This window comes from Rhizobium sp. S163, from assembly GCF_030380805.1.
Taxonomy (GTDB): Bacteria; Pseudomonadota; Alphaproteobacteria; order Rhizobiales; family Rhizobiaceae; genus Rhizobium.
The window spans coordinates 615653-720211 of the sequence record NZ_JAUDSA010000003.1 but is presented as its reverse complement, the minus strand read 5'-3'; the positions used below and the strand labels follow the sequence as shown (position 1 = coordinate 720211).

The window sequence follows — 104559 nt, the reverse complement described above, 5'->3', positions numbered from 1 at the left end:
GTCACGGGTTGGTCGGCGGCGTTCATTTCGGTCTCCGAAGCGTAATGACGTTGTCTGATTTCATGTGTTCGGCCAGTTGCTGGCGCGCGCGCGACAGGCGCGACATGACGGTGCCTAAGGGTATGTCGAGCATGTCGGCCACTTCCTGGTAGGTGTAGCCCTCGATGACCACGAGCATCAGCACGGCGCGGTGATCTTCCGAAAGGCCGTTCAGCGCGTCTTCCAGGCGGGAGCGCTCGAGCGGGTCGGCGGATGTCTCGGGGGCGGCCACGTCCATGGCGCCATCTATGTCCACGAGGTTGCCGCGCACGATGGTGCGGCGCTGGTTGCGATAGAGATTGGTCATGATCGTCAGCACCCAGCCGCGCAGGTTCAGGCCGCGCCACTGCGTGCGACGGGCGAGCACCTTCTCGACGCAGTCCTGCAGCAAATCTTCGCCATCGCTGTCGGAGCGCGTCAGGCTGCGTGAATAGCGCCTGAGCGACGGGAGGAGGGCCAGGATCTGGCCCTCGAATGTTTCGGGTGCGGGTGGCTTCATGCGATCAAGCCTGTCCAGCGCTTATGGCTTTGCGACATCCCATACATCCTTGACGCCGTCGCCGGTGATATCGCCCATCTTCTTGTCCTTGACCCAGAAGTAGAGCGGCATGCCGTCCTTTGCCCATTGCTTCATGCCGTCCTTGCGGTCCACGATCGAGTATGCCCCTTCCGGCTTGGCATTTCCATCGGCCATCAGCGGCGGCCAGTTCTTGGCGCAATCGTCGTAGCAATTGGACACGTCCTTCGTGTCCTTCTTGAAGGTGTAGAGCGACATGCCGTTCTCGCCGGCGAGCACCTTGCCCTTGGCCGAATCGACCGTCTTGACGGGCGGGGCGGCGAAGGCGGCGGTGGCGGCAGCGGATGCGACGGTAAGAGCGATCAGGAATTTCGCGGATTTCATCGGGTGTCTCCTCGGGTTGGGCGCACGCGATCTGCGTTGCCTGACATGAGACAAGGCGAGGGGCGATTTTATTCCCTGGTGTCGTAAGATTTTTTCCGATCGGGCGGGGAGGCCGGCCGCCTTGCGGCATTTTGCGGTTGCCTATCGCTGACGAATCCTGCCAAGTCGATGGATCATGCAATTCGCTCCGCAACAAGACGAAGCCCTGAAAGCCGTTGCCAAATGGCTGAAGGAGGGCAAGGCCCCGATTTTTCGCCTGTTCGGCTATGCCGGCACGGGCAAGACCACGCTTGCTCGGCATTTCGCCGAGCATGTCGATGGCGAGGTGCTGTTTGCGGCCTTCACCGGCAAGGCGGCGCAGGTGTTGCGGACACGCGGCGCCAGCAATGCGCGCACGCTGCATTCGCTGATCTACCGGCCGCGCGGCGAAGAGGCTGTCGAGGACGAAGAGACCGGCAAGACCTCGATCGCGCCGATGTTCACCATCAACCGGCAGAGCCCCGTCGCCAAGGCGGCGCTGATCATCGTCGACGAATGCTCGATGGTGGATGAGGCGCTGGGCAAGGACCTGATGAGCTTCGGCACGCCGATCCTTGTTCTCGGCGATCCCGGCCAGCTGCCGCCGGTCTCCGGCGGCGGGTTCTTCACCAATCAGGAACCCGACTATCTCTTGACCGATATCCACCGGCAGGCGCGCGACAACCCGATCATCGGGCTCGCCATGCAGGTGCGCGAGGGCAAGGAGATCATGTATGGCGATTATGGCGCGGCGCAGGTGATCTCGAAGAACGAGGTCAACCAGTCGCTCGTGCTCGACGCCGATCAGGTGCTTGTCGGCACCAACCGCACGCGGCGGCGCTATAATCAGCGGCTGCGCGAGCTGAAGGGTTTCACCGCCGATTATCCGCAGACGGGCGACAAGCTGGTCTGCCTGCGCAACGATCCCGCCAAGGGGTTGCTCAACGGCTCGCTCTGGCAGGTGATGACGTCCTCGAAGGAGACGACGAAGCCGGGTATCAACCTTCTGATCCGGCCCGAGGATGACGATATCGATCGTGGGGCGGCGAAGATCAAGCTGTTGAAGCAGGTGTTCGAGGATGTCGAGGGCGAGATTCCCTGGAATACCCGCAAGCGCTGCGACGAGTTCGACTTCGGCTATGCGCTGACGGTGCACAAGGCGCAGGGTTCGCAGTGGAACAATGTCGTGCTGTTCGATGAGAGCTGGGCGTTTCGTGACACCAGGGAGCGCTGGCTCTATACCGCGATCACGCGCGCGGCGGAAACGCTGACGATCGTCCGCTGAGTTTTCAAGCGCGTCGCATGTCGGTGCCGCAAAGCCGCTGTACAGTTTTGCGCGACATGCTTCAGATTTGCACGATGCCGAGCAGGACCGCCTTGGCGATCGCCTGGAAGCGGTTGTTGGTGTCGAGCTTTTGAATGATCGCGGCCTCGATCGATTTCGCGTCGTCTTCCTTGAGATCGAGCGTGCGGGCGATACGTTGGGTCGATAGTCCCTCGGTCATCAGCACGAGGCAGCGATATTCCTGTTCGGTCAGCGAGCGCTCATGCTGGTTGTCGTTCAGCGGCGGGTCGCCAGGGGCGGTGTTTTCGAGCAGTTCGGTCACCTGCTGAAGCTGGCGGTGCAGCGTCGACATTTCCGCCGTCAGTTCGCGCTTTCGAGAGGCAAGGGCGGCGGCGAAGACGGCGTCGGCGTCCTGCTGCGAGGTGGATCTGCAGAGATCGACCATCAGTTCCTGAATGACGGCGACCGGCATGCCCGCCTCGCGGCAGACATTGATGACGGCCATGCGCCTTATGTCGGCGTGTTCGTAGACGCGCATCAGCCCGATACGGCTCGAGGCGATCAGCCCTTTCTCCTCGTAGAAATGCAGGGTTCGGTGGGTGACGCCGAAGGCGTTGGCCATGTCGGCAATCGCGACCTTGCCGCCGGGCAGGCTTGCCGGGCGCGCGACGCGCGGCAGGAACCTGAAATCGGGAGGCGCCTGGGGCGGAGCGTTTGGTCTGGCAGCCTGCTTATGTCGTTCGGACATGAGCCCTCCTGTTCTACGCATGATCAAGTGCGCGCATGACATGGATACGGGCGCGGTCGAGCGGTTTTGACGATGCATTCCCGGTCGGCATGCAAAGCAACGGATCCTCGATCTGGTGATCCATTGCGATCAGACTATGCGTTAAATGACTGATTTGTTATCCTTAAAAATAGTCACTTGTAAATAATAGTCGAATGTACATACGGCTGCACTGCAACTTCTGAACGAATCATCAGGGGCGTTTCTGTCCCAGATGCTTAATCGTTTTTCTGATACGTCTTGCCGTTGGCGTTACTTTGCCTGCCGCGATGTGGCGACGGCGGACCACCAATCAGAAATTCACATGCAATCATGCACGAATCTCGTTGGCCGCGACGGCGTCCTTGGCTTAAAAGCGGGGCAGCTTCTTTCATTGAATGGAAACTCGCCATGCCCACCACGCTTTCCGTCAATCTCAACGCCGTCGCCATGCTGCGCAATCGTCGCGACTTGCCCTGGCCAAGCGTCGAGGCGCTGGGGCGCATTGCGCTCAAATCGGGCGCGAGCGGGCTGACGGTGCATCCGCGCCCAGACGAGCGCCACATCCGCTTTTCCGATCTGCCTGTCATCCGCAACCTGATCGACGACGAGTTTCCGGAGGCGGAATTCAACATCGAGGGCTATCCGACGGACGAGTTTCTCGACCTCTGCGTGAAGGCCGCGCCCGAGCAGGTCACGCTGGTGCCGGATCATCCCTCGCAGGCGACGTCCGATCACGGCTGGGACTTCCGCAAGGATCGCGCATTGCTGACGGTTGTGATCGCGCGGCTGAAGAAGATGGGCACCCGCGTATCGCTGTTTGCCGATGGGGACGGGGACGAGGAAGCGGTGGCGATCGCGAAGGCTGTCGGCGCCGATCGGATCGAGCTCTACACCGGCCCCTATGGCGGCTGTTACGATGCGCCGGAGCGGGTGGGGCCGATTCTCGAGGCGCTCGGCAAGACGGCGGATGCGGCGCTGGCGATCGGGCTCGGCGTCAATGCCGGTCATGACCTCACCGTCGCCAATCTGCCGCCGCTGGTGAAGCGCATCCCGAAGCTCGCGGAAGTCTCGATCGGCCACGGGCTGACGGCGGATGCGCTGGAGTTCGGCATGGCCGAGACCGTGCGCCGCTTCTGCCGGGCCTGCGGCCAGAAGATCTAAGTTCAGTTTGGCCAAACAAAAACCCGCCCCGGTGGTGCGGAGCGGGTTGTGGCTTCAGGGAGAGCGCTGTCAGGCGACGAGCGCTGCCTTGTTGGCCACGAAGTAATCCTTCAGCGACTGCGGCTGCTTGCCGGTCAGTTTGGTGAAGTCCTCGGTCACGTGATCGAAATTGCCGGCGCGGACATTTGCGTCGGCCGAAACCAGCATGTCAGCGACAAAATCAGGAAGACCAGCGCCGAGCAGGCCCTGGCGCAGCTGGTCGTCGGTCACCTTCACGGCGGCGAGCGGCTTGCCGGCGGCTTGCGAGATGGCGGCGGCGATCTCGTCAGCGGAAAGCGACTGAGCGCCGGTCAGCGTGTAGGTGGCGCTGTCCTTGGTGCCCGATGCGAGGGCCGCGGCGGCCGCAAGGGCGCAATCGTCACGCGAGATGTTCGGGACCTTGCCGTCGCCCGATGCCGTGTACCAGCTGCCGCCCTGAAGATTGTGCGGCATGGAATGCATGTAGTTGTCGAGATACCAGGCGTTGCGGATGATCGTGTAGGGCAGGCCGCTTGCCTTGACGGCGTTTTCAGTGCCGAGGTGATCCGGCGCGAAGGTGACAAGCGATTTGTCTGGGGAAGGCATCGAGGTGTAGGCGATGTGCTTGACACCGGCCTTGACGGCGGCGGCGACGGCCGTCGTGTGCTGCTTCAGGCGCTGGCCGGGAACGGCGAGCGCGTCGGTGCTGATGATGAGCACGCGGTCGGCGCCCTTGAAGGCTGCTTCCAGCGAGGCGGCGTCATCGAAATCGGCCTTGCGGGTCTGGACGCCCTTGGCGGCGAGGTCTGCCAGCTTGGAGGTGTCGCGGCTGGCGGCGATCAGGTTGGCCGCGGGAACCTTGTAGGTCTCGAGCAGGTGATGGATGACGCGCTGGCCGAGCTGTCCGGCGGCACCGGTGATGAGGATCGTTTCGCTCATGTCTGTAAACCTCTAGGTTCGATTGCTGGTCTCGAAAAGAGACTAGGGCTAAAATAGGGATTGACCGACAGCTGTAAAGGAGGCAGTTTTTGCGCCGTAAGTTACCAAAAGGGAACCAGCAGAATGGCCGGCACCGTCGTCAACCTGAAGAGCAAGGCCGAGCCGCGCGTGCGGAACGAGGTCGATCTCTCCAAGCTCGATTTCAACAATTGCCCGGTGCGGGACATGATGCAGCAGATCGGCGGCAAGTGGGCAACGCTGATGCTGGAGGCGCTGTCGCAGCAGCCTTATCGCTTCGGCGAGCTTCGCCGGATGATCCCCGATATTTCGCAGCGCATGCTGACGCAAACGCTGCGTGACCTGCAGCGCGACGGCTATATCGAGCGCGAGGTGTTTCCGACCAAGCCGCCGAGCGTCGAATACCGGATGACGGATCTCGGCAACTCGCTCTACCAGACGCTGGCACTGCTTTTGAATTGGGCGGAGAACAACCATGAGGCCGTTCGCTCCGCCCGGGTCAAGTTCGACGCATCGGGTGCGTGACGCTTGCGTTCCTCGCGGCGCTCATTGAAGCGTTACGCCGTTCCCGATCGTGATCAGCGCTTCCGCAGCCCTTCGGTGAGGAAGAGCAGGAAGGCGAGGCTGGGGAAGCAGAGGCCGATCCAGGCGGCCAGCGTCCAGCCGCCGGTGGCGAATGCCCAGCCGCCGATGGCAGAGCCGAGCGCACCGCCGGCGAAGAAGGTTGCCATGAACAGGCCGTTGAGGCGGCTGCGGTGCTCCGGGCTGATCGCGTAGATCGCCCTCTGGCCGACCACCAGATTGGTCGTTACCCCGAAATCCAGAATGATCGCGGCTGCTGTCAGCAACGTCAGTGCGAGTGCGGAACCATCGGTCGCGAAGTGGCTGATCAGGAAGGCGGCGATGCCGCAGAGCATGGCGATGGTCGAGGCGATCTTGGTGAGGCCGCGGTCGGCAAGGCGGCCGGCGATGGGCGAGGCGATGGCGCCGGCGGCACCGGCGAGCGCGAAGAGGGCAATGCCGTTCTGCGTCAGGCCGAAGGCGGGGCTTGCGAGCAAAAGCGGCGTCGTCGTCCAGAACAGGCTGAAGGCGCCGAACATGCCGGCCTGATAGAGCGCGCGGCGCTGCAGAACGCGGGAATGCAGGGCGAGGTGCGCCATGGAGGCGAGCAGGGCGCCGTAGCTCAGCCGGGTGTGCGGGGTGCGGACCGGCAGCTGGACGCGCAGGATGGCGGCGAGCAGGATCATGACGACGGCCGAGACGTAGTAGACGTCGTGCCAGGAGGTGGCTTCGGCGAGGAAGCTTGCGACCGGGCGGGCAAGCATGATGCCGCAGAGCAGGCCGCTCATGACATTGCCGACGACGCGGCCACGCGAGGCATCGGGCGCCATGTTGGCTGCGAAGGGCACGAGCACCTGAACGGCGACCGAACCCATGCCGATACAGAGCGAGGCGGTGAGGAACATGGTGGGTGTCGTCGACAGCGCGGCGCCGATCAGCGACACGGCCGAGGCGGCAACCAGGATCAGCACCAGCTTGCGGTTTTCCATTAGGTCGCCCAGCGGCACGATCAAAAGCAGGCCGAGGCCGTAGCCGATCTGCGTCAGCGTGACGATCAGGCCGGTGGCGGCCGGGCTGAAGCCGAGCGCGGCGCTGATCGGGCCGGCGAGCGGCTGGCCGTAATAGAGATTGGCGGCCACGAGCCCGCAGGCGGCGGCGAAAAGGAATGTCATCAAAGGCGAGATCGTTGGCGCGGCAACGGTCTCAGGTGCGGTGGACGAAAGGCTCATGCTGGGCTCCGGTGGGGCAAACGGATAGTACAGGTGGTTGCGAGCGGGGTTTTGCGCGCTCTTTGGAAAACAATCAGGTCAGAAGCTTCATCGCCTCGCGGGCGACGGCGTCCATATCGGGCGCGGTGCGGCCGGTCTTGCCGACGATGCGCATGCCGGCGGTCAGGCAAAGCAGAGTGCGCGCGGTGGCTTCGACATCAAGCGTGGCTGAAATGGAGCCATCGCTCTGGCCGAGGCGGATGAGCTCGACTAGGTGCGCTTCATTGGCATCGAAGGCATCCGAAACTCGCTGCGCGGCTTCGTGGTCGAAGATCGCGAGCTCATTGGCGCTGCCGACCACGAGGCATCCCCGCGTGCCGGACGCACCATGCGAAGACGATGCGTAAGAGCTCAGGAGCGCGCGGACCTTGTCGCGGCCCGTGACAGCGTCTTTCAGGCGTGCGTCGAGCAGAGCGAGGCGAATGCGCCGGTATCGGTCGAAGGCGGCGAGGAATATGCCGCGCTTGTCCTTGAACGCCTTGTAGACGCTGCCTGAGGTTAGCTGCATCGCCTCGGTCAGGTCGCTGATCGAGGCGGCGTGATAGCCGCGTTCTGAGAAGACGTCGAGCGCCTTGCTAAGCGCTGCGTCCATATCGAATTCACGCGGGCGTCCGCGCGCTCGGCCGGTGTCGATGAGTGCGTGTGTCGTCATGGATCGACTTATTAGGAAATGATCGTTTCCAAATCAAGCCGAAAACTTGCGGTTTCGCAATTTAGCTAGAGATCGAGAACCCAGGTCTGCCCGTTGAGTTCGGGGCCGAACATGCGGTGTTTCTCCTCGGATACGAGCTGGAAGCCGGCCTTGACGTAGATGCTGCGGGCGGCGCTCAGGACATCGTTGGTCCAAAGCGAGATCTGCCTGTAGCCCTTGGCTCTGGCGAAGCGGATGCATTCGTCGACCAACGTCTTTCCAAGGCCAAGCCCGCGCGCCGATTTGTCGATGTAGAGGAGCCGCAGCTTGGCGATCCCGTCGCCGCCGTTGGTCATCAGCACGGAGCCGATGTTGACGCCGCCGCGCTCGGCGATCCAGGCGTATTCCATGGCCGGATCGAAATTGGTGAGGAAGCGTCCGGCGACCTCGGCAACGAGCCCCTCGAAGCGCATGTCCCAGCCATATTCCTCGCTGTAGAACTTCGCCTGGCTCTCGACGATCCAGCCGATGTCGCCGGCCCGGTGAGGGCGGATGACCAGAGGCGGCAGCGTGGCTTCGGGGTCGAGCAAGGAGCGGATCGTCTTCATGGCTGCGACGACGTTCTGCGGTTCGCCTGCTGCCAGCTTCTCGAAGCGTCCGGCGATCTGGGCGTTGGAGCGGTCGACGAGTTCCTGAAACTGCATACGTCCCTGATCGGTGACAGAGATGAGCTGGCTGCGCCGATCGTCGGGATCAGGCGTCGTCTCCATCAAGCCTTGGGCCTTGAAGCGCTTCAGGATACGGCTGAGATAGGCCGGATCGAGGTGCAGGTCGCGGACCAACGCCACGGCGCTGACGCGCTCCTGCGAGCCCACTTCGAATAGGACGCGCGCGTCGGTCAGCGTGAACGGGGTGTCGAGATAGGCCTTGTTCAGGACCCCCAGGAAATTGGTGTAGAAGCGGTTGAAGTCGCGGGCTGCGTCGATGAGGGTGGAATCGGACATGGATCAGGTCTCCTGTTGGGAGACCGTGTCCTCTAATTGATTGACTGAGTCAACTAAATTGTTGCGGCTAAGCGACCGACTTCCGCGTGGCTTGATCGCCAAGGGCGAAGTCGACGGCGGCGTTGGCGTGGATCTTGGTGGTATCGAAGCCGGGCAGGGGCAGATTGTCCGGATCGAGGATCAGGCAGATCTCGGTGCAGCCGAGGATGATGCTGTCGGCGCCCTTGGCGCGTTCGCGCTCGATGATCTCGAAGAGCTTTTCGCGTGAGCTATCGAGGATCTGACCGGCGCAGAGTTCGTTGAAGATGATGTCGTGAACGGTCGTGCGGTCGTCCTGATCCGGCACCATGATGTCGAGCCCGAGGCTTTTCACGCGATCGGTGTAGAAGCCGTGCTCCATCGTGTAGCGCGTGGCGAGCAGCAGCGGGCGGCGGCATCCGGCGGCCTTCAGCGCTGCCGCGGTCTCATCGATGATGTGGATCAGCGGGATGGTGATGCGGTCCGCGACCGGGCCGGCGACGAGGTGCATGGTGTTGGTGCAGATCAGGACGCAGTCGGCGCCGGCCGATTGCAGGCGTGAGGCAACGTCGCCGAGGCGCTTGCCGGCGGCGTCCCAATCTCCGGCCTTCTGCATCGCGACGATCTCTTCGAAATTCACGGAATGCATCAGCAGCTCGGCGGAGGCGAAGCCGCCCAGGCGGTCGCGAACCATCTCGTTGATCAGGCGATAGTAGACGGCGGAGCTTTCAAAGCTCATGCCGCCGATCAGGCCGATTGTCCGCATTCGATGCTCCTCCTGCTGCTGCCGCGTCTTTGCGGCGCGCGTTCTTCTGGCGGTCTCCCGCTTTAGGGCGCATCATGCAAATAACGGGCGGAATTGCCAGCCGATCCTGTTCTTTTGTATGGGGAAATGCCGCATTTGGGATCGTGCATGTCGTCGCTCCGGCCCGCGCGCTGATTGGTCGCAGTCCCGTCAACGCAGGTTAGCTATGCTGAAACGGTGGTTGAAACGGGGCTAGGGAAGATGACATTGGTCAATTCTTATGCAAATTACCAAAAGGGTAGATTATGGCCGATCATCACGTCGTCGTTGTTGGAGGAGGCTTCGGAGGGCTGCAACTCGTAAACGACCTTAAAGGCGCTGGTGTCCGCATTACGCTTGTCGATCGGCGCAATCACCATCTCTTCCAGCCCCTGCTATACCAAGTCGCCACAACGATTTTGTCGACCTCCGAGATCGCCTGGCCGATCCGCCATCTCTATAGCGACCGCCCGGAAGTGACGACGCTGCTCGGCGATGTCTCGGGCGTCGATACCGGCACGAAGTCGGTTACGCTGCGCGATGGCAACGTCCTGAAATACGATACGCTGGTGCTCGCCACGGGTGCGACCCATGCATATTTCGGTCGCGATGACTGGGCGCCGGTGGCGCAGGGTCTGAAGACGCTCGAGGATGCGACGACGATCCGCCGCCGTGTGCTCCTGGCCTTCGAAAAGGCGGAGACGGCACTTGATCAGGCCGAGCGCGACGCGCTTCTGACCTTCATCATCATCGGTGCCGGCCCGACTGGCGTGGAGCTTGCCGGCATCATCGCCGAACTGGCGCACAAGACGCTGCCGAAGGAATTCCGCAATATCGATACGCGCAAGGCCAAGGTCATTCTCGTGGAGGCCGGACCGCGCGTCCTGCCGACCTTCGTCCCGGAACTGTCCGAATATGCCTTGAAGGCGCTCAACGATCTTGGCGTCGAGGTTCGGCTTGGAAAGCCGGTTACCGAATGCACGGCCGAGGGTGTGCAGATCGGCGAGGAGTTCATCCCGAGCCGGACGATCAGCTGGGCCGCCGGCGTTCAGGCATCGCCTGCCGCGAAGTGGCTGGGCATCCCGGCCGACCGCGCCGGCCGCGCGATCGTCGAGAAGGATCTGACGGCGCCGGGCCTGCCTGATGTCTTCGTCATCGGCGACACCGCTTCGGTGACGCAGGAGAGCGGCGCGCCGGTGCCGGGTGTCGCACCCGCCGCCAAGCAGCAGGGCGCCTTCGTTGCCAAGGTCATCCACGCACGGATGAAGGGCAAGACGCCGCCGGCCTTCAAATACAGGCACCAGGGAAGCCTGGCGACGATCGGCCGGAGTGCGGCAATCGCCGATTTCGGCAAGATCAAGCTCAAGGGCGGTCTTGCATGGTGGATCTGGGGCATCGCCCATATCTACTTCCTGATCGGCACGCGTTCGCGCTTTTCGGTCGCCTGGAGCTGGCTGTGGATCTTCCTCAGCGGCCAGCACAGCGCCCGCCTGATCACGCAGCGCGAGACCATCGCCGACGAGAAGTAAGTCTCGTCGGCAATCGCGACGACCATTCCAAAGCCTCCGGTGCGAACCGGGGGCTTTTCCTTTTGGCAACGGCCACGAAAAAGCCCCCGCCGGATGACGGGGGCTTCGGTTTTCGATTGGTGGAGCGGGCGAACCCGCTATCCGTTGGATCAGGCTGCCAGCGACGCGATGTCGATGACGAAGCGGTAGCGAACGTCGCTCTTCAGAACGCGCTCGTAGGCCTCGTTGACGTCCTGGATATTGATCTTCTCGATTTCCGAGACGATGTTGTGCTCGCCGCAGAAATCCAGCATTTCCTGGGTTTCCTTGATCGAGCCGATCATCGAGCCGGCCAGCGTGCGGCGGGCAGGAATGATCGAGAAGGCGTGGACCGGTACGGCATTTTCCGGAACGCCGAGCAGGACCATCGTGCCGTTGACCTTCAGCAGGTTCAGGTAGGCATTCCAGTCGATCTCGGCGGAAACGGTGCACAGGATCAGGTCGAAGGTGCCTGCGAGCTTTTCGAAGGTCGAGGCATCAGACGTTGCGTAGTATTCTTTGGCGCCGAGCTTCAGGCCGTCTTCCTTCTTCGACAGCGACTGCGAGAGGACGGTAATATCGGCACCCATCGCGGAGCCGATCTTGACGCCCATGTGGCCGAGGCCACCCATGCCGACGATGGCGACCTTCTTGCCGGGGCCGGCATTCCAGTGCTTCAGCGGCGAGTAGAGGGTGATACCGGCGCACAGAAGCGGCGCGGAGGCGTCGAGCGGCAGGTTGCCGGGGATCGACAGGACGTAGTCTTCCCTGACGACGATCGAGTCGGAGTAACCGCCCTGCGTTGCCGTCTTGCCGTCGCGATCGACGCTGTTGTAGGTGCCGACGAGGCCCGGCATGTACTGCTCGTTGTCGAGGTCGCGGGTTGCGCAGCCGACGCAGCTGTCGACGAAGCAGCCGACGCCGACGTGATCGCCGACCTTGAACTTGGTGACGTTGGCGCCGACGGCCGAAACGACGCCGGCAATCTCGTGGCCCGGTACGATCGGGTAGACGGCATTCTTCCATTCGTTGCGAACGGTATGAATGTCGGAGTGGCAGATGCCGGCGTACTTGATGTCGATGACGACGTCATCCGCGTTCGGGTCCCGACGTTCGAAGGTGAACGGCGTCAGCGGCTTGGATGCATCGGTAGCGGCGTAGCCTCTTGCGATTGGCATGGGAAGTATCCTTCTTTGGCGGGGTGGAAAGGGATGGTGCCCTTATGCGCCAGCAAGGGCACGCAGCGTTAGAGCGATCCTCTCGTGTTCTTGCACGATCCTGCAAAAGTGCTGGAGACCTGTAAAAGTGAGTGAGGGCGGTATTTGCGGTCATGCAAATCCATCCTAGATAAGCAGTCCAAACGGCAGGCAAGCCGTTTTCACCGGAAAGTGCGACTGATGACCTTGCTGTTTAACCGCTACCAGGAGATCGCTTCGATCGCGGGACGCTTCGCGCTTGGCGACGGAGAAGTGCAGACGGGGATCGAGGGGCTGGGGATCAGCCGCCGCACGACGCCCAGCGCGCCTTGCCATGGCAGCTACCGACCCTGTTTCGCCATGGTCATACAGGGGGCGAAAAGCCTGCAACTCGGCACCGATACCATCAATTACGGGGCGGGTGACTATCTGCTGACGTCGGTCGACCTGCCGGTCGCATGGCGGGTCGTGGAGGCTAGTGCCGAGGTTCCGCATCTTTGCATCACGCTTGCGATCAACAGCGAAAAGCTGCTCCATCTGCTCAGCCGCTCGACCATACAGCGCAGCGCGGCACCGCCACCGGGTCAGCGCGGCATCGTCGTCAACGTGGCGACGCCGGAGCTGCTCGATGCGGCGGTCAGGCTTCTGCGCTTGCTTGATAGTCCGGCGGATATCGCGGCGATGGCGCCGCTGATCGAGCAGGAAATCCTCTATCGCATCCTCACCGGTCCGGCAGGCGACCAGTTGATCGATATCGCGATCGCCGACAGGCAGGGTAACCGGATCGCCCGGGCGATCGCCTGGCTGCGCGAGAATTTCGCGCGGACGCTGCGTATCGAGGAACTGGCCGAGCACGTCAATATGAGCGTCTCGTCGTTCCATCATCATTTCAAGTCGATCACGGCGATGACGCCGGTGCAGTATCAGAAGCAGATCCGTCTCCACGAAGCGCGGCGGCTTATGTTGATCGAGCGGCTGGACGCCGGTACCGCCGGCCACCGCGTCGGATACCAGAGCCCGTCACAGTTCAGCCGCGAATATAGCCGTCTATACGGGCTGTCGCCGGCGCGTGATGTGGATGCCGTGCTGAACGCTGCCGAATAAACAAGCGCGACACGCCGAAAATTTATGCTTCTGCCTTTTGCTGGCTCTTGACGAGTGGGTGCTTCTGGGCGATAAGCGCTCAAGAACCGTACCGTACGGTACTTATTGGGAGCGAATGTCGTGTCTGTCGAAAACTTGGAGCCCAGCGAATTTTCGCCGCGCCAGAACGCCGTTCTGGAGCAGGCGCTGCGGTTGCTCGTCGATGGCGGCGAAAAGGCGCTGACGACATCGGGCGTCGCTCGCGCGGCCAACTGCTCCAAGGAAAGCCTCTACAAGTGGTTCGGTGACCGCGACGGCCTGCTGTCGGCGATGATCGCTTACCAGGCGAGCAAGGTGCGCACCTTCGAGCGCAACGGCGAGCGCCTGACATCGGCCAGCCTGCACGACCATCTCGTTATTTTCTCGCGCGATCTGCTGGAGGTTCTGGCGGGTGACGTGTCGCTGGCGCTGAACCGGCTGGCGATCGGCCAGTCGCCGCGCGACGGCTCCAAGCTCGGCAAGCTCTTGCTCGAGCGCGGCCGCCGGCAGATCGACCGCCGCGCCATGGGGCTCATCGATTCAGGCAAGCGGGCGGGGCTGCTGCGCTTCAACGATGCCGACGAAGCCTATCACACACTCTACGGCCTGATCGTTTCCGACCTGCATGTGCGCATGCTGCTCGGGGATACCACGGGCGTTACGGATACCGCGCGCCAGGCGGAAAAGGCGGTCACCGCCTTCCTCCGGCTCTACGGGACGGAGAAGGCGCTGGCCGACATGCCGGCCGTCGTCTGACGACCAAGTTTTACCGAATACTGACAGTCTACAAGACAAGCAAAGGGAAGGACAATTCAAATGCGCGTCTATTACGATCGTGATGCAGACCTCAACCTCATCAAGTCCAAGAACGTCGTCATCGTCGGCTACGGCTCCCAGGGTCGCGCCCACGCGCTGAACCTGAAGGACAGCGGTGCTGCCAACGTCGCCATCGCGCTGAAGGCCGGCTCGCCGACCATCAAGAAGGCAGAAGCCGACGGCTTCAAGGTCATGACCGTTGCCGACGCCGCCAAGTGGGGCGACCTGATCATGATGGCGACGCCTGACGAACTGCAGGCCGACATCTACAAGGCCGACATCGCCGGCAACATCCGCGACGGCGCTGCCATCGCATTCGCACACGGCCTCAACGTTCACTTCGGCCTGATCGAGCCGAAGGCTTCGCTCGACGTCGTCATGATCGCACCGAAGGGCCCGGGCCACACGGTTCGCGGCGAATACCAGAAGGGCGGTGGCGTTCCCTGCCTCGTTGCCGTTCATCAGAACGCTTCGGGCAACGCTCTTGAACTCGCTCTGTCCTACGCTTGCGGCGTCGGCGGCGGCCGTTCGGGCATCATCGAAACCAACTTCCGCGAAGAGTGCGAAACCGACCTCTTCGGCGAACAGGTCGTTCTGTGCGGCGGTCTCGTCGAGCTGATCCGCGCCGGCTTCGAAACGCTGACGGAAGCTGGTTACGCGCCTGAAATGGCCTACTTCGAGTGCCTGCACGAAGTGAAGCTCATCGTCGACCTGATCTATGAAGGCGGCATCGCCAACATGAACTACTCGATCTCGAACACCGCTGAGTGGGGCGAATACGTCACCGGCCCGCGCATCATCACCGAAGAAACCAAGGCCGAGATGAAGCGTGTCCTCAAGGACATTCAGACCGGCAAGTTCACCTCGGACTGGATGCAGGAATACCGTGCCGGCGCTGCCCGCTTCAAGGGTATCCGCCGCGTCAACGACGAGCATCCGATCGAAGAAGTCGGCGCGAAGCTGCGCGGCATGATGCCTTGGATCGGCAAGAACAAGCTGGTCGACAAGGCTGTCAACTAAGCTTCCAGATCCTCTGGATCGGAAAATGCGGAGGCCGGTGCGAAAGCACCGGCCTTTTGCGTTTGGCGCGATGTGAGGAGGCTAGATCGAACGCCGGCCATTCACGGCATGATACAGCCACAGCACGACGACCGCGCCGATGACGGCGACGACGAGGCTGTAGATGTTGAAGCCGGTGACGCCGGAGGCGCCGAAGAAGGTGAAGATGACGCCGCCGACGATGGCGCCGACGATCCCCAGCACGATGTCCATCAGCATGCCGGAACCGGTCTTGTTGACGATCTTGCTGCCGATGAAGCCGGCGATCAGCCCGAGAATAATCCACCCGATGACAGACATCTTGTTTTCCCCTCCTTGAATGGGCGGACAATCCGACCATCTTTCAGCATCAGCTAAAGTTGTCATGGCGGAATTCAAGGCTCGGACGGGCCTCATGTTGTGTTTTTGCTCTTCGTTTCAAAACAACACCGAAGGAGAATGACATGGGATTGTTTGATGACGCCGTTCCCGGTGGGAACATCTCGAAGCCGATCATGATCGCGCTCGGCGCGCTTCTCGTCGGCAAGCTGCTTGGCGCCGGTGGCAAGAGCGAGCCGGAACAGCCACAGCAGCCGAACCAGCAGGCCAATACCGGTGCCGACGATGGCGGACTGCTTGGCAATCTTGGCGGGCTCGCGGGCAGCCTGGGTGGGCTCGGCGGGTTGGGCGGATTGCTCGGCAAGCTGGCTGAGGCCGGGCAGGGGTCGGTTGCCGATTCCTGGGTGAAGCCCGGCCAGAACCAGCCGATCGCTCCCGGTAACCTGGAAAGCGCGCTCGGCTCGCAGACGATCAGCGATCTGGCGCGCCAGGCGGGGATCAGCGAGCAGGAGCTGCTGACCCAGCTTTCCAAGGTTCTCCCTGGTGTCGTCGACAAGCTGACGCCGCAAGGGCAGATCCCAAGCCAGGCGCAGATCGCGGCACTTCTGCGCTCCTGATCATCAGACATGAAAAGGCCGGCAAAGGTGCAAACCTTGCCGGCCTTTCGTCGTGATCGGATCTATCCGGTGGCTTACGCCATGATGCGGCGAGTCCAGCCGCGCTGGTCGTTGGTGACGCCCTTCTGCAGGCCGACCAGTTCGTTGCGCAGTTCCGTCGTCAGCTTGCCGGTCTCACCGTTGCCGACCTTGAACTCGCCGCCGGCGTGGCGAACGAGGCCGATGCCGGCGAGCACGGCGGCGGTGCCGCAGGCAAAGGCTTCGACGAGCTTGCCGCTGGCCGCATCAGCCTGCCACTCCGCGAAGGAGTAGGGGCGCTGCTCGACCTTGAGGCCCTTTTCCTCGGCGAGAACGATGACCGAGGCGCGGGTGATGCCTGGGAGGATCGTGCCGCCGAGCGGCGGGGTGACGACGGTGCCGTCGTTCATGACGAAGAAGACGTTCATGCCGCCGAGTTCTTCGACCCAGCGATGCTCGGCCGCATCGAGGAACACGACCTGATCGCATTCCTTCTTGGCGGCCTCAGCCTGCGCGACGAGGCTGGCAGCATAGTTGCCGCCGCATTTCGCTGCACCCGTGCCGCCGGCGGCAGCACGCGTGTATTCGGTCTCGACCCACAGCGATACAGCCTTGGCGCCGCCCTTGAAGTAGGCACCGACAGGCGAGGCGATGACGCAGAAGATATATTCCTGCGCCGGGCGAACGCCGAGGAAGGCCTCGTTGGCGAACATGAAGGGACGCAGATAAAGGCTGCCGTCACCCGACGGAATCCAGTTCTTGTCGATGCGGACGAGCTCTTCGACCGCCTTGAGGAACAGGTCTTCGGGAACCGGCGGCATGGCCATGCGCTCGGCCGACTGGTTGAAGCGGCTGGCGTTCTGTTCCGGGCGGAAGAGGAGGATGCGGCCATCATCGGTCTTGTAGGCCTTCATGCCCTCGAAGATTTCCTGGGCATAGTGCAGGACGGCGCTTGCCGGATCGAGTTCCAGCGGGCGGCGCGGGGTGACCTTGGCATCGTGCCAGCCCTTGTCCGATGTCCATTTCGCCAGCACCATGTGATCGGTGAAGACCTTGCCGAAGCCAGGCGTTTCCAGGGCCTTGATGCGGTCCGCGTCGGAGACCGGCGAGGTATGGAATTCGATCTTGATTTCGGGAGTATTCGACGACGCGGTCATTTCCTGGCACCTTCATAGCCTGTGGGATTTCGGCGGCGACACTACTGCCGCAGCGTGTGCTTTGCAAAGGCCGATTTGGCCTGTTTTCGGATTAAAATTGCGGAAAATTGTCATGGTAGCAAACAAATAGGTCAGTAATGTTGACTTATCATTTATTGCGTGATCTTGTCCAGTAAAGACAAAAAATTACGAGGAAACCCCCATGCTGAATTGGGATAACATCTTTGCAACCCGCTCGTCGCGCATGCGCGCTTCGGAGATCCGCGAGCTCCTGAAGCTTCTCGACCAGCCCGACATCATTTCGTTTGCGGGCGGAATTCCCGATCCGGCGCTGTTTCCGGACAAGGAGTTCAAGCAGGCCTATTCTGATATCTTCGACAGCACGGCGGTCAACTCGGCGCTGCAGTATTCGGTGAGCGAAGGCTACAAGCCGCTGCGCGAATGGCTGGTCGCCGAGATGGGCAAGCTCGGCATTGCCTGCGGCCTCGACAACGTCTTCATCGTTTCCGGCTCGCAGCAGGGGCTCGATTATCTCGGCAAGCTGTTCCTGTCGCCCAACGACACGGCGCTGGTGACATGGCCGACCTATCTCGGCGCGCTGCAGGCATTCAACGCCTATGAGCCGGCCTATGACCAGCTGACGCCCAACGGCAACCGCACGCCTGCCTCCTATCAGGCGCAGGCCAAGGAGGCCGGCGGCAAGGTGAAGTTCGCCTATCTCTCCGCCGATTTCTCGAACCCGACCGGCGAGACCGTCGACCTCGCGGGCCGCCAGAAGCTGATCAAGCTCGCCGACGAGATGGACATCGCCATCATCGAGGACGCGGCCTACCAGTCGCTGCGCTATGACGGCGAGGCGATCGCGCCGATCCTGTCGCTGGAGATCGCCGAGAAGGGCGATATCGACAAGACAAGGACGATCTATTGCGGCTCGTTCTCAAAGACGCTGGCGCCTGGCCTGCGCGTCGGCTTTATCGTCGCCAACGCGCCTGTCATCCGCAAGCTGGTGCTGATGAAGCAGGCGGCCGATCTTCATTCCTCGACGATCAACCAGATCGCCATCGCCGAGGTCGCGCGCAAGGGCTTCGACGCCCAGGTCGCCAAGATCAAGGCCGCCTACAGCAAGCGTCGCGACGCGATGCAGTCGGCACTCGAAAAGCATATGCCGGAGGGCGTGAGCTGGACGAAGCCGGAGGGCGGGATGTTCGTCTGGGTGACGCTGCCGAAGGGTATGGATGGGGCGAAGCTGCTCGCGAAATCGATCGAGACTGTCAAGGTGGCTTTCGTGCCGGGCCGCGCCTTCTTTGCCGATGGTTCGGGTGAGAATACCTTGCGCATGAGCTTCTCGTCGAGCAACGAAGAGAAGATCGAGGAAGGCATCGCGCGGCTCGGAAAGCTGATCGCGGGCGAGATCGGCGGCGAGTAGAGCCGCCGATAGTTTCGGTTTTATTGATTGAGGTGTGGGCCGAGCAGGGATAGATCGGCCTCGCCAAGCCTGTCGCTGGCGGTGTTGCGCTGGTGCCAGTAGGGATAGAGCAACTGCGGCAGGCTGACATCGTCCAGCCGCTTGCGCTCTTCCGCCGACAGCTTCAGGTCGGCTGCCGCCAGATTGTCCTTGAACTGCGCTTCCGTGCGTCCGCCGATGATGACCGACGTCACCGCTTGGCGACCAAGCAGCCAGGCGAGCGCCACCTGGGCTGCCGAGACGTTGCGGCTTTCGGCGACCGATACCAGCGTCTCCACGATATTCCACAACCGGTCCTCGTCGCGGATCGGCGGCTCGGTCCAGCCGGCGAACTGGCGGGTGCCTTCGGGCGCCGCCTGATTGCGGCGGTGCTTGCCCGACAGAAGGCCGCCGGCGAGCGGGCTCCAGACCAGCACGCCCAACCCCTGATCGAGGCTGATCGGCAGCAGCTCGAACTCGGCGTCGCGGGCTTCCAGCGTGTAGTGGATCTGCTGGCTGACGAAGCGCTCGCGGTGCTCGCGCTCGCTGATCCCAAGCGCCTTCATGATATGCCAGCCGGAGAAGTTGGAGCATCCGACGTAGCGGACCTTGCCCTGCTTCACCAGCGTATCGAGCGCCTCCAGCGTTTCTTCGAGCGGCGTTTGGCCGTCCCATTCGTGCACCTGGTAGAGGTCGATGACATCGGTCTTCATGCGCTTGAGGCTGGCTTCGCAGGCGCTGATCAGGTGGTAACGCGAATTGCCGGCGTCGTTCGGGCCTTCGCCCATCGGGAAGCGGGCCTTGGTGGCGATCAGCGTGCCGTTCTTCCTGACGCCGCCGAGGATCTCGCCGATGATTTCTTCGGAGGCGCCGGCCGAATAGACGTCGGCCGTGTCGATAAGATTGACGCCGGCGTCGATGCACATGTCGACCAGGCGGCGGGCTTCCGAAACGCCGAGGTCGCCCACGGTCTTCGCCCAGCCCTTACCGCCGAAGGTCATGGTGCCCATGGTGAGCGTCGAAACCCTGAGGCCCGAACGGCCCAATTGACGATATTCCATAAGACTTCCTCCTGTCCCGAAATCGAAAATCAAAACGCGGGCTAGAAGATAGGGGTGAGGTGATGGGGTCAAGGGGCGGGCGGCCCGTGATTGGCAAATGCCAACTGTCACAATCGTGTTAATCCAGCTGTCTAATGAACGGCCTTCCATCACTGAGGGCATTATCCATGAAGACCATCGTTTCCGCCGCGGCACTTCTCGCTGCAAGCCTGTTTGCCATTCCCGCATCCGCCGAAAACCTGGTGCTCTACACCAGCCAGCCGAACGAGGATGCGCAGGCAACCGTCGATGGCTTCATGGCCGCCAACCCCGATATCAAGGTCGACTGGGTTCGCGACGGCACGCCGAAGATCATGGCCAAGCTGCAGGCCGAGATCGAAGCCGGCAATCCGGTTGCCGACGTTCTGCTGATCGCCGACACGGTGACGCTCGAGCGCCTCAAGGAAGCCGGCAAGCTGATGGCCTACAAGTCGCCTGAAGCCGCCAACTATGACGCTTCGCTGTTCGACGCCGACGGCTACTACTATTCGACCAAGCTGATCACGACAGGCATCATCTACAACACGTCCGCTTCGCTGAAGCCGACGAGCTGGAAGGACCTGACAAAGCCGGAAGCCAAGGGCCTCGTCACCATGCCGAGCCCGCTGACCTCGGGTGCCGCACTCATCCACGCACAGACGCTTGCCGGCGTCGATGGCCTGGGCTGGGACTTCTACAAGGATCTGGCCGCAAACGGAGCAACCGCTGCCGGCGGTAACGGTGGCATCCTCAAGGCCGTCGCTTCGGGCGAGAAGGCCTATGGCATGATCGTCGACTACATGCCGATCCGCGAAAAAGCCAAGGGCGCGCCGGTCGAGTTCGTCTTCCCGAGCGAAGGTGTATCGGCTGTGACCGAGCCGGTCGGCATCCTCGCCAGCGCCAAGAACGCAGACGCGGCCAAGAAGTTCGTCGATTACGTGCTCTCCGAAAAGGGCCAGGAAGGCTTCGTCAAGCTCGGCTATATCCCTGCTCGTAACGGCATGAAGCTTCCGGAAGGCTTCCCGGCACGCGACACGATCAAGGTGCTGCCGATCAACGCTGCCGCCGCGCTCAAGAACACCGATGCCGACCTGAAGACCTTCTCGGGCATCTACGGCTCGAACTGATCTCATCTCGATGTACGGATATGTGCGTCCCGGAAACAGCCAGCCCGTCTGGCTGTTTCCTTTTATCGTTCTGATCGTTCTAATTCTCAGCGTGCTGCCGCTTGCGCGGCTGGCGATGACGGGTGTTGCCGCGCTCGCCAATGGCGGCGCGATTGCGGTTCTGTCCGATCCCGCGCTCTGGTCGGCGACCTATTACACGCTGGTCACGGCTGTCCTCGGCACGGTCATCTCGCTTGCGATCGGCTGCGCCTTCGCCTTCCTGCTGACGCTCACCGATATCAGGGCCAAGGGGTTGCTCAGCTTCCTCTTCGTGCTGCCGATGATGATCCCGCCGCAGGTGACGGCACTTGCCTGGGTGCAGATGTCGGGGCCGTCGAGCCCGCTTCTGAAGGCGCTGCACATCGCGCCGCCACTGGGATCGCCGCAGCCGCTCTATTCGATCGGCGGCATTGCGCTGCTTTATGGCGTGCAGCATGCGCCGCTGGTCTATCTGGCGCTGCGGGCGAGCCTGATGTCGCTGCCGCGCGACGGGGTCGAGGCGGCGCGTCTTTCCGGCGCCTCGAGCTTCCGGGTGTTCCGCGACATCATCCTGCCGCTGTCGCTGCCTGGCATTATCGCGGGCGCGGCCATCTCCTTCGTTTCCTGCACCGGCAATTTCGGCATTCCCGCCATTCTCGGCATCCCGGCCTCGATCTACACGCTGCCGACGCTGATCTTCACCAAGTTCTCGGCCTTCACCAGTCGCACCTTCGGCGATGTCGCGCTGCTCTCGGCGATCATCGCGGTCATTTCGGTGGCCGGGCTCGCCATTCAGGACCGGGCGCTGCGTGGGCGCGATTATCGCGTGCTCGGTCTTTCCGGCGCGACGGCCACTTTCGAGCTCGGATACTGGAAGCTTCTGTTTGCGCCGCTGCTCTGGATCGTCATCTTCTTCATGCTCGCCGCACCGTTCTTCGCGCTGCTCGCGGGCGCGCTGGTGCCGGCCTATGGCGTGCCTCTGACCTTTAAGACAATGACCTTCCATGCCTTCTCCGAGATCCTGTTCAAGCAGGCGGTGACGCGGACGGCCTTCGTCAATTCGCTGTCTCTGGCAGCGGGCACCGCGATGTGTCTCCTTATGGTGACCGTGCTCACCGCCTATGCGCTGACGCGGCGCAGGGATCTGCTTGGGCGCGTCGTCGCCAGCGTCATCGAGATCCCGTATTCGCTGCCTGGGATCGTCGTCGCGGTGTCGTTCATCCTGGTTTTCGCGGCACCGATCCCGCTGATCAACGTGACGATCTACGGCACGGTCTGGATCATCCTGATCGCCTATCTCTCGAGCTTCTTCGCCGTCAGCCTCAAGCCTGTGGTCAGCGCCTTCCACCAGCTTGATCCGGCGCTGGAAGAGGCGGCGCGGCTGTCGGGGGCGGGGTTCTTCCGGCGGCTGAAGGACATCATCGTGCCGCTGATCGCACCGGCCGCCGGCGCCTCGGTGATCCTCGTCTTCCTGATCGCCTGCAACGAGCTCACCATCTCGGCGCTGCTCTGGTCGGCGGGCACGCAGACGCTCGGCGTCGCCATCTACAATCTCGATGATAGCGGCAGCTCCGATCTCGCTTCGGCGCTGTCGGTGCTCGTCGTTCTCATGGTCGTTTTCATGATGCTGCTTCTGGAACTGATGGCAAAGCGGCTGCCGAAGGGAGTTGTGCCGTGGCGAAACTGATCCTCAATCGCGTCGCCAAGGATTTCGGCACCGGCCGGGCCGCCGTATCGAACCTCTCGATCGACGTGCGCGAGGGGGGCTTCCTGGCGCTGCTCGGGCCGTCAGGCTGCGGCAAGACAACGGTGCTGCGCATGATCGCCGGCTTCGAGACGCCGACGGACGGGTCGCTGCATCTCGGCGAACGGCTGCTCGCCGACGCCTCGCAATCGCTGCCGCCGGAAAAACGCAACATGGCGATGGTGTTCCAGTCCTACGCGCTCTGGCCGCACATGAGCGTCGCCGACAATGTCGGCTATCCCCTGAAGGTGCGCGGGATCTCGGGCGAGGCCTATCGCAAGAAGGTCGGTGAGGCGCTGTCGACTGTGCGGCTCGAAGCCTATGCGGAGCGGCGGCCGGCCGATCTCTCCGGCGGGCAGCGGCAGCGCGTGGCTTTGGCGCGCTGCCTAGTGACGTCGCCCGACGTGGTGCTGCTCGACGAGCCGCTTGCCAATCTCGACCGGCACCTGAAGCAGGAGATGGAGGAGACGTTTCGCGAATTCCACCAGCGTTCCGGCGCCACGATGGTCTACGTCACGCACGACCAGAGCGAGGCGATGGCGCTTGCGACCGATGTCGCGGTGATGTCGGAAGGGCAACTGTTGCAGGTGGCGCCGCCGGATGAGATTTATGCGCGGCCGGAAGGGCGCGTCGTCGGCGGGTTGATCGGACGCGGTGCTATCGTTTCGCTGAAGTCTCCTTATGGTGACGTCAGGCAACTGGATTGGGCGGCGGTCGAGCCGCTGTTTGCGGGCGAGGGTGGTTCGGCCTCGCGGTCGGATATTCTGGTTCGACAGGAGGATGTCATCCTCGGCGGTGAGGGGATCGCGGCGACGGTCGAATCCGTGCTCTATGAGGGCGAGCGATATGCCGCCCGGCTCAGGCTTGCGGATGGGCAGATCCTCAGGGCGTTCAGCCGGTCGAGGCTTGTTATCGGCGATGAAGTCCGGGCCATCGTGCGTGGCGCCTGGCGGCTATGATTGCCAAAACAGGCTTTCCGAAGCGGCATTTGCTCTCTAGTGTTGGCGCAAAGCCAACCGGAAGTGCCTGATGTCTTTACGCATTGCCACCTTCAACGTCGAAAACCTCATGACGCGGTTCGACTTCACCGGATTTCGAAACCAGCTGCGCCAGGACCGGGTGATCAAGCTCTTTGAGGTCCACAACGAGGGCGTCTACCAGCAGCTGGAGCAGGCGCGGGCGATCGCGTCCACTGATGATACCCGGCAGATGACGGCGCTGGCGATCGCCGATGCGGATGCCGATATCCTCTGCCTGCAGGAGATCGACAACATGGAGGCGCTGCAGGCCTTCGAATACGGCTATCTGTTCCGCATGGTCGGCAATGGCTACCGGCAGAAATATCTGGTCGAGGGCAATGACAGCCGCGGCATCGACGTCGCGGTCCTCATGCGCGAGGAGACACGCGACGGGCAGAAGATCGAGCTCGTCGAGATCAAGAGCCATGCGATGACCACCTATCGCGATCTTGATCTCTTCAACGACGACCTCGCGGAGCACGCGCATCTCGACGACAAGATCTTCAAGCGCGACTGCCTGGAGCTCGATCTCAGGATCGGCGGCGTGCCGGTGACGCTCTATGTCGTGCACTTCAAGTCGATGGGCGGGCCGCGCGAGGGCGTCGATGGTCGGCGCTACACGATGCCGGTTCGCAGGGCCGAGGCGAAGGCGGTACGGGGGATTATCGAGAATCGATTCGGAGCCGGTAACACCGATGGCAAGCGCTTCGTCATTTGCGGCGACATGAACGACTATCAGGAGCGTGTCGACGTGATCGGGCGGCGGCGGACGGGCTATTCGTTCAAACATCAGGATGAGAGCGAGAGTGCGCTCGACGAGTTCAGCCGCGATGGATTCGCGGAAAACGTCGTGCGCCGCCGTGATCCTCTCGACCGCTGGACGCTCTATCACGCGCGCGGGCCGGAAGAGCAGTGGCTGTGCCAGCTCGATTACATCTGGCTGTCGCCGGCGCTGGCTAAGACCAATACCGGGCGCCTGCCGGAGATCATTCGCAACGGCCAACCCTTTCGCACGGTGTTTCCGCCGGGCCAGGAGGTCGAGCGCTATCCCCGCACCGGCTGGGATCGGCCGAAGGCGTCGGATCATTGCCCAGTTGTCATGGAACTCGATTTGACATGAATGGATTTGAGATGGATTTTTCAGAGGATTTCGCCGGCTGGCCAGAGCCGCGCACGGTGTTTCCGATCGCGGGCGTCGATCTCAGGGTTCTAGCGGGCGACCATCCGTTCTATAGCGCCAACCACGAGGCGATCGCCGAGAACTGGGTCAGCGAGACGGCCGCCAATTCGCATCTTTTCGATGGCCGGATGATTTTCCAGAAGCGGCTGGCGCTGACAAGCGAGGGGCTTGCGGGCGAGGGGCACATGATTCCCTTCTCGACCTTCATGTATTGGCGGCGGCAGCCGGAGCGGCAGGGCGGCATCCATCTCTTCGCCTATCCCGTCATCGAAAGCAGCGATGGAGCGCTGGTGGCGATCCGCATGGGGGCGCATACGGCCAATCCCGGGCAGGTCTATTTCGCGGCCGGTTCGCTGGAACCTGAAGACACGGTCGATGGGCGCTGTGACCTTGAGCACAACATGCGCCGCGAGGTGCTGGAGGAGACGGGTTTCGATCTGCGTGATGCGCAGGCCGGCGACGGATATTTCGCGACCTATCATCGGCGCACGGTCACCGTGCTCAGGATGTTCCGATTCGACCTGACGGCCGATGAGATCGTCGAGCGGATCCACGCCCACATGCTGGTTGCCGACGACAAGGAAATCGCGGGCGCCGTTGCCATCCGCTCGGCGGATCCAGAGGCCTATTCCTATAACTTCGCGATGCTGCCCGTCATCGACTGGTACTTCCATAAGTCTTCGCTCACCTAACGCCTTGCGCTCGCTCAAGCGGTCGGGCAGGTTGGCGACACGAGGATCGATACAAGGAGGCCGATGTGGCGCGCAGCTACAGCGTCTATGACGTATTCACCAATCGCAAGCTGACGGGCAACCCGCTGGCGGTCATCTTCGATGGCGACGATCTGAGCGATGAGGCGATGCAATCCATCGCCAAGGAACTGAACCTTTCCGAAACGGTCTTCGTGCAGGCATCCGGCAATCCCGCCCATGTCGCCAAGATCCGCATTTTCACGCCGGGCCGGGAACTTCCCTTCGCCGGGCATCCGACGGTTGGAACGGCGATCGCGCTCGCGGAACGCATCCATGGCGGCGCGACCATCGATCTTGTCTCTGTGCTGGAAGAAAACGTCGGCCCGGTGCGCTGCGCGGTGCGGCTGAACGAGGGCGAGGCGAGCTTCGCGGAATTCGACCTGCCGCGCAAATCGCAGCAGATCACCATGCCGCTCGATAGAATCGGCATCGGCAAGGCGCTGTCGCTGAAGACGAGCGAGATCGGCTTCGAGAATCACGTTCCCTCGCTGTGGACGGCCGGTGTGCCGTTTTTGCTTATTCCCGTACGCGATATCGGCGTGGCCGAGCGGCTGGATTTCGATCCGCAGCTTTGGGAGGCGACGGTGCCCTTCGTTGATGGGGCGCTGGCATCCGCCTACATCTATTGTCGCGGTGGTGTGAACCACGTCGCGAAGTTCCATACGCGGATGTTTGCGAGCGGGATGGGGATCGTCGAGGACCCGGCAACGGGATCGGCTGCAGCGGCACTGTCAGGTGCGATCCATCATTTCGACCGGCTTCCGGATGGTCATCACGACGTCATGATCGAGCAGGGCGTGGAGATGGGCCGTCCGTCCTTTATCCACCTGCATATGGATATCGAAGGCGGGGCGATTTCGAACGCCCGGATCGGCGGCCAGGCGGTGCGGCTTGCAACCGGTACGCTGGACCTTTGATTTCATTGGATTTCGGCAACGCACAAAAAAATCGCGTTTGTTGAAAGAATTTTCGGAAGGGCGCTAGACAAGCCGAACGATCCTGTTTATACGCCCTCTCACACCACGCAACACAGCGCGGACGGGTGATTAGCTCAGTTGGTAGAGCAGCTGACTCTTAATCAGCGGGTCGTAGGTTCGAGCCCTACATCACCCACCATTTCTTCAAAGAAATCAAAGTATTGCAGATGCAACACTCGCTTCGGCGAGTGCCGCCGGGAAGGCGGGGCCTGCACTTTATCCAACGGTTTTTGATCTTCTTTCAATCGCGCGAATCACAACGGTCGCGCGTGTGCCAGTCATGCTGAAAAGCATGTTCCGGACCGATCCGAATCGGGATTTTTTTGCGCAGTGCATGATTTGCCGGCTCAGCGATTCGCTGTTCTCTCGCGAACGCCATCGGCGGTCGCGAAAATTCCTTTTCCGAGTTTGCCGTCGTTATTCAGGCCGCGCTTCCGGCGCTCGCATCGGTCGGCTGGTCGGCACGTCTGCGGCTGGGCAGCGACTTGATCGACAGCAGCGCGTAGATGATCAGCGGCAGGCAGATGAGGTAGGCGATGCGCATGCCCGCGTGGTCGGCGATGAAGCCGAGCAGCGGCGGTGCCAGGAAGAAGACCACGAAGGACATCTGCGCTACGGCCGCGACGTTGACGTGTGACGGGCGATCGGTGCGCTGCGCGGCGGCTGACACGCTGAGCGGATAGACGGCGCTGCAGCCGGCGCCCATGAGGCCAAAGCCGAGCAATGCCACGAAGGGATGCGGTGCCGCCCAGACAGCGATGACGCCGGCCGCCGCCAGCACCAGCAGAATGGTCGCCACGGCGCGTGCGCCAAAACGATCGACCTGTGGGTCGACCAGCAGGCGGGCGGCGGCCATGAAGAAGGTGAACGAGGTGAGGCCCAGCCCGCCGATGAAGGGTTCGGAATTGAAGACGTCGCGCATGTAGATCGCAGACCAGTCGATGCCCGCGCCCTCGATCAGGAAGGCGGCGATGCCGATGCCGCAGAGCGGCAGCAGGCCTGCCGTTGGTAGCGCGATCAACGGCGCTTTCGCTTCCTCATGGTGGGTGACGCGCGCGGGTGCATTGCGCATGCCCGAGATGACCCAGGTGCCGACGATGAGCACGAAGGCGAAGGTGACACCAAGATGGATATGCATCGGCACGCCTGCCTGGCGAATGCCCGACGCGGCAAGTGCCGTGAGGAAGAAGCCGAGGCTCCAGAAGCCGTGCGCACGGTTCATCACGCCGCGACCGAGCTGCGCCTCGATACGGTCGATCTCGACATTGAGGTTGATTTCCAGCGAGCCGGCCAGCAAGCCCTCGAGAATGAGAATGCAGAACACGAGAGGCGCGCTTGCCATCCATGGCACCGTCGCGATCAGCGCCGATGTGCCGAGCACGGTGATGAAGGCCGTCGTGCGGGCGCCCAGGCGCTCGATGATGGGGGAGGCGAAGGTCAGCGCCGTCAGCGCACCCACGGCCGCGCCGATCAGCGTCAGGCCCAGTTCCGAGCGATCGACGCCGAGCGCCAGTTGCAGGTCCGGCATGCGGGCAAGCAAGGCGCCCATCGATACGGCGAAAAGGAAGAAACAGACATAGATTCGGTGCTGCGGCGCGAGCTGCATTGGTGTCTCCAGGTGGGTATGCGCAGATCGGCGCTGGCAATATCCTAGTTTGGGATTTCGCCGACACAATCAAAAATAAACATGATGCGTGTATTTTGCATGAAAACTATCGCGGTGGTTTGTAATGTAGCGATGCTGAGTCTAATGCTGGCGCGGATGGTTTGGGGCGCTTAAAGTCCGGGCGAGTGGCTCGGATCGCGCCGTCTGCCTTGCTGAAACGAAGTGAGATGTCATGAAGCTTTCTGCCTGTACCGAATGGCTTTTCGCCGATGAAGCCGAGACCTTTGCCGATCGTATCAGGCTGGCGCACCGCCATGGTGTCGAGGCCGTCGAGTTCTGGCGCTGGACGAACAAGGATGTCGGCAGCATCGAATGGGCCTTGAACGAGACCGGCATCGAGCTTGCAAGCTTCGTGGCTGAGCCGATGATCCCACTCACGGACCGCGCCAACCAGGCGGCATTTCTCGAGGGGCTGAAGCGGACGATCGAGGTCGCGCGGCGGCTTGGCGCAAAGACGCTGATCGCGCAGGCCGGCGACGATCTCGCCGGTAAGACCCGCGAGGAGCAGCGGGCGGCGCTCATCGAAACGCTGAGCCGGGCCGGCGAAGTGCTTGATGACAGCGGCGTTCGGCTCGGCGTCGAGCCTTTGAACACGCTGATCGACCATGTCGGCTACTTCCTGGAATCGACGCGGGAGGGGCTCGATATCATCAAGGAGACGGGCAGGCCGGAGATCGGGATCATCTACGATATCTACCACTCGGCCGTCATGGGCGAGGATACGGCCACAGTAGTCGGCGGCGATATCGACAAGGTCTTCCATGTCCATATCGCCGATCACCCCGGCCGCAACGAGCCAGGGAGCGGCTCGATCGACCTGAAGGCGCGCGCCGACTGGCTCGTGGCTCAGGGCTATGGCGGCTACCTGGGGCTGGAGTACCGGCCGACACAGCCAAGCGCGCAAACCATCGAGCAGACACGGCTGCTGCTTGGCTGATCAGAACGTCGGTTGTCCCAAACGCCGGGCTCGCCGAAACTTTTTCCGTTAGCTGTTGCCGATAAGGCATTCCATTCCACGACCGGCCACCCCATTTAGCTGGCGTAGGAATGATTTTTTGTTTTGATGTTGAGAAGGCCGCGGGATCTCGCGGAGTGTAGGGCGATGCAATTTCAATCAAACCCGGCTCCACAGCCTTCAGAGCTGAGCGTTGGCCAGTGGCCGAGGCAGAGGACAGCCAGCCTCGACTGGCTGGTCAACGAGACGCGCAACGAACGCTATATCGACAATCTTCTGGTCCAGCTCTGCGACCGGCTGCGCGACGAGGGCATTCCCGTCAGCCGCGCGACGATGCATTTCAGAACGCATCATCCGCAATGGCTGGGCGCGCGGATTCTCTGGAAGACCGGGATGACAGAGGCGAAGATCACCACCTTCGACTACGGCATCGAAACCACGCCTGAGTTCCTGCGAAGCCCCGTTAACGAGATCTTCAGTGGTGCGACAGAGGTGCGCAAGGCTATCGAGGCGCTGCGCCCCGGCGATGGGCATGCCGAGTTTTACGACGACCTGAAGCGCGAGGGTGTGACGGAGTACATTGCCTGGCCGATGGAGCATACGCTGGGCAAGCGGCACATCGTAACCTTCGCCAGCGATCGTCCCGGCGGCTTCCTGGAAGAGCATGTTAATTATCTGAAGGACCTGCTGCCGGCGCTGACGCTGGTGACCGAGATCCGGCTGAAGAACATCATGGCGCGCACGCTGTTGCAGACCTATGTTGGCCCGCATGCCAGCGAGCAGATTCTGGCCGGCGCGACCACGCGCGGCAGCGGCGCCACGGTGGAAGCCGCGATCCTGATCTGTGATCTGCGCGATTTCACCACGATTTCCGACCATTGGCCGCGCGACGACGTGATCGAACTCCTCAACGGCTATTTCGACGCGATGTCGGAGCCGATCGAGAAGCATGGCGGCGAAATTTTGAAATTCATGGGCGACGGCATGCTGGCGATCTTCCCGCTCAGCAATCCTCAGGCTTGCGAAAACCTGTTGCAGGCGATCAAGACCGCCGAGGCGTTGATGGTCGAGCTCAACGCCGAGAACAAGCGCAAGGGGCGCGAGGTTCTTCGCTACGGCATCGGCGTGCACGTCGGAGAGGTGATGTACGGCAATATCGGATCGCGCCGGCGGCTCGATTTTACCGTGATCGGCCCGGCGGTGAATGTCGCTTCGCGGCTGGAAAGCCTGACCAAGGAGATCAAGCGGCCGGTGCTTTTGTCCCGGGCGTTCGTGGAGATGGCGGGGCAGGAAGACGAGATGGATAGCCTCGGCGCGTTTCCGCTGCGTGGACTTGGCGAGCCGGTCGACGTGTTTGCGTTTCCATTGAAATAGCCGAGTGCTTTTGGCGGTCGCGGCGGGCGTTGTTCGGCCCCGCGATCGTCGCAAGTTGTTCTTATCCGCGGCAAATTCGCACTTGTGGCGGATTTGCTGTTTCTAGCGCGTGTCGCGGGCGCTAGACCACTTCGCGATACGAACCACTATCCGCGAGATCTTCTATGCCCGGTCCCTATGTCGTTCCCGTTCACGGCGATGAAACGCTTCCCGATGCCTGCGATGTCGTGGTGATCGGCGGCGGGATCGTCGGGTGCTCGACGGCGCTGGAGCTCGCCGAGCGTGGGCTGAAGGTCGTGTTGTGCGAGAAGGGCGGCATCGGGCAGGAGCAGTCGAGCCGCAACTGGGGCTGGGTGCGCATCTCGATGCGCGATCCGCGCGAGGTGCCGCTGATGGCCGAAGCGCTGCGCATATGGGATAATCTCGACGCCCGCACGGGCCGCGATACCGGCTTCAAGCGCGCCGGCATTATCTTTACCTGCGGCAACGAGAAGGAGCTGTCGGATCACGACCGCTGGCGCGCCAATCTCCGCGACTATCAGATCGACACCAGGATGCTGAGCGCGCGCGAGTTCGGCGATCTCTTTCCCGGCTCCAAGCTACCGATGGCCGGCGCGCTCTATACACCCGCCGACGGCCGCGCCGAGCCGCAGAAGGCGGCACCCGCGATTGCCGAAGCGGCGCGCGATAAGGGCGCCACCATCCTCACGTCCTGCGCGGTGCGCGGGATCGAGCTGGCTGCGGGCGCTGTCTGCGGCGTGGTGACGGAACGCGGGCCAATCGCCTGCCAGGCCGTGGTTCTCGCCGGTGGGGCATGGTCCAGCCTGTTTTCGGGCCGCTTCGGGATTGATCTTCCGCAGCTGAAGGTGATGAACAGCGTTCTCAGAACCAAGCCGCTCGAGGGCGGGCCGGAGCAGACGATCTGGGCCAACGACTTCGCCATCCGCAAGCGCCAGGACGGCGGATATACGGTGGCGTCGGGCTACGACAATATCGTCGATATCGTGCCGGCGTCGTTTCGCCACGCCATGGATTTTCTGCCGGCGCTGCGCTCCGAGTGGAAGGCGCTCTCCTTCCGGCTCGGCCTGCGCTTCCTCGACGAAGCCCGGATCCCGCGCCAGTGGTTGCTCGATGAGGCGAGCCCCTTCGAATATAACAGGGTGCTCGATCCCGTCCCATCCAGACGCAAGCAGGACAAGGCGCTGGCGGAACTGAAGGCCGCGTTTCCCGTGTTCGAGAAGGCCGAGATCGCGCAGCGCTGGGCGGGCTATATCGACGTGACGCCCGATGCGGTGCCCGTCATTTCCGAAGTCGAGGCCATTCCGGGCTTTCACATCGCGACCGGCTTTTCCGGCCACGGCTTCGGCATCGCGCCAGCCGCCGGGCGGCTGATGGCCGATATTGTCACGGGCAGGCCGCCGATCGTCGATCCCAAGGCGTTCCGGCTGTTGCGGTTCAGCGATGGGTCGAAGATCGAGTTGATTAGCGGGGTTTGATTGCTAATCGGCTTTTGGTCGCGTCACGCCACACGCAGACATTGCGCCTGAGTTTGCACAATCGTTCAAGACGCGGCTTCCATTCCCGTGTGACACATCCACGGCAGATGTCGCGAAGAGATCATCGTCTCGATCGCGGACAATGACGGAATGGAATGAGGAAATGCAGATGCAGACAGTCAATCTCGATAAGAAGTTGAGCCAGTTTTCAAGTCACTGGGATCCGCACGTCATCGCCGACTACAACGAAAATGACGTGATGGTCGTCAAGTTCATCGGCGAATACCCTTTTCACAAGCACGACACGACAGATGACTTTTTCTACGTGCTGGAAGGTGAAATGGAGATGGATATCGAAGGGGAGCCGCCTCGCACGATCAAGGCCGGCGAGTTGTTCGTCGTGCCCAGGGGGATCGTTCATCGCCCCCGAGCCAGGAACGAAGTCAAGGTTCTCTTGATCGAGCCCAAGGGAGAGCCAAACTCCGGCGATTCCGATCGTGAGCCGGCACCCAAGCCGCGCATCTGAGATATGGTGACGTCAGTGCGTCGAATGGCGTCAGCGCCGAGCGCGCAAGATCATTGCGGCATTACTCGGGCAAAACTCAAGAAAATGTAATGAAATCAACCACGATGGCACGCCCTAGGGGAGTCGAACCCCTCTTCCCAGAATGAAAATCTGGTGTCCTAACCGATAGACGAAGGGCGCTTCCTTCGTGGTGGCGCCCTTATAATCAGGCACTTGGATTCCCGCAAGCGGCTAGAAGTGATTTTTTGCAAAAAAATGACAAGAAATACCGGCGTGTGGAAAAACGGGCGTATTGTCTTGAAATCAAACGTCTAAACGCGAACGCTCTCCGTTGCCGGGAAAGACAGCGGACGGCGGTGAGGGGAGTAGGCCTGATATCAGAGCGCGCGCGCCACGGTCGCGGATGGCTGTCGGCCGCCGCAGCCCCAGTTCCAGTCGCGGTTGCGGCCGGTGTCGAGGTGGATGGAATCGGTGTGGCAATAGGTGCCGACGCCGCCGCGGTCGGGCAGCGACCTGATATAGCTGGCGATATCCCATTTGGAGACGCCGTCGATCTGGATGTCGGCCGCATCGCAGCTCATGTGCATCGATTCCTCGGCTCCGCCGACCATGCGGTTGTGTTCGGGATCGCGGTAACCCGACGTGACGATCACGGGCTTGCCGAAATGGGTCTCGACCGTCTTGATCACCTTGAGAAGGTTCGGTTTGAAGCAGCCGACCTCGACCTTGTCGTTCTGCAGATGCAATCCGTTCGGCGCGACGCGAGTCATGCCGGGGAGCGACGCCTTCTTGATGAGGCCGGAGAGGCTGGTGAGGAGGTTCTGCTTCGGCGCGGCGTAGAGCGCATTCATGCTCTGGCCGGGGAGAGAGCTTGTCGCCAGCGAGGCGGTCTGCACCGGATCGATCCTGGTGCTGGTGTTCTGCGAGGATTGCTGCGGCTGAAGTGATTGCGGCTGCGGCGTCTCCTCGACCGGGAGCTGGCTCGAATAGACGCTGGAGCGGGTTGCGCCGACGCCGGTCGAGGGCTGCAATGTGGTCGAGGTCGGGTTGTTCTGAATCTTCGGCTTGACGGAGAAGATGCTCATTGCCTGGGCGTTGATGCCGGTCGATTGCATGGCTAGGCCGCCGATATTGGCGGGAGCCATGGCTTCCGGCGCTGCAGATGCCGGCTGGCCGGGCGCTTGTGCCAGATTGGCGGCTTGCGTGCCAGGAGCATTGGCCATCCCGGAGACGTTGGTCATCCTGGGGTCGCGGTAGCCGGCCTGTTGGGCGCCAGCCGCCGTTGGGGCAGCGTTTGCGGCCGTCTGCTGATCCTGCGCGGGCGCGGGTTCGGCGGCTGCGGATGCGAGCGCATCGACGGCGGGCTTGTCGGACACGCAGCCCGACAGCGCCAAGGCGGAGGCGGCGATCAGAAGTGCCGCCTTGATGGGCGTGCGCTTTTCAACAGCGAGCAAGCGAGCATTCTCCAAAATGAAGGCGAGGGGTGTGCAAAACGCACGTTTCCCCTCGAGTCATCCGGAGAGTGCCCGCAGCAAAGTTGTGCGGCAAGGACGATCCGGACGCAGTGGCCGGAAATCGAAAAAGCCGCAAGCCTCGCAAAAGCCTCGGCTTACCAGGCGCCGGTGTTGCCCATCGATGCCCATGGTTCGGCCGCTTCGAGGCTGCCGCCCTTCTGCAGAATCTCGATCGAGATTCCATCGGGAGAGCGCACGAATGCCATGTGTCCGTCGCGCGGCGGGCGGTTGATGGTGATGCCGTTGTCCATCAGCTTCTGGCAGGTCGCGTAGATGTCGTCGACCTCATAGGCGAGGTGGCCGAAGTTGCGGCCGCCGGTGTAGTCCTCGGGGTCCCAGTTATAGGTCAGTTCCAGGCATGGGGCGCCCTTGGCGGTGGCGTCGGCCTTGTCGCCGGGGGCTGCCAGGAACACGAGGGTGAAGCGGCCCTTCTCGTTGTCGATGCGGCGGGTTTCTTCGAGCCCGAAGAGGGTCGCGTAGAAATGGAGCGATGCATCGAGATCCTTCACGCGGACCATGGTGTGGAGATAACGCATTCTGTTTCCTCTTTAAATGCTGGCGCGCCCCTTATGCGGCGGAACGTCAGGTTCAGGCAAGACTAGGGGGTAAGATTGGCGGCTGCGAATAAACGAAAAGTAGGGCTTGCGCTAATCCGTTACCAACATGTTAATCTTGATCTCAAGAATCAGTTAACCGTAACAGTGTGACGCGTATTGAGGGGCTGGCGAAATGGCTGACAGGATTTCATCGACGGAATTCACTGACCTCGAACAACTCGCGGGCGATGCGGTTGACCTCATCGAAATCACCGGTGTCGTGAAGTGGTTCGACGTCGCGAAAGGCTTCGGTTTCATCGTTCCAGATAACGGCATGCAGGACGTCCTTCTGCACGTGACCTGCCTGCGCCGCGACGGTTACCAGACCATCCTCGAAGGCACGCGCATCGTCGCGCTCATCCAGCGCCGCGATCGTGGTTATCAGGCCTTCAAGATCCTCTCCATGGACCAGTCGACGGCGGTTCATCCGTCGCAGTTGCCGCCGGTGCGCACGCATGTGCAGGTCACGGCGACGAGCGGCCTGGAGCGCGCGCTGGTCAAGTGGTTCAACCGCACCAAGGGCTTCGGCTTCCTGACGCGCGGCGAGGGAACCGAGGATATTTTTGTGCATATGGAGACGCTGCGTCGCTTCGGGCTTACCGAGCTTCGTCCCGGCCAGGTTGTGCTCGTTCGCTTCGGCGATGGCGACAAGGGCCTGATGGCTGCCGAAATCCATCCGGATGCGCCGACCCCTGTGAGCCGGGCGCATTGATGAACATGGTTTCGCACCGGATCAGAAGCGCCTTTTTGGCGCTTTTTTTCATGCTGGCGCTGCCGACGTTCGCCCAGTCCGTCGTCAAGTTCGACAAGGAGCCGCTGGTCATCGAGACGACGGCAGGACAGAAGTACAACTTTACCGTCGAGATTGCCGATACTAACGAACAACGCCAGCGCGGGCTGATGTATCGACAGGACATGGCTGCCGACGCGGGCATGATCTTCGACTTCGGCGCGTCGAAGCGTGTGCAGATGTGGATGGAAAACACGGTTCTGCCGCTCGACATGCTGTTTGTCGATCGGGCGGGTATCGTCCGCGGCGTCAAGCAGAATGCGGTGCCTTATTCCCGCGACATCATCGATTCGGTGAGCCCGGTGAAGTACGTGATCGAGCTTAATGCGGGTGCTGCGGCCAAGCTCGGCCTTAAGGCGGGCGACCGCGTCACCAGCCCGACGATCACCAAGTACAAATAGCCTCAGGTCGGCTCCCGGTTCTTCGATTCCCGCATAAAAAAGGCTCGTCCAGCGGTATCGCCAGGACGAGCCAAGTTGTACGGTTATGAGCGACGTGCAAGAAGCTCATGTGGCTACAATAGCGCCGCGATTTGTTGTCACCTTGATCTGCATCAAACGTTGCGATCCGGCACACATATCACTGCTGCCTACGCCTTTTTGAGGAACTCCGTCTTCAGTACCAGGCCTTTGACCTGCTTGGTGTTGCATTCCACTTCACCGGGGTTTCCGTTGAGGCGGATGTTCTTCACCAGCGTCCCGCGCTTGATGGTTTCCGATGTGCCCTTGACCTTCAGGTCCTTGATGAGCGTGACGGAATCGCCGTCGTGAAGCTCTGCGCCGTTGCTGTCTCTTACAATTGGTTCGTCGGTCATTTTGATCTCGTGTTTCAAATTGCTTGGTGGATATGAATGATATGTGGCGCCGGCGGTTTCCGTAAGGTGATGTAGATCACCTTGGGTTATCGCCAGCGTCACGCAATCACTGATGCTTCCGTAGTGGCTGAAGGCGTCAAAGTAAAATCAATTGGTTGCAGACGGCCGCTCATGACAGATCGCTGATTTGGCAGCATCGCGAGCCTGATCATGTTGCACTGGCAAAGATCGCGCGGAATCCCTATCTGTAGCGCACGCGGCGAGTTGCCTTGCAGGTGGCTCGGGCAGGATGGGCGTAAAAGCCCGACGAAAATTCCGTAACGAACCTCAGGGAATGGAGATATTCGATGACTATCGAACGCGCAGTGCTTGCAGGCGGTTGTTTCTGGGGGATGCAGGATCTGATCAGGCGTATGCCGGGTGTCGAGACGACGCGCGTGGGTTATACCGGCGGCGAGGTCGCCAATGCGACCTATCGCAATCACGGCAACCACGCCGAGGCGATCGAAATCCTCTTCGATCCCGAAAAGACCAGCTATCGCGACATTCTGGAGTTCTTCTTCCAGATCCACGATCCGTCGACGCCCAATCGCCAGGGCAACGATCTCGGGCCCAGCTACCGTTCGGCCATCTTCTACGCCAATGACGAGCAGAAGCGCATTGCCGAAGACACGATCGCCGATGTGGACGCATCCGGCCTGTGGCCTGGCAAGGTTGTGACCGAGCTCGCGCCAGTCAGCGATTTCTGGGAGGCCGAGCCGGAGCATCAGGACTATCTGGAACGGATTCCGAATGGCTATACCTGCCACTTCGTCCGTCCAGGCTGGAAGCTGCCGAAGCGGCAATCTTCCGCGGCTTGAACGAGAGCCACTTCTTCATGGCGCCAGGTCGAGAGACCTGGCGTTTTGCGTTCGGGGGCGCGCGGACACTGCCGCCTCGGTCAGTTCCGTTGTTGAAGTGCCGATTCGAGACAGGCGAGCAGATGCTTGATATCGACAGGCTTGCCGAGAACGGCGAAGGCGCCGCCGTCGAGTGCTGCCGACCGGGTTCGCTCGTCGCGATAGGAGGTCATGAAGATGATCGGCGGTCTAGGCGGCGCCTTGTTCAGTTCGGCTTGCAGTTCGATGCCGCTTAGTCCGGGCATGGAGACGTCGAGGAGCATACAGTCGATCGCGGCGCGATCTTGGTATGCCAGAAACTCCTCGGCGTTAGCGAACAGCAGGCTCCGGTAGCCGCAGGACAGGACGAGATCGTCGAGCGCCTCCCGGATGGCTTGGTCGTCGTCGACGATGGCGATGGTGGAAATTTGGGGCAAGTGGGGGTGACCTTGACGTGGTATTGCCGGACTTGGCTATTCCGGACTCGGGAATGCTTGCTTGTTTTTGCCAATATGCGCCCCGACGCTCCGAAACGGTATCATACATGGGTCTAGGTTGCTCACCTGCGCCGAGCGTTGCCCAAGCGTACAACCGGTCACAGATGCGGATCCTCGATCGGCAAGGTCATCTTGAACACTGCGCCGCCATCGGGATGATTGAAGCCGTCGAGCTTGCCGCCCCGGCTTTCCAGCGTGCTTCGGCAGATCGAAAGGCCCATTCCAAGCCCCGAGGCCTTGGTTGTGTAGAAGGGCGTGAAGAGCTTCTCCATTGCCTCGGCGCTGATGCCGGGGCCGCTATCCTTCACCGACACACCGACCATGCCATCGACCGGCTGGATTTCGACGACGATCTCGCGAACGGGGCATTTTGCGCCGTTGATCGCCTGGATGGCGTTGGTCATGAGATTGATCATGACCTGCTGGATTTCCACCCGCACGCTCTTGACGCGCGGCACACCTGCACCGGGGCGAACGGTGACAGTGATGCCGTCGCGTTTCAGGTCGTGCTCGACCAGCGAGTGGGTTTCTTCGATCAGCGTCGCGAGGTCGATCCACTCGGCCTTGCTTTCCTGCTGGGTGAGGAGGTTGCGGGTGTTGTGGATGATGTCGCTGGCGCGCTGGCCGTCTCGAATGATGCGTTCGGCGGAACGGCGGATCGCCGAGAGATCCGGCGGGTCGCGATCCAGCCAGCGGAGCAGCGTCTGCGCGTTGACGGCGATGGCGCCGAGCGGCTGGTTCAGTTCATGCGCCAGCGAGGCTGAGAGGGCGCCGATGGTGGCGGCTTTCGATGCCTTGGCGAATTCGGCGCGCGCCTCCACCAGAGCGGCTTCCGTCATTTCGCGCTGGGTGATGTCGACCATGCCGACGACCACGCGGTTGAAGGCGGCGATGTCTTCGGGAAAACTGATGCTCAAAAGCACCTGCTTGATTTCGCCGCTGTCGGTGGTGATCGTGCCTTTGCCTTCGAAATAGGACTGGCCGTTGAAAATGGCATTCATCACGTGCAGAAACGTTTGGTCTCCGGCCGCGATGAAATGGACCATGGAATTGCTCACTTTGCCGGCAGAGGTGGTGCCCAGAAGCTCCCGGGCCGCTTCATTCGCCGCAACGGTACGCAGCAAGCCGATGCAATCATCAATCACTTTGGGATGCCGGCGGGCATGCTCTTCGAGATCGGAGACGCCGGACGCCTTCAAGCCCATCAGGTGAGTGCGCAGCTGCGAATAATCCCGCTCCCAGAGCGCCACGCGGGCCCCGTCGAAGATCGAGCGGTAGCGGGCTTCGCTTTCGCGGATTTCTGCGTTTCTGGCAATTAACTCTGCGCGAAAGGCATCGTTTCTCAAAAGTAGCGCCATCGTGATGGTCAGCGCTGCCAGGGACACGGCCAGGCGGATGAAGGTTTGCAGATCAGGGTCCGGTCCGTGGGTCAGGAAATAGGACAGGATCGTCAGGAAGATGCAGCTGGCCAGCGCCAGCAGCAGCCCCATGCGGGTCAGGACTTCCGAAGAAAGCAGAAGAACGATGACATAGAGCACGGCAATCGCGCCTTCGATCTCGGTGAAGGTGTCGATCGTGAAGACGGCCACCATCAGAAATGCCGCGATCAGCGCTACGGTGACGCGATGGCCCTGGCTGCCACGTTGATTGAACAGCACGCCGGCTTGCTCCGCACTCATGATATGATCCCCATCTACCTTGGCGCGCATGATAGTGATCGCTGCCGTCATTCTAACCTATACATAGGTGTCGTTTACGCAAAAGGTGGTTTTGCCTTCTGTTTCAAGCAATTGACCGTATTTGCGGCTGGAGCCGGCGTGGTGTGGACGAGGCTGTCGTTCTTTGACGAGGACAGACCGGGCGGTCCGGGCCTATAGTGCTTGTCGAGCGGTCCACTATCCGGCCAGGCCGCGTTGTTCAGGGAAGAGCAGAGTGAATATCAGTTTCGTCGATAGCCGAGCGAGCCATGAAGCGGTGCAAACGATCGCCTTTCGGGGCGGGGTTGCAGCACCTGCGACACGCAGCGTTCCCGAGGAGGTGGCGATCGCCTTTTCCTATGGCGGCAGTTCGCATGCGGTGATGATGGCGACGCCGGATGATCTCGTCGATTTCGCCGTCGGTTTCAGCCTTACCGAGGGGCTGATCGACACGGTCTCGCAGATCGAGGCGATCGAGATCGTTCAAGACGAGGTTGGCATCGACGTGCAGATCGCGCTCGTCGAGGATGTCGAGGAGAAGCTGCGTGCGCGACGGCGGCATATGATGGGGCCGGTGGGTTGCGGGCTCTGCGGCATCGAATCGCTTGAGCAGGCCGTGCGTACGGTGCGGCCGGTGTTGTCGTCCGATCTGACGATGACGCCTGATGACATCGCGCGCGCGGTGGCGAGCCTCGGCGATCACCAGCAGCTCAACCACAAGACCCGCGCAGTGCATGGCGCCGGATTTTTCGTGCCGGGGAGCGGGCTTTTGGCAGTGCGCGAGGATGTCGGCCGGCACAACGCGCTGGACAAGCTCTGCGGTGCCGTCGTCGGCTCGGGCGTTTCCGGCGGCAGCGGCGCGGTTGTCGTGACCAGCCGGCTTTCGATCGAGATGATCCAGAAAGCCGGGTTTCTCGGAAGCCCGATCCTGATCGCGATTTCGGCGCCGACGGCCTATGCCATTCGCACCGCCGAGGAGGCCGGGATCACCATGATCGCCGTTGCGCGCGGAGAGGATTTCGAAATCTTCACGCATCCGCACCGGGTGATTTTCTAAGCCTAACCCAAAAAGGAAAGACCGCCCCGGGGTAGGGGGCGGTCTCTGGCGGATCGAGGGGGAGCGATCCGCGTCTTCGATGCGGGGGCGGGATCGAAGACATGTAGCGTCTGGCGCTACCGCCTCACGGAGGGGACGTGAGGCACGAGAAGAAACTAGCCCGTTCCCATCCGCTCCATAACTATACTTAGGTTTGGTCCGACTAGACGACCATAGAATAGGCCGAGCGAAGAAGGCCGCCTAAGCTTCAGCCACATCACCGGACTGGAGCCGATCCCATGTCGTCGTTCAAGAAGCCATTCTCCCTAGCTGCCAAACAACCTGAAACCAGCCCGCCGGCGCAGCTGCCCGACGAGAAGCGGCCGCGGCGGATCGCGATCACCGTCGATCACGACGAGACGCGCCTGCCGGTCTTGCTGATAGCCTCGACCATCCACTGATCCAACCCCGTCCACGCCCCACCATCAGGAGACACCGACCATGACATATCAACCCGCATCCAAGATCCAGCGTGCAGCGCTCGCCACCCCGACGGATCTCTCCTCGAACGCCACGACCGATATCGCGGCGGCGCTGACGGCGCTGCTTGCCGACGTGTTCGTGCTCTACATGAAGACGAAGAATTTTCACTGGCACATGTCCGGCCCGCATTTTCGCGACTATCACCTGATGCTGGACGAGCAGGGCGAGCAGATCTTCGCCATGACCGACGACATCGCCGAGCGCGCCCGCAAGATCGGCGGCACGACGTTGCGCTCCATCGGCCACATCGGGCGCCTGCAACGGCTGCTCGACAACGATGCTGATTACGTGACGCCGGAAGATATGCTTGCCGAGCTGCGCGACGACAACAAGCAGCTCGTGGGCCTGATGCGCCAGCTGCACGAGCTGACATCCGAGCATAACGACGTCGCGACGACGAGCCTGCTGGAAAACTGGATCGATGAAGGCGAGCGCCGCGCCTGGTTCCTGTTCGAGAGCACGCGCCGCGGCGCGTAAGCCGAAGCGATTGCCTTGTCGTCAGCCATCCCTGGCCTTGCCGGTCGGGGATGGTTTTTTGATTCGTGGCGCCGGAGCTATCGGAGCGGAAATGCCACATACCTTGGTATGGTTGCAGCTACACCCCAATAGGATTTCGAGATCGCCGGCCCCGTCCTAGGCTGCGTTCATAAAACGAAAGGGGATGCGCCATGACCACCCAGGCATTTCGCGACGGCGCGGCAAGCCAGCCTGTATCCGGGCAGATACGGCCATTTCCCTCGATGCCGCTGGAAGCGCTGCTCGATGCTGATCCGGATGCGTCGCTCTGGGAACGTCTCTACTGGCAGTTCACGCTGCCGGCGTTCCTATGCACCGCGCTCAATGGGCTGCGCGAGGATGGCGGTGGATAGGCATGAGGAGGAAACGGTGATGACGAACGAATGCAATCCGCTGGTCGAAGTGTCAATTCAAAGGGATGGGCGGCGGATCCCGCTTGGGATCATGAATGTCGCGCAAGCGCTTGAGCTGCCCCATCACCGAGACTTGGTGTTCGTCCATCTCGCGGGCAAGAGCGACGGTTCTCTTGGCGAATTGCCGCGAGGCCGGTAGCGATACGCGCTACAGCTCTCACAAGGCATTTGCCTGGCTACGTCGATTGATCAAGTTTTCAGGGAAATTTACCAGCTATTTCAGCGTGGTGATGATGGTCGGAGTGGAGAGATTCGAAGTCTGTGAAACTTCCCCTCAAACCCCAGAATATATGGGTTCTAGCGCCTGAAACCGTTCAGGTGTGTACCAGTGGCGTTGCCATTGTTCAAGCTCCCAATGATATCAATGAAGCAATACGCTTGCACGTGAGAGTGTAGACGTCAAACACCTATTGTTGAAAACTTTTAAGTCCGCCCTCTTGGGTGGAATGATGGGTCGGGATGTGATGTTGTGTTGAACTAGAATCGAGAATGCCAGTGGTGACTGGCTGAAGTAACGCTTGGGATGTCAAATGCCAGAAGTCGAAGTGATTTACGTTACGTTCAGGAAAGAAGATGACCGGTTTACCGGGCACGCAATAATGCTCGAACGACCTACGCCCGAGACCTTCGCAAATTGGGGGACGACAGAGGCCAACGGCTCTGAGGCTGACGGGACGGATGCCACCGAAGCTGCCCCTGACGATCGATCTAGCTTGTTCCAAGAAGCGATATCATCATTCGCATCGATGATGACAACCTATCGCAACATGATCCCCTTCACGATTGAGCTTTCTCCGCTCGTTTCGGGCGCGATGGCAAACAATGAAATCGGTGGGTTTGTAAAAAAACTAGGATCGAAAGTTGAAGAATTCGAGAGTGAGGAGTTCTCAGTCTTTGAGGTGTCGGCTGGCCATCTCGGTACATTGTTTCAGAAACACCAAGCTTCGATTGCTGCCTTGAACGGTGCTGAACACCTGCCGGAAATATCAGTAATTGGCCTTATAAGCGTCTACGATGCCTATCTTGCAAGGCTACTTAAAGCCGTCTTCCTAACGAAGGAGGAGATAATCTTCACCTCCGAAAGAGACATAAAATATTCAGACCTCCTTAAATTTGACAGCCTCGAAGAAGCGAAGACTCAGATAATTGAGAAGGAGGTGGAAACCGCTATCAGGAACAGTCACCACGAGCAGTTCTCGTTCATGGAAAAGCGGTTCAGCATTAAACTGAGAGAGGGGCTGACCATATGGCCCGACTTTATTGAGCTGTGTGAACGAAGGAATTTATTGACGCACACAGGTGGGGTGGTGTCGCAGCAATACCTAAAGAACTGCGCTGAACACGGCTACAAAAGCTCAGCAAAAGTAGGCGACAAGCTGGTTACCGATGCTGTCTATCTCAAGGCGGCGGTCAAGACAGTGAGCGAGCTTGGACTGAAGCTGGGCCACGTCCTATGGAGGAAGTTTGTTGAAGCTGAACGCTCGGCAGCAGACTCAGACTTGAACCAACGCGGGATGGATATGATCATTGCCCGAGACTACGTGCTGGCTGAGCAACTCCTTGAGTTCGGCGCCCATGGGGTAAAGAAGCACTCGTCCGACGCAACACGTCGAATGATGATCGTTAACCTTGCTAACGCTGTCAGACTTGGAGGAGACGCCCCGCGTGCGAAGTCAATTTTGAATAAGGAAGACTGGTCGGCTACCGGGATTAATTTTCAGATTTGTGTAGCTGCAGTCCGAGAAGACGTTGATCTGGTCTGCAGCCTTATGAGGGATGGGGGGAAGGCGGGCGCGCTAACGGCCGAGAGCTACCGTGATTGGCCTGTGTTCAGGGGTATGAGGCAGAACCAGAAGTTTCGAGATAGTTACAAAGACGTCTTTGGCCAAGAACTTCTGGCTGGCAGCACGCTTGAGACGGCAGCCCAAGGTGGCACCCTTGTCGACGGTGCGGCGGGTTCTGGAATGAACATCGTGCGGCGGCCGAAATTGAAGATAGTTGAAGTCGACGGGAAATCCGCGCCCCCCAACCACTAGCGAACACGACGAGTAGTGCGTGACTATTCGTCTTCCTCCCCGAGCTGGACCAGATAAGGTACAATCCTATCCCGCACTGCGGCCCACTGCATGGCAAACATGGTGATGTAGTCATCGTGTCGGGTATCGCAAAGCGACTCCACGAAGGCCAGTCGCTGCTCTTCCTGAAGGTCATCGAACCGGCTCACGATCTCGCCTATGCGCTCGACCACTTGGGGTCTTATGACCGTTTGATATTTCTCTCGGGCGTACTCGGGGTTCGCCTCTTTCCAACGATCTGTCGCAGCCTGCGCGACCGCATGACCCTCTTCAGTCTGACGGTAGGCTCGCTGGTAAGTCGCCATCTTGTCGAGGTGTTCCTGATACGCCTTAGGGTTTTCCCGTAGCCGTGCCATCTTGCGATGATACTTTGCTCTCTGGGCAGCGTTCTTGGGGCAATTAGGGTCTTTTGGTACTCGGCCCATACGCTTGCGCTGAGGGGCAGTGATGGTGTCCATGAGGTTTCCTTTGAGGGGGGTGGAGGGACGATTAAACAAAAAAGCCGCCCTGAATTCAGGAACGGCTGAGGTCGAAAAATATAATCAGGGTAAGAGAAGCGAACGCCTGCAAACTCTCGGGTGACGTTCGATCTATAGAGACCAGATAGCCAACGCCTTCTCAGCAGCAGCGGGGTCTTCCTTAATCCTGTAAACCGTTTGGCGGGTTAGGCCCGATGCCTGGGCGATCTCTGAGACGCTGGAGTTCTTGCCGAGAAGGTCAATCACGGTCTCATACGCGGCTCGGGTGAAGCTAGGCTTACGGCCCTTGTAGGTGCCATCGTCTTTAGCCTTTAGGGCGTCGATAGCGGCCTTCTGTGCTTCCTTGGTGGCCTCTGCCTGCGCTTGCGCTGAAGCCGCCATGAAGCTGATCATCGCGTCCCTCACAGCCATCTGCATTGGATCGGAGGTCGAGCCGTCAAAGGTCATGTTGTTGATAACGGTCCTGATCACCACGCCTCGACGCATGAAGTCTCTAATGGTGTCGGTCACGTCTGCATAGTTCCTGCCCAGCCGGTCTACCCAGCGCACGACGAGGGTGTCACCGGCCCGCAGCATGTCGAAGAGACGCTTACCCTCGGGCCTGTCCTTCATGAGTACAGACACCCCAGAGACGCCGTGGTCGGCAATGACATGGTCGAAGGTGAAGCCAGCCCTCTCGGCTTGGGTCTTCTGATGGTCGAGGGTCTGCTCTGAGGTCGATACGCGGGCGTAGAGGAAGGTGGCCATTGGTCTCTCCATGTGTCCGATAGGATTGTGACCGAATGGATATGTGTACGAAAGCTAGATGTCAACCCTATCGGACACGGTGGCTGGCCGTTTCGATCTGTCCGTTGCGGTATACCTGTACGGACAAGCTGCGCTCAAGCCTCTCTCACTGTTGCGATCACCCGCTCCACCAAAGCGGTCCCGGCTGCGGTAAGACATAGGCGTACTTGGCGGTTGTCGAACGGGTCGCGCTGCTGGCTGATCAATCCAAGTCCTGGCTTTCCATGGCGGTTCACCTCCCCAAGAGCCATTACATTTCGAGATATCCCGGCTTGGCTCAGGTCCACCAGCTTCAACAGGTCTCTCTGATATAGACCGGGCTTCATCGCGATGATCAGGAACACGGAGATTGTCTGCATCGGAATGTCTGGAAAGATTTCTCGGAGCTGCTCGATGAGTTGCACAGTGCGGAAAAGTGCTGGCTTGCGCTCGCTGGCATTGGTCGATGCTGTCATCATCTCTGAGTTCCCTGAGGTTGGATCAGCGGCTTGGCCTGAAGGTGGTCGAACCGAAATAGTCGTCATCGACAGAGGTGGCCCGATGGCCACCGCCACTAATCCCGGCAAATGCTAGAAACCCTAACACCGACAAGCAGAAGAGCCACGTCAGCACCACGTCTTTCGTCATCGACACCTCCACCTGTCAGGAAGGGCGAGGCTAATCAGGCGAGGACTCGGTTGCAATAGCCTAGCGTCATCAGCGACTCACGGCTGCAAAGATAGATGCATTTCGTCCTTCGCAGGGGGTGCGAGACGCTGTGGATATATGTGGATATGGGGCCGAGGGGGGAACTGCCGATTCCTTACATCTGATTTGACCCCAGATAATTTTGCACCAAAACATTTCGTCCCCCTTCACGTCTGCCCTCTCAAGAGCCGTGAGGTCCAACTGTCGAGGCGGAAGGCAGATGTGGGGTAGGGACAACGTTTCCGGTGATGGCGTATCGACAAAGGACGAGCGGTGAGCATGCGGGCGATGGAAGTGCCCGCCACCAGCTCGGCGCGTGTCCTTGGTTCATACGTCATACGATAGAGAACAGCCCCCAAGGTTTCCCTCAGGGGCCATCATTGTCAGTCTCTAAGCTCTCTTCGAGGTAGGCCCGAGCCGACCCAGTTCAGGAACTGGACAGCGCCCATCATGCGGGAGAAGGGAAGGATGCCTTGAGGTTTGCATCAGCATGCTCATCAGAGACCGCATCAGCGAACTCGTCGAGGTAGGCATCAGGGATGCTGTCGCCGTAGGCCCTTAGCTTGTCTTCCGTGAGCTTGAAGTCAGGGTCAGGATCGTAGTGGCCCAAAGCACGAAAGGGTGTCAGTACCGACCACTCGTTCTTCACAGCGATCGCGATTGCATCACCGTAGGACGGCATGGCAGCCTTACGGTCCTTCTCCTGCTGGACCTCTTCGGCCCGTGTGGTGTTCATCGTGGGGACCACATCAGATGCACTGATGCGCCCCTGATCGTGAACCGAGAAGTCACCGGGGTTCTGGGAGTTTCCCATCGATCCCGGCATGACCAGCCCTGAGGGGCCATTGCCGACCTTCGTCTTACCCAGCTTGGAGGTCCAGAGGCTGGCGAACTCGGAGGCGAGCATGCCCGACTGACCACCGTTGCCCATGACCGCAGCGCGACCCACGAGGTCCACTGCCATGGCGTTGGGGTTGGACAGGAGGTTCAGCGCCCACCGGCACCCTGCTGATGCGCGAGGTAAAGCTCACCGCTGGAGACATCACGACCGAGCTTCTTCGTGAGGTAGTTCTTGTTGTCGAGCGTGAAGCGCATGAAGGCGTCAGCGGAGGCATAGGCATCGTACTTGGACGCGCCCTCGCCGTACTTGCCTCAAGTGCTGTCGATGAACTGGAACAGGCCCCCTGCGGTGGAGGTCTTGTTCTGGGCGTGGGGATTGAGGCCGCTCTCGATCTGGGCAGACTCCAGAGCGTAGTCTGGGTCGATACCGTAGCGAGCTGCGGCATCAGTGATGATGGAGGGAACGTCAGCCATTCTTCGGCACCGCACGCATCAGCTTTGAGGCGGCTTCGGTCAACAGGGCGTGAGACCCAAGCGGCTTGCCCTTATGGGAAACCTCGCGGTCGATGTATGGAATACCTGCACCTGCTAGGAGCGAGCGGTAGTCACCATCTTCGTCGGCTTTCAGGTCGTAGTAAAGACCGATGTCTTTCGCCAGTACATACGGCGCTCCATCGATTTCCGTGCAGCGGGAGACAAACGTGGGGATGGCGGCATCGTGGAAATCGACGGTCATTGTAATGAGGTGGAGAATGTTCATGTTATTACTCGTGGGTTGTGGTGGTGATTTCGGACGAACCCCGCTGAAAAGTGAGCATGGGGTAAGGTTCATATCAGCGCCCGCGTGGACGCTCGCCGCGCTGTATCGCGTTGTAATCATTCACTTCGTCGAGGCCGACCCCTGCGATCTTGAGGCCGGTGTTGAAGAATGACGGAGCTGCCGCTCGCTGGACCGAGCTGATGCGATCTTCAGCGTTGGACCTGATGCCCTTCATTTCGTTGTTGAGCTGGTTCAGGGTCCATTCGGTGTTCTGATCGGTGCGGTCGTTAGCTGCCGCAGCGCGGCCGTCGAACTCGGCCAATAGGGCATCGACGGAGAGGCCGGAAACACCCGCCTCGCCTGCAGCCACTGCTGCGGTTGCCTTCGCTGCCTGAGCCTGACGGGTCGTGTCCATCTTCTCAGCCGCGCCCTTCTCCTGCTCCTGCAGCATGCGCTGCTGCGTCTGGAACTGTTGGTCGCGGGCATTCTGGTTTGCCCTGGCAGCGTTCTCTCGGTACTGTCGGTTCTGCTCAGTGGCTTGGGCAACGTCTGCTTGATACTCCAAGCCCTTCCCAATCGCGCCAACGGCGAGGCCGATCATGCTCCACGGGGTACACATTAGGCTGCCTCCTTCGCAACATTCGCAACAATGGTGGCCACATGGGCCTTGATGTCGGAAAGGGCTAACCAGCTTTCGGTGACGCTATGCAACGCCAGCCAGAGCAGCTTGTCGAGACCGGTCTCAGAAACGATCAGCACGTTAGGCGATCCTCGGGGAACGTCAGACAATCGCGCCAGTGCCTTATGCGTGGGAGCAAGCGCCCGCACGTTATTCGCGGCACCATGGCGGTAGTTATAGACTCCCACCGCCTTGCAAACGTCTGCCGCGACAAACCAAGGTTGGCCGGCGATCAGCGCGAAGCGTATTGAGGTGGAGCGGTAGGTTAGGGTTTGGACGTTGTTCAACGGCATGGGTGTGCCGTGGCCGCTATTCGCGGACGGTTCATTGTGCATGTTAGGTCTCATGGGGTGGGGTGGTGACTGATCAGCGGGGCGTGGCTGAAGACCGGCCCTCTCGTCGGCAGGACAATGCGACAAGAGGACCGATGGCCACCACAGCCACGAGAACGAAGGACATCGGCTGAGATTTCAGCCAACGTCAGCGCACTCTCAGATGTCGAGCGTCCATGGATGGACTGTGCGCATACTTGGCGGGGAAGTTGACGCTTCCCATTACAGGTCACCTTATGGTTTCCTCTGGGGATTGCGTCTTGGTGGATGAGGGTTCTTATCACCTCCACCCATCATAAAGATCATTCGGAGAGAGAACTCTTTTTCATCAGCCCACTCTCCTCGTCCTTTATTGCTTTTGTCTTCCCCATAAGGGAGGGGTAATTATTGGTCTCCCCTCTTTCCTAAAGTGAGGGGTAATTGATCGTCTTTCGCTCTATCCTAAAGTGGGTAGTAATTGATTTTTCTCCTCTCTTCTAAAGGATGGGGTAATTGATCGAGCTTCGCTCTGTTCTAAAGTGCGTGGTAATCGGTCGAATAAAGAAACCCCGCAGATTGCTCCACGGGGCCTATGAGATGTTGGTCCGGTCTACACGCTAACACGTGCGGTCACCGCGCTGCTTCGGTATGAGTAAAACGTCAAGTAGCACCGCCCAAGCCAGAACTCATGGTTCCCGTCCTCGACGCTGTGTAGATAGAAGCGATCAAGGATGCGCTTTTCGCGCAACTCGAAATAAGCCTCAAACCACCTTGTCTGTATGAAATAACGCATCGATTTTCTTGCCCCTGTTGATGTTCGTCCCGGCCAGAACAAACACCGTTAGAGTTCGCCGGTAGAGCCGTGTCAATCGAAAGAAAATCATTAAAATTCATTGACTTATCCACCTGTGAATACGTTTATCTACGGTGCGCCGCAAATCAATGAGTTAACGGCGACACAGGTGAATTGATTTGCGGAAAGATTTTGGGGGCAAGCAACCGAAGCGCTGTTGTCGCTTAATTATCGCGTTAATCTGGCGGGCAGTTGAGTCGGCTCAATCTGCTAAGGCGGTGATGTCTGCATGACTCTGGTTACGCAGTGATTGGGGCACCGAATGGCGGATACATATGTTGACCGGAAGATACACTTCGCACGAGACTTCGACGAAAGAGTTCTGAGAAGCTTCGAGGCCCGTCTCAAAGGTTTGGGGCCGGGGATTTTCACTATATCAACGAATTTTAAGAACGGCTTCACAGTGAAGGTTTCGTCCGTAACCGATTTTATCGCGTTACCGATGACAGATGCCGACCGCATCATACGGCTTGCAATCAGCTTCGCTGAAGACCCCGCGACTGCAATTTCTGCCGGGCGTTCGCCGATAGGTGCTGACATTCGGATAACTGACGAGATCGGCTATTCAGTCGTCAACTATGAAATCCGAGGGGAGTATGCGGCCTGCGTCACTCTTAGACACGACCTCGACACGATCTTTCGCTCAACCCGTGCTTATTGCCGTTCTATTCTACATCTTCACATGGCCGTTGATCTTCTGATGTCGGTAATAGTGCTGCCGGTGTTCCTTTTTCTTTATGTCGTGGACTGGCCCTCGAATGGGTTCTACGTGCTGCAGATTTTAACTGCGATCGCTTACGCATCGCTGAAGACGTTTGTGTTCCCGAGATTGCAGCTGAAATGGGGTTATGGGGCGAAAGCGGCAGCGAGACGATCGCTGGTAGTCGGTGCGCTAGCGGGGTTCTTTATTCTGGGCACCCTCGGAGCTATTTACCAAGATGCCGTATTGAGCTGGTGGAAAAGCGCGCCGAAGCCGCCCGTCCAATAAGTATGCCCGATTTGATGGCTGATGCACGTTTGTCACCTTAATGTGACATCTTCGGCGATTATCGATGAGATTTTTTTCATCTCGGATGCCAGGCCGGGCAGCATCACATCGCTCTTTCCATACCCTGCATCTGATCTCCCAGTCATTCGTCCAGTGATATAAAGTTTGGCTGCGTCGATGACCCCACCAAGCATACACAGGTCATCGAAGAGGTGCCGCCATCCGTGGTTTGGTTTTAGCTCCTTACGGGTGATCCCGACGGATTTTCTGAGCCACTCGCTAATGCGCTGTGTCGGTCGTGTCGTGAAAATGCGTATATCGTGCTTGATGTTCAGCTTGTTGATAAACTCAATAAAACCCTCGTCGATCAGAGCAGGATGAACCGGAACTCGACGTTCGCTGCCACGGTTCTTCAGTTTTTTTCCTCCCATCGACGTCAGCCGATAGAACCAGTCATCGCCCATTTTGAAGAAGTCCCCCTTGGTCAACTGGGCAACCTCTTCAATTCGAGCGCCTGAGTAGGCACAGACCCAAGGAAGCCAACGAAGGTCGTTCGCTGTTTCCTTCCGAGCGGCAGCCAAAACCGTCTTGGCCTCGGCGAGCGTGTAGGTGGACAGGTCGCTAGGCTTGGGTTGGAAGCTCGGACGCTCAACGACCTCAAGGGGGTTTCCGTGAGGGTATAACTCGCCAAGGCTGTTTTTCCTCGCCCATTCGATAACCGTCCTTACATTTTGCAAGCGCTGACCAATGGTGTTGTTGCTTAGGGTGCCAGCTTCCATCATCGCCCGCTTCCATCGGTCAGCCTCAGTCGCGGTAACGGTTGCCACGTCAGCGGATTTCCGATGTGCCGCGAACTCCTCGCAGGCCAACCTGTACTTGTCGATGGTGCGGTCTCGTGGCGGCGCCGCATCCTTGCCAGCCGAGAGGCGACGGACGCGCTCATCAATGACATCAGAGAAGCTTACGGAAGAAGCTTGAGCGACGACATTCGCTGACGGCCTGGACTGTTCGAAAGTGGGGTATTTCTGGCTCGCCCCATTGTCTGAGTAGTCTCCACCCGCTTTCGCGAGGTTGATTGTGGCCATCTCATCAAGACCGTCAGCGACCTGAGTAAGAAGGCGCTGTCGATGCTGGGGTGCCAGAAGAATGCCGTGGGCAGCAAGGCGTGCGTCCGCCAGCTCGCCAAAGCGCCGCTCCATATCCTTGGCTTGCTGTGTGAGCGTTGGGATGGTGAGTCCGTTGAGTTTGCCCGCCCTCGCGGAAGTGTTCGCCGTAAGCACTCGTTGCCATCTCTCGATAGAGCCGGGATCATCATCAAATGCTTCGATGAAAGCTGCCCTGATCTCCCCAGCTATCGCCAGCGACTGCTTATGCGTGATGGGTTTAGGCCCGTCTTTGAGGGCCTTCCATACAGTCTGGAGCGCGGCATAAGCGGTCGAGAACCGCTCTTTGGCGATGCGTGGTTCGCGCGTCTCCAGTGAGACCTTCACGAAATCCTTCATCGTGATTCGACGCAGGTTCGAGCCTACTGGCAATGTGATGGCTATCCCATCTTTGCTCGAAGGCACGTCAGCAGGGACGCGGACACGAAGATAGAAGGTATTACCGACGAGGACGGGGGAGGGCATTGCGAGGACCATGTGCGCCATCTTTGTGTACCAAAGTAAGCGGCGCAAAACTCAACAACATCAATTATCTAACCAATTCAATGGGAAGATGATGGTCGGAGTGGAGAGATTCGAACTCCCGACCCTCTGGTCCCAAACCGCACTCTTCAGGGCAAACATCCCAGAAACTCTGGAATTCTCCCTTGGAACATTTGAGAACACCCGGAGAACAATACAGAACTTCTCCCACAGTGCTCTCACACTTTCCCGCCGTCAATCACCCTGACCTTGCCGTCTGCCTGGGTGGTCGGAGCGAAGAGATTTCGCTTGGTGAACTTCTGCAGTTTGGCGATGATTTCCTCGGTAGCGCGCATTGGCTCTTCCAGATAATCCGGGTCAAACTTTTCATACCAGTCGGTAGTGGTCGATCCCTCACTGACCTTGTGGCCTAGCCACTTCGAACGCTGCTCCCTCGATACAGGGAATGATGCACGGCGCATGTTCGTCGCCATGAAGTGCCGCAGCGTGTAGCATGTCATCTCCGGCATGCCGAGACCGATATCGGTCACTTCCCCCTCATCGTCCAGTGTTGGCTTGCCGAGCTTGTTCAGGCGCTTCTCTACGGTGTCCTGATACTGGCCAACTGGCTTGTCGTCCTTCCAGTGGTCGAACCATGCCGCCAGGTTCGTTGTCACGCGAATGACCGGTCGGCGCTTCTTCGTCTGCCTCCTGCCGACAGGATTCAGGTCGAGCGTCCCGAACTCGGTGTTTCGCTGCTTCGATAGCCTCAAGTCAAAGATGGCTTCGTTTCGGGCGCAGGTATTCAGCATGATCATCACGAACCGGAAATCCGCGTCTTCCTCGATCGCATCGATCCATTTGCCGAGTTCGGCAAAGGTGGGAATGTACTCCCGCGGCTTCGACATCTCGCCGCCGATGTGCTCGGCTATCTCCGCCTGATTGCAGAAGACGGTGACAGGGGCGTCTAGCAGCTGGGTCTCTACCTGCTCGTCAGCAATCGTAATGAGCTGCGGCACTGAGGCGTAGTGCACGGCAGCGCGGACGGCAATCATGTATGTCATAATGGATTTTGCCGACAGTCCATTCTCGGCGGCCATATGAGCCCAGACGCGGCGTTGATTGAGCCTAGTGAGGTCCGAGACCCTTGGCGCTCCCATAAACGACTGGAAGGCGGTGTAGACGAGTTCGGAAGCCCGTCGTACAGCCGCCATCTGTTTGTAGCCCTTGGGCTCTGCGTAGTGGTCTTGGTAATGCTTCAGGACGGCGAAGAGATAGACCTCTCGCGGGTCTCGGCTAGACGGGGCTGGGGCACCGAGGATGTCGACGAGTTCTTCCTTCGCTGCTTCGAGATCGACTGCAGCCAGAGCTTTTCGCTTAACGCGTCCGCTTCCGTCATCGTACCAGTAGCGATAGAACCCGGATCGACCGGCTTCGACACCGATCCACTGGTCTTTGTACTGCCAAAGGCCTTTTGGTCCTCTGTCTCTTCGCATGCCATTTCCCTGTTCAAAGCGCCAGATAGATCCGACTTCGGATAGACCGTCTTGCCGTCTTTTCCCTTAAAGCACCGAATGGACCTCTCGCGAAGCCACCGATTCAAGATCTGGGCGCTGAGGAAAGGGTACTGCTCAAGCACCTGATCGTGCGAAATCAGGTCATCGATGGAGATGGGGGTAAACTCTGTTCCCATGTTATCCCCGCTTTCCACTGCTGCCGTCCACAGGCCTGCTTGGACGAAACGGTTTTTGCGTCCCCGCCGGATAGTAGGTGAACACGTTCTTGAAGCTCGATCGAGCCAATCCAACGTTGTCGTCGCTCCATGCTGGAACGTAAGAGCATATCGCGAACGTGGTGTTCTGATCGAACTCGGCCAGATGCTTTGCCAGGAACGCTGAGATCGGCATGCTGTGGTGTTGAGTGTTCGGAGCCGAGAACCTCTCCTTGGTGTTCATGTCGACGCCGACATATCGGGCATGATCCTTGAAGATCAGTGCCTGCGGAGCAAAGGCGCATCCGAGATCAACCACCGTCCAGTGAACTGGTATGATCGATGCCAGTGCGAGGTAGATGCTGGTGAACCCAAGGAACTCGTGGTCGATGTCGCAATCCTGCTGATCGAAAACGCGAGACACCTGATCCTTTGGCATCAGGTGGAAGGCTGGGTCGAGTGCTGCTCTGGTCATTCGCTGCCCTCCCTCTGCGAGGGTGATGGGTACCCGGTGTTATCGATCGTCATATGAACAATCCTTGCGTAGCGTCGTATCGGGCGCGTGGTGCGCGCCGGACGGACGGGTCGTAATCTTCGAAGCGAGGGGCTACCGATCGCCACATGCGGTTGTTGGCCCAACGGGCAACGGCGCGCAGCTTCTTGGCGGTCCAGTCGTGTTTGACGTGCGGATCTCGGGTCAGGGAAACCAGCTTCATCAGCGGTTGGCAGAACGGTTCGCCGCCCCACTCAATGACTTCGCGGACGCGCTGCATGCAGGCTTCATAAGGCTCGTTCCCGAGGAGGGTGTAGATCTGCACCTTGCGTGGCGCGATGCCGGCACCCCGTAGGATCGCCATGGCCTCGCGGATGAAATCGCGCTCGACGAGATCATCATAGGCCAGCCGCCAGACGCCCTTGTTGATGACGCGCCAGCGTTCGAAAACCTTGGCGCTGAACGTCCTCGGTTCGAAACCGCTGTTGGCATCGAGAAGCGGAACACCCTCGGCCTTATAGCGGCCGATGATGTGGTCTTGGTAATCGTCAGGCAGGCCGGACAGGTTGTTGTCGCACAAGACAGGAAGAACCGGGAAGTTGGGCAGCTCACTAAACGCGCCTTCCATGAAAGGCACGATGCAGAATGAGCACTTCTCAGAGCAGCCACGGCTTGCGATCGTAGCCGCCGGGTTATGACGCTGCAGCGCGCCATCGTGGCGGCCGGGATTGCCAGCGCCGCGAGGGACGATGGCAACATCCTCCATGTATTTCTGCGTCTTCACATGAGCCATGGCCGGGCCGCCGATCGCCACGGTCTTGCCGATACTGCGGTAATAGATCGCCCACTTCCGCGCTTCCGGCAGCTTGAACGTGAACGCGCAGGATATGAATGCGCGATCGCCTACCACCCAATGCGCTAGGCCTCCGGTCCACTGGCTTTCTGGGCCGGTCCATTTCATCCCTCCACCTCCGAAGCACTGATGGCGGCTCGGATCTTCTCGCTGTCAGCAGGTGATACGCCGGCCCAATATTCGCCCTGCCAATAGTGGGAGAGCGTTTTCAGCGCCGCTTCTAGCCGGCGTTCCCTTGCGCCGAGGGCTCGGATGATGGCTTCAGCCTGCTTCCGCTGCTTGATCTCGCGGACGCGGATGTAGAGATCATCGGTATTGTCGAACTCTTCGACCTTGCCATCCATCCGCAATTCGTAAGTGTGCACGCCATCGACAAGGCGGGTAAGCTTCATATTGAAACCGACGTCAGCGCTATCGATTGCAGCGGATACGCGCTCGATTGTTGCTTGATCAATCATTGCCGTATCCCTCGATCTTGAGGGCAGCGCCCAATGCGACAAAGCGGTGGGTCAGCTCCATCATGTCGATGTGATCGACCGAAAGCCCCTGATCATCGACAACGAACAGGTCCATGAAGGATCTGGCGGCCGCCATTACAGGATCTGCGGCTGCGGGGCGTCGATATAGCGGCAGCTGAAAGTTTCCCTCCGCTGTTGCACGGGTAGGAAGATAGGTTCCAATGCACTGATCGAGCTGTTTTTCGCTGACATACAGAACCGGCTCGATCCCCATCACATGCTCTGCGGGCGCGGGTGCTGCAGCCAGAGCGCTTTCAAGCGCCTTGCGCACGGTCTGAGCCGTGACCTCGAAGCCGCAAATTCCGATCAAGGTGAACCGCGCTGCATCGACCATATCGTCTGTGGGTGTCTGGCTCACGGCTGATCCTCCCGTGCGGCGACAGCAAGTTCGAAAGCGCGCAAGATGATGAACCGGTCCTTGACCTCTTCATCCTCTTGGATCGCTTCTCGGCGCTGTTCGTATTCTTCTAGGATGCGGGTGAGGTGAGCCTCAAAATTGGCGACTGACGTACCACCCGGTTTAGAAAGGGGCGGTTGGGGTGCCGCATCAAGCAACGCCGGCCACGCCAAGCGGAACAAGTCCTTCGGCATATGCTGGCTCCAGTCTGTGTCATGGTAGGGCCGGACGCGGGAAACTGCGGCCTCTTCCATAGCTTTGGTGGCGTCGATCGGGACAAGCTTCCACCCTGCGGGGATATTCTCGCTCATATCACTTGCCTTTCTGGTGGGGAGGGAAAACAAGCTCGGCGGTGACGCGAAGGATCGTGCCTGGCGGGAAATCTTCGGCAAACGCCTTGAAGCCGGGACCGTGGGCGAATCCACTGAATGCCTTGTCTTTGCCCCAGTAGAGGCCGTGTGTCTCTTCGAACACCGCCATCTCGTCGACAATCCTATTGTTATCGGCAGAGAGCACCGAGCTCGGCTGGGAGTGTCGAACGCAACGCCACTGGCCGTTGCCGTAGCGAAGTTCAAGATCAACCGCATGCTTGCGATTGTTTGTCTCGTACCGAACGATTTCCTCGCAGCCGGGGAAGCCGCACCTGAAACGCGAAATTCCTGGCACCATCTTATCTCGTCTCCTGTATCGGCGCGTAAAGCTGGGCGGGTGGCCAAATGGTGACAGTCTCGCCGTGCTCCATCGCCTCACGAACAAGCCAGACGATGTCTTCGTCGGTTTCGAAAGGAACATGCGTGCGGCAGAGATGGCCGTCAGCATCGCGGGTCTCAGCCTGCCAACCGGCCTTTCGAACTTCATCGGACGTGGCGAGATTGATTGTGTTGGGGTTCTTCATAGCGTGTCCCTCGAAGGAAGGCGGTCATTGGCGGCGAGGCCGGAAAGTATCCGCGACGTTGCACGCTCGGTGGCCTCGTATTCCTCGTAGTCGCTCCATAGGCCGAACAAGGTGTTGGCCAGCTCGTGCGGGTTGATGCCTACGGAGCTCCAATATGCGGTTTCGTTCATGGAATGCTGGCGGGTATGCTCTGCCTCACAAAGAGGAAGAGCGAAACGGTCGGGTGCCTTCGTGCCTTTCCCTCGTCCATAGTGGCCGTGCCACGGAGAAGCGAAGGAGACGTGCGCCGCCTGGACCGTTGACTGGCCGGTAACAACACATGGCAACGTGTGTATCCAAGACAGGTAGCCTTTGCGCTTCTGGGGGCGTTTGGACGGGATCGGGTTGAGTGGGCGTGGGGCGATCTGGAAAGCCATCAGCCGATCCTCCCCATCAAAGCCGCGATCCCCCGCATCATCTTCCGCACGGTGGTCTCGCTCCTTGGGCGGGAGGCCATCCCCTTGGCGGTTATCTCGCGCTGAAGCTGCTCAACGGTGGCGGCTACCTTTTCCCGGTGGGCTATCGTCGATGGGCGGGCATGGGGGCGTTTCTGTAGATATTCGGAGGCGGTTCTCATGCGGCACCTATGGAGGTCTTGGCGCGCACAGATATCGCAGCCATGATTTCTTTGACCGTTGTCCACGGGACATAGACTGGGTAGCTGCGCTCCTCGCCGTCCTCATCGACCGCTATCTGATTGAATTTGAACTCGCCGTGATAGGCGTACTTCGTGTCGCCACTTGGGGTGACTGCCTCTTCGAAGGCCGCGACCTTCTTTTGAAGGTGAGCTATCGCCAGATCGTGAAAGCAGGCTCTGGTGAAGTCAGGCGCGAGATCGACGGGCAGCGCGTAGCTATCCTGATATTTCGGGTCGTACTTATCCCTGACCGGCACAAGGTCGGATTTCACCAGAGATAGAGGCCAAGCGCCGGCAAGCTCTTTGATGCCCGTATAACCCTGATGGCCTGGGCGTTCGAAAAGGTCACGCTTGAGGAAGACGTAAAGGGATTCGGTCATGCGTCACCGCCTTCGGCCGGGCGGCTGGCCATCTCATCTTTGGCCCGTTCAGTCAGGATCGCGATCTTGCTGCGCTGCTCCTGAATGTGCAGCTCGATGACTGGCTTGCAGATCGACCACGGAACGTTGAACAGGCGGTGGCTGTTGCTTCCGCTCGGAACGCCGAGCTGAAGGCCATCCTGCAGGCGACCGAATGCATCGCGAATGTCAGGTGTGGTTCGCCGATTGAACTCGTCGGTGATCTCCGCAAGCAGTTTCTCGGCGCTTTCGACCTCGCGATAGGCGAGGGCTATGTCCATGGCGGTTTGTTTTGAGATCAGGCTCATGCCGCGCCTCCCTCTTTCTCTACAATCTTGAAGGTGATGGAATTGAGCTGAGATTCGACAGCAGCGCGGAACTTGTCCTTGTCAGGAACACCACCTGCTTCAACCACGGCTATGGATGCAATCGTCCAGGCGGAGCGGATCAGCATGTTTGCTACGATCGAGGTAGCTTCGCGCGTGGACTGGCCGGCAGTAATGAACTCGCCAGCCTGATCGAAAGCGAAGTCGTCGATGATCTTCGCCATGGTAGGGATGCGGACGCGAGCTTTCTCGGTGGCTTCGAATGTGTCGGTGGCTTCCGTCATACTGACATCTCCTTCGCTGAATCGATGAAGTGTCGACGGTACGTCTGGTCGAATACGCCCTTGAATTGCCCTGCAACGCTGTCCGCCATGTCTTCTTCGAAGAACGAGGCTGCCAAACTCGCATGCATCTGGATCATGTAAGCCGCCATGCCTATGAGCATGTGATTGAGGTCGGCTCCAGGTCGATGGATCTCCGAGTTTACGAATGCCGTCAGGTCATCGTGGACCCGCGACACCGAAAGGCGCGCGATGAAGGCCGTGATCGGATCGTTGCAAGTCAGAGCGTCCTCATCGGACATGCTACCGGGGAGAAGGCGTTTGTTGCTGGTCATGCCGCTTTTCCTTTCGGATCGGACCATTCGACGCTGTGCTGCGCGCCGAAAGCGAAGATGATTTCGATGAGAGCCGTCATTTCTTCCTTCGATAGGTCGGATGACGACGTGCTGAGATTGACGAAGCCAGTTCCGTCGGTGTTCGGGACGATGCGGAGCTGCTCGTGGGCTTCCCGGCGCAGCGCATCGAGCATGACGAGCTTCCAATCGTCCGGCGTCATGCGCTGGCCGTACCAGACGAGCTGGTTGGCGAGATCAGTGAGCATTGCCCACATGCGGTCGTTCTGAGGCAGGCTGCGCTTCGGTCCCTTGAACTCGACGCGCGTATCCACGGGCGCGCGGCATATCCAGTCGATCGCCTTTTCGCGGAAGTGCTGGTTCGCGAGGACAAGGAGCGCTCTGCCCATGTCAGCCTCCATTCAGAGGCGAAAGCATCGCCAGACGGCGCGTCTTGATCGCGAGGGCCGCATCTATCATGTCGGCGTGGCATTCACTCTCGAGCGTGGCCGGAGCGTCGAAGTCGTTCCAGATCTCCTCGACGCTGGCTTCATCCTTTGCGCCGGCGATTGCCGTCTCGATCTCGTCGAGGTAGGCGCCTAGATCGAACTCGGCAGCCCCTTCCTCGCCCGTATCCTTCACCGGCTCGGCGTCAATGGTCTTGACTGCCGACGGGGGAGCGGGCGGCTTCGGAGGCTTAGGCGGGGTTGGCTTGCTTTCGCCGGCCGGCTCGGGAGTGATGTTGCGCATCTCCTCGGCGTCGGCGATCTCGCGCACTTCGAACTCGTCGCGGATACCGCCGAGCACGTCGCCGAAGAGTTCACGAAGGCAATAGCCGGCGGCGCGCCAGGCGAGCATGCGCTGGGGAAACCGATACCATGGGCTGTCGTTCGGCTTTTCTTCGTTCTTCTTGTCCCACTTGTTCCACTTAGTGACCACGGCCTTGGTCTGCCACAGGCCGGCGCGCTCGGCGTCGGCCTGCGAGAACTCGACCCGCTTGTCCTCCCCGGTATCGAGACGCTTGGCCTCGCAAAATCCGACCATCTTGCCATTGCGGTCTTCGCAACCGGTGCGGAGATACGCGACCTTGCCGGACATGCGAACGACGTTGATCAGGCCGTCGCCATAGAGCGCCGGCTTGCCGTTGATGACGGTGAAGCTCCGAAGGCTGACCATGGGCTTCAAGCCCAGCTCAGCGCCCGACATGATGGCGACGGCCACCGCTGCGGCGGCATCGTCGCCTTCAAGCTTGCCGATCAGCGCCGACGGAGCGAGGCCGGACGCGCAAACCGCTCTCGCGATGCGCAGCGTTTCCTCGAAGGTCTGAGGCACGATGGCGAGGACATTGCCGCCGCCGGAGAGTGCAGGGACGTGGCTGTTCATTGATCTCTCCTCCCTATCGATCGACGTCATCGAAGATCGAGCGGTTGCCCTTCTCGTCGAGCAAGGTGCGATCTTCTGAGTACTTGCGCTGGCCGTTGGAGTACTTGGCGGCCTTTTCCGCGTCGGTGCGGAGGTCTTCGACAGGGCGGAGGGCGGCGACAGAAGCCATTTCGGACTCGGTCTTGATCTCCATAACCTCGACCTTCGCTTCGCCTCGTTTGGTCGGCACATGGATGCGTTGACCGACCTCGACCGGGAAGTCGGCGAAATAGTCGTATGTCTTGCCTTCCTTCTCCCAAGCGAATTTGACGGCGACGATCGTGCGGGGTGTGCTAATGGTCATCAGGCGGCCCTCTGTTCACTGCGGATCGCCATGCCGGCCAGCTCCACGCCACCGCGTGCGGCGCGGTTCGCCAGCGTCTCGACGAGTTCCTTGATCTCGGCGCGGTCTTTCAGCGCCATGAGGAGCTTTTCGAAGTCGGTGATCTCGGCGAACACGAAGGTTCGCAGTGAAACCTTGGCACCGGTGCGGCCGGCGCTGGCATTGCGGGCCTGAGCATCGCGCTCGGCTTGCGCTGCCTGCTGGGCGAGACGTTCAGCCTCGGCGATCGCATTGTTCTGAGTCGCGACCGCAGCAGCATCGTTGTCGTTCTTCGCAGCGGCCTTCTCGGCGGCGACACGAGCAGCATCAGCTTCACGCTGGATACGGTCGGCTTCGGCGCGTGCTGCAGCCTGACGTTCACGCTCCTTGCGGGCTTCCTCCTGTAGGAAGGCGTCCATGTGCCGCTTCAGCTTCTTGCTGATGGCGTCGGGCTCTTCCTTGAGTTCGCGCCACTTGTTGTCGACGTTGCGGCCGGCATCGAGGTGTGGCTGTTTTTCAACCTTGTGGAGGTCGGTCGCCTTCTTGGCGATCGTCGCAAGACGCTTCGACCAAATCGCAGCGCGGTCGGCTTCGGCCTGGGTGGTGATCGGCTTCTTCATGAAAGCCTCGGCCTGCTCCTTCTCGGAAGCAAACTCGTGAACCAGAGCCTCGTAAGGGTCGAGGCCGGTCGGCTGGTTGTGGCCGATCGATGCTTCCGGCTCGTCATCCCAGCCGCCGCCTTCGATCGCCTTGGTATAGGCTTCATAGGTGATCGGGTTGCGGCAGCACCACGTCCAGATGTCAGATGCATCAACCTGACGATCGCCGCGCATGGCGTGCCACTTGCCATCCTCGAACCAGATGGCAACCGGCTCCCACGGCTTGTCCTTAAAGCGGGTGCGATAGTAACCCTGTTGCGGATCGCCGTCGTGGATCGGGCCGATATTGCCGGCGAGGGCGTTCTGCCACCAAGCCCAAACGTTCACTTCTGCCATGTAAGTTGCTCCTGGTTGATGAGCGCGGCCGCCTTGAGCTTCTGCTCGGTCGGCGCGATTGAGATGATGGTAAGGACGCCGACGAGGGCTATCGAGAGGATCACGACCACCGCCTGATTGAGGCCGGCGATCATGCGACTGCGGTCGGCCTCCATCTTGGCGTTGATGGCCTTGGCGCGATCGACGAAGGACTGGGCAGCTTCGAGGTCGCGGCTCATGCTGCACCGCCTCCGAGAGCAGCTCTGGCGTTCCTAGCCGCTTCGTCACACCGGTTCAGCTCTAAGCATGAGAAGCTTCGCCCATCTGAACTGAGCAATCCGTAACCACCCGCTTGATTGAGCGCATCGTCGTAAACCAACTGCAACTGATTAGAGGCTATGATCAGCGCTCGGCGAAGCTTGGCGATCTCCGCGTCCTTGGCGGCGTCGGCGAACTTGTGACCGGCGGAAAAGGCCCTGAACAACAATTCATTCAGAAGATCTGCTGTGACGGCCTCAAGAGAAATGATTGGCTGCGTTCCAAACCAAGCGTAAGTTGCTTTGCGCAATTCTTCCTCGCTCATCAGTACGCTCCCACAAGAGCGGCCAGACCAGCGCGGCGCTTGAAGACAGGGATGACCGGCGTGTTGCCCTCGACGAAATCACCCCACTCAATCGCAGCTTGGCGACCGTGGACCGTCTTCTCGTCGTAGAGAACCTTTTCGATCGCGGAGAAGAGCATCTGCTCAAACGTCCCGCCGCCACCACGAGGCGCGCGGGGAAGCCACTTGTCGCCGATCTGGATATCCTCGACGCGAAACTCATCCGGATACCGCTCGTCATTGGCGACCAGTTCGGCCTTGCCGTAAAGGAGCATTCCTTCGCCGAGGCCGGGGATTTTCAGTTCTTCGAAATGGTAGGTGCAGGTCATTTCCGTCCTCATCCTCGCCGCCGGTGGCGTTTCGTTGATGAGAACAACGTACGTTATGTACGATGTTAGGTCAAGTACATTTTGTACGATTTGTACGACGTGGAAAATTTGGTGATGCTTCGAGAATCGATTCGACTCGCTGGCGAAGTTCTGTTTTCATGAGAACGAAAGGAGAACAAAATGAACGTAGCGGTGGTGAGAGCGTCGGCGTGGTTCACGCTGCATATCCAGTGCGACAACTGCATGAGGGACAGCGAAATGCCCATCGAAATGCCCGTCGGAGACGACGTGCCACGGGACGTTGAGGAGCTAATCGAAAGTGTTTTCCTAGAGCGCTTGCCGTTCCGATGTCAGCCGTGTGGTGGCGTCATCGGCAAGCTGATCGGTATCAATGGAGGAGGGAGCTATGATTATTGAACGAGAAGTGTTGGAATTCATCATCGTGCCACCGTTCGAGCACCGCGCCGCAGCTACTGCGGCCAAAGAGTTTTTCGAAACCTATCTGTCCAACCGCTTCCCTGGTCACAGGTTCAGGATAGGGCCCTTTGCTCCAGTTGGCGATGATGATGACTTCTGCGTGCTGCCAATCATGAACTTTCTCGGCGATGACGGGAAAAGCTACATGTGTAATCAGCCAAAGCGGTGGCTGCTGCAAGAGATCGCTGATGCGTGTCGGGAGTTCGATGTAGCCGGACGGAGGCACTAGGCCGCCTAGCTCCATACTCCAAAGCTTGCGAACTTTTAACATAAGTTCATTTGCGAATCGGAGTAATGATTCCTATTTTGTTCTCGGCAGGAACGCCGATCACTCTCGACGCGTACGCGTCTTATCCGGGATATGTCAGCGAAGATGATGCTGACTGCCAATCCCGGACGAAACAGGAGCCGGGGCCTGCCGCCTATTATCTTTTCCACCACGGCAAGGTGAAGTCGTAGCCATAATGTTCGAAAATGGCTTTTTGCTCGATGGTTATGTCCGCTTTCCATGCGGGTGTCGGTTGCAGGACAAGGCCATAGTCGCGGTGTTGATTTGCCGCGCTGAGAGCGACCCTGGGTTCTAAGGCTATAGCAAAGCGAGGATCACAAGGCCCTGTGTCGAGATAGTCGACAGCTTGATAGAATGAGCTTGCTACGATGTCTGCCAATTGTAGGCCCGCAAATTTGTAGTGCGGGTGCGCTTCAACCAGGTGCATGCTCATCACCTCTGGACGAGGCACCCATTTCTTTAGGTAGGTGCTGCTGGACTGCACTTTAAGCAGTTCGTGATAGGCGGCTGTTTGGCTATATGAATGCCCGCCGGATTGGGAGAACATGAATTTGACGTGTCGACGGTGAAGTGAGTTCTTTTCCACTCTGCGCCAGCACCAGTCCGTCACCCGCTCGATTAATATCCTTGATAACCAGTTGTAGAACCACTGTCGGGAAGGGATTTTCTCGGCTCGTTCGTTCCTGTGCTGCCTCATGTTCTTTTTGTTGGACGCGACAGTAAAAATCCGAACGGGGAGGCCGGCTAGGTGTTCGGCTGCTAGGAGCTTGTTGTTTGGCGAAAGGTCTTTGAAGTGGATCACCTGGTCATTGGACTGGCCGGTCTTCTCGCAGATGTCCGCAACCCACTGCTTGGCTTCCATATCGCGTTCGCGGCTCATGACGACAGCCGAAACGACCATCCACTCGGTGCCGCCCTTGTCGTCAATCGGTCTAACGCGCTTCAAGCTCGGATCGCCCGCTTCGTCAATGTAGGCGATGAACTCGAATTCGGGTGCGGCCATTAGAACCCCGGCATCTCATTCATAACGCGACGGACAAGAGCGATGACCTGAACTGTGACGCCGTCATCGGCGTCGTGTTCGCGCTGAATAACAATGGGCTTGTGCTTAGGGTTCGTCGAGCGCGGATGAAACTCAGCGCGATCCGGAAATAGCTCGAGCTGTTTTACCGACCACTCCCGAAAATGACCACCGTCACGAGTACGCTCGACAACGACCACCATTCCCGACTTTAGCTCGACCAGATGCTCAACATCCTCGTATGAAATGCAGACCAGACGGTCGCCCGGAAATATTGGGCGAGGGCGGAGATCATTCATGCTGTCGCCGCTGCAGTCGAAGACGAGCTGCCGAGCGTTCGGGAACCTGTCGTCTCGCGGAAGAGGGATCTCGACAGGATCCGATTGATCGAACTCGTCGACCTCGCGGAAAGTGCCAGCCTCGACGATCCCTGCCACGCGACCTGTCACCATGCCAACACGGCTCAAAGCTACGTCGCTGATCGGGGCGGGCGCTTCCTCGCTATCTCCGAACAGAATCCATCCAGCTTTCACGCCAAACAGCTCGCCGTATTTTTCGGCAGCTTTGCGCGAGATCGGGCGGTTCCCATTTTCGTTGCTGATCAGGGTGTTCTTGTTGATGTCACGCGGAAACGCGTTCGCGGCATCGGTGGGGCTTTCATACCCTGCCGCAGCTCGCGCTCGCTTCAATCTGTCCTTAGGCAATTCCATTCGTACATTATCGCTTAAATTTATCGTGCAATGTGTACGATTTTGACTTGCATACATCTCGTACTTTTTGTACGATGTGGCCCATGAGCAAGACACCAACCTCCATTTCAATCCTCATAGACCAGTGGGAAACCATCGGTGACTTCGCCTCGGACGTCGGCTGCGGATACGAAGCCGCACGCCAGATGAGGCTGCGTGAAAGCATCTCCCCCAGGCATTGGAACGGCGTCATCGCCGCTGCTGAGCGGAAGAAGATCAAGGGCATCGATTGGAAATGGCTCGCAACTCGCCACACCTCTTCACGGAAGGCCGTTTCAGCATGACCGACGCACACGGAGTAGCCCGCGACCAGCTCCGCGCCTTCATTGAGCGCATCGAGCGTTTGGAAGAAGAGAAGAAGACGATCGCCGACGACATCAAGGATGTCTATGGCGAGGCCAAGGGTATGGGCTTCGACACGGTCATCATGAAGCGTGTCATTTCCCTTCGGAAGAAGGACGAACAGAAGCGCATGGAGGAGGAGGCGGTGCTCGACACCTACCTCGCGGCGCTCGGCATGATCGAACAGCCTGACTTTTTCCACGAGGCGCCGGCTGCCACCCGCGAGGATCGCGCGAAGGCGCGTACCAGCGAGGCTATGGCGGACCACAAGTCCCTCGTCGACGAGATGGCCGATGCTGGCCTGATTTCCGAGGAAGCCAGACACGAGAACAAAGCCCTCGCAGATGCGGTTGCCACCAAGTTTGGCAACGGCCCTGCAAAGGCTCTTCAATCCCCGCGTCAGGCGGCGGAGGCGGTATCCGAGAGGACCGCATTCACGAGCGCGACTGTAGCGCCCGTATTGGTCGAAGCCGATGAGGCAGAGGCTGTGGCTGGGGTATTGGGGCAACCTGAGACGATCCCAGCTCTGACCGTCCAGCATGACGGCGTAAACGTCAGCGGCCCCGAAAGGGCAGGCGTGACGGCGGGAGAGACCGCATCCGAGATCCATGCGAACCCGGAAGAGGAAGGAGCCTGCGGCGAAACTGTGTCCGCACCTTCTGTTGACGCCGGTAGTAGGCCTGTCGTCGGGCGGTCGACGACTGCAACGTCTGAGGAAATGGACGTGACGGGCGGAGAGAGTGCCGCAACCCATCCCGAGATCGATCCGAATGAGGATCGCAGCGAAGGCCAAAGCCTCGGCGGCGGACTGAACGCCGCCGGCGCCAACATGGGAGGCAGTCATGTAACCGAAGGTGAGAGTGCTCAACCCGATAAGGCCGGCGGCCTCGTCTGTAACCCGCCGGCCAAACCCCTCCGACCTCATTGCCAGCGTCCCGAGAACTGCGGCGGCTACGGCAGCAAGCACTGCTTCTCCTGCAATCGCGCAGCGAAGGCGAACGAAGACGAGGAAGCCGCATGACCAGACCATCAGAAGGCGAAGACCGTATTGCCCAGAACGCAGTTGAGCACCGCACCGGTCATGACCGGGCGATGGTGGCAAGGCCGGGGAGGACGCAATGACTGAAGAGAAGAGCATCAAGGTTGAGATCGACCACGCTTTAGTCTGGGCGATATTTTTCATGTTCTTCCTCTTCTGGCAGCAGAGCGGCTGGTACCGCGTCGATTGCGCCCTTGGCGTCAACGCTGCCTGCAGCCTGATCGCTGCGGAGAAGGACTATCGCGAGGTCAAGCCATGACAGTCGTCATCGCCATCATCACCCTCATTCTCATTTCGCTTCCGCTCGCCTTTCTCGTGGCTCGAGTGGCGCGATACGCCTCCTGACGGCGCTGCCCCTGGCACCGTCAATTCTCCGGGTCTTCGAACTCCTCCCCGAAGGCCCGGAGAACTCTCAACCGGAATCGCTTGTTCGCCGTGCGCAACACAATGGCTTGAGCTAGCGACCCGATGGATGGGGCTGGTGGCGACGGCGGATCGCCACCAGCAGCAGAGCCAGAACGGTGCGGCGGGGCTCTGCGAAACGGAATTACGGAAGGCCCGCGAGCGGCGGACCTGGAGAGACCATCGGCCTGATTGGCGTCTGTGCCAGTGGTCTCTCCATCAATCTCGCTCTTGTGCATCACAAGCATCTCCTTGGAACGAGGTGAAGATCGCACAGGAGAACGACAAGGTGTTGGGTTTCGACAACGAAGGCTTGGGGCGTCGCCCCACGAAAAAGACCAGCAGGAACAGGGTAATGAGTCCGACAGTAGCAGCCAGAGAGTTGATGCGGGATGCTTGGCCTATCCAGAGATATGGCAAGCTCGACAACGTTTTTTATCAAGCCGTGCGGTTCATTTCGCCGCGAGTAGCCAAGCAATTCACGCCGCGCCGCGCCCGCTCGATTTGGGAAGGCTCCGCGCGCCGCATCGACAGTGACGAAATGGATGCCCTGAGGGCAGCGATCATCGAGGAGGCTCACCGTGAGCAACAGGAACTACGCGCCCGTCTGGCTGCGCTGGACAAAAAGGTTGCCGCTTTCAGCGAGAGCGTGGCTGGCAGATCGGTGGCGTCGTCGAGCGAATAAGTGGGCCGATCGGGCTGAATGGATCATGAGCGGGGAATAGGCGGATGATGCAGAATAATGTGCCTCTTATCGTTGACAGTTTTGCCGGTGGTGGCGGCGCCTCAACTGGCATCGAGATGGCTCTCGGCCGGTCGCCTGATATCGCGATCAACCACAACGCCGACGCGCTGGCTCTGCATGCTGCGAACCACCCCGAAACCCTGCATCTGTCCGAGAACATCTTCAAGGTCGACCCCCTTGACTATGTCGCCGGCAAGCACGTCGGGCTCGCCTGGTTCTCGCCGGACTGCAAGCACTTCTCTAAAGCCAAGGGCGGCAAGCCGGTCGAGAGAAACATCCGAGACCTAGCTTGGGTGATCGTCCTGTGGGCCGAACGCGCTAAGCCTGATGTCATCATCATGGAGAACGTCGAGGAGTGGAAGGAGTGGGGGCCGCTGATCGAGACAGATCGCGGTCTGATGCCTTGCCCTGACAGCCGTGGTCAGACGTTTCAGAAGTGGTGCAAGGCCATGAAGCGGGCAGGGTATAAGCTCCAGCATCGCGAACTCCGTGCCTGCGACTATGGCGCGCCGACCATCCGCAAGCGCCTCTTCGTCATCGCCAGGCGTGACGGGCAGCCGATCGTCTGGCCCACGCCTACGCACGGCGCGCCGACAGACCTCGATGTCATCGCAGGCCGTAAGCAACCATGGCGGACGGCGGCCGAAATCATCGACTGGTCTCTTCCTTGTCCGTCGATCTTTGATACTTCGGCTGAGGTAATGGCAAAGCACGGCCTGCGCGCAATCCGCCCGCTGGCTGACGCGACAATGGCGCGCGTTGCCCGCGGCACCAAGCGCTATGTCCTCGACTCCGCGCGGCCGTTCCTCGTCCAGACAGGATATGGTGAGCGCAAGGGGCAGGAGCCTCGCTGCCTTGATGGCGATGCTCCCCTTGGCACGGTCGTCGCCGGGGGCATCAAGCATGCGGTGATTTCTCCTTCCGTCACCCGCTTCAACACAGGCGCGACTGGTTCGGCAATGAATGAGCCCGCGCCGACGGTCACGGCCAACAGCTACATCAAGAAGCCTGGCGGCGCTGCGCCACTTGGCATCATTGCCCCAAGTCTGACGGCTTTCTACGGTCCAGGCGCCGGCGGCAAGGATCGGTCGGCCAGCGCCGAAGAACCCGTGCGCGTCGTCACCACTGAAAACCGCCATGCCGTTGTTGCGCCGCATCTTATGACGATGCGCAATTCCGGCAAACCGTTCAACGGTGCGGACGAACCAACCCACACCATCACCGCCGGCGGCGCTGGGCTTTCGCTGGTCGCGCCTGTCCTCACTTATGCCCAGCAGGGAGGCGCAAACCGCTCGGTTGCGGATCCACACCATACCATCACGGCCAGCAAGAAGGATCAGAACGCGGTCATCATCCCGACGCTAGTCGGGTGCGGAGGGCGCGCCGGTCAGAGCCGCCCCCGTGGTGGCGATGAGCCTTTGGCGACGGTAACGGCCAAGGCCGACGTCTGCACAGCAGCCGTTTTTATTGCCCAGCACAACGGTGATCCTCGCAAGGATGGCCAGGATGTCGCGAGGCCAGGCCGTTCCATTGTCGAGCCCATCTCGACTGTCACGGCTACCGGTGCACAACAGGGTGTTGTCTCTGCCTTTGTCTCTCGCCAGTTCGGTGCAAGTATCGGCCACGGCATAGAAGAGCCGTCGGCCACGGTCACCGCAGGCGTTAACAAGTCGGCGCTCGTAGCCCCACACCTGCATGCCTATTACGGTTCCGACCAGGACACACCCGAAGACGAGCCGTTTCACACCATTACGACCAAGCCGCGTTTCAGCCATGTCGAGGCAGCCCTCAGCGCGCCGCCTTTCACGCCAGACCAGCACGATCGAGCTCGACAGGTAGCTGACTTCCTCCGGTCCTACGGTTTCTGGGATCAACGGGAGTTTGTCACGCTCACCATAGGCGAGGCGGATTTCGTCATCGTTGACATCGGCATGAGGATGCTCACGCCTCGCGAGCTGTATTCGGCCCAAGGCTTCCCTGCGGACTACAAGATCAACGCAGATGCGAATGGCCGGCCGTTTCCCAAGAACGTCCAGGTGTCATGCGTCGGAAATTCGGTATCGCCGCCGGTTGCTGCTGCGATCGTCGCGGCGAATTGCCAGCACCTCGTCGAGTATCGCGAGGCGGCCGAATGACCGACCCCGATCTCCTTCGCGAAGAAATCACCGTCCAAACGGACATAGCCGAAGGCCTTCGCTCGCGGATGGCCATCCAAGACAACGGCTACCAGCAGCACAAGCTCAGATGCGTCACACGTACTCTCGATCGTCTCAAGCGGTCGCTGGCAGCCCATGAGAAGAAGGGGGAGGTGGCATGACCTGGATGGACCAAGCCCGCGCCGTCATCAAGCGCTACGACAGCGAAACTCCCGGCACCATCTCGCTTGAGGATCGCAAGCGGGCGCTCCGCAAGCTTTGCCCACCACACTTCCGCTCGACGAGCTGGGGTCGCAAGGTCTGGCCTAAGGCCGTCAAGGAATACCTGAAGCGCTTCGAGCCGGTGGCTAAGTCAGACGCCGCCATTCCGGCCCGCCACCTGTCGCCGCTCGAGCGGATGATGAGGAGGGCAGGGCAATGAATTGGGTTTTCGATCCTCTGTTCCCGCTTCATTACGAGCACATCGTCATCGATCCACCATGGGGCTTCGACCTCTACAGTGAGGAGGGCGCGAAGAAGTCCGCCTCAGCGAAGTATGAGCTGATGAAGGACGCCGATATCCTGGCGCTGCCAGTCGGGAAGCTCGCAAGCATGAACTGCCTGCTCTACTGCTGGGCGACCGCTCCTCAGCTGCCGCTCGCGATCGAGTGCGTCAAGGCTTGGGGCTTCCAATACAAGTCCTTCCTCCTTTGGCGGAAGACAACCGCGTCCGGCAAGGTCCGCATGGGGCCCGGCTATCGAGTCCGCACGACTGGCGAGATTGTCGTCGTCGCGACCCTTGGCAACCCGAAGCAATCGGCAGTGCCGCAGACGATCTTCGACGGTATCGCTCGCGAGCATAGCCGCAAGCCTGAGGAATTCTACGCCATCTGCGATCGTGTCATGCCGCATGCTCGACGAGCTGATGTCTTCGCTCGTGAAAGCCGCGCTGGTTGGCATGCTTTTGGCAATGAGGTTACGAAGTTTGACGAGGTAGCGGCATGAATAACTGCGCTTCATCCGCACGCCGGGATGGCTGTGACAAGGAAGGCCGCAAGAACGGCCTCCCCTCGATCGATCGCCTACTAGGGGGTCACGCGGCCACCGCCGGTCGGGGTCTTGACCATCCACGGTTGGACGGCCGGCTGCTTCATCAATATCCCCTTCTTGTGGCCAAAGGCCTTGACCGCATCTCGCGCCACCTCAAGTGGCTTATGGCCATCGTGGGCCATGTAGCAGGTTTTGAGGGTCACCTCGTGCACGAGGTCTCGGTCTCTTTGGGGCCAGTCTTCGAGAAAATCGATGGCGTCTGCCAGAGAGATCACCTCTCTAACCAGGCCTTCCCGTTCCTTCAGATAGACAGGACGAGTAAAGTTCGCGTTCATCGCTACCTCACTGAAAACGTTGGTCTCAAGCAAGTTTGGCGGCTGGAAACCAGCGCCGCTCGCAGATTTATTTTCTCTCGTTTTCCGTTTCAATACATGCCGACGAAATTTTTCTGGGAGGGGAAACTGTGACCTTCGAGGAAGCTTTTGCCATCTACCCATACGACGTCGAGCGCATAGCCGCGGCAACCGGTATCACTCCGCCCGAGGTGGATCGCCTCATCAATGAGTTGATGGAGCGCCGGTATCGGAAGCGACAGGCCTACAGGAGGCCTGCATGACCGAACGGATGTCAGCCAAGCAGTATCGCGAGCAGTTTGCCGAGCCGAAGGCAGTGCCTTCAGCCCGGATCCTACTTGCCGAGATGCCGCCCTCCGCAAACGGCCTCCGCAAGAGCTTCATCAAGGAAGGCAAGGTCATCAGCGTGAAGAGCGCGGGTTATGCCGATTGGCGCAAGGCTGCTGTGTTTGAGATCAAGTCTCAGACCGTTGGCAAAGTCGAGGGGCCATACCGGCTTTCGATCGTCGCTCAGCGGCATTGGCGGTCGAAGCGCGCCCGCGACATCGACAACATTATCAAGCCGATCTCGGACGCTCTGGTGAAGGCCGGCGTTGTCCATGACGACAGCCTGGCCGAATGTGTCACCGCCCGGTGGGTTGATGATCTGCAGGGCCATGCCGTCGTCGTTGATGTCGAGGTGTGCCGATGAACGATTGGTTCCGCTCATGGCATGGTGCGCCTACAGACCCTAAGTGGCTGGGCATCGCCCGCCGCGCCGGGGTCGCGCCTGGAATCGCCGTTGCTGTTGCATGGGCGCTGATGGATCGCGCATCTCAATCATCCGATCGTGGCTCGATCGCCGGCTATGATGCCGAGGGCCTTGCGTACTTCTACGGCTGCGAGCCGGAGCAGGTGGAGGCAATCGTCTCTGCCATGGCCGACAAGGGCATGATTACTGACGGAAGGTTTTCAAGCTGGGAAAAGCGCCAGCCAAAGCGCGAGGACGGCGCGGCCGAACGCGCCAGAGAGTGGCGCGAACGCAAACGAACGCAAGCGAACGCATCTGCAGCAACAGATACAGACACAGATACAGATCCTTCGGAAGACGCGAGCGCGCCCGAAGCCAATCCTGATTTCGAAAGATTTTGGGATGCCTACCCAAACAAGACCGGCAGGCCATCAGCGGAGAAGGCTTTCTCCCAAGCGATCAAGCGCGCCAGCCTCGACGAGATCATGGCGGGTGTCGCGACCTATGCGGCCAAGACCGACGATCGCCAGTGGTGCTCGCCAGTTCGATGGCTCTCCGATGACCGTTGGAAAGACCAGCCGGCCAAGCCGCCTGACAAGCGCCCTCCGAGCCCGAACGGCTTGGCGCACCTGCGCAAGCCTCAATCCCGAGACGAGTACCTAGCAGCCGAGAAGGCAAGATCCGAAAGGAGTTTCAGATGATCGTCACAGCAAAGGAATTCGAACCACAGGCTGGGCGCGCCGCCCAGATCTCACACTACGCGGAGGTCCGCAATCGGATAGCGCGTCTCGATGCGAAGCCGGCTGCCACAGCGGCAAAGACGGCGGCGTCAGATGCGCTGATCATCGGAGAGCTCCGCGAAGAGAACGCTGGACTGAAACGCGATCTAGCACAGGCACGGAACAGCCTTCGCTTTGTAGCCGACCGAGAGCGTAGACACCGCGAGATCGATGCACGGCTTCAGCGCTTGGAACTTGACCTGGCTGATGCTCGAGCGCGGATCCTCACGCAAGCCGAGATGCTTCGGTCTATCGACGATGATGGAGACGAGCCTGTAGATCATCGCCGGTCGGTTCCCGAAATCGTTGCGGAGGTTCTGCAGGACTATCCCGATGTGACATGGGAAGACATCAAGGGCATCCGCCGCACGCGCAACCTTATAGCGCCTCGTCATGCCTGCATGAAAGCAGTTTACGAAGAGCGTAAGGATCTTTCTCTGCCGCGCATCGGACGGATCTTCCACCGGGACCATTCCACGATACTGAACTCTGTCCAGAAGACGGAAGCGAAGCGGGGTGAAGCATGAACCGCTACAATGCATATCCGTATCGGATCCCCGGGGGTGTCGGCTTCTACGCCATGATCCGCCTTTGCCGCGATAGCGAGCCGTCGCCGGTGATGGGCACGGGCGACCGGCCTAAGGTCTTCGGCAGCGAAGGCGAGGCTGCAAAGGAATGCCTCAAGCACATGGTGGCGTTCATGAACGGTCGCGAAATCCGCGGCGAGACGTTCGACTTGGTGAAGCCGGTGACTGCCGCCCGGGCTCGGGCCGAGCAGCTTTTCTTGGGCGGCGGCCGGGTCGTGGAGGTGGTGCGGTGACGGACGACAACATCACTAAGCTCCCGATCAAGTTCAAAGCGCCGCCGTCGGACGATGGTCCAATGCTCAAGATCGTAGACCGGTATGATCGAAACTCCTGCAATCACAGTAGGTCATACGTGAACGGTCGGCAGGTCAATGCGAAATACCTAATCCGCGAAGGCGAGACTGAGGTTGAGTGCAGCCTGTGTGAGGCCAAGCTCGACCCGATGTTCGTCCTCCGGCGCCTCGCTCACGAGGAAACGCAGTGGGAGCGGTCGCGCAAGACCTACCACGAGGAGATGGCCCGCCTCAAAGAGCGAAAGGCCACCAAGTGCGAGCACTGCTCGAAGATGACCAGGATCAGCAGACGATAACCGAGCGGCGGCTCGACACGAGGGAACGAGAATGGCGGAACTGAAGAAAGCACGAAAGAAGCCGAGCAGAACCTTCAAGGGGCTGACAGTGGCGAACACCAGCGAATTCGCGGGGCTGGGCAACCAGCATTCCAAGGTGAAGCTCGTAGAAATCGACAATCCGCACTACAGCAAGGTTCATGCCGGTGCGTCAGGCAATCCGAAGACGGTGACGGCTGCCCTGAACCTCCGTGAGAGCCCGGTCGCTATGATGGCGGCCAAGGGGCACCTGGAGGCGCACCAGGTCGAGGCGGCAATCATGTTTCGCCGCCTCTGGGAGGCGCTAGGCGGATCCGGCGCCGGTTCGTTTGACTATAGCCGTGAGCCTGTCGACGGCGGCGGCGCGCGCGAGCCTATCTCAGACCGGCAGATCGACGCCGGCATCAAGCTTAAGACCTGCCGCGATCTTCTTGGCCGTCGTCACTACGAAGTCGTCAGCAAAGTAGCAGGCGAGGGGCGGACCATCGCCGAGATCGGCACATCGAAGCGCGCCCGCCACACCCTCGCCGACTATCTCAAAGATGCCTTAGAAGATTTGGCTGTGCATTGGGGCTTCCAGAAGCGAAAAACACCACCGAAATAGCATTCGGTGGTGTTGCTAAGGTAAACCTTGAGGGGTATGTAGTGATTATTGTGGTGATTTGCGCCAGAGGCAGAGAAATCGCCGAGCGGTGATCAAGCGCGTCCCGGCGCGGCAACCACGGGATTAGTCGTCAATTGTCGCACGACTTCACCCGCAAGTTCCGTCACATCATAGACGATCGTCGCTCCGTGAGCTGCAGTCGCGGTCGTGATGATTTGCGTTCGATCAGGTAAGGCAACCAACGACACCACCTGATCGGGGTTTATGAAGACGGGCATTGCAGCCTGTCCAATCAAGGTGAATTGCACAAGTCTCATGGTCTCTCTCCGGTTAAAGAGGGCTACCATGGAGAAACGCGGAAGACCGGTTTCGAGTTCGGGGCGCCTGCGGGAGGCTTCAATATGAACGGTAAGTTCACATGACGTTCATCCCCGAAAGGGCATGGTCGCTAACATCCGAAATGGAAAGGCGTAACCATGAATAGTTTTTCTCGTATAGGTACTGCTGTAGTTGCTGCTGTCATTGCAGCGTCGAGCTTCGGAATGGCCTCGGCGGCTCCCGTCGCGACACAGCATCCGCAGGTCACTTCGAGCGTTGAGCTTGCTCAGTATCATCGCGATGACCGCCGTCGTGAATATCGTCACGATCGTCGGGACCACCGGGACCGTTACGAACGTCGTCACTACCGGCCCGGTTACTGGAACGGCCACCGCGGATATCGGGATTACCGGAAGGGATATCGTCGCCACAGCGATGGGTATTACTACCCTCGTTCTGTGTTCCAGCTTTACATCCGCTAAGCGGTTTCTGGCTTCAGTAAACAACCCCGTCAGAGATGGCGGGGTTTTTTCGTTCCCGCGTCCGGCAGCTCCGGACCAGTAGAGGAGAAGACGAATGTCCCTCCATGCAATGTTCTACGTTGACTCGAAAGCTCGACGGCCGCTCCTCATCATCGCAGCCGTTGTTGCTGGCGCGTTCATCGCTGCCGCTGTTATAGGCTGCGCTCACTATGAGCCGCCTGGCAGGGATCTGTGGCGGGCGCTTTGACTATGGCGCAACGTTTTGCTGTAACCAAGCGGCGCCGTTCTCATTCACCCTTTTGATTGCCCAATCGGACCCTGGTTTCAATTCGACTACGAGTACACCGTCATCGCCGTCCATTTCTCGCAGCAGGATGGTCCGAATCTCTTCCGCTGGTCCCTTGAGCGTTCCAAGCCACACTGACTTCAGCGGTGATATGCATTTCATGTTGCGAAGAGCCTTTACGAGACCCTCATAGTTGCGGACCTTTCTAAGGTCATAACTGATCATGTAGGCTGGCATTGATATTTCCTTTTACTGTGGTCTGAACACTTACAGAAAAAGCAAAAAAGCAGATTCGCTCAACTCCTAAGTTTAGTACGTCCGTTTGATTTCACGTTATTCGAGTTCTCCACAATCAATACGCAGACGCGGGTCTTGAAATGTCATTGAGCGATAAGCAGCGGCGATTCGTCGCCGAATACATGGTCGACCTCAACGCGACGCAGGCGGCAATCAGGGCCGGATACAGTGCGAAGACAGCCCAGCAGCAAGGCAGCCGCCTGTTGTTAAATGTTGTGGTGCAGGAAGAGCTGTCAAAGCAGCAGTCCAAGGTCGCCGAGAGGCTTGAAATTACGAAGGACCGCATCGTTGATGAGCTGGCCAAGATCGGCTTCTCCAACATGCTGGACTACATGAGGGCGGGGCCAGACGGTGACCCTTACCTCGACTTCTCCGGATTGACGCGCGACCAGGCCGCGGCGCTTTCCGAGGTGACGGTCGAAGACTTCAAGGATGGTAGGGGCGAAGACGCCCGCGACGTTCGCCGGGTCAAGTTCAAGCTTCATGACAAGAAGGGCGCGCTGGTTGATCTGGCTAAGATGCTCGGCTTCGTGATCGAAAAGCACGAGCACACCGGTAAGGACGGCGCACCCATACAGACCGAGACGAGAACATGGCGGGAAGTGCTGCGCAGCGAAAAGAGCTAGACGCTACCACGCACCTCACAAACCCGGCCCTGCACGACTTTTGGGAAGAGGTCTTTCTCGGACAGGCTGACATTGCTGTCCTCCATGGCGGGCGATCGAGTTCAAAAACGAGAGACACGGCTTGCCAGCTGGTCCGCCTGGTCGATCACGTCGGCGTCCGGATGCGCGTCCTCTGCATCCGCCGCTTTCAGAACCGCATTCAGGACTCGGTCTACACCGAACTGAAGTGGGCGATCGCTCATCTCGGGCTTGAAGCTGCCTTCGACGTCCAGAAGACGACGATCATCCACCGGCGCACCGGTGCTGAGTTCATCTTCTACGGCATCGAGCGAAACCTTGAGGACATCAAGGGCACGTCCGACGTCGATATCCTCTGGGTGGAAGAGGCGGAGAAACTGACCGAGGATCAATGGACCGTCATCGGCCCGACGATCCGTAAAGAGGACAGCCTGGCCATCCTGCTGTTCAACCCGAAGCTGGTCACCGACTACGTCTGGAAGAACTTCGTCGTCAACGTGCCACCTCACTGTGTGGTCCGGAAGATCGACTATACTGAGAACCCATTCCTATCCGCCAAGGCGTTGCGCGACATCGCGGCAATGCAGGAGCGCAACCCGGAGAAATTCGAGCACGTCTATGGCGGCGTGCCGCTCGGCGACAGTGAGCTGTCGATCTTCAAGCGCAAATGGCTCGATGCCTGTGTCGATGCCCACCTGGTGCTCAAGATCGATGTCACCGGTCGGAACATCATCGGTTTCGACCCCGCCGACGACGGCGAGGACAAGAGCGCGACGGCCGACAAGATCGGCGGCATCTTCACGGATGCCGAGGACTGGTCATCTGGAAAGGACGAGCTCGTCCAGAACGCGAAGAAGGTTTGGGCCAAGGCGAAGAATGCAGGCGCGACAGTGTCCTATGACACGATCGGCGTCGGTGCCTTCGTCGGCGGCTACATCGACGAGCAGAACGAGAGCGGCGGCGCAAAGGTCAAGCACTACGCCTTCCACGCTGGCGGCGCCGTGATGGATGGCGACAAGCCGAGCGATCCGCAGAACAAGAACAGTCCTCTCAACAAGGACGAATACCTGAACCTCAAGGCGCAGGCCTGGGCCAACACGGCTCGCCGCGCCATGCTGACGTTCAACGCTGTGGTGCGCGGTCACCCGGTCAAGCCTGAGGACATTCTCTCGTTCTCTTCCAAGATCGGGAAGGACAAGCTGGACGCGCTCTTCACCGAGCTTTGCGTGCCGTGGTGGGTTGAGAGCGAAGGAAAGAAGCGGGTGGTGCCGAAGCTCAAGCTCAAGAAAGACCTGGGCGTGAAGTCGCACAACCTCGCCGATGCGGTGATCGCCGCCGACAACGTCAACATCGCGACCGGCCCGTCCGTCGCAATGTTCCTGAGAAAGAAGAACCGATGAACCAAGTTGTACGGCTGGCGAACTATGTGCAGCGCCGCCTCGACAGCATGTTCCCGGCCTATTTCGCGGGAACGACGCCCAAGCACGATCACTACCGTGATTTCGGCTATCCGGAGAAGCTGACGTTCGATCAGCTCTACCGGATGTATTCCCGCAACGGGATCGCGGCGGCCGGCGTCGACAAGACGATACGGAAGACATGGCAGGACAACCCCTTCCTGTTGGAGAAGGAAAGAGACGGCTCTCAGAAGGGCACCGCAAACGAAACGGCGATCGAGAAGCGGATCCGCCAGCGCTTCGATGATCTCCGCCTGTGGACGCGTCTCGCCGAGGCTGATCGCATGTCCATGGTCGGCGCGTACGCTGGTGTTATCCTTCGCTTCGCCGACGGGCAGGCATTCAACCAGCCGGTGACATCGGTCACGGGCGGCCTGATGGGCCTCGTCGAGGTCATCCCCGCATGGGAAGGGCAGCTCAAGGTTTCGGAGTGGGATACGGTCGAGACGTCCGAGACCTACGGCCAGCCGAAGATGTTTCAGTTCAGCGAGTCCTCTGTCGACACCAACAAACAGCAGCCTCGCCACATCATGATCCATCCAGACCGTGTGATCGTCTGGTCGAAGGACGGATCAGTCAATGGCTCGTCGGCGCTTGAACCCGGCTACAACTCCCTGGTCGACATGGAGAAGGTGAGAGGCGCAGGCGGCGAGGGGTTCTGGAAGAACGCCAAGAGCGCTCCTGTCCTCGAGGTCGACAAGGAAGCCAAGATCGCCGAGATGGCCAAGGCCATGGGCGTGGGCGTCGAGGATCTCGCCGACAAGATGAACGAGCAGGTCGCCGACTGGAATGCCGGGTTCGACCAGCTTCTCATGATCATGGGGATGCAGGCCAAGACGCTGAATATCACCCTGCCGTCGCCTGAGCACTTCTATGCGGTGGCCCTGCAGGACTTCGCGGCATCGATCAACATCCCGGTGAAGGTTCTCGTCGGCATGCAGACTGGCGAACGCGCCAGCCAGGAAGACGCGGACGAATGGGCGCAGACGAACATGTCCCGCCGAGCCAACCAGACTATCCCGAACATCCGGCTGCTGATCGACCGCCTCGAGCGCGTCGGCATCCTCGACGAGAAGGACTGGTTCATTGACTGGGCCGATCTCACCGAGGCCACGATGTCTGAAAAGGTCGACCGCGCCGACAAGATGGCGGGCGTCAATCAGAAGATGGGCGGCAGCGTCTATGTCTTCACCGATGACGAGATCCGTGCTGCTGTTGGCTACGAGCCCCTGAGCGACGCCGAGAAGTTCCGCGATGACGCGACCGACGACGAGATCGACGCGGCCGTCACGCCTCCGAAGCAAGAGGACTAAACACCATGCCCAATCAGGTGCGTGTGAACGTCAGGACACTGGCGAACGTGAAGGCTGTCCGCAAGGAAAAGCGCAACGGCCGCGATCTCGTGATCGTCCCGTCGGCCACCCTGCCGGACAACATCATCATGAACGGGATCAAGTACCCGGCCGAGGAGATCGCCAAGAGCTACCAGACGCTCAACCGGTCGCCGGCACCCCTTGGTCACCCACTGGTGAATGGCAAGTTCGTCTCTGCTCGCGATCCGGAGGGCCTGAACATCGGCTACATCGGCGCGTGGAACGAGAACGTGCGCCAGGAGGGCGGTCGCGTCCTGCTCGACAAGGTGATCGACGTCGAGGTCGCCAACCGCTCAGAAGGCGGCAAGGCAGTCTTGGCCGCGATCGAGGCCGGTGGCCCGATCCACACCTCGACGGGCCTCCTTGCCATCATGGAGGCGGTCAACGCTGACGATCACAAGCGCGTCGCCCGCGCCATGGTGTTCGACCACGATGCCATCCTGCTGAATGAGGATGGCGCTGCCACTCCTGACCAAGGCGTCGGCATGCTGGTCAACGCCAAGGGCGAATTCGAAGAGATTGAGGTCATCAACTCCGCCATGACGGACGCTGCTGACCAGGAGATCGATTGGGCGGGCACTCGCCTCGTCGAAGCTCTCATGCGCCGACAGAACGTCAGCGTCTGGGAGAAAGTGAAATCCGCAATCATGGACGCCATCGGCTCCGGGCGGGAACCATCCACGAACACAAAGGAACTCGACATGACTGTTGAAGAACAGATCAAGGCGCTTTCCGCGAAGGTTGACGCCCTCTCGGAAGGAAAGCCGAACGAGGCGATGAATAAGACCATCGCCGACGCCGTGACCGCAGCCGTCAACGCTGCCGTCAAGCCGCTGACGGACGCCCACACCGCCATGCTTGCCAACCAGAAGGCCAAGGACGATGCCGAGCACGCCGAGCTCGTCACCAAGATCGTCAACGCCAAGGTGCTGGACGAGCCCACGGCCAAGGCGACGCCGCTCGCTACTTTGCGCCCTGGCGCCAAAGGCAGACCCCAAGGCTGCAGCCGCCCTGAACGCCGCCTTCAACGGTGGCGCCAAGGCCAACGGCTTCCAGCTTCCGAAGGGAGAATAACCCATGGCCCGCTACAACAAGATCTATGCAGGTCCGGTCTCCGAGAACCTGCCGCAGGTGCAGGAGCGTCTTTGCGCTGCTGCTATCCTGCCCGGCACCGCGCTCATCGAGTCCGGTTCGAGCTTCGCCCAGGCCGGCGCAGCATCCAACGCCAAGATCTACATTGCGCAGGATAACTACCTCGCGATGAAGGGTGTTGATGACGCTTGGCTGGCCAATGATCGCATCGTCGGCATGGAGATGCTCGACGAGCAGTTCTTCAACGTTCGCGTCCCGACGGGCGTCAACGTAGCCCGAGGCGCGGCGCTGACCACCAACGCCTCCGGCAAGTTCGTCCTCGCCACCACCGGCAACCGCATTATCGCGTTTGCCGAGGAGGCCTACAACAACACCTCTGGGGCTGATCAGCTCGTCCGCGCTCGCGCGGCGAAGAGCGCCCTGGCATCGGCGTAAGGAGCTGAACCCATGCGATACTTCTCCGAACAGCTCGTCGCCAACTCCCGCCCTCATGCGGAGTGGTGGGCCGACGTGTCCGTCAATCGTGAGCACTTCCATCAGATCGAAGATCATATGGCGTCGCTCTCGAATGCTGCTGCTGTCCTTCCACGCGATGCGTGGATGGAAATCGACAGCATCACCCGCCGCGTCCTTCGTGATGACGAAGGCGAAGTCTACATGCGCGACCTGATGGCGCTCGCTCGTCCGATCAATATCGGCAAGCTCGTCAGCATGACCCGCGTGGCATCGGATTCCGCAAACCCTGTCATCCGATCGATGTCGGGCCAGGTGCCGGTTCCGATGGACAAGGTCGTCTATGCGTACCGCGGCACCCCGGTTCCGATCTTCCAGGACGGCTACGGCCGTGAATGGCGCGAGTGGAACACCCTGCAGTCCGAGAACTTCGACGCCATCGCGGATGACGAAGAAGCGGCGAACGCCAAGATCAAGAAGGACCAGGCCGATTACGTCCTGAACGGCGATACCTCCATCGTCTTCCAGGGCTACTCCGGTACCGGGATCCGCAGCAACCCGCTGGCAAAGGCGATCAACATCGGCGCGGCCGGTGCGAATATCGACCTCACGTCGCCGGCCACGACTTCGGACGCGATCGACAACTTTTTCACCCAGACGCTTGGCGCCATGCTCGACGCCCAGCTCATCACCGGCAAGGTCAACATCTACGTCTCGCCTGAGATCGGTCGTAACCTCGACCGCTCCTACTCCGGCGCGAACGGCTTCAAGGGCGGCACTCTCCTGCAGTACCTGCTGACCAACCGCCGCATCAACAAGATCGAAGTGACCTTCAAGCTCTCGGGCAACGAGTTCTTCGGCTTTGTTCCTTCGTCTGAGTTCATTCGTCCTCTGATCGGTATGGCCGTCAACACGACCGCAATGCCGCGCCAGTACCCGACGGCGAACTATCAGTTCCTGAAGATGGGCGCGCTCGGTCTCGAGATCCGAGCCGACTACAACGGCAAGTCCGGCGTCTTCTACTCCACCAACACTTGATGATGCTGCCTCGCCCTCGATTGGGGGCGGGGCGCTTCCCGCAACTGGAGACAGATCCATGAAGATCCGTTTGAAAGCGCCGGCAGGACTGGAGTCCACCGGCATCTATGGCAAGGACGGCAAGGAAATGCCCGTCGGCCACGAAATGGAAGTCGCAGACGATTTCACTGGCTGGAATGGCCGCTTTGATATCCTCTCCGGTGGTCCGGCAAAGGGTGCGAAGCCCGTAACCAACCCTGCCGATGAAGGCTATGCCGTCAAAAAGAAGGGTGGCGGATATTCCGTTATCACCCTCGATGGCGAGGAAGTCACGAAGTCCCTTCGCAAGGATGACCTCGAAGGCTTCGACGAACTGACCGATGAGGACAAGGCCGCCTTCGTCGAACTGAACAAGAAGGAAGCCTGATCAATGGCAGGCTATGGCGACGACGCGGGCTTTGCATCCTGGCTGACAGATAACGGCTACGTGTTGCCGGGAACCGCGCCGTCGCCGGCCGTCCTTCGCAATCGCGGGAGCCAATACATCGATGCGGTGTATGGCTCTCGCTTCCTTGGCAGCGTGGTTGACCCGCTGCAGGAGCGCCAGTGGCCGCGCGAGCGCGCGATCGTCAATGGCAAGCTCCTGCCTTCCGATGTGGTCCCGCCTGCCGTGATCAACGCCTCATATCAGGCCGCCTATCAGGAGGCACTGAAGCCGGGGAGCCTCACTGCCATCGGCACGTCCTCTGGCGCGGTCAAGCGCGTGAAGGTCGGCCAGATCGAGAAGGAATACCAGACGGCAAAGGACGACGGCACCGCCTCGGCCATCACGCCGCTGATCTCGATCGTCGATGGTATGCTTGCGCCTTTCCTAAAGGACGATGATCTCGTCGGCTTCGGTATCTGGTCGGTGGGCTGCTGATGGCCACGTTCGACTACGCCGAGATCCAAGCGGTCGCCCATGAGCTGATCGAGGAGTTCGGCCAAGAGGGCACCGTCAAGCGCATCACGCCTCCCGACCCGGTTCTCGGCGGTGACGGCACAGAAACGAGCTACCCGGCCACGCTGGTGCCGATGACCTATGACCAGCGATACATCAATGGCACAACTATCCTTACATCCGACCGGCAGATTTATGTCTCCTCGGTCGGGCTGGCTGTCGTGCCACAGGTCGGGGACATCGTCTCCGCTGGCGGGGTCGAGTACCACGTCATCAACGCAGACCCGAACAATTACGACGGCATCGCGAATGTCGTCTTCATCGTGCAAGGAAGACTGTGACCCCGATCAGCCGCTTTCCAGCATCGTGTCGCTTACTTCCCGTCCGGTGTGCGGCGTCCAGATAAGCTTGCTGAGGTCGAAGCCCTGTCGGCGAGCCTCGTCCAGATACTCGTTGAGCGATGCTTCGAGGATGGAGCTCTCTCTTGCGAGAACCCATAGAAACTTATGGTCCGGAGTGCCGACTAGAGCGATCTGATAATCAGGGTCGAGCTTGAGGACCCAGTAATCGCCGTTGGTGAACGGGATCCAGCGCAGCGCGGCAGGAAGAAAGTTCACAGTCAGCTTCGCGTTGGTTTCGTCTACCGGCTCTGCTTCGCCGACGGCATTGGACGGCTTGTCGTGCTCATCGAAACAGCGATTGTCGACCCGGATCTTTCCGTTTGAGTTCAGGGAATAGTTCGCGGTGACATCCGAAGAATGCTCATCCTCATACTTAATCGGAAGACGGGCGATCTCATACCAGCGGCCGAGGTAGCGCTTAAGGTCGAGGCTCGGGATTGCGGTGACTTCGCTCATTGTTCTCTCCTTAGGTGAACAGTCGCAACGGGCCGAGCGTGATTCAGTTCCACAGCGGCGCGACGTCGGAACGACAGCAGATCCGCCGACCTGAAGCAGTCCAAGGCGAAAAGGCAACGAAATGACTTTCGACGAGCTGCTGCAGCAGTATGAGCCCCGGGTGGCCAGCGCGTTTCGCGAAACCATCGAGACCATCAAGTCTAACATCCTGATTAAGACCGTTGTCGAGCGCTTGGAGCGGGGCGACATCACTGGCGCAATAGCCGCCATCCAGTTTGAACCGGAAGCTTTTGCTACGCTCGAGCTTGCCCTGCGGGAGGCGTTTAATGCTGGCGGCGTCAGCTTCGTTCAGAGCTTGCCCTCGCTGGTGGCCGCCGACGGTACTCGCGTCCTGTTCCAGTTCGGTGTCCGTAACCTTGAGGCGGAGCGCCTGATCCGTGAGCAGTCTTCGACGCTCGTCACGAACATCACAGAGGATCAGCGCCAGGCACTTCGCATGGCCTTCGAGGCTGGCCTATCCCAGGGGAAGAACCCGACGGCTACGGCGCTCGACGTCATTGGGCGGGTTAACCGAGTAACAGGACGTAGGGAAGGCGGCACGATCGGCCTCAGTTCCCGACAGGTCGATTTCATTACCAGGGCCGAAGAAAATCTGCTGTCTGGCGACCCGGCGTCGATGAAATCGTATCTGGATCTCAAAACCCGCGACAAGCGTTTCGACCGTTCTGTCACTAAAGCCATTCGGGAGGGCAGGGCAGTCGACGCTGAGCTGGTCAAACGGATGATTGGCAGGCTATCGGATAACAATATTCGCCTTCGTGGCGAGATGATCGGTCTAGAGGAGACGCGATCAGCCCTCTTCTCAGTCCGCGACAACGCCATTCGCCAGCAGATTGGCAATGGAAAGATCGCTGCTCAGGACGTCACTAAGCACTGGTTGCACTCTGCTTCCGAGCATCCGCGCATGCAGCATATTGAGATGGCGGCTCGCTATAAGGCAGAGGGTGTGCCGCTCGATCAGGCTTTCGTGGCATCGGATGGTACGCTCCTGATGTTCCCGCACGCCCCCGGCATCCCGGCCAAGCATAAGATCGGCTGCAGGTGTCGCCTTGAATATCGCATCGATTACATCGCCGCTGGCCTTCGCCGGTACCGAGCACGGGCCGCCTGATGGCAAACCTGTCCTTTTCTGCTGCTGTAGCTCGCTGGGCGGAAGCCGTGCCAGAAGCAATAGAGGCTGTGCGAAACGCAAGTGCTCAAGAGGTCGTCAAGGAAATGCAGACCATCGATGTCGATGGCGGGCGGCTCCCATACGATACAGGCTTCCTCTGGGCTTCGCTGATGGCTTCGACGTCGGCCATGCCGGCGATCAATCCAACGGCCAACCCGGCGGGTGGGCAGACGTACGCCTTCGACTTCGGCACGATCGAGGCCGCCATCGCTGGCGCATCGCTCGATGACACGTTGTTTTTTGGCTACACGGCAGCCTACGCGGCACATCAGGAATACGGCGCCAACGGAAGGCCGCCGGCTGCATTCGTCCGGTCAGCGGCTCAGAACTGGGACGCGATAGTCAATCGGAATGCGGAGAGGGTTCGGAAAGCATTTGGGCTATAGCGCCGTCGCCCCTCATCGTCATTGCCATCTGCAAGGTGAAGATCGAGAGCCGGGCCGCCTTGAGGGTATTGTTCCCGAAGTCGGTCTGCCCTTCTTCGCGGGCAAGCCTCACCCATACCTCCTGCAAGAGGTCGTAAATCTCGCTGTCTGGAATGGGCGGCTTCTCTGACATGGGTTAGCGATACATGGCGGTCACAACCGACGCAATAATATTTGAGGCATTGCAAGCCCACTTGCGGACAATGCCTGGGGTTCTCCCGATCGCGGGCCCGAACGTCACGTTTCCGGCAGCTGGGCAGACCAAGCCCGACAAGTATCTGAAGGTCGATTTCCTGCCCAACAGGACGCGACAAGTAACGATGGGCGACGATCCACAGCAGAAGATCGGGATCATGCAGGTGTCGGTCATGTGGCCGGTCGGCAGGGGCATCCTCGATGGTCTTGAGGTGGCGGGCGCGATCGTCAACCGCTTCAAGAATGAGACGTTATTCGCTTCTGGCGTGAGGATCACGATCAGCAGTGAGCCATGGGCCGCAAGCCCGCTTCAAGATACTGACCGGCTCATGATCCCGGTCAGTATCCCCTACATCGCTTTTGAACCGGAGGCCTAGAAATGGCAAACAAAACGACGAAGAAGGGCTCGAAGGTCTATGCCTGCGCCACGGCGCAGAACACGGACCTGACGGCAAGCACCTATGCAGCGCTGACCTGGGTCTTGGTCGGCAAGGTCGGCAATATCGGGGACCTTGGCGCCACCTCGAACATCAACGTTTACAACACGTTGGACGAAGCAGTTAGTCAGAAGCAGAAGGGCGTTGCTAATGCCGGCGATCCGCAGATCGAAGTGGCAGACGTGGCTGACGATGCCGGTCAGGTGATCCTTCGCGGCTTCGGCGACCCGCTCAACCAGAACAACATGGCGATCAAGATCGAGCGCAACGATGCCCCTCCCGGCAAGACGAACACGATCTTCTACAGCCGCGGCGTTGTCTCTGGCCCGCTCTACCCAGGCGGCGGCTCCGACGACTTCGATCTCGCCCGCTATACGATCGGCCTCAACCAGCTGCCGATCCGCGTCGATCCCGTAACCACTCCGTAAGGTGATCAATGGACATTTCCACCCTTGTGAATGCTGAAGACCTGTTCGAGCTGAAGCTCGTCGACCCCGTCAGCGATGAGCCGCTTGGCATCCGCTTCATGATCCGCTCAGCGGAGTCCGACGCGGTGAAGAAGGTTATTCGGCAGCACAGCGACAAGTTCCTCGCAAGTCGCAAGAAGAAGCTGACCACTTCGAAGGTCGAGGCGGAGTACCTCGATAAGGCTGCAGCCTCGGTCGCTTCGTGGGATTGGGGCGATCACGACTGGAAAGGATCGAAGCCGGAACTGAGCTTCGAGACCGCTCGAGAAGTGCTTGAGGAAGCCGGCTGGATCTACGACCAGGTGGCGGCAGCTTCCGAGGATCGCGCAAATTTTACGAAGACCTCGGCGAAAGGCTCTGCGAAGCCGTAGCTGTCGTCGGGCGATACGATTCCGTCCGAGATAAAGATGGAGAGACGCGCCGCGAGAGGAACGAGGCCTTCGAGACGAATAGTCCCGAGGTCGATGTTCCCCACGACGGCGCGCTTCTCTGGGATTGGTTCTGGGATATCCGACAAGGCCTGACGCCGGGCTTCAACGGCCCAGCTGCTATTTCCAGCTCCGAGTTTATAGCTTGGTGCCAGATTACCGGAAACATCGTTCGGCGCGAGGAAATCGCGGTCCTGAAGTCAATGGACGCCACATTCCGTTCGGCCGTTGATGCCGAGAGTGAGGCAATCAGAGAGAGGGAGATGCCGGCGGATTAACCCGGCATCTTTCTAGCTCTTCGGGATCAGCCCAGTCAGCTCAAGCTGGTGCTTCTCGTAGGTAGCAAGATAGCCGTAGCGCGCGCACGCCGACAATTCTTGCGCGAAGCGCGTCGTTTTGGGTGGCTGGCTAGGGTTATCAGGCAAGGTCGCGGTTGCCATGGTCTGGCACTGCTCCGGCGAAACGTTAGCCGCGACTGCTCTTTGACTAGCCCGGTTGGCGCTTTGCTTTCGGTCGAATTCCGACCACGCGTAATAGGCGCCTCCTGCGATCACGACGGCGCAAGCGGTAGAGACCAGCCCTTTCAACCAACCATCCATTGATTCCCCTCCTGAGTGTAAATCGGGCGGACGATAGTGCGCGTGGCGCCAAAAGGCAAAGACATGGACGTAGCTCAGCTCGGCATTCAAGTTTCGACCAATGGCACTCCACAGAAGGCAGCGGACGAGATCAACAAGCTATCCGGCGCAGCCACCAAGGCTGAGGCTGCCATCGAAGGTTTGCGAAAGTCCACCGGCGGCGCCGTTGGATCTGTAAATGCTGCTGCTCGCGCATACTCGGATGGAGCTGCTTCGGTCACGAAGTCTACCAGCGCGCTGGTCGCTATGAATTCCGCTGTGAATGACAATTCACGGTCTGCCACTGGCTTCACCAATCAGGCGCGCATGATGGCAATGCAGCTCAGCCAGGTCGCCCAGCAAACTCAGGTGACCGGCAATTTCCTTCAGTCTCTCGCGATCCAGCTTCCAGACCTGGCACTCGGGTTCGGGCCGATAGGCATCGCAGCAGGCATCGCGGCCGGCGCTGCGCTCACCTATTTCTCGTCGATCTCATCGAACGCGCCAGATTCCGCGGCCGCGCTCAAGCAGCAGGCGGAGTTGATCCAGGACGTAGCTGATCGGTGGGGGGCGGCAGTTCCTGCGCTGCAGAGCTACGTCAATGAGTTAGAGCGAGCAAAGGACGTTGGTGACCTCAAACAGGCCTACGATGCACTGGAAAGGGTAAATTGGGATAGTGTTCGCGCGCCTCTGGAGGACATCAACGTCCAGTTTGCGGATATGATCGTATCGCTGAGGCAAGCCGGTGGGGAATCAGAGGAAATCGATAAGCTCAATGACACCTTCCAGACCCTACGCAAAGGGGTGGAAGATGGAACGGCATCCGTGTCAGACCTACAGGCGGTCCAGGATGCCTTGACGGGGTCAATGAGGTCTTCTGGAATCCAGGCCGTTGACGATTTTGCTGCTGCTTTCGGCGGCCTAGCCAATCAGATTTTTCGCGCTGCGAACGAGGCAAACCGCCTGAGTCAGGAGCGCCTCAACGCCCTGACTACGGGTCAGAACGGGCCTAAACTAGGAACTCTCGGCCCGCTGTGGAGCGAAAATGGCTCCATCATGAAGGAAGAGGACTTCGTTCCTACCGACGCTCCAACGCCGTCGCGCAGGCCTCTTATTGAGCTTGAAGGCTTAGGCGGTCGCGCCCCTCGCACTCGGGCAGCATCGAATGACAATTATAAATCTTCGATCTCGTCCATTCAGGAAAGAACAAAGGCCATTCAGGCAGAGACAGCCGCCCAGGCGTCTTTGAACCCGCTGGTCAACGATTATGATTACGCGATCACCAAAGCGCGCACCTCAGCAAACCTTCTAGCCGCAGCCGAGAAGGCCAAAAAGGCGCTCACGCCCGAACTAATCGCCCAGATAGACCAGACATCCAGCGCGCTCGCTTCCGCGACTGAAGCCCAGAACCGCCAGACGGAAGCAATCCAGAAGGCTAAACAGGCCATGGAGTTCGTAAAGAACACCACGCTCGGTTTCGTCAATGATCTGCGCGACGGGCTCAAGAACGGTGAGGGATTTTGGAAGTCGTTCGGCAAGGCTGCCCTGAACGTGCTGGATCGCATCACCGACAAGCTTCTTGGAGATGTGATGGATGCTGTCTTCAAGGTGGGCAGTGCTGGCAGCGGCACTGGTGGCGGAGGGCTTTTCGGGTTCCTTGGTGGCCTATTCGGCGGCGGTAACAGCGCCGGTGGTTTCAATCTCGGCTCTGGCGCCACCGCATACACCGGTTCGCTGCCTGGGTATGCGACTGGCACCTCTTCGGCTCGCCCCGGGATCGCCTGGGTGGGAGAGACGGGGCCAGAGCTGGTTAGGTTTAAGGGCGGAGAGGAAGTTGTGCCGAACCACCGTCTTCAGGTTCCAGCGAACCAAAACGCAGGCGGGCAAAATGGTAACGTCAACATCAGCATAGCCCCAGTTTTCAATGCGGCGAATGCAGATGACGCAGGGCTTGCTGCGCTGCGCAGTGACTTCGCGAAGTTCCGCGCTGACGTGCCAGCCACGATCGTCAGCACGGTCAAGGATGCCCAGAAAAGACGGATGATATAAATGGCGATATCGTTTCCCCGACCGTTACCAGATATCCCATGGGTGAAGTGCGATGTCCTCCTCGATGACCCGGTGAGAGCTTCGCGATCTGGCTCTCGCCTCATCAACTATACCCAGACCGAAGATCCGACGTGGACCGCAGATATGGCCACTCGGCCGCTTTACTCCGACGAGTACTCGGAACTTGAGGCGTGGTGGCTGTCTCTTCGTGAAGGCCTTCGCACGGTTCTCTTCCGCCATCCGACCCAAGGCTACCCCAAAGCGCATCGAGATAACCATGCCCCAGCTGATGACCCTGGCAACCTCGTCTCGGTCACTGGTGGCAACGTCCTGTCGGTAAATAGCGTTGATGCTGGATTGGTTCTCTCGGTTGGAGATCGGATCGGCCTTGAGAGGTCCGGTCGATATTACATCGGCCGGATCACCGAGGTTTCCGGCACTGGCACTGCGCGTTCACTTACCGTCGAGCCGCCGCCGTTCGACACTGTAGCGCAGGCTGGCGCTGTAGTGCGCTTCGCCAATCCGGCTCTTGTGATGAGGCTCGTACCTGGAAGCTATCAGGCGCCGGGTGAGGGGCTCTTCCGCACGATCTCGTTTCAGCTTCGGGAGAGCCAATGAATGGCGCTGTCTACTGAAGTAAAAGCGCTCTACGACGCCGGCAGGATATCGACCCGCCAAATGATCCGCGTCCAGCTCGGCTCGGGCATCTACGGCTTCATCGCTCGCCGCGAGCCGCTCGTCTACGCCGGCGTCGCCTATCAGCCCTTCGGTCTGATCGAGGTGTCTGACATCGGCGGCGGGACCGGGACTGCGGCGGACGGCGGTTTCACGCTCACGCTGGCCGAAAGCAAGCAGTTCGAGCTCACGCCCGAGATCCTCTCGGAGATCGAGAACGAGGACTACCGAGATCGGCCCGTCGTCGTCTACGACGCGCACTTCCATCCTGACACGATGGCGCTGATCCAAGTCGAGCCTGTCGCTCGTGGATACCTCGACGTCATCGAGCACAACGCCGACGAGACACGCGGCTACTACCTGACGGCGCGATGCGAGGGCAGGCAGCTAGACTACTCACGGCAGAATGGCCGCAAGCGCACGGTTGCTGACCAACAGCGCCGCGACCCCGGCGACAGGTTCTTCGAGCACGCCGCCACTGCCGGCCGTGTCGATATCGCGTGGGGCAAGGCTGTCGGTTCTGCCGTCAACGCTGCGAAGAGTGCAGCCGCCGGCGCAGCGCGCGCCATCGGCTTTAAGGGGCTCTGACCGAGATGGCCAGAGTTCTCGGCTGGGAAAAGCGCCTCAAATCGGTGGTGGAAAAGCACCAGGCATTGCCTTCGGTCTACGGCACATCCGACTGCTATCTGATCGCTGACGACGGCGTCGAGGCCGTCACTGGCGAGCGCATGTACGTCGGCGCTCTCGGCTACAAGACGGAAGCGGGCGCGGCCAAGAAGCTACGCCAGCACGGCTTTGAAAGCGTTCGGGATGCCTTTGCCGCCAAGTTCGAGGAGATCCCGCCCAGCATGGCGCAGCGGGGCGATATCGGCGTCGTCGAACGTGATGGCGTCCTCTCTGGCGGTGTCTTTACCTCGATTGGCTTCATGACGCGCGGCGCTGACGCTGTCGAGTTTCTGCCGTCTTCCGAAGTCGCGCATGCTTTCAAGGTGATCTAATGCCCTTTCTTGCACCAATTGGAGCCGCGATCGGCGGATTCTTCGGCTCGCTTGGCATCATTGGCAAGGCGATCATCGGGATCGGCTTGAACCTGATCGTCAGCAAGATCCAGAAGAGCCAGGCCAAGAAAAACAGCGCGGCTGTGGGCGGCGTCGAGTTCGAGCGCGAATACGGCGAGAACGTAAGCCGCAAGGTCGCTTGCGGCCTCGTGGGGATCGCCGGACATGACTGCTACGTCAACACCTACGGCAGCTCGAACAAATATCTCGAGCAGGTCTATGTGCTGTCCGACTTCCCCTGCGACGGCCTGTCGCGCATATGGGCAGGCGGCGCGGAAGTACCGCTCAGCGTCGCCGCATCGGATTCGGCGAAAACGATCTATGATGTCCCGTACGGCCCTTATGCCGGGCTGATCCGGTTTACCTTCTACAACGGCACGCAGGTTGCCGCTGACGTCGAAATGATCAATCACTCCAACCCGTATGGGCGCTGGACGGTGGATCATATCGGGACCGGCATCTGTTGGATCAAAGCCGAGCTGACATACGACCAGGAAAAGCTCGGCCAGTTCCCCGACTTCTTCTTCGAGTTCCGCGGTGCCCGCCTCTACGACATCCGCAAGGATTCGACAGCTGGCGGCTCTGGGCCTCATCGGTGGGATGACTACTCGACCTATGAGTTCGCTGAAAATCCCGTCATGCAGGAGTACAACTACCGTCGCGGGTTCTCGGTGAATGATGACATGTTCTGCGGAATGGGTATGTCGCCCGCTGACCTTCCGTTCGATCGCTATGCCACGGCAATGAATATCTGCGATGAGGACGTCGGTGGAGAGCTGCGCTACCGCGCTTCAGTTCTGTTCGATGCCGATGCGCAGCATGGCGACAATATCGAGGCAGTCATGACTGCATGCGGTGGCATCGTCATCGACGACGTCACCGGCTCATGGCCTCTGATCGGAACCGATCAGCCTATCGTCGAGACCTTCACCGATGACGATCTCATTCAGGGTGAGGCTATCCGCTTTCAGCGCCGTCGCTCAATGGCGGATCTCGTCAACGCAGTGTCTGGCACTTATCCGGAGCCCGAGAACATGTGGTCGCCGGCTGGCTACGACACCCAGACCAACGCCGGATACGTCGCTCTTGACCGGCGGACGCGCGATGTGAACCTCGATTTTCCGCAGGTCAGATCCAAGCGGCAGGCCAATCAGCTCGCCTCGATCTATTTCAATGAGAACCGATACGAGGCGACAGCTGACATTGTCATCCGGCCTCGCTTCCAGATGATCAAGGCTGGGGACTGGGTGCGGTGGAACTCGGCTCGATACGGCGATCGCGTCTACATGGTGCAGGCTCGCTCGATCAGGGCGCTGACCAGTGACGGGCCGCGCAACGTTTCTCTGTCGCTGCAGGAGCGCGATGGTGGCATTTACGACAGCGTCGGCGTGCTCCCTCCGGCTATTCCGATCCCGAATGGAGAGCCGGTTTATCTCAATGAATTGCAGGATTTCTCGATTGCGCCAGTGCTGGGAGTCGGAGCGGACGGACGTTCATACCCTGCGTTTCGCGTCTCTTGGTCGCCGATCGAAGACGTGACTGTAACAGGCTTGGTTCTTGAGTGGTGGATCAAGACGGAACCGGCAAACAAATTCTCGCGCACTATCGATCGCGCGAGCGCCGTTGCATTCATCCAGGAGGGCATTCTCAGTCTAACAACCTATCAGTTTCGCCACAAGCTGATAGCCGACCGATCTACCAACTGGACCGCTGCAATTGACGTTACTTCTCTTGATGGTGGGAATGCTGACCTGGAAATTGGCCTTGGCGAGATCAAGGACGAGGTCCTTAACGTCTTCAAGGATTTGTACGCCAGCCTCAACCGCAACGAATCCCTGCTGTCCCAGATCGAGCAGAACTTCCAGATCACAACGAGCGTATCCCAGTCGATCGGCCGCAAGGTCTCAGTTCAGGGGGCGAGCTTCAACGAGCAAATCGTCGTCCTGCGGTCAGATATTGCCAATGTCGTCGAGCAGACTACAGAGCTGATCGCTGCTTTCGGAGAGAACCTTGCCAATGGACTGGTGGCTTTTCAGGCCGTGGCCGCCCCGGAAGGGGTCAACGTCCGATACGCCATCCTGCTCAAGGGATCGATGGGCGACACGTGGAAGGAAAGCGGGTTCTTCATAGAATTGTACACAGCCGACGGGGTGCTAAAATCCCGAGCTGCGTTCGATGTGGATCAGTTCGTCCTGCTCACATCTGATGATGAAAACTCCTTCCCGTTCGTCGTCGAGAACGGAGAGCTCACGTTGAATTCCGCCCGCATTCGTACAATCAGAGGCGGTGCGTGGATATCCGATAATAACAAGATGCAGATCAACGGCATCCAAGGCGCGATCGAGATCTTCAGCTAATGTCAAAACGGACCCTAATCGGCATCGACGGAACTGGGGCGGCTTGCATCAAGATCATGGCGGATGCCTCTTATGATCCGCTGACCACGCCGGACTCGGATTACGCAAAGTTTGATTTCAACTCGAAGGACGCTGGCTTTTTCCAATACGCCGGGAGTGATGTTGCCTCCTACGGGGGCAACAGCAACTTTCGGAACTACTACCCGGGTGGAACCGGCTCGTCCAACTATGGGCGAGCCGATATTGGCAACACCCTCGGCTACACGTGGGTCGCTTGGACCAAAGACTATTTCCCCAACCTTGATTACGCTCTTCCTGTGCATGACATGAAGCGAGTTATCGGGGGCTGGGTTCAAGGGGCGCTCGTTTCACAGAAAAGCTACGGATTTCAGAACCGCGCCGGCGAGTACGCTCTTTGGCAAGCCCAAGAGGGTGGCTGGATGCAGAGCTGGTCGAGCCCCAACTTTGCGGAGCTGGGCGGCTCCAAGGTCAACCTCATTGGTACGCGTCCCGCCACGTCGACATGGCCGCTCGACGTGGGTGATCGTCAGCTTGTGGTGTGGAACCTTCCCGGCGACGAGACTGCATTGCTCAGCCCGCCCTTGGCGCCGGTTCCCGGCCAGATGTCGGTGCAAATCAACAGCACGCAGTGTCGTGTTGCCAAGACGGGCTATGACGTTCGCACCGCATCGCGAACGCAGTTAGCTTTCGACAGCGTCAATCGCCCTCTGAAGGTGATATATGCTGCGGATTTAGCGGTTCCGTCGGGAACGACCAACCTCGATATGACGCCTTATCTGCGCGGGATCGGAGTGACCGGGCAGCTACTGGTTGATATTTCGGCTTACACCGGTGGGACACTCTATTTCCCGACCACCCCGGCAACTTTCAACACGAATTTCGGCATTCAGTACATCGTCTCTGGTACGACCGTCGTCCTAAATAATCCCTATGGCGCTTGCCGGGCTCGCGTTGTCGTGTTCGCCAGCGACAACAGCGCGCAGACTGTCGGCAGCAATCGCGTCCTGAGGCAGTTCAATGACGGAACGCAAGATGTGGTGCAGTTCTTGCGGCCGGGGGCTTCCAATACGCCAAGCCTCGCGGACGTCATCATTGATAGCCGTTGGCCGACGCTCCGAATTCTAGCTCAAGGGACAATCGGCCTTTCTGGCGGAAATGGCGTTCAATACTCCATTCCATTCAACTCGAACGGCCTCTTCCCGATCGTCAAATTCATGACCATCCACGGCGGCGGCACCAATACGCAGTTCAACGGGTCGTTCGGAAAGCGCGTACGGACGCCATTCACGAAGCTGATCTACTACAACAACGACGCAGGAACCGTCGTCACATCCGGCGATTCCACCTATTGCCTACTGACAGCGAACGAGGCGCGGTTCTTCTCGTTCATCGGCAATCCGATTGCCTATACCTCAACATCCTCGAATGTGTCGCCAGGCTACACAATTGGCACCACTGGCGACGCCAACCCGCCATACGCGATCCGCTACTATATTCTTGGCATCCCAGCTTAGGGGCTCTTCAACATGACCATTGCTTACACGACAGGGCAAATCACCCTGACGAACGGCTCTGCCGTGGTTACTGGCATCGGCACCGCCTGGCAGGTATCGCTGATCGCCGGTGGCTTCATTGCTGCTGAGGCAGACGGCAATCCGCTGCCGATCGAGACAGTCGACAGTGATACGTCGATTACGGCGGCAATCGAGTGGAAGGGGGCGACTGGCACGTACGATTACGCCCTGGTTCGTGACACCGCCTACCTGCAGCAGCTGAACGTCAACAGCAACACGCTAGCGAGGCTGATTGCGGAACTCGATGCCGGCACGATTTTCAAGTACGATGCCTCGGGCGATCTTGTTGGGCGCGCGACCTATGACGAGCGGGTGAAAGGGTTCTCCTATCTCGTGTTCATCGGCGTCGATGAGCCGGCGCTGTACGTCAAGGCCTCGGCTGCGGCGGGAGATTGGGACGGTCCTTTTGCCTACGGCACCGGTCCAGTCGGGCCTATGGGTCCGGCCGGTTACGCTAACCCGCGCGGAAACTACAGCGCGTTGACCGCCTACAATCGCAATGATGCGGTGCTTTATAACGGCTCTTCTTTCGTGGCGTTGCAAGCGACAACGGGTAATGCGCCGCCGACCCTGCCAACGACGGCGAATGTCTATTGGCAACTTACAGCGATTAAAGGGACGGATGGATCTGGCACCGGCGATGTGGTGGGCCCTGCTGGGGCTACTGATGACCGCCTCGCTGTGTTCAACGGAACCACAGGCAAGGCCGTCAAGGATGGCGGCAAGACCGTTGCTGAGGTGCTTAGCAGGGCTAATCACACAGGCGACATTCCCGATAGCGTTCTATTCGCAGATGACGGCGGCCCGACAAAGAAGTTTCGGTTTGAGGCTTCCGCCATCACGGCAGGTCAGACGCGAGTTATTACGGTGCCGGATCGTGATGTCAGTCTGGATCAGGGATGGGAAAAGATCGGATCAATCATCACGCTCAGCGGTCAGTCTTTTATTGACTGGACAGGCCTTGGACCCTTTAGCCAGCTCCTACTGGAGGGGCATCTTGTCCCATCTGTCGCTGCTCAGCTGCAAGCCAGGATCAGCTACGACAATGGGTTAAATTTCAACTCGGGTGCGTCCGAATATGGTTACAGCATGTTTCGCCAGGTCGGCACCACGCTCACTGGAACGGCCATAGCTGGATATAATGCATTCCCGTTCACCGGGGGGCTGATGGATGTTGGTGTCGCCAAAATCAAGTTTGAGATTGCTCATTTCAATAAAGCGCAGTCGGCGCTCATGACGACAGAAATTTCGTATTTTGAGCCTGGTACAGGGCTTAATCGGGCATTCATGAACGGATATTCGGTGACCACAACAGCCCGTAACGCTCTACGCGTGTTTCTTCCGAGTGGAACGATGACCAACGGAACCTTCCTGCTGCGCGGAATTCGAGGCTGATATGCAAAAGATCGTAAATGGTGAAACCATCGAACTAACGGCCGAGGAAGAGGCGGACTTTCTCGCTTCTGTGATGCCGCTCTCTTTGCCGACGCCTGAATTTATCAGCCGTCGACAGTTCTACCAGGAATTGGCCAACCGGGAGATGATTACCAAGGAAGAGGCGCTGGCGGCGATCGTCGCCAACACCTTGCCATCGGAATTCGCGTCGATGGTCGACGCTATCCTCGACGAGGATATCCAGTGGCAGGCGAGAATGCTCCTTGCCGGCGCGACCGAATTCAAGCGCAGCAACTGGTTCGTCGACTTCTTCGCCGCCATGAAGTCGCTATCGAGCGAGTACATGGACGGCTTCTGGCGCGCTGGCGCGTTGTTGGACTAGAACCGAACGCCGATGGCAGTATTTGCCTGATACTCGGTGATGTTTGTGTCGCCATCTAACTGAAGGCGCCTAACCTCGCCTTCCAACCTCACAAAAAATCGGTCGAGATTGTATTCCGCCCCCAGGGCACCAGACAAAGCAATCCCAGAGAGGTGATCAGTCTCACGCTCTTCGTAGAATGGCGTTTTCTCCTCCCCGACCCATTTGATCCGCGATGTGCCCAGTCCCGCCCGTCCGTAAAGCAAAAACCGATCCACCTTGGCACCAGCCCGAAAGGAAAGGGTAGGGGCAAACGTCTCCTGATATGTGCTTCTCCAGTGAATCGCGCCACTGGTTGACTGGCTCTCGCTGATCGTCTGCGGCGATAGGTTCGCCCGCAAGCTCAACTCTGGTCCGAAAACGAAATCCCCGTACGAGAAATTGAGGCCTCCAAAGGCGATCCCTGAGGGGCTATCCATGTGCGAGCTGTCATCCGTTGGAAAAACGCGGTCCGCCGAGGTGCCGATTGCAATTCCTCCGCCAGCGTAGCCGCCTGAAAAGTCATCCGCGATCGCCGACTGCGCGCCTATCAACAGAGCGCAAGCTATTCCAAAAATACGCATAACTCACCCCTCAACCCCGCGCCAAAATGCCAGTTTTGCGCGAGGAGTCAATTATACCCTTCGGAGATAGTAAAAATGACCATGCAGGTAACTGCCGCGCGTCTGCGCGCGGCTGCGAAAGGGGCTGTGAATGCCCAGAACATGAACTCCGTCCTCGTGGCGCTCGATCGCTATGGCGCGCGATATGGCCTCGACAGGCCGCACCGCTCAGTGCAGTTCCTCGCCCAGCTCGCGCACGAGAGCGGCGATTTTCGCTTTGACAGGGAGATCTGGGGCCCGACCGACGCGCAAAAGCGCTACGACACTCGCACGGATCTCGGCAACACTCCTCAGGTCGACGGCGACGGCAAGCTTTACATGGGACGCACTTCTGGCCAGCTGACCGGCAAGGGGAACTACCAGGCGTTCTACGACTGGTGCGTCGCGCAGGCGCTCAACCCTCCCGATTTTGTCGCCAAGCCTGATCTCGTCAACACTGACCCATGGGAAGGCCTGGTGCCTATCTGGTACTGGCAGAGCCGCAACCTCAACCGTTGGGCCGACCAGGGCGACATCGAGACGATCACCAAGAAGTGGAACGGCGGCATGAATGGCTTTGCCGATCGCGTTGACCGCTTCGTTCGCCTGGCCCTTGTGGTTCTCGGCTATGCCCCAAACGCTGTCGCGCAGTTTCAGCAGAGCGCCGGGCTCGATGCTGATGGCGATCCCGGCCCGAAGACTCGCGCAGCGCTTCACAAGGCGCTCCTCGCCCTGTCCGGTGCCTCTACCAAGATGGCGGCGTTCGCTGCGGCTCCCGTGGTCGACGAGAAGGAAGTCGTTCCAGTTGCTGTCGATCGGACCGTCAAGAAGAAGTTCAACGTCCTGGGATGGTTGTCCGGCCTGTTCGGCGGCGGTGGTTTCGGTCTTGCTGCATTCGCTGGTTTCGATTGGAAGGCCCTCATCGTGATCATCGGCTTTGCCGTCGTTCTGACGATCGGCGTTCTCGTCGCTCGCAAATGGGTTATTGGCGCGATCAAGGATATCCGCCAGGCGGTGGAAGAATGATCGTTGACAAGCTCAGCATGGGGGCAGGGGCGATCGTTGGGGCCGTCCTGATGTTCGCCCCGGCCTATTTCACCGGCCGCCACGATGCCAAGCAAGCGTCGGCCACTGTCGCGCTCGAGAACTCGGTGCGCGTTCTTCGGAAAAGGAACCAGATCAATGATGAAGTCTCGGCTTCTGATGCTGCCGCTCTTTGCGGTTCTTACGGCCTGTCAGCAGACGACGAAAAAGAGTGCGTGCGACGGGTTCGAGAAGCTGCGTCCGAGCCTGGAAACGACGGTGACGATCCTCAAGACAGATCGACCGTTCGCTGATCAGGTCTCTTCCCACAATCGCTTCGGCGCCTCTCAAGGCTGTTGGTAGAGGCGAGGGCCCGACCATCCACTAAAGCCGGACCCTCCCGTTGCCGCCTAGATGAGACAGGAAGCACGGCGGCGGGGATTTAGTCGATCGGATGACACCGGTCAAGCATGGCATTCGATCGAAAGGGCATACGGGGTTGCTAGGGAACATTGATATGGCGGAACACACTCCACAACGGCTCGAAGAGCTTCCACCGGATACCAGGGATTGGCTAGCCGATCTCCGGCCGGACGAACTGAAGACGCTTCAGGCCGTGGTGGAGCTCCCCGCAGATGACGTGAGACAGGCATTCAAGATGGTGCATGACCTTCAAACAGTCGGGCGGTTCACGAAATGGCTGGTGATAACGTTCATAGGCATCTTTTTGGGAACGGTGGTGCTCTACGAGAACATCATCAAGGTGATCGGATACATCCGTGGAGGGCCAGCCCATTGAAACGGACCCTTTGGAGATTTGTCGGGGCGGTCGTCTTCTCGCTCGCCATCATTGGTTCGATCAACCTCGGGCTATGGGTTTCCGATCGCGAGCCACCGATCGAGTATGAGAGCGCCGTAGCTTTGTCGCCGACCGTGCCGCAGGGTGGGGTGCTCGAGATCGAGTTCTCCGTCTTCAGGAAGAGGATTTGCCCACTCGTCACGAAGCGGTGGCTGTACGATGCTGCTGGCGAGCGGCACTCTATCCCTCAGTTCACGACGGGTCTGCGGTTGCTGGCGGGGAGGGAGACCTACAAGCGGTCCATCACGGTGCCAACGGCTGCAACGCCTGGCCCAGCGCGATACGAGGTCACGCTCGACTACATATGCAATCCGCTGCAGAGCTGGATCGGCCCCATCCACGTCGTTTCTCCGCCGATCAAGTTCACCATCACGCCCAGCGATCCGGCCCAGCCGGTACCGCCTGGATCAGACGGATAGCCCGGTGGCAGATTTCACCATATTGCAATGAGATAGAGGGCCAAATAGACGACCAGGCATGCTGAGAGAAGGGCTTTAGGCTTCAGCATCGCGGATCCTTGGGATTGCTAGATTAAATGGGTAGCGGCGAAGGGCAATTAGGGAGAACGCCCTTCGCCTGTCACTCAAGGTCTCAGAAACTCCCAAGCGACAAACATAGGTTAGCTCAACTTCACATGACGGCAAGATGCCTCTGGTGGTGAGGCGGTTTTCAGTTGAGCGTCCGTCGGGCCGCGTTCGCCCGAGGCGATGAGTAACGACCGATCGACACAAGATATTGAGCAATCTCGGAGAGCAGGTGATCACGTCGGCCATACTTTTCGCCAATGGCAAGGATCTGCGGTTCCGCAGCGCTATATTCTTCAGGCGACAGGTCGGCATCCCCAAAGAGGAACCCAGTTCCTCCCATCACGGCGACGATATTGCAGCCCGTATCAGCGACGTCCTGGACGAAATTCGGGATCTGATCTTCGGTCATCATCTTCATGAGCGTCTCCTTCGTCGTAGAGCGGCAACTATGCCGATGCAATCAGGGTTTGCCAAGTCACAGAAATGCGGGTGACCCTGAAAATGTGCTTTTGGCAAGCCATTGATTTGACTCGGAACGAATCACTTCGGCATCAGTTGATTCGCCATCAACATCAGCCGAGGTAGTGCGTCATGGCCAGCTTTACTGTTACCCCGATCGAACCGCTCGAAGTCGAGATCCGCGGTGTCGGCCAGTACGCTCCCGCCGAGACCGTAGAGGAGATGATCTCGTTCCTCACGTCAGAATGGCCGGACAAAACGAAGCCGGGATTTCACAGCGCTCTGGCTCGGTCGATCGATGCCATGGTGATGGCGGTGGAACCCGCTGCGGCCCGCGCCGCCTTCGTCGATGCTGCCCATGCGGCAGGCATGCATATCCTGCCTGACGACATGGCCGAGATCCGGAAGGCGAGCTGACACCATGGTCAGAGCCAAGCCTCTCCAGTCGAGCGACAAGCCGCTCCGTAGCCGCGCGCGCAAGCCTCGCGATCCAGCGCAGCCGAACCTTCCCCTTGATCCTATGCCGGCTCGCATCGAGCCGTGCCTTGCTCTGTTGAAGCAGAAGCCCCCCGTCGGCCCTGAGTGGGCATACGAGGTGAAGTGGGACGGCTACCGCCTGGCGGTCCACATAGAACCCAAGGGCGTCCGGATCCTCACCCGAGGCGGCCACGACTGGACGCATCGCTTTCCCCTGATCGAAGCCGCCGCCAAGGCTCTCCCTGTCTCCACGGCCATTCTCGACGGCGAGGCGGTGGTGCTGGATGATCAAGGCCGGTCAGATTTCAACATGCTGCAGCGGTCGCTTGGTGGGCGAGGCGGCAAGGAAACCTCACGCGATGCCATCTTCATGGCGTTCGATCTTCTCTATTTCGATGGCCATGACTTCACCAAGACTGAGCTGTCGACGCGCCGTCACCTCCTTGAGACGCTGGTCCCAGCTGATGGCCATGGTGCCATCCGGCTATCCGAGGAAGCGAGCGCCGACGGTGCGGCTCTCTTTCAGGCGGCCTGCGAGCATGGCCTCGAGGGCATTATCGCCAAGCGGCTCGACAGCACCTACCGATCGGGCCGCCTCGGCGACTGGCTGAAGATCAAATGCGTCCAGTCGGACAGCTTCATGATCGTGGGCTACGAGCATTCGATGTCGGCGAGGGGAGGGATCGGGAGCCTGCTCTTGGCGGCCCGTCGTGGTGATGAGCTTGTGTATGTTGGATCTGTAGGAACGGGCTTTACCGAACGAGTAGCGAACGATCTCCGGAGTACGATCGACCGGATCAAGCGGAAGACACCGTCGATCTCGTATTCCGGGCGTCGCAAGAACCTCGTATGGGTTCAGCCGACCCTGATAGCCGAGATCGAGTATCGAGCTTGGACGGCCGACGGAAAGCTGCGGCACGCCTCGTATAAGGGGCTTCGTGAGGAGCAGGACAACGCCGCGATCTACAGAATCGGATAGCCTGTCTTGGTCGAAAGATGCTTTCCCGCAGATTTCTGAGGAAAGCAGCCCATATAGTGAACAAATTGTTACGCCGCGCTTGCCGCAGAAGGTTGATTAGCTCAAATGTATGGTTGGCTCGCTGTTGAGCCAAAACAGAGCGGCCCGGAAGATGCGTCAACATCCCCGGGCCTGAATACCAACCTTGCGGCAGGCTTTTGTGATCACGAGCAATTCATGTATTGGTTCTATTGTCCGTGTCAAGGTCGTCTGCCGTTATACAGGCCCAGAGAGGGCATAACCGCATGAACGATACAAAATCATCACTTATTAGACTGCGCGGGCATCTCGTCGAAGAGGACGAGTTTGGCCGATGGAATTTGAACGACATTTGGCTTCTCGGAGGCAAAGGATCTGCATCGAAGCTTCCTAAGGAATGGGTTAAGAAAAAGCCTACTAAGCGGCTCATAAACGAGTTGCAGAAAAAGGTGACAGTTTCCCTCCTTAAGGCGAATAAGCCAAATATTCCAGTTCTTTACGCAAAAGTTGGCCGTGGGAATTCTGGAACTTTTGCACACCCGGTCCTCGCCGCCGCGTACGCGGGTTACCTCAGCGCAAAGCTTGAAATTGAAACGCGTGAGGTATGGCTTCGCTACCGGGCCGGCGATGCTAGCCTTGCGGACGAGATACTGCAGCGAGCCTCTCCGGAGGAGAATGAATGGGTTGGCGTTCGCGCACTCGGTCGCTCGAAGCGGAAGGAATTCACATCAGTTCTGCAAGAGCATGGAGTTGAGGGCGCAGGGTATGCACTTTGCACTGACGCCGTTTACGGCGGCCTTTTCGATGCTAACGCTCGCCAGCTCAGGATTGATAAAGGCATCACAACAAAATCTGGCAGTCTCCGCGACGCAATGGATACGGACGAGCTGGTTTCGATTATGTTTGCTGAGAGCCTCACTCGGAAAAAGATCGAGGACGATCAGGTCATGGGCAATGCGCGGTGCATCCAAGCGACAAAGCGCAGCACGCAGTTTGTGCGACAAGCCATCGAGGCGAACAAGCGAGACGTCCTGACCGGTTGATTGGCGGGGGCTTCGGCCCCCGTTATCATTTGTACCAGTCATAGCGGTGTCCCGGCCGCCACGTCCTGCGATCCTAATCGAATTGGTACGGATTAGCTTGCCGATGCGCGAGCCCCGCATCTGTCAGCCGGCACATCGGAAATCGTGAGCCATCGCTGACTTCGACCAACCCAGCGTCGTCCGCAACCTTCACCGTTCTCCGTCCTAAACCGGGCGGGAGCGGCTTGAATTCCTCAGTGGTCAGGTTGTGGAGCAGTAGAGCAAGGCGAAGTGCGGGGCCGTAGCTTGACATGCGGAATGCTCCAGTCTTTCCGATCGGGGTGAGGAACCCCAGGAAGGCTCCCCACCCTTTAACCGCGTCAGGGCAAAGCCGGCAAGCTAACAAGCGCGGTCAAACGCAAGAACGCTAAACGACTGCATGTTCCAAGAGATGAGTTGTGGAGAGCCGAAGAGTTACAGCGGCCCAAGGCCCTCCACGTGCCGAGAGACTGTTGGGAGACTAGCTCGGCGGCGAAGAAACCAGCGCAAAGGCTCTAAGTTCCACGGTGGCTCGACTATTCGGCCCGTACTGGGTCTGCCTTCAACGCCACGCTAACGGAAAGCCGAGCCAGCAACAGGGCGGCGGAGGGCCGTCAGCAACGAAAAGCCCCTTCGCCTTGCCGCCACAATGGAACTGCAGACCACCTGTAGCGACCTGCCCACACGTTCATTACTGCGGAGAGTTCCCGGAGTTTTACTGCGCTGCCATGGCGTCAGGAGGCAGCTTCGCTAGCATGGTGAACCAAGCGTCTTCGGCGGATCCGTAGAAGTCTCCTGCCGCACCTTCTAGGCCGGGCCTATCGATGATTTCGACATATCCTCTCTTTGATCGGATCCAGTGCTCTCCTTCGAAGACGTGGAGCCATTCCGTAACACTAGCGCGGCGTGCGTTGATGTATGCTCCAAGTTCTTCGTGGGTGGCAAAGATGATGTCGCCGTCAATCCGGTCGTGGATCATTAGGAGCTCTCGGGCAAGGTTCTGCTCGATATTCCCCACGCGCCCACTGGCGGCTAACATGGCGGTCTGGACCGAACGCCATTCGCGATAGCGTTCAAGACGGTCTCGCAATTCCTCGTCTCTCCTGACGAGCGCCATCAAAGCATCCGCTTGGATCTCGTATGCCCAGCCTCCAATCCGCGCCTGCGCGACCAAAAGGGCCGGAGGAGCCCCGGCGAGAAGGCTAGTACCTGTCATGCCATCACGTCCAACCATTCCCACCTCGACATCAAGGGCAGGGGAGACAGAAACAACAACAGCGATAACGCCCGCCTCGACGAAAAGTGCACTTTGAACAGCGTCGGGAGGGTTTTCTATTCGCTCTCCACGATGGAACTCCCGTCTGGTCAAGAACGGCTCAAGGGACTGTCTCACATCAAAGGACAGCACATTCAGCAGGCGGTTTCGAAAAGAGAACATAATTAGGCGATATAGGGCAGATCGCCAAATGTTCCCATAGCATATCGCGCATTGCTTTTCCACCTTGTGCGTTTGCCTGTGATCACTCCGCCCTAGTCGAAAACATAGCGATTTTCCGCTCTGTACAGATCGCCAA

132 protein-coding genes, 2 tRNA genes and 2 pseudogenes (1 of these 136 running past the window's edge) are annotated in these 104559 nt (G+C 59.7%); 76 read left to right on the top strand and 60 right to left on the bottom strand.

Annotated features, from left to right (window positions below):
- The 3 genes in view from QTL96_RS03820 to QTL96_RS03810 are tightly spaced (at most 21 nt apart) and all read right to left on the bottom strand, a layout consistent with a single transcriptional unit that may run on beyond the window.
- Nucleotides 1-26, bottom strand: partial view of an anti-sigma factor gene (locus tag QTL96_RS03820; protein ID WP_289726747.1) — the 5' portion only. Its footprint begins 757 nt before the window's first position; 26 of the gene's 783 nt are visible here — the first part of the coding sequence; its start codon is at nucleotides 24-26; the stop codon falls past the left edge of the window.
- Nucleotides 23-538: an RNA polymerase sigma factor gene (locus QTL96_RS03815; RefSeq protein WP_289726746.1), complete on the bottom strand. Its 516-nt coding sequence runs from the start codon at nucleotides 536-538 to the stop codon at nucleotides 23-25. Before QTL96_RS03815 ends, QTL96_RS03820 begins: the two co-directional genes overlap by 4 nt.
- Nucleotides 539-559: 21 nt before the next feature.
- The gene (locus QTL96_RS03810) at nucleotides 560-940 is read right to left on the bottom strand and encodes a hypothetical protein (protein ID WP_018900320.1); all 381 of its coding nucleotides are present in this window, start codon (nucleotides 938-940) and stop codon (nucleotides 560-562) included.
- Nucleotides 941-1115: 175 nt separating this feature from the next.
- Here QTL96_RS03810 and QTL96_RS03805 point away from each other — a divergent pair, with 175 nt between their 5' ends.
- The gene (locus QTL96_RS03805; protein ID WP_289726745.1) at nucleotides 1116-2243 is read left to right on the top strand and encodes an ATP-dependent RecD-like DNA helicase; all 1128 of its coding nucleotides are present in this window, start codon (nucleotides 1116-1118) and stop codon (nucleotides 2241-2243) included.
- Nucleotides 2244-2304: 61 nt separating this feature from the next.
- On the opposite strand, the gene QTL96_RS03800 is transcribed toward QTL96_RS03805, so the two are convergent.
- Nucleotides 2305-2991: a MerR family transcriptional regulator gene (locus QTL96_RS03800; RefSeq protein ID WP_289726744.1), complete on the bottom strand. Its 687-nt coding sequence runs from the start codon at nucleotides 2989-2991 to the stop codon at nucleotides 2305-2307.
- A gap of 429 nt (nucleotides 2992-3420) precedes the next feature.
- On the opposite strand from QTL96_RS03800, the gene QTL96_RS03795 reads away from it, so the two are divergent.
- On the top strand, nucleotides 3421-4173 hold the full coding sequence (locus QTL96_RS03795; RefSeq protein WP_289726743.1) for a pyridoxine 5'-phosphate synthase: 753 nt from the start codon (nucleotides 3421-3423) through the stop codon (nucleotides 4171-4173).
- Between the two features lie 69 nt (nucleotides 4174-4242).
- On the opposite strand, the gene QTL96_RS03790 is transcribed toward QTL96_RS03795, so the two are convergent.
- Nucleotides 4243-5130, bottom strand: a complete 888-nt coding sequence (locus QTL96_RS03790; RefSeq protein WP_289726742.1) for an SDR family oxidoreductase — start codon at nucleotides 5128-5130, stop codon at nucleotides 4243-4245.
- Between the two features lie 123 nt (nucleotides 5131-5253).
- Here QTL96_RS03790 and QTL96_RS03785 point away from each other — a divergent pair, with 123 nt between their 5' ends.
- Nucleotides 5254-5673 carry a helix-turn-helix domain-containing protein gene (locus tag QTL96_RS03785; RefSeq protein ID WP_113198521.1) on the top strand — a complete coding sequence of 140 codons (420 nt, stop codon included), beginning with the start codon at nucleotides 5254-5256 and terminating at the stop codon, nucleotides 5671-5673.
- 53 nt (nucleotides 5674-5726) lie between these two features.
- On the opposite strand, the gene QTL96_RS03780 is transcribed toward QTL96_RS03785, so the two are convergent.
- The 4 genes from QTL96_RS03780 to QTL96_RS03765 all read right to left on the bottom strand — a co-directional run bounded on the left by QTL96_RS03780 (nucleotide 5727) and on the right by QTL96_RS03765 (nucleotide 9396).
- The gene (locus tag QTL96_RS03780; protein ID WP_289726741.1) at nucleotides 5727-6938 is read right to left on the bottom strand and encodes an MFS transporter; all 1212 of its coding nucleotides are present in this window, start codon (nucleotides 6936-6938) and stop codon (nucleotides 5727-5729) included.
- Between the two features lie 73 nt (nucleotides 6939-7011).
- Nucleotides 7012-7629: a TetR/AcrR family transcriptional regulator gene (locus tag QTL96_RS03775; protein ID WP_289726740.1), complete on the bottom strand. Its 618-nt coding sequence runs from the start codon at nucleotides 7627-7629 to the stop codon at nucleotides 7012-7014.
- Between the two features lie 65 nt (nucleotides 7630-7694).
- Nucleotides 7695-8612: a helix-turn-helix domain-containing GNAT family N-acetyltransferase gene (locus tag QTL96_RS03770; protein ID WP_289726739.1), complete on the bottom strand. Its 918-nt coding sequence runs from the start codon at nucleotides 8610-8612 to the stop codon at nucleotides 7695-7697.
- Nucleotides 8613-8679: 67 nt separating this feature from the next.
- A complete protein-coding gene (locus QTL96_RS03765; protein WP_289726738.1) occupies nucleotides 8680-9396 on the bottom strand; it encodes an aspartate/glutamate racemase family protein in 717 nt (238 codons plus the stop codon).
- Between the two features lie 284 nt (nucleotides 9397-9680).
- On the opposite strand from QTL96_RS03765, the gene QTL96_RS03760 reads away from it, so the two are divergent.
- Complete coding sequence (locus QTL96_RS03760; protein ID WP_289726737.1) at nucleotides 9681-10943, top strand: NAD(P)/FAD-dependent oxidoreductase; 1263 nt, start codon at nucleotides 9681-9683, stop codon at nucleotides 10941-10943.
- Between the two features lie 149 nt (nucleotides 10944-11092).
- On the opposite strand, the gene QTL96_RS03755 is transcribed toward QTL96_RS03760, so the two are convergent.
- Nucleotides 11093-12139: an NAD(P)-dependent alcohol dehydrogenase gene (locus QTL96_RS03755; protein ID WP_289726736.1), complete on the bottom strand. Its 1047-nt coding sequence runs from the start codon at nucleotides 12137-12139 to the stop codon at nucleotides 11093-11095.
- 219 nt (nucleotides 12140-12358) lie between these two features.
- Here QTL96_RS03755 and QTL96_RS03750 point away from each other — a divergent pair, with 219 nt between their 5' ends.
- The 3 genes from QTL96_RS03750 to ilvC all read left to right on the top strand — a co-directional run bounded on the left by QTL96_RS03750 (nucleotide 12359) and on the right by ilvC (nucleotide 15115).
- Nucleotides 12359-13261, top strand: coding sequence for an AraC family transcriptional regulator (locus QTL96_RS03750; RefSeq protein ID WP_112941765.1), 903 nt, complete (start codon nucleotides 12359-12361; stop codon nucleotides 13259-13261).
- 105 nt (nucleotides 13262-13366) lie between these two features.
- Nucleotides 13367-14035 (top strand): TetR/AcrR family transcriptional regulator C-terminal domain-containing protein, encoded by a 669-nt coding sequence (locus QTL96_RS03745; RefSeq protein ID WP_183794365.1) that lies wholly within the window; start codon nucleotides 13367-13369, stop codon nucleotides 14033-14035.
- A gap of 60 nt (nucleotides 14036-14095) precedes the next feature.
- The gene (ilvC, locus tag QTL96_RS03740) at nucleotides 14096-15115 is read left to right on the top strand and encodes a ketol-acid reductoisomerase (protein ID WP_018900336.1); all 1020 of its coding nucleotides are present in this window, start codon (nucleotides 14096-14098) and stop codon (nucleotides 15113-15115) included.
- Nucleotides 15116-15196: 81 nt separating this feature from the next.
- Here the strand turns inward: ilvC and QTL96_RS03735 are convergent, their stop codons facing one another.
- A complete protein-coding gene (locus tag QTL96_RS03735) occupies nucleotides 15197-15454 on the bottom strand; it encodes a GlsB/YeaQ/YmgE family stress response membrane protein (protein ID WP_289726735.1) in 258 nt (85 codons plus the stop codon).
- Between the two features lie 143 nt (nucleotides 15455-15597).
- Between QTL96_RS03735 and QTL96_RS03730 the strand changes: the two genes are divergently transcribed.
- Entirely contained in the window at nucleotides 15598-16089 is a 492-nt protein-coding gene (locus QTL96_RS03730; protein WP_209233733.1) for a YidB family protein, read from the top strand.
- Nucleotides 16090-16163: 74 nt separating this feature from the next.
- Here QTL96_RS03730 and QTL96_RS03725 read toward each other — a convergent pair whose 3' ends face one another.
- Nucleotides 16164-17264, bottom strand: a complete 1101-nt coding sequence (locus QTL96_RS03725) for a branched-chain amino acid aminotransferase (RefSeq protein ID WP_289726734.1) — start codon at nucleotides 17262-17264, stop codon at nucleotides 16164-16166.
- Nucleotides 17265-17466: 202 nt separating this feature from the next.
- Between QTL96_RS03725 and QTL96_RS03720 the strand changes: the two genes are divergently transcribed.
- Nucleotides 17467-18690: a PLP-dependent aminotransferase family protein gene (locus tag QTL96_RS03720; RefSeq protein WP_289726733.1), complete on the top strand. Its 1224-nt coding sequence runs from the start codon at nucleotides 17467-17469 to the stop codon at nucleotides 18688-18690.
- A gap of 20 nt (nucleotides 18691-18710) precedes the next feature.
- Here the strand turns inward: QTL96_RS03720 and QTL96_RS03715 are convergent, their stop codons facing one another.
- A complete protein-coding gene (locus QTL96_RS03715; protein WP_111562004.1) occupies nucleotides 18711-19769 on the bottom strand; it encodes an aldo/keto reductase in 1059 nt (352 codons plus the stop codon).
- A 167-nt stretch (nucleotides 19770-19936) separates the two neighbouring features.
- Here QTL96_RS03715 and QTL96_RS03710 point away from each other — a divergent pair, with 167 nt between their 5' ends.
- The 7 genes from QTL96_RS03710 to QTL96_RS03680 all read left to right on the top strand — a co-directional run bounded on the left by QTL96_RS03710 (nucleotide 19937) and on the right by QTL96_RS03680 (nucleotide 26743).
- Nucleotides 19937-20914 (top strand): ABC transporter substrate-binding protein, encoded by a 978-nt coding sequence (locus tag QTL96_RS03710; RefSeq protein WP_289726732.1) that lies wholly within the window; start codon nucleotides 19937-19939, stop codon nucleotides 20912-20914.
- A 10-nt stretch (nucleotides 20915-20924) separates the two neighbouring features.
- Entirely contained in the window at nucleotides 20925-22619 is a 1695-nt protein-coding gene (locus QTL96_RS03705; protein ID WP_289726731.1) for an iron ABC transporter permease, read from the top strand.
- Nucleotides 22607-23635 carry an ABC transporter ATP-binding protein gene (locus tag QTL96_RS03700; protein ID WP_289726730.1) on the top strand — a complete coding sequence of 343 codons (1029 nt, stop codon included), beginning with the start codon at nucleotides 22607-22609 and terminating at the stop codon, nucleotides 23633-23635. Before QTL96_RS03705 ends, QTL96_RS03700 begins: the two co-directional genes overlap by 13 nt.
- A gap of 70 nt (nucleotides 23636-23705) precedes the next feature.
- On the top strand, nucleotides 23706-24815 hold the full coding sequence (locus QTL96_RS03695; protein WP_289726729.1) for an endonuclease/exonuclease/phosphatase family protein: 1110 nt from the start codon (nucleotides 23706-23708) through the stop codon (nucleotides 24813-24815).
- An 11-nt stretch (nucleotides 24816-24826) separates the two neighbouring features.
- The gene (locus QTL96_RS03690; protein WP_289726728.1) at nucleotides 24827-25567 is read left to right on the top strand and encodes an NUDIX hydrolase; all 741 of its coding nucleotides are present in this window, start codon (nucleotides 24827-24829) and stop codon (nucleotides 25565-25567) included.
- Nucleotides 25568-25632: 65 nt separating this feature from the next.
- The gene (locus QTL96_RS03685) at nucleotides 25633-26544 is read left to right on the top strand and encodes a PhzF family phenazine biosynthesis protein (RefSeq protein WP_289726727.1); all 912 of its coding nucleotides are present in this window, start codon (nucleotides 25633-25635) and stop codon (nucleotides 26542-26544) included.
- A 123-nt stretch (nucleotides 26545-26667) separates the two neighbouring features.
- Nucleotides 26668-26743 (top strand) — tRNA-Lys (locus tag QTL96_RS03680).
- A gap of 282 nt (nucleotides 26744-27025) precedes the next feature.
- On the opposite strand, the gene QTL96_RS03675 is transcribed toward QTL96_RS03680, so the two are convergent.
- On the bottom strand, nucleotides 27026-28210 hold the full coding sequence (locus tag QTL96_RS03675; protein ID WP_289726726.1) for an MFS transporter: 1185 nt from the start codon (nucleotides 28208-28210) through the stop codon (nucleotides 27026-27028).
- Between the two features lie 232 nt (nucleotides 28211-28442).
- On the opposite strand from QTL96_RS03675, the gene QTL96_RS03670 reads away from it, so the two are divergent.
- From QTL96_RS03670 to QTL96_RS03655, 4 genes are all read left to right on the top strand, one after another.
- Complete coding sequence (locus tag QTL96_RS03670) at nucleotides 28443-29207, top strand: TIM barrel protein (RefSeq protein WP_289726725.1); 765 nt, start codon at nucleotides 28443-28445, stop codon at nucleotides 29205-29207.
- A gap of 165 nt (nucleotides 29208-29372) precedes the next feature.
- Nucleotides 29373-30599, top strand: a complete 1227-nt coding sequence (locus QTL96_RS03665) for an adenylate/guanylate cyclase domain-containing protein (RefSeq protein ID WP_289726724.1) — start codon at nucleotides 29373-29375, stop codon at nucleotides 30597-30599.
- Nucleotides 30600-30763: 164 nt separating this feature from the next.
- Complete coding sequence (locus QTL96_RS03660) at nucleotides 30764-32095, top strand: FAD-binding oxidoreductase (protein WP_289726723.1); 1332 nt, start codon at nucleotides 30764-30766, stop codon at nucleotides 32093-32095.
- 169 nt (nucleotides 32096-32264) lie between these two features.
- Complete coding sequence (locus tag QTL96_RS03655) at nucleotides 32265-32621, top strand: cupin domain-containing protein (RefSeq protein WP_289726722.1); 357 nt, start codon at nucleotides 32265-32267, stop codon at nucleotides 32619-32621.
- A gap of 105 nt (nucleotides 32622-32726) precedes the next feature.
- On the opposite strand, the gene QTL96_RS03650 is transcribed toward QTL96_RS03655, so the two are convergent.
- The 3 genes from QTL96_RS03650 to QTL96_RS03640 form a co-directional block, all read right to left on the bottom strand.
- A tRNA-Glu gene (locus QTL96_RS03650) sits at nucleotides 32727-32801 on the bottom strand.
- A 197-nt stretch (nucleotides 32802-32998) separates the two neighbouring features.
- Complete coding sequence (locus tag QTL96_RS03645) at nucleotides 32999-34075, bottom strand: D-Ala-D-Ala carboxypeptidase family metallohydrolase (protein WP_289726721.1); 1077 nt, start codon at nucleotides 34073-34075, stop codon at nucleotides 32999-33001.
- Nucleotides 34076-34230: 155 nt separating this feature from the next.
- The gene (locus QTL96_RS03640) at nucleotides 34231-34671 is read right to left on the bottom strand and encodes a VOC family protein (RefSeq protein WP_018900357.1); all 441 of its coding nucleotides are present in this window, start codon (nucleotides 34669-34671) and stop codon (nucleotides 34231-34233) included.
- 193 nt (nucleotides 34672-34864) lie between these two features.
- Between QTL96_RS03640 and QTL96_RS03635 the strand changes: the two genes are divergently transcribed.
- Together QTL96_RS03635 and QTL96_RS03630 are read left to right on the top strand one after the other, a co-directional pair.
- Nucleotides 34865-35443 (top strand): cold-shock protein, encoded by a 579-nt coding sequence (locus QTL96_RS03635; RefSeq protein ID WP_018900358.1) that lies wholly within the window; start codon nucleotides 34865-34867, stop codon nucleotides 35441-35443.
- Nucleotides 35443-35922 carry a DUF192 domain-containing protein gene (locus QTL96_RS03630; RefSeq protein WP_289726720.1) on the top strand — a complete coding sequence of 160 codons (480 nt, stop codon included), beginning with the start codon at nucleotides 35443-35445 and terminating at the stop codon, nucleotides 35920-35922. Before QTL96_RS03635 ends, QTL96_RS03630 begins: the two co-directional genes overlap by 1 nt.
- A gap of 188 nt (nucleotides 35923-36110) precedes the next feature.
- Here QTL96_RS03630 and QTL96_RS03625 read toward each other — a convergent pair whose 3' ends face one another.
- Nucleotides 36111-36335: an alkylphosphonate utilization protein gene (locus tag QTL96_RS03625; RefSeq protein WP_113239598.1), complete on the bottom strand. Its 225-nt coding sequence runs from the start codon at nucleotides 36333-36335 to the stop codon at nucleotides 36111-36113.
- A 347-nt stretch (nucleotides 36336-36682) separates the two neighbouring features.
- On the opposite strand from QTL96_RS03625, the gene msrA reads away from it, so the two are divergent.
- Nucleotides 36683-37195, top strand: a complete 513-nt coding sequence (gene msrA, locus QTL96_RS03620) for a peptide-methionine (S)-S-oxide reductase MsrA (RefSeq protein ID WP_289726719.1) — start codon at nucleotides 36683-36685, stop codon at nucleotides 37193-37195.
- Nucleotides 37196-37275: 80 nt separating this feature from the next.
- On the opposite strand, the gene QTL96_RS03615 is transcribed toward msrA, so the two are convergent.
- Both QTL96_RS03615 and QTL96_RS03610 read right to left on the bottom strand, forming a co-directional pair.
- Nucleotides 37276-37650: a response regulator gene (locus tag QTL96_RS03615; RefSeq protein WP_289726718.1), complete on the bottom strand. Its 375-nt coding sequence runs from the start codon at nucleotides 37648-37650 to the stop codon at nucleotides 37276-37278.
- Between the two features lie 158 nt (nucleotides 37651-37808).
- The gene (locus QTL96_RS03610; protein WP_289726717.1) at nucleotides 37809-39389 is read right to left on the bottom strand and encodes an ATP-binding protein; all 1581 of its coding nucleotides are present in this window, start codon (nucleotides 39387-39389) and stop codon (nucleotides 37809-37811) included.
- A 295-nt stretch (nucleotides 39390-39684) separates the two neighbouring features.
- On the opposite strand from QTL96_RS03610, the gene fdhD reads away from it, so the two are divergent.
- The 6 genes from fdhD (at nucleotide 39685) to QTL96_RS03580 (ending at nucleotide 43951) form a co-directional block, all read left to right on the top strand.
- Complete coding sequence (gene fdhD, locus QTL96_RS03605; protein WP_289727164.1) at nucleotides 39685-40464, top strand: formate dehydrogenase accessory sulfurtransferase FdhD; 780 nt, start codon at nucleotides 39685-39687, stop codon at nucleotides 40462-40464.
- Between the two features lie 278 nt (nucleotides 40465-40742).
- Entirely contained in the window at nucleotides 40743-40904 is a 162-nt protein-coding gene (locus tag QTL96_RS03600; protein ID WP_289726716.1) for a hypothetical protein, read from the top strand.
- 40 nt (nucleotides 40905-40944) lie between these two features.
- Nucleotides 40945-41463 (top strand): DNA starvation/stationary phase protection protein, encoded by a 519-nt coding sequence (locus QTL96_RS03595; RefSeq protein WP_289726715.1) that lies wholly within the window; start codon nucleotides 40945-40947, stop codon nucleotides 41461-41463.
- A 191-nt stretch (nucleotides 41464-41654) separates the two neighbouring features.
- Complete coding sequence (locus QTL96_RS03590; RefSeq protein WP_289726714.1) at nucleotides 41655-41855, top strand: hypothetical protein; 201 nt, start codon at nucleotides 41655-41657, stop codon at nucleotides 41853-41855.
- 16 nt (nucleotides 41856-41871) lie between these two features.
- On the top strand, nucleotides 41872-42054 hold the full coding sequence (locus tag QTL96_RS03585; RefSeq protein ID WP_289726713.1) for a hypothetical protein: 183 nt from the start codon (nucleotides 41872-41874) through the stop codon (nucleotides 42052-42054).
- A 391-nt stretch (nucleotides 42055-42445) separates the two neighbouring features.
- Entirely contained in the window at nucleotides 42446-43951 is a 1506-nt protein-coding gene (locus QTL96_RS03580) for a hypothetical protein (RefSeq protein ID WP_289726712.1), read from the top strand.
- A 23-nt stretch (nucleotides 43952-43974) separates the two neighbouring features.
- On the opposite strand, the gene QTL96_RS03575 is transcribed toward QTL96_RS03580, so the two are convergent.
- The 9 genes from QTL96_RS03575 to QTL96_RS03535 all read right to left on the bottom strand — a co-directional run bounded on the left by QTL96_RS03575 (nucleotide 43975) and on the right by QTL96_RS03535 (nucleotide 48556).
- Nucleotides 43975-44448 (bottom strand): hypothetical protein, encoded by a 474-nt coding sequence (locus QTL96_RS03575; protein ID WP_289726711.1) that lies wholly within the window; start codon nucleotides 44446-44448, stop codon nucleotides 43975-43977.
- A gap of 132 nt (nucleotides 44449-44580) precedes the next feature.
- Nucleotides 44581-45216, bottom strand: coding sequence for a recombinase family protein (locus QTL96_RS03570; RefSeq protein ID WP_289726710.1), 636 nt, complete (start codon nucleotides 45214-45216; stop codon nucleotides 44581-44583).
- 134 nt (nucleotides 45217-45350) lie between these two features.
- Complete coding sequence (locus QTL96_RS03565) at nucleotides 45351-45713, bottom strand: MarR family winged helix-turn-helix transcriptional regulator (protein ID WP_289726709.1); 363 nt, start codon at nucleotides 45711-45713, stop codon at nucleotides 45351-45353.
- Nucleotides 45714-45735: 22 nt separating this feature from the next.
- Nucleotides 45736-45882, bottom strand: coding sequence for a hypothetical protein (locus QTL96_RS03560; protein WP_289726708.1), 147 nt, complete (start codon nucleotides 45880-45882; stop codon nucleotides 45736-45738).
- Between the two features lie 508 nt (nucleotides 45883-46390).
- On the bottom strand, nucleotides 46391-46891 hold the full coding sequence (locus QTL96_RS03555) for a hypothetical protein (protein WP_289726707.1): 501 nt from the start codon (nucleotides 46889-46891) through the stop codon (nucleotides 46391-46393).
- Between the two features lie 203 nt (nucleotides 46892-47094).
- Nucleotides 47095-47256: a transglycosylase SLT domain-containing protein gene (locus tag QTL96_RS03550; protein ID WP_289726706.1), complete on the bottom strand. Its 162-nt coding sequence runs from the start codon at nucleotides 47254-47256 to the stop codon at nucleotides 47095-47097.
- A complete protein-coding gene (locus QTL96_RS03545; protein ID WP_289726705.1) occupies nucleotides 47249-47542 on the bottom strand; it encodes a hypothetical protein in 294 nt (97 codons plus the stop codon). Before QTL96_RS03545 ends, QTL96_RS03550 begins: the two co-directional genes overlap by 8 nt.
- 73 nt (nucleotides 47543-47615) lie before the next feature.
- Nucleotides 47616-48161, bottom strand: a complete 546-nt coding sequence (locus QTL96_RS03540; protein WP_289726704.1) for a hypothetical protein — start codon at nucleotides 48159-48161, stop codon at nucleotides 47616-47618.
- Nucleotides 48161-48556 (bottom strand): hypothetical protein, encoded by a 396-nt coding sequence (locus tag QTL96_RS03535; RefSeq protein ID WP_289726703.1) that lies wholly within the window; start codon nucleotides 48554-48556, stop codon nucleotides 48161-48163. Before QTL96_RS03535 ends, QTL96_RS03540 begins: the two co-directional genes overlap by 1 nt.
- A 1091-nt stretch (nucleotides 48557-49647) precedes the next feature.
- Here QTL96_RS03535 and QTL96_RS03530 point away from each other — a divergent pair.
- The gene (locus QTL96_RS03530) at nucleotides 49648-50373 is read left to right on the top strand and encodes a hypothetical protein (RefSeq protein ID WP_289726702.1); all 726 of its coding nucleotides are present in this window, start codon (nucleotides 49648-49650) and stop codon (nucleotides 50371-50373) included.
- A 32-nt stretch (nucleotides 50374-50405) separates the two neighbouring features.
- Here QTL96_RS03530 and QTL96_RS03525 read toward each other — a convergent pair whose 3' ends face one another.
- The 21 genes from QTL96_RS03525 to QTL96_RS03425 form a co-directional block, all read right to left on the bottom strand.
- A complete protein-coding gene (locus QTL96_RS03525) occupies nucleotides 50406-52022 on the bottom strand; it encodes a DUF6538 domain-containing protein (protein WP_289726701.1) in 1617 nt (538 codons plus the stop codon).
- A gap of 215 nt (nucleotides 52023-52237) precedes the next feature.
- Nucleotides 52238-53494, bottom strand: coding sequence for a hypothetical protein (locus tag QTL96_RS03520; protein WP_289726700.1), 1257 nt, complete (start codon nucleotides 53492-53494; stop codon nucleotides 52238-52240).
- A 198-nt stretch (nucleotides 53495-53692) separates the two neighbouring features.
- The gene (locus QTL96_RS03515; protein ID WP_289726699.1) at nucleotides 53693-54184 is read right to left on the bottom strand and encodes a hypothetical protein; all 492 of its coding nucleotides are present in this window, start codon (nucleotides 54182-54184) and stop codon (nucleotides 53693-53695) included.
- Nucleotides 54185-54233: 49 nt separating this feature from the next.
- Nucleotides 54234-55163, bottom strand: coding sequence for a hypothetical protein (locus tag QTL96_RS03510; protein ID WP_289726698.1), 930 nt, complete (start codon nucleotides 55161-55163; stop codon nucleotides 54234-54236).
- Nucleotides 55160-55513: a hypothetical protein gene (locus QTL96_RS03505; RefSeq protein ID WP_289726697.1), complete on the bottom strand. Its 354-nt coding sequence runs from the start codon at nucleotides 55511-55513 to the stop codon at nucleotides 55160-55162. The genes QTL96_RS03510 and QTL96_RS03505 overlap by 4 nt, the downstream gene beginning before the upstream one ends.
- Nucleotides 55506-55907, bottom strand: coding sequence for a hypothetical protein (locus QTL96_RS03500; protein ID WP_289726696.1), 402 nt, complete (start codon nucleotides 55905-55907; stop codon nucleotides 55506-55508). The genes QTL96_RS03505 and QTL96_RS03500 overlap by 8 nt, the downstream gene beginning before the upstream one ends.
- A gap of 20 nt (nucleotides 55908-55927) precedes the next feature.
- Nucleotides 55928-56281 (bottom strand): hypothetical protein, encoded by a 354-nt coding sequence (locus QTL96_RS03495; RefSeq protein ID WP_289726695.1) that lies wholly within the window; start codon nucleotides 56279-56281, stop codon nucleotides 55928-55930.
- 1 nt (nucleotide 56282) lies between these two features.
- On the bottom strand, nucleotides 56283-56639 hold the full coding sequence (locus tag QTL96_RS03490) for a hypothetical protein (protein WP_289726694.1): 357 nt from the start codon (nucleotides 56637-56639) through the stop codon (nucleotides 56283-56285).
- Between the two features lies 1 nt (nucleotide 56640).
- Nucleotides 56641-56865 carry a hypothetical protein gene (locus QTL96_RS03485; protein ID WP_289726693.1) on the bottom strand — a complete coding sequence of 75 codons (225 nt, stop codon included), beginning with the start codon at nucleotides 56863-56865 and terminating at the stop codon, nucleotides 56641-56643.
- Complete coding sequence (locus tag QTL96_RS03480) at nucleotides 56862-57281, bottom strand: DUF968 domain-containing protein (protein ID WP_132670361.1); 420 nt, start codon at nucleotides 57279-57281, stop codon at nucleotides 56862-56864. Before QTL96_RS03480 ends, QTL96_RS03485 begins: the two co-directional genes overlap by 4 nt.
- A 196-nt stretch (nucleotides 57282-57477) precedes the next feature.
- Entirely contained in the window at nucleotides 57478-57921 is a 444-nt protein-coding gene (locus QTL96_RS03475) for a hypothetical protein (RefSeq protein ID WP_289726692.1), read from the bottom strand.
- The gene (locus QTL96_RS03470) at nucleotides 57918-58247 is read right to left on the bottom strand and encodes a hypothetical protein (protein ID WP_289726691.1); all 330 of its coding nucleotides are present in this window, start codon (nucleotides 58245-58247) and stop codon (nucleotides 57918-57920) included. Before QTL96_RS03470 ends, QTL96_RS03475 begins: the two co-directional genes overlap by 4 nt.
- Nucleotides 58244-58549: a hypothetical protein gene (locus tag QTL96_RS03465; RefSeq protein WP_289726690.1), complete on the bottom strand. Its 306-nt coding sequence runs from the start codon at nucleotides 58547-58549 to the stop codon at nucleotides 58244-58246. The genes QTL96_RS03470 and QTL96_RS03465 overlap by 4 nt, the downstream gene beginning before the upstream one ends.
- Nucleotides 58546-58881 (bottom strand): hypothetical protein, encoded by a 336-nt coding sequence (locus tag QTL96_RS03460; protein ID WP_289726689.1) that lies wholly within the window; start codon nucleotides 58879-58881, stop codon nucleotides 58546-58548. The genes QTL96_RS03465 and QTL96_RS03460 overlap by 4 nt, the downstream gene beginning before the upstream one ends.
- A complete protein-coding gene (locus QTL96_RS03455) occupies nucleotides 58878-59288 on the bottom strand; it encodes a recombination protein NinB (protein ID WP_289726688.1) in 411 nt (136 codons plus the stop codon). Before QTL96_RS03455 ends, QTL96_RS03460 begins: the two co-directional genes overlap by 4 nt.
- A 1-nt stretch (nucleotide 59289) precedes the next feature.
- Nucleotides 59290-60261: a hypothetical protein gene (locus tag QTL96_RS03450; RefSeq protein ID WP_289726687.1), complete on the bottom strand. Its 972-nt coding sequence runs from the start codon at nucleotides 60259-60261 to the stop codon at nucleotides 59290-59292.
- Nucleotides 60262-60274: 13 nt separating this feature from the next.
- A complete protein-coding gene (locus QTL96_RS03445; protein ID WP_289726686.1) occupies nucleotides 60275-60604 on the bottom strand; it encodes a hypothetical protein in 330 nt (109 codons plus the stop codon).
- Entirely contained in the window at nucleotides 60604-61617 is a 1014-nt protein-coding gene (locus QTL96_RS03440; protein WP_289726685.1) for a hypothetical protein, read from the bottom strand. The genes QTL96_RS03445 and QTL96_RS03440 overlap by 1 nt, the downstream gene beginning before the upstream one ends.
- On the bottom strand, nucleotides 61605-61835 hold the full coding sequence (locus QTL96_RS03435; protein ID WP_289726684.1) for a hypothetical protein: 231 nt from the start codon (nucleotides 61833-61835) through the stop codon (nucleotides 61605-61607). Before QTL96_RS03435 ends, QTL96_RS03440 begins: the two co-directional genes overlap by 13 nt.
- Nucleotides 61832-62179 carry a hypothetical protein gene (locus QTL96_RS03430; RefSeq protein ID WP_289726683.1) on the bottom strand — a complete coding sequence of 116 codons (348 nt, stop codon included), beginning with the start codon at nucleotides 62177-62179 and terminating at the stop codon, nucleotides 61832-61834. Before QTL96_RS03430 ends, QTL96_RS03435 begins: the two co-directional genes overlap by 4 nt.
- Nucleotides 62179-62526, bottom strand: a complete 348-nt coding sequence (locus tag QTL96_RS03425; protein ID WP_289726682.1) for a hypothetical protein — start codon at nucleotides 62524-62526, stop codon at nucleotides 62179-62181. Before QTL96_RS03425 ends, QTL96_RS03430 begins: the two co-directional genes overlap by 1 nt.
- A gap of 180 nt (nucleotides 62527-62706) precedes the next feature.
- Between QTL96_RS03425 and QTL96_RS03420 the strand changes: the two genes are divergently transcribed.
- Nucleotides 62707-62943: a hypothetical protein gene (locus QTL96_RS03420; RefSeq protein ID WP_289726681.1), complete on the top strand. Its 237-nt coding sequence runs from the start codon at nucleotides 62707-62709 to the stop codon at nucleotides 62941-62943.
- The gene (locus QTL96_RS03415) at nucleotides 62933-63232 is read left to right on the top strand and encodes a hypothetical protein (RefSeq protein WP_289726680.1); all 300 of its coding nucleotides are present in this window, start codon (nucleotides 62933-62935) and stop codon (nucleotides 63230-63232) included. Before QTL96_RS03420 ends, QTL96_RS03415 begins: the two co-directional genes overlap by 11 nt.
- 196 nt (nucleotides 63233-63428) lie before the next feature.
- On the opposite strand, the gene QTL96_RS03410 is transcribed toward QTL96_RS03415, so the two are convergent.
- Complete coding sequence (locus tag QTL96_RS03410) at nucleotides 63429-64295, bottom strand: DUF3800 domain-containing protein (RefSeq protein ID WP_289726679.1); 867 nt, start codon at nucleotides 64293-64295, stop codon at nucleotides 63429-63431.
- Nucleotides 64295-65023 carry a S24 family peptidase gene (locus QTL96_RS03405; RefSeq protein ID WP_289726678.1) on the bottom strand — a complete coding sequence of 243 codons (729 nt, stop codon included), beginning with the start codon at nucleotides 65021-65023 and terminating at the stop codon, nucleotides 64295-64297. The genes QTL96_RS03410 and QTL96_RS03405 overlap by 1 nt, the downstream gene beginning before the upstream one ends.
- An 83-nt stretch (nucleotides 65024-65106) precedes the next feature.
- Between QTL96_RS03405 and QTL96_RS03400 the strand changes: the two genes are divergently transcribed.
- The 8 genes and pseudogenes from QTL96_RS03400 (at nucleotide 65107) to QTL96_RS03365 (ending at nucleotide 70730) form a co-directional block, all read left to right on the top strand.
- On the top strand, nucleotides 65107-65346 hold the full coding sequence (locus tag QTL96_RS03400; RefSeq protein ID WP_289726677.1) for a hypothetical protein: 240 nt from the start codon (nucleotides 65107-65109) through the stop codon (nucleotides 65344-65346).
- A pseudogene (locus tag QTL96_RS03395) lies at nucleotides 65343-65588 on the top strand (DUF2312 domain-containing protein); the annotation flags it as partial. The gene QTL96_RS03400 and the pseudogene QTL96_RS03395, both read left to right, overlap by 4 nt.
- Before the next feature lie 934 nt (nucleotides 65589-66522).
- Nucleotides 66523-66702 (top strand): hypothetical protein, encoded by a 180-nt coding sequence (locus QTL96_RS03390; RefSeq protein WP_018900393.1) that lies wholly within the window; start codon nucleotides 66523-66525, stop codon nucleotides 66700-66702.
- Nucleotides 66703-67107: 405 nt separating this feature from the next.
- Nucleotides 67108-67530, top strand: a complete 423-nt coding sequence (locus QTL96_RS03385; RefSeq protein ID WP_289726676.1) for a hypothetical protein — start codon at nucleotides 67108-67110, stop codon at nucleotides 67528-67530.
- A 47-nt stretch (nucleotides 67531-67577) separates the two neighbouring features.
- Nucleotides 67578-69725 carry a DNA cytosine methyltransferase gene (locus QTL96_RS03380; RefSeq protein ID WP_289727163.1) on the top strand — a complete coding sequence of 716 codons (2148 nt, stop codon included), beginning with the start codon at nucleotides 67578-67580 and terminating at the stop codon, nucleotides 69723-69725.
- The gene (locus QTL96_RS03375; protein WP_289726675.1) at nucleotides 69722-69907 is read left to right on the top strand and encodes a hypothetical protein; all 186 of its coding nucleotides are present in this window, start codon (nucleotides 69722-69724) and stop codon (nucleotides 69905-69907) included. Before QTL96_RS03380 ends, QTL96_RS03375 begins: the two co-directional genes overlap by 4 nt.
- Nucleotides 69904-70167, top strand: a complete 264-nt coding sequence (locus tag QTL96_RS03370) for a hypothetical protein (RefSeq protein WP_289726674.1) — start codon at nucleotides 69904-69906, stop codon at nucleotides 70165-70167. The genes QTL96_RS03375 and QTL96_RS03370 overlap by 4 nt, the downstream gene beginning before the upstream one ends.
- Nucleotides 70164-70730 carry an MT-A70 family methyltransferase gene (locus QTL96_RS03365; RefSeq protein WP_289726673.1) on the top strand — a complete coding sequence of 189 codons (567 nt, stop codon included), beginning with the start codon at nucleotides 70164-70166 and terminating at the stop codon, nucleotides 70728-70730. The genes QTL96_RS03370 and QTL96_RS03365 overlap by 4 nt, the downstream gene beginning before the upstream one ends.
- A gap of 80 nt (nucleotides 70731-70810) precedes the next feature.
- On the opposite strand, the gene QTL96_RS03360 is transcribed toward QTL96_RS03365, so the two are convergent.
- Nucleotides 70811-71110: a DUF982 domain-containing protein gene (locus QTL96_RS03360; protein WP_289726672.1), complete on the bottom strand. Its 300-nt coding sequence runs from the start codon at nucleotides 71108-71110 to the stop codon at nucleotides 70811-70813.
- 277 nt (nucleotides 71111-71387) lie between these two features.
- On the opposite strand from QTL96_RS03360, the gene QTL96_RS03355 reads away from it, so the two are divergent.
- The 6 genes from QTL96_RS03355 to QTL96_RS03330 are packed head-to-tail and all read left to right on the top strand — an operon-like array spanning nucleotide 71388 to nucleotide 74435.
- Complete coding sequence (locus tag QTL96_RS03355; RefSeq protein WP_289726671.1) at nucleotides 71388-71819, top strand: RusA family crossover junction endodeoxyribonuclease; 432 nt, start codon at nucleotides 71388-71390, stop codon at nucleotides 71817-71819.
- Entirely contained in the window at nucleotides 71816-72559 is a 744-nt protein-coding gene (locus QTL96_RS03350; protein ID WP_289726670.1) for a hypothetical protein, read from the top strand. Before QTL96_RS03355 ends, QTL96_RS03350 begins: the two co-directional genes overlap by 4 nt.
- Complete coding sequence (locus QTL96_RS03345) at nucleotides 72556-73164, top strand: helix-turn-helix domain-containing protein (RefSeq protein WP_289726669.1); 609 nt, start codon at nucleotides 72556-72558, stop codon at nucleotides 73162-73164. Before QTL96_RS03350 ends, QTL96_RS03345 begins: the two co-directional genes overlap by 4 nt.
- The gene (locus QTL96_RS03340) at nucleotides 73161-73457 is read left to right on the top strand and encodes a hypothetical protein (protein ID WP_289726668.1); all 297 of its coding nucleotides are present in this window, start codon (nucleotides 73161-73163) and stop codon (nucleotides 73455-73457) included. The genes QTL96_RS03345 and QTL96_RS03340 overlap by 4 nt, the downstream gene beginning before the upstream one ends.
- Entirely contained in the window at nucleotides 73454-73813 is a 360-nt protein-coding gene (locus tag QTL96_RS03335) for a hypothetical protein (protein ID WP_289726667.1), read from the top strand. Before QTL96_RS03340 ends, QTL96_RS03335 begins: the two co-directional genes overlap by 4 nt.
- Before the next feature lie 31 nt (nucleotides 73814-73844).
- Nucleotides 73845-74435, top strand: coding sequence for a hypothetical protein (locus QTL96_RS03330; RefSeq protein ID WP_289726666.1), 591 nt, complete (start codon nucleotides 73845-73847; stop codon nucleotides 74433-74435).
- A gap of 92 nt (nucleotides 74436-74527) precedes the next feature.
- Here the strand turns inward: QTL96_RS03330 and QTL96_RS03325 are convergent, their stop codons facing one another.
- Entirely contained in the window at nucleotides 74528-74752 is a 225-nt protein-coding gene (locus tag QTL96_RS03325; RefSeq protein ID WP_289726665.1) for a hypothetical protein, read from the bottom strand.
- A gap of 360 nt (nucleotides 74753-75112) precedes the next feature.
- Here QTL96_RS03325 and QTL96_RS03320 point away from each other — a divergent pair.
- Nucleotides 75113-75217: pseudogene (locus QTL96_RS03320) on the top strand (lectin); the annotation flags it as partial.
- A 265-nt stretch (nucleotides 75218-75482) separates the two neighbouring features.
- Here the strand turns inward: QTL96_RS03320 and QTL96_RS03315 are convergent.
- Nucleotides 75483-75758: a hypothetical protein gene (locus tag QTL96_RS03315; protein WP_289726664.1), complete on the bottom strand. Its 276-nt coding sequence runs from the start codon at nucleotides 75756-75758 to the stop codon at nucleotides 75483-75485.
- Between the two features lie 140 nt (nucleotides 75759-75898).
- Here QTL96_RS03315 and QTL96_RS03310 point away from each other — a divergent pair, with 140 nt between their 5' ends.
- From QTL96_RS03310 to QTL96_RS03270, 9 genes are read left to right on the top strand one after another with little or no spacing between them, the layout of a single operon-like run.
- Nucleotides 75899-76444, top strand: a complete 546-nt coding sequence (locus QTL96_RS03310) for a terminase small subunit (protein WP_289726663.1) — start codon at nucleotides 75899-75901, stop codon at nucleotides 76442-76444.
- The gene (locus QTL96_RS03305) at nucleotides 76411-77862 is read left to right on the top strand and encodes a PBSX family phage terminase large subunit (RefSeq protein WP_289726662.1); all 1452 of its coding nucleotides are present in this window, start codon (nucleotides 76411-76413) and stop codon (nucleotides 77860-77862) included. The genes QTL96_RS03310 and QTL96_RS03305 overlap by 34 nt, the downstream gene beginning before the upstream one ends.
- Nucleotides 77859-79232, top strand: coding sequence for a phage portal protein (locus tag QTL96_RS03300; protein ID WP_289726661.1), 1374 nt, complete (start codon nucleotides 77859-77861; stop codon nucleotides 79230-79232). The genes QTL96_RS03305 and QTL96_RS03300 overlap by 4 nt, the downstream gene beginning before the upstream one ends.
- 5 nt (nucleotides 79233-79237) lie before the next feature.
- Nucleotides 79238-80542 carry a hypothetical protein gene (locus tag QTL96_RS03295; RefSeq protein WP_289726660.1) on the top strand — a complete coding sequence of 435 codons (1305 nt, stop codon included), beginning with the start codon at nucleotides 79238-79240 and terminating at the stop codon, nucleotides 80540-80542.
- A 10-nt stretch (nucleotides 80543-80552) separates the two neighbouring features.
- Entirely contained in the window at nucleotides 80553-80819 is a 267-nt protein-coding gene (locus tag QTL96_RS03290) for a hypothetical protein (RefSeq protein WP_289726659.1), read from the top strand.
- Between the two features lie 12 nt (nucleotides 80820-80831).
- Nucleotides 80832-81875: a major capsid protein gene (locus QTL96_RS03285; protein ID WP_289726658.1), complete on the top strand. Its 1044-nt coding sequence runs from the start codon at nucleotides 80832-80834 to the stop codon at nucleotides 81873-81875.
- Between the two features lie 58 nt (nucleotides 81876-81933).
- Nucleotides 81934-82281, top strand: coding sequence for a hypothetical protein (locus QTL96_RS03280; protein ID WP_289726657.1), 348 nt, complete (start codon nucleotides 81934-81936; stop codon nucleotides 82279-82281).
- A gap of 3 nt (nucleotides 82282-82284) precedes the next feature.
- Complete coding sequence (locus QTL96_RS03275; RefSeq protein ID WP_289726656.1) at nucleotides 82285-82776, top strand: DnaT-like ssDNA-binding protein; 492 nt, start codon at nucleotides 82285-82287, stop codon at nucleotides 82774-82776.
- Nucleotides 82776-83135, top strand: a complete 360-nt coding sequence (locus QTL96_RS03270) for a hypothetical protein (protein ID WP_289726655.1) — start codon at nucleotides 82776-82778, stop codon at nucleotides 83133-83135. Before QTL96_RS03275 ends, QTL96_RS03270 begins: the two co-directional genes overlap by 1 nt.
- Nucleotides 83136-83141: 6 nt before the next feature.
- Here QTL96_RS03270 and QTL96_RS03265 read toward each other — a convergent pair whose 3' ends face one another.
- Nucleotides 83142-83651, bottom strand: coding sequence for a lipocalin family protein (locus tag QTL96_RS03265; RefSeq protein ID WP_289726654.1), 510 nt, complete (start codon nucleotides 83649-83651; stop codon nucleotides 83142-83144).
- 121 nt (nucleotides 83652-83772) lie between these two features.
- Between QTL96_RS03265 and QTL96_RS03260 the strand changes: the two genes are divergently transcribed.
- From QTL96_RS03260 to QTL96_RS03240, 5 genes are all read left to right on the top strand, one after another.
- Nucleotides 83773-84822, top strand: coding sequence for a head morphogenesis protein (locus QTL96_RS03260; protein WP_289726653.1), 1050 nt, complete (start codon nucleotides 83773-83775; stop codon nucleotides 84820-84822).
- Entirely contained in the window at nucleotides 84822-85268 is a 447-nt protein-coding gene (locus QTL96_RS03255) for an HK97 gp10 family phage protein (RefSeq protein WP_289726652.1), read from the top strand. Before QTL96_RS03260 ends, QTL96_RS03255 begins: the two co-directional genes overlap by 1 nt.
- Nucleotides 85269-85453: 185 nt before the next feature.
- Entirely contained in the window at nucleotides 85454-85879 is a 426-nt protein-coding gene (locus tag QTL96_RS03250) for a phage tail terminator-like protein (protein ID WP_289726651.1), read from the top strand.
- Nucleotides 85880-85881: 2 nt separating this feature from the next.
- Complete coding sequence (locus tag QTL96_RS03245) at nucleotides 85882-86367, top strand: hypothetical protein (protein ID WP_289726650.1); 486 nt, start codon at nucleotides 85882-85884, stop codon at nucleotides 86365-86367.
- Between the two features lie 8 nt (nucleotides 86368-86375).
- Entirely contained in the window at nucleotides 86376-86777 is a 402-nt protein-coding gene (locus tag QTL96_RS03240) for a hypothetical protein (protein ID WP_148199562.1), read from the top strand.
- 347 nt (nucleotides 86778-87124) lie between these two features.
- On the opposite strand, the gene QTL96_RS03235 is transcribed toward QTL96_RS03240, so the two are convergent.
- On the bottom strand, nucleotides 87125-87433 hold the full coding sequence (locus tag QTL96_RS03235) for a hypothetical protein (RefSeq protein ID WP_289726649.1): 309 nt from the start codon (nucleotides 87431-87433) through the stop codon (nucleotides 87125-87127).
- 63 nt (nucleotides 87434-87496) lie between these two features.
- Here QTL96_RS03235 and QTL96_RS03230 point away from each other — a divergent pair, with 63 nt between their 5' ends.
- The 8 genes from QTL96_RS03230 to QTL96_RS03195 all read left to right on the top strand — a co-directional run bounded on the left by QTL96_RS03230 (nucleotide 87497) and on the right by QTL96_RS03195 (nucleotide 96962).
- A complete protein-coding gene (locus QTL96_RS03230; protein WP_289726648.1) occupies nucleotides 87497-89500 on the top strand; it encodes a hypothetical protein in 2004 nt (667 codons plus the stop codon).
- A gap of 144 nt (nucleotides 89501-89644) precedes the next feature.
- Nucleotides 89645-90118 carry a hypothetical protein gene (locus QTL96_RS03225; RefSeq protein ID WP_289726647.1) on the top strand — a complete coding sequence of 158 codons (474 nt, stop codon included), beginning with the start codon at nucleotides 89645-89647 and terminating at the stop codon, nucleotides 90116-90118.
- A complete protein-coding gene (locus QTL96_RS03220; RefSeq protein WP_289726646.1) occupies nucleotides 90119-90763 on the top strand; it encodes a DUF2163 domain-containing protein in 645 nt (214 codons plus the stop codon).
- 5 nt (nucleotides 90764-90768) lie between these two features.
- Nucleotides 90769-91173 (top strand): hypothetical protein, encoded by a 405-nt coding sequence (locus QTL96_RS03215; RefSeq protein ID WP_289726645.1) that lies wholly within the window; start codon nucleotides 90769-90771, stop codon nucleotides 91171-91173.
- A gap of 86 nt (nucleotides 91174-91259) precedes the next feature.
- Nucleotides 91260-93590 carry a phage tail protein gene (locus QTL96_RS03210; RefSeq protein ID WP_289726644.1) on the top strand — a complete coding sequence of 777 codons (2331 nt, stop codon included), beginning with the start codon at nucleotides 91260-91262 and terminating at the stop codon, nucleotides 93588-93590.
- Nucleotides 93590-95125, top strand: coding sequence for a hypothetical protein (locus QTL96_RS03205; RefSeq protein ID WP_289726643.1), 1536 nt, complete (start codon nucleotides 93590-93592; stop codon nucleotides 95123-95125). The genes QTL96_RS03210 and QTL96_RS03205 overlap by 1 nt, the downstream gene beginning before the upstream one ends.
- Nucleotides 95126-95137: 12 nt before the next feature.
- Nucleotides 95138-96580 (top strand): hypothetical protein, encoded by a 1443-nt coding sequence (locus tag QTL96_RS03200; protein WP_289726642.1) that lies wholly within the window; start codon nucleotides 95138-95140, stop codon nucleotides 96578-96580.
- 1 nt (nucleotide 96581) lies between these two features.
- On the top strand, nucleotides 96582-96962 hold the full coding sequence (locus tag QTL96_RS03195; protein ID WP_289726641.1) for a hypothetical protein: 381 nt from the start codon (nucleotides 96582-96584) through the stop codon (nucleotides 96960-96962).
- Here the strand turns inward: QTL96_RS03195 and QTL96_RS03190 are convergent.
- Nucleotides 96959-97564, bottom strand: coding sequence for an outer membrane beta-barrel protein (locus QTL96_RS03190; RefSeq protein ID WP_289726640.1), 606 nt, complete (start codon nucleotides 97562-97564; stop codon nucleotides 96959-96961). The genes QTL96_RS03195 and QTL96_RS03190 overlap by 4 nt on opposite strands.
- A gap of 75 nt (nucleotides 97565-97639) precedes the next feature.
- Here QTL96_RS03190 and QTL96_RS03185 point away from each other — a divergent pair, with 75 nt between their 5' ends.
- From QTL96_RS03185 to QTL96_RS03170, 4 genes are all read left to right on the top strand, one after another.
- Complete coding sequence (locus QTL96_RS03185; protein WP_289726639.1) at nucleotides 97640-98608, top strand: peptidoglycan-binding protein; 969 nt, start codon at nucleotides 97640-97642, stop codon at nucleotides 98606-98608.
- Nucleotides 98605-98919 (top strand): hypothetical protein, encoded by a 315-nt coding sequence (locus QTL96_RS03180; RefSeq protein WP_289726638.1) that lies wholly within the window; start codon nucleotides 98605-98607, stop codon nucleotides 98917-98919. The genes QTL96_RS03185 and QTL96_RS03180 overlap by 4 nt, the downstream gene beginning before the upstream one ends.
- 203 nt (nucleotides 98920-99122) lie before the next feature.
- Nucleotides 99123-99404 carry a hypothetical protein gene (locus QTL96_RS03175; protein WP_289726637.1) on the top strand — a complete coding sequence of 94 codons (282 nt, stop codon included), beginning with the start codon at nucleotides 99123-99125 and terminating at the stop codon, nucleotides 99402-99404.
- Complete coding sequence (locus QTL96_RS03170; RefSeq protein WP_289726636.1) at nucleotides 99401-99883, top strand: hypothetical protein; 483 nt, start codon at nucleotides 99401-99403, stop codon at nucleotides 99881-99883. Before QTL96_RS03175 ends, QTL96_RS03170 begins: the two co-directional genes overlap by 4 nt.
- Before the next feature lie 250 nt (nucleotides 99884-100133).
- On the opposite strand, the gene QTL96_RS03165 is transcribed toward QTL96_RS03170, so the two are convergent.
- Nucleotides 100134-100409 carry a hypothetical protein gene (locus QTL96_RS03165; protein ID WP_289726635.1) on the bottom strand — a complete coding sequence of 92 codons (276 nt, stop codon included), beginning with the start codon at nucleotides 100407-100409 and terminating at the stop codon, nucleotides 100134-100136.
- Nucleotides 100410-100582: 173 nt separating this feature from the next.
- Between QTL96_RS03165 and QTL96_RS03160 the strand changes: the two genes are divergently transcribed.
- From QTL96_RS03160 to QTL96_RS03150, 3 genes are all read left to right on the top strand, one after another.
- Nucleotides 100583-100867, top strand: a complete 285-nt coding sequence (locus tag QTL96_RS03160; protein WP_289726634.1) for a DUF982 domain-containing protein — start codon at nucleotides 100583-100585, stop codon at nucleotides 100865-100867.
- A 4-nt stretch (nucleotides 100868-100871) separates the two neighbouring features.
- Nucleotides 100872-101906, top strand: coding sequence for a non-homologous end-joining DNA ligase (gene ligD, locus QTL96_RS03155; RefSeq protein WP_289726633.1), 1035 nt, complete (start codon nucleotides 100872-100874; stop codon nucleotides 101904-101906).
- A 284-nt stretch (nucleotides 101907-102190) separates the two neighbouring features.
- The gene (locus QTL96_RS03150) at nucleotides 102191-102967 is read left to right on the top strand and encodes a KilA-N domain-containing protein (protein WP_289726632.1); all 777 of its coding nucleotides are present in this window, start codon (nucleotides 102191-102193) and stop codon (nucleotides 102965-102967) included.
- Nucleotides 102968-103700: 733 nt separating this feature from the next.
- On the opposite strand, the gene QTL96_RS03145 is transcribed toward QTL96_RS03150, so the two are convergent.
- The gene (locus tag QTL96_RS03145) at nucleotides 103701-104354 is read right to left on the bottom strand and encodes a Crp/Fnr family transcriptional regulator (RefSeq protein ID WP_289726631.1); all 654 of its coding nucleotides are present in this window, start codon (nucleotides 104352-104354) and stop codon (nucleotides 103701-103703) included.
- Nucleotides 104355-104559: the final 205 nt, after the last annotated feature.

Excerpts from the sequence above, each read along its gene's own strand:
- QTL96_RS03345 (WP_289726669.1), top strand. The coding sequence starts at position 72,556 with ATGATCGTCACAGCAAAGGAATTCGAACCACAGGCTGGGCGCGCCGCC.
- QTL96_RS03770 (WP_289726739.1), bottom strand. The coding sequence starts at position 8,612 with ATGTCCGATTCCACCCTCATCGACGCAGCCCGCGACTTCAACCGCTTC.
- QTL96_RS03355 (WP_289726671.1), top strand. The coding sequence starts at position 71,388 with ATGACCGAACGGATGTCAGCCAAGCAGTATCGCGAGCAGTTTGCCGAG.
- QTL96_RS03665 (WP_289726724.1), top strand. The coding sequence starts at position 29,373 with ATGCAATTTCAATCAAACCCGGCTCCACAGCCTTCAGAGCTGAGCGTT.
- QTL96_RS03540 (WP_289726704.1), bottom strand. The coding sequence starts at position 48,161 with ATGTGTACCCCGTGGAGCATGATCGGCCTCGCCGTTGGCGCGATTGGG.
- QTL96_RS03660 (WP_289726723.1), top strand. The coding sequence starts at position 30,764 with ATGCCCGGTCCCTATGTCGTTCCCGTTCACGGCGATGAAACGCTTCCC.
- QTL96_RS03575 (WP_289726711.1), bottom strand. The coding sequence starts at position 44,448 with ATGGACACCATCACTGCCCCTCAGCGCAAGCGTATGGGCCGAGTACCA.
- QTL96_RS03400 (WP_289726677.1), top strand. The coding sequence starts at position 65,107 with ATGAGCAAGACACCAACCTCCATTTCAATCCTCATAGACCAGTGGGAA.
- QTL96_RS03730 (WP_209233733.1), top strand. The coding sequence starts at position 15,598 with ATGGGATTGTTTGATGACGCCGTTCCCGGTGGGAACATCTCGAAGCCG.
- QTL96_RS03310 (WP_289726663.1), top strand. The coding sequence starts at position 75,899 with ATGTCATTGAGCGATAAGCAGCGGCGATTCGTCGCCGAATACATGGTC.
- QTL96_RS03340 (WP_289726668.1), top strand. The coding sequence starts at position 73,161 with ATGAACCGCTACAATGCATATCCGTATCGGATCCCCGGGGGTGTCGGC.
- QTL96_RS03225 (WP_289726647.1), top strand. The coding sequence starts at position 89,645 with ATGGCCACTCGGCCGCTTTACTCCGACGAGTACTCGGAACTTGAGGCG.
- QTL96_RS03525 (WP_289726701.1), bottom strand. The coding sequence starts at position 52,022 with ATGGCGCACATGGTCCTCGCAATGCCCTCCCCCGTCCTCGTCGGTAAT.
- QTL96_RS03360 (WP_289726672.1), bottom strand. The coding sequence starts at position 71,110 with ATGAACGCGAACTTTACTCGTCCTGTCTATCTGAAGGAACGGGAAGGC.
- QTL96_RS03535 (WP_289726703.1), bottom strand. The coding sequence starts at position 48,556 with ATGCACAATGAACCGTCCGCGAATAGCGGCCACGGCACACCCATGCCG.
- QTL96_RS03590 (WP_289726714.1), top strand. The coding sequence starts at position 41,655 with ATGACCACCCAGGCATTTCGCGACGGCGCGGCAAGCCAGCCTGTATCC.
- QTL96_RS03515 (WP_289726699.1), bottom strand. The coding sequence starts at position 54,184 with ATGACCAGAGCAGCACTCGACCCAGCCTTCCACCTGATGCCAAAGGAT.
- QTL96_RS03305 (WP_289726662.1), top strand. The coding sequence starts at position 76,411 with ATGGCGGGAAGTGCTGCGCAGCGAAAAGAGCTAGACGCTACCACGCAC.
- QTL96_RS03425 (WP_289726682.1), bottom strand. The coding sequence starts at position 62,526 with ATGACCTGCACCTACCATTTCGAAGAACTGAAAATCCCCGGCCTCGGC.
- QTL96_RS03175 (WP_289726637.1), top strand. The coding sequence starts at position 99,123 with ATGGCGGAACACACTCCACAACGGCTCGAAGAGCTTCCACCGGATACC.
- QTL96_RS03275 (WP_289726656.1), top strand. The coding sequence starts at position 82,285 with ATGGCAGGCTATGGCGACGACGCGGGCTTTGCATCCTGGCTGACAGAT.
- QTL96_RS03365 (WP_289726673.1), top strand. The coding sequence starts at position 70,164 with ATGAATTGGGTTTTCGATCCTCTGTTCCCGCTTCATTACGAGCACATC.
- QTL96_RS03595 (WP_289726715.1), top strand. The coding sequence starts at position 40,945 with ATGACATATCAACCCGCATCCAAGATCCAGCGTGCAGCGCTCGCCACC.
- QTL96_RS03250 (WP_289726651.1), top strand. The coding sequence starts at position 85,454 with ATGGCGGTCACAACCGACGCAATAATATTTGAGGCATTGCAAGCCCAC.
- QTL96_RS03150 (WP_289726632.1), top strand. The coding sequence starts at position 102,191 with ATGAACGATACAAAATCATCACTTATTAGACTGCGCGGGCATCTCGTC.
- QTL96_RS03720 (WP_289726733.1), top strand. The coding sequence starts at position 17,467 with ATGCTGAATTGGGATAACATCTTTGCAACCCGCTCGTCGCGCATGCGC.
- QTL96_RS03775 (WP_289726740.1), bottom strand. The coding sequence starts at position 7,629 with ATGACGACACACGCACTCATCGACACCGGCCGAGCGCGCGGACGCCCG.
- QTL96_RS03165 (WP_289726635.1), bottom strand. The coding sequence starts at position 100,409 with ATGAAGATGATGACCGAAGATCAGATCCCGAATTTCGTCCAGGACGTC.
- QTL96_RS03705 (WP_289726731.1), top strand. The coding sequence starts at position 20,925 with ATGTACGGATATGTGCGTCCCGGAAACAGCCAGCCCGTCTGGCTGTTT.
- QTL96_RS03610 (WP_289726717.1), bottom strand. The coding sequence starts at position 39,389 with ATGAGTGCGGAGCAAGCCGGCGTGCTGTTCAATCAACGTGGCAGCCAG.
- QTL96_RS03300 (WP_289726661.1), top strand. The coding sequence starts at position 77,859 with ATGAACCAAGTTGTACGGCTGGCGAACTATGTGCAGCGCCGCCTCGAC.
- QTL96_RS03655 (WP_289726722.1), top strand. The coding sequence starts at position 32,265 with ATGCAGACAGTCAATCTCGATAAGAAGTTGAGCCAGTTTTCAAGTCAC.
- QTL96_RS03430 (WP_289726683.1), bottom strand. The coding sequence starts at position 62,179 with ATGAGCGAGGAAGAATTGCGCAAAGCAACTTACGCTTGGTTTGGAACG.
- QTL96_RS03500 (WP_289726696.1), bottom strand. The coding sequence starts at position 55,907 with ATGGTCGATGCAGCGCGGTTCACCTTGATCGGAATTTGCGGCTTCGAG.
- QTL96_RS03785 (WP_113198521.1), top strand. The coding sequence starts at position 5,254 with ATGGCCGGCACCGTCGTCAACCTGAAGAGCAAGGCCGAGCCGCGCGTG.
- QTL96_RS03295 (WP_289726660.1), top strand. The coding sequence starts at position 79,238 with ATGCCCAATCAGGTGCGTGTGAACGTCAGGACACTGGCGAACGTGAAG.
- QTL96_RS03460 (WP_289726689.1), bottom strand. The coding sequence starts at position 58,881 with ATGACCAGCAACAAACGCCTTCTCCCCGGTAGCATGTCCGATGAGGAC.
- QTL96_RS03390 (WP_018900393.1), top strand. The coding sequence starts at position 66,523 with ATGACTGAAGAGAAGAGCATCAAGGTTGAGATCGACCACGCTTTAGTC.
- QTL96_RS03240 (WP_148199562.1), top strand. The coding sequence starts at position 86,376 with ATGGACATTTCCACCCTTGTGAATGCTGAAGACCTGTTCGAGCTGAAG.
- QTL96_RS03560 (WP_289726708.1), bottom strand. The coding sequence starts at position 45,882 with ATGACGAAAGACGTGGTGCTGACGTGGCTCTTCTGCTTGTCGGTGTTA.
- QTL96_RS03440 (WP_289726685.1), bottom strand. The coding sequence starts at position 61,617 with ATGGCAGAAGTGAACGTTTGGGCTTGGTGGCAGAACGCCCTCGCCGGC.
- msrA (WP_289726719.1), top strand. The coding sequence starts at position 36,683 with ATGACTATCGAACGCGCAGTGCTTGCAGGCGGTTGTTTCTGGGGGATG.
- QTL96_RS03810 (WP_018900320.1), bottom strand. The coding sequence starts at position 940 with ATGAAATCCGCGAAATTCCTGATCGCTCTTACCGTCGCATCCGCTGCC.
- QTL96_RS03760 (WP_289726737.1), top strand. The coding sequence starts at position 9,681 with ATGGCCGATCATCACGTCGTCGTTGTTGGAGGAGGCTTCGGAGGGCTG.
- QTL96_RS03580 (WP_289726712.1), top strand. The coding sequence starts at position 42,446 with ATGCCAGAAGTCGAAGTGATTTACGTTACGTTCAGGAAAGAAGATGAC.
- QTL96_RS03455 (WP_289726688.1), bottom strand. The coding sequence starts at position 59,288 with ATGGGCAGAGCGCTCCTTGTCCTCGCGAACCAGCACTTCCGCGAAAAG.
- QTL96_RS03265 (WP_289726654.1), bottom strand. The coding sequence starts at position 83,651 with ATGAGCGAAGTCACCGCAATCCCGAGCCTCGACCTTAAGCGCTACCTC.
- QTL96_RS03475 (WP_289726692.1), bottom strand. The coding sequence starts at position 57,921 with ATGACCGAATCCCTTTACGTCTTCCTCAAGCGTGACCTTTTCGAACGC.
- QTL96_RS03765 (WP_289726738.1), bottom strand. The coding sequence starts at position 9,396 with ATGCGGACAATCGGCCTGATCGGCGGCATGAGCTTTGAAAGCTCCGCC.
- QTL96_RS03235 (WP_289726649.1), bottom strand. The coding sequence starts at position 87,433 with ATGGATGGTTGGTTGAAAGGGCTGGTCTCTACCGCTTGCGCCGTCGTG.
- QTL96_RS03755 (WP_289726736.1), bottom strand. The coding sequence starts at position 12,139 with ATGCCAATCGCAAGAGGCTACGCCGCTACCGATGCATCCAAGCCGCTG.
- QTL96_RS03470 (WP_289726691.1), bottom strand. The coding sequence starts at position 58,247 with ATGAGCCTGATCTCAAAACAAACCGCCATGGACATAGCCCTCGCCTAT.
- QTL96_RS03160 (WP_289726634.1), top strand. The coding sequence starts at position 100,583 with ATGGCCAGCTTTACTGTTACCCCGATCGAACCGCTCGAAGTCGAGATC.
- QTL96_RS03695 (WP_289726729.1), top strand. The coding sequence starts at position 23,706 with ATGTCTTTACGCATTGCCACCTTCAACGTCGAAAACCTCATGACGCGG.
- QTL96_RS03435 (WP_289726684.1), bottom strand. The coding sequence starts at position 61,835 with ATGAGCCGCGACCTCGAAGCTGCCCAGTCCTTCGTCGATCGCGCCAAG.
- QTL96_RS03545 (WP_289726705.1), bottom strand. The coding sequence starts at position 47,542 with ATGAACATTCTCCACCTCATTACAATGACCGTCGATTTCCACGATGCC.
- QTL96_RS03270 (WP_289726655.1), top strand. The coding sequence starts at position 82,776 with ATGGCCACGTTCGACTACGCCGAGATCCAAGCGGTCGCCCATGAGCTG.
- QTL96_RS03715 (WP_111562004.1), bottom strand. The coding sequence starts at position 19,769 with ATGGAATATCGTCAATTGGGCCGTTCGGGCCTCAGGGTTTCGACGCTC.
- QTL96_RS03670 (WP_289726725.1), top strand. The coding sequence starts at position 28,443 with ATGAAGCTTTCTGCCTGTACCGAATGGCTTTTCGCCGATGAAGCCGAG.
- QTL96_RS03490 (WP_289726694.1), bottom strand. The coding sequence starts at position 56,639 with ATGGTGCCAGGAATTTCGCGTTTCAGGTGCGGCTTCCCCGGCTGCGAG.
- QTL96_RS03195 (WP_289726641.1), top strand. The coding sequence starts at position 96,582 with ATGCAAAAGATCGTAAATGGTGAAACCATCGAACTAACGGCCGAGGAA.
- QTL96_RS03550 (WP_289726706.1), bottom strand. The coding sequence starts at position 47,256 with ATGGCTGACGTTCCCTCCATCATCACTGATGCCGCAGCTCGCTACGGT.
- QTL96_RS03630 (WP_289726720.1), top strand. The coding sequence starts at position 35,443 with ATGAACATGGTTTCGCACCGGATCAGAAGCGCCTTTTTGGCGCTTTTT.
- QTL96_RS03800 (WP_289726744.1), bottom strand. The coding sequence starts at position 2,991 with ATGTCCGAACGACATAAGCAGGCTGCCAGACCAAACGCTCCGCCCCAG.
- QTL96_RS03815 (WP_289726746.1), bottom strand. The coding sequence starts at position 538 with ATGAAGCCACCCGCACCCGAAACATTCGAGGGCCAGATCCTGGCCCTC.
- QTL96_RS03725 (WP_289726734.1), bottom strand. The coding sequence starts at position 17,264 with ATGACCGCGTCGTCGAATACTCCCGAAATCAAGATCGAATTCCATACC.
- QTL96_RS03690 (WP_289726728.1), top strand. The coding sequence starts at position 24,827 with ATGGATTTTTCAGAGGATTTCGCCGGCTGGCCAGAGCCGCGCACGGTG.
- QTL96_RS03450 (WP_289726687.1), bottom strand. The coding sequence starts at position 60,261 with ATGAACAGCCACGTCCCTGCACTCTCCGGCGGCGGCAATGTCCTCGCC.
- QTL96_RS03465 (WP_289726690.1), bottom strand. The coding sequence starts at position 58,549 with ATGACGGAAGCCACCGACACATTCGAAGCCACCGAGAAAGCTCGCGTC.
- QTL96_RS03375 (WP_289726675.1), top strand. The coding sequence starts at position 69,722 with ATGACCGACCCCGATCTCCTTCGCGAAGAAATCACCGTCCAAACGGAC.
- QTL96_RS03510 (WP_289726698.1), bottom strand. The coding sequence starts at position 55,163 with ATGAAATGGACCGGCCCAGAAAGCCAGTGGACCGGAGGCCTAGCGCAT.
- QTL96_RS03635 (WP_018900358.1), top strand. The coding sequence starts at position 34,865 with ATGGCTGACAGGATTTCATCGACGGAATTCACTGACCTCGAACAACTC.
- QTL96_RS03640 (WP_018900357.1), bottom strand. The coding sequence starts at position 34,671 with ATGCGTTATCTCCACACCATGGTCCGCGTGAAGGATCTCGATGCATCG.
- QTL96_RS03255 (WP_289726652.1), top strand. The coding sequence starts at position 84,822 with ATGGCAAACCTGTCCTTTTCTGCTGCTGTAGCTCGCTGGGCGGAAGCC.
- QTL96_RS03570 (WP_289726710.1), bottom strand. The coding sequence starts at position 45,216 with ATGGCCACCTTCCTCTACGCCCGCGTATCGACCTCAGAGCAGACCCTC.
- QTL96_RS03405 (WP_289726678.1), bottom strand. The coding sequence starts at position 65,023 with ATGGAATTGCCTAAGGACAGATTGAAGCGAGCGCGAGCTGCGGCAGGG.
- QTL96_RS03805 (WP_289726745.1), top strand. The coding sequence starts at position 1,116 with ATGCAATTCGCTCCGCAACAAGACGAAGCCCTGAAAGCCGTTGCCAAA.
- QTL96_RS03380 (WP_289727163.1), top strand. The coding sequence starts at position 67,578 with ATGCAGAATAATGTGCCTCTTATCGTTGACAGTTTTGCCGGTGGTGGC.
- QTL96_RS03325 (WP_289726665.1), bottom strand. The coding sequence starts at position 74,752 with ATGAGACTTGTGCAATTCACCTTGATTGGACAGGCTGCAATGCCCGTC.
- QTL96_RS03350 (WP_289726670.1), top strand. The coding sequence starts at position 71,816 with ATGAACGATTGGTTCCGCTCATGGCATGGTGCGCCTACAGACCCTAAG.
- QTL96_RS03280 (WP_289726657.1), top strand. The coding sequence starts at position 81,934 with ATGAAGATCCGTTTGAAAGCGCCGGCAGGACTGGAGTCCACCGGCATC.
- QTL96_RS03495 (WP_289726695.1), bottom strand. The coding sequence starts at position 56,281 with ATGAGCGAGAATATCCCCGCAGGGTGGAAGCTTGTCCCGATCGACGCC.
- QTL96_RS03675 (WP_289726726.1), bottom strand. The coding sequence starts at position 28,210 with ATGCAGCTCGCGCCGCAGCACCGAATCTATGTCTGTTTCTTCCTTTTC.
- QTL96_RS03205 (WP_289726643.1), top strand. The coding sequence starts at position 93,590 with ATGTCAAAACGGACCCTAATCGGCATCGACGGAACTGGGGCGGCTTGC.
- QTL96_RS03180 (WP_289726638.1), top strand. The coding sequence starts at position 98,605 with ATGATCGTTGACAAGCTCAGCATGGGGGCAGGGGCGATCGTTGGGGCC.
- QTL96_RS03185 (WP_289726639.1), top strand. The coding sequence starts at position 97,640 with ATGACCATGCAGGTAACTGCCGCGCGTCTGCGCGCGGCTGCGAAAGGG.
- QTL96_RS03230 (WP_289726648.1), top strand. The coding sequence starts at position 87,497 with ATGGACGTAGCTCAGCTCGGCATTCAAGTTTCGACCAATGGCACTCCA.
- QTL96_RS03370 (WP_289726674.1), top strand. The coding sequence starts at position 69,904 with ATGACCTGGATGGACCAAGCCCGCGCCGTCATCAAGCGCTACGACAGC.
- QTL96_RS03505 (WP_289726697.1), bottom strand. The coding sequence starts at position 55,513 with ATGATTGATCAAGCAACAATCGAGCGCGTATCCGCTGCAATCGATAGC.
- QTL96_RS03215 (WP_289726645.1), top strand. The coding sequence starts at position 90,769 with ATGGCCAGAGTTCTCGGCTGGGAAAAGCGCCTCAAATCGGTGGTGGAA.
- QTL96_RS03415 (WP_289726680.1), top strand. The coding sequence starts at position 62,933 with ATGATTATTGAACGAGAAGTGTTGGAATTCATCATCGTGCCACCGTTC.
- QTL96_RS03190 (WP_289726640.1), bottom strand. The coding sequence starts at position 97,564 with ATGCGTATTTTTGGAATAGCTTGCGCTCTGTTGATAGGCGCGCAGTCG.
- QTL96_RS03565 (WP_289726709.1), bottom strand. The coding sequence starts at position 45,713 with ATGATGACAGCATCGACCAATGCCAGCGAGCGCAAGCCAGCACTTTTC.
- QTL96_RS03780 (WP_289726741.1), bottom strand. The coding sequence starts at position 6,938 with ATGAGCCTTTCGTCCACCGCACCTGAGACCGTTGCCGCGCCAACGATC.
- QTL96_RS03530 (WP_289726702.1), top strand. The coding sequence starts at position 49,648 with ATGGCGGATACATATGTTGACCGGAAGATACACTTCGCACGAGACTTC.
- QTL96_RS03220 (WP_289726646.1), top strand. The coding sequence starts at position 90,119 with ATGGCGCTGTCTACTGAAGTAAAAGCGCTCTACGACGCCGGCAGGATA.
- QTL96_RS03750 (WP_112941765.1), top strand. The coding sequence starts at position 12,359 with ATGACCTTGCTGTTTAACCGCTACCAGGAGATCGCTTCGATCGCGGGA.
- QTL96_RS03245 (WP_289726650.1), top strand. The coding sequence starts at position 85,882 with ATGGCAAACAAAACGACGAAGAAGGGCTCGAAGGTCTATGCCTGCGCC.
- ilvC (WP_018900336.1), top strand. The coding sequence starts at position 14,096 with ATGCGCGTCTATTACGATCGTGATGCAGACCTCAACCTCATCAAGTCC.
- QTL96_RS03285 (WP_289726658.1), top strand. The coding sequence starts at position 80,832 with ATGCGATACTTCTCCGAACAGCTCGTCGCCAACTCCCGCCCTCATGCG.
- QTL96_RS03600 (WP_289726716.1), top strand. The coding sequence starts at position 40,743 with ATGTCGTCGTTCAAGAAGCCATTCTCCCTAGCTGCCAAACAACCTGAA.
- QTL96_RS03795 (WP_289726743.1), top strand. The coding sequence starts at position 3,421 with ATGCCCACCACGCTTTCCGTCAATCTCAACGCCGTCGCCATGCTGCGC.
- QTL96_RS03315 (WP_289726664.1), bottom strand. The coding sequence starts at position 75,758 with ATGCCAGCCTACATGATCAGTTATGACCTTAGAAAGGTCCGCAACTAT.
- QTL96_RS03420 (WP_289726681.1), top strand. The coding sequence starts at position 62,707 with ATGAACGTAGCGGTGGTGAGAGCGTCGGCGTGGTTCACGCTGCATATC.
- QTL96_RS03290 (WP_289726659.1), top strand. The coding sequence starts at position 80,553 with ATGAAGGGTGTTGATGACGCTTGGCTGGCCAATGATCGCATCGTCGGC.
- QTL96_RS03520 (WP_289726700.1), bottom strand. The coding sequence starts at position 53,494 with ATGCGAAGAGACAGAGGACCAAAAGGCCTTTGGCAGTACAAAGACCAG.
- QTL96_RS03735 (WP_289726735.1), bottom strand. The coding sequence starts at position 15,454 with ATGTCTGTCATCGGGTGGATTATTCTCGGGCTGATCGCCGGCTTCATC.
- QTL96_RS03200 (WP_289726642.1), top strand. The coding sequence starts at position 95,138 with ATGACCATTGCTTACACGACAGGGCAAATCACCCTGACGAACGGCTCT.
- QTL96_RS03410 (WP_289726679.1), bottom strand. The coding sequence starts at position 64,295 with ATGGCCGCACCCGAATTCGAGTTCATCGCCTACATTGACGAAGCGGGC.
- QTL96_RS03625 (WP_113239598.1), bottom strand. The coding sequence starts at position 36,335 with ATGACCGACGAACCAATTGTAAGAGACAGCAACGGCGCAGAGCTTCAC.
- QTL96_RS03485 (WP_289726693.1), bottom strand. The coding sequence starts at position 56,865 with ATGAAGAACCCCAACACAATCAATCTCGCCACGTCCGATGAAGTTCGA.
- QTL96_RS03790 (WP_289726742.1), bottom strand. The coding sequence starts at position 5,130 with ATGAGCGAAACGATCCTCATCACCGGTGCCGCCGGACAGCTCGGCCAG.
- QTL96_RS03330 (WP_289726666.1), top strand. The coding sequence starts at position 73,845 with ATGGCGGAACTGAAGAAAGCACGAAAGAAGCCGAGCAGAACCTTCAAG.
- ligD (WP_289726633.1), top strand. The coding sequence starts at position 100,872 with ATGGTCAGAGCCAAGCCTCTCCAGTCGAGCGACAAGCCGCTCCGTAGC.
- QTL96_RS03445 (WP_289726686.1), bottom strand. The coding sequence starts at position 60,604 with ATGACCATTAGCACACCCCGCACGATCGTCGCCGTCAAATTCGCTTGG.
- QTL96_RS03710 (WP_289726732.1), top strand. The coding sequence starts at position 19,937 with ATGAAGACCATCGTTTCCGCCGCGGCACTTCTCGCTGCAAGCCTGTTT.
- QTL96_RS03480 (WP_132670361.1), bottom strand. The coding sequence starts at position 57,281 with ATGGCTTTCCAGATCGCCCCACGCCCACTCAACCCGATCCCGTCCAAA.
- QTL96_RS03260 (WP_289726653.1), top strand. The coding sequence starts at position 83,773 with ATGACTTTCGACGAGCTGCTGCAGCAGTATGAGCCCCGGGTGGCCAGC.